88 protein-coding genes, 3 tRNA genes and 3 pseudogenes (1 of these 94 cut by a window edge) are annotated in these 115,343 nt (G+C 71.4%); 39 read left to right on the forward strand and 55 right to left on the reverse strand.

The features are described 5' to 3' along the window. Nucleotides 1-15: 15 nt before the first annotated feature. The 6 genes from N4G66_RS04080 to N4G66_RS04105 form a co-directional block, all read right to left on the reverse strand. Entirely contained in the window at nt 16-984 is a 969-nt protein-coding gene (locus tag N4G66_RS04080; protein ID WP_261702536.1) for an arabinan endo-1,5-alpha-L-arabinosidase, read from the reverse strand. An 18-nt stretch (nt 985-1,002) separates the two neighbouring features. Further along, complete coding sequence (locus N4G66_RS04085) at nt 1,003-1,866, reverse strand: carbohydrate ABC transporter permease (protein ID WP_261702537.1); 864 nt, start codon at nt 1,864-1,866, stop codon at nt 1,003-1,005. After that, nucleotides 1,863-2,804: a carbohydrate ABC transporter permease gene (locus N4G66_RS04090; protein ID WP_261702538.1), complete on the reverse strand. Its 942-nt coding sequence runs from the start codon at nt 2,802-2,804 to the stop codon at nt 1,863-1,865. Before N4G66_RS04090 ends, N4G66_RS04085 begins: the two co-directional genes overlap by 4 nt. Continuing rightward, nucleotides 2,801-4,159, reverse strand: a complete 1,359-nt coding sequence (locus tag N4G66_RS04095; protein ID WP_261702539.1) for an extracellular solute-binding protein — start codon at nt 4,157-4,159, stop codon at nt 2,801-2,803. Before N4G66_RS04095 ends, N4G66_RS04090 begins: the two co-directional genes overlap by 4 nt. Nucleotides 4,160-4,346: 187 nt before the next feature. Further along, a complete protein-coding gene (locus N4G66_RS04100) occupies nt 4,347-5,243 on the reverse strand; it encodes an SMP-30/gluconolactonase/LRE family protein (RefSeq protein WP_261702540.1) in 897 nt (298 codons plus the stop codon). Continuing rightward, complete coding sequence (locus N4G66_RS04105; protein WP_261702541.1) at nt 5,240-6,013, reverse strand: IclR family transcriptional regulator; 774 nt, start codon at nt 6,011-6,013, stop codon at nt 5,240-5,242. The genes N4G66_RS04100 and N4G66_RS04105 overlap by 4 nt, the downstream gene beginning before the upstream one ends. A 398-nt stretch (nt 6,014-6,411) precedes the next feature. On the opposite strand from N4G66_RS04105, the pseudogene N4G66_RS04115 reads away from it, so the two are divergent. Next, nucleotides 6,412-7,005: pseudogene (locus N4G66_RS04115) on the forward strand (hypothetical protein); the annotation flags it as partial. Between the two features lie 88 nt (nt 7,006-7,093). Here the strand turns inward: N4G66_RS04115 and N4G66_RS04120 are convergent. After that, nucleotides 7,094-7,981, reverse strand: coding sequence for an ATP-grasp domain-containing protein (locus N4G66_RS04120; RefSeq protein WP_261702542.1), 888 nt, complete (start codon nt 7,979-7,981; stop codon nt 7,094-7,096). 209 nt (nt 7,982-8,190) lie between these two features. Here N4G66_RS04120 and N4G66_RS04125 point away from each other — a divergent pair, with 209 nt between their 5' ends. Beyond that, the gene (locus N4G66_RS04125; RefSeq protein WP_261702543.1) at nt 8,191-9,294 is read left to right on the forward strand and encodes a MerR family transcriptional regulator; all 1,104 of its coding nucleotides are present in this window, start codon (nt 8,191-8,193) and stop codon (nt 9,292-9,294) included. 93 nt (nt 9,295-9,387) lie between these two features. Here N4G66_RS04125 and N4G66_RS04130 read toward each other — a convergent pair whose 3' ends face one another. Next, nucleotides 9,388-10,029 (reverse strand): toxin-antitoxin system, toxin component, encoded by a 642-nt coding sequence (locus tag N4G66_RS04130; protein ID WP_261702544.1) that lies wholly within the window; start codon nt 10,027-10,029, stop codon nt 9,388-9,390. Next, nucleotides 10,026-10,208, reverse strand: a complete 183-nt coding sequence (locus tag N4G66_RS04135) for a hypothetical protein (RefSeq protein WP_261702545.1) — start codon at nt 10,206-10,208, stop codon at nt 10,026-10,028. The genes N4G66_RS04130 and N4G66_RS04135 overlap by 4 nt, the downstream gene beginning before the upstream one ends. A 239-nt stretch (nt 10,209-10,447) precedes the next feature. On the opposite strand from N4G66_RS04135, the gene N4G66_RS04140 reads away from it, so the two are divergent. Beyond that, nucleotides 10,448-12,100: an acyl-CoA synthetase gene (locus N4G66_RS04140; protein WP_261702546.1), complete on the forward strand. Its 1,653-nt coding sequence runs from the start codon at nt 10,448-10,450 to the stop codon at nt 12,098-12,100. Further along, nucleotides 12,093-13,511: a carboxyl transferase domain-containing protein gene (locus tag N4G66_RS04145; protein WP_261702547.1), complete on the forward strand. Its 1,419-nt coding sequence runs from the start codon at nt 12,093-12,095 to the stop codon at nt 13,509-13,511. Before N4G66_RS04140 ends, N4G66_RS04145 begins: the two co-directional genes overlap by 8 nt. Nucleotides 13,512-13,665: 154 nt before the next feature. Here the strand turns inward: N4G66_RS04145 and N4G66_RS04150 are convergent, their stop codons facing one another. Further along, nucleotides 13,666-17,307: a S8 family serine peptidase gene (locus N4G66_RS04150; protein WP_261702548.1), complete on the reverse strand. Its 3,642-nt coding sequence runs from the start codon at nt 17,305-17,307 to the stop codon at nt 13,666-13,668. 229 nt (nt 17,308-17,536) lie between these two features. On the opposite strand from N4G66_RS04150, the pseudogene N4G66_RS45615 reads away from it, so the two are divergent. The 12 genes and pseudogenes from N4G66_RS45615 to N4G66_RS04210 all read left to right on the forward strand — a co-directional run. After that, nucleotides 17,537-17,884 (forward strand): annotated as a pseudogene (locus tag N4G66_RS45615) (CU044_2847 family protein); the annotation flags it as partial. Between the two features lie 275 nt (nt 17,885-18,159). Next, nucleotides 18,160-19,917, forward strand: a complete 1,758-nt coding sequence (locus N4G66_RS04160) for a serine protease (protein ID WP_261702550.1) — start codon at nt 18,160-18,162, stop codon at nt 19,915-19,917. A gap of 63 nt (nt 19,918-19,980) precedes the next feature. After that, nucleotides 19,981-20,994, forward strand: a complete 1,014-nt coding sequence (locus tag N4G66_RS04165) for an AAA family ATPase (RefSeq protein ID WP_261702551.1) — start codon at nt 19,981-19,983, stop codon at nt 20,992-20,994. Further along, nucleotides 20,984-25,318: an SAV_2336 N-terminal domain-related protein gene (locus tag N4G66_RS04170; protein ID WP_261702552.1), complete on the forward strand. Its 4,335-nt coding sequence runs from the start codon at nt 20,984-20,986 to the stop codon at nt 25,316-25,318. Before N4G66_RS04165 ends, N4G66_RS04170 begins: the two co-directional genes overlap by 11 nt. A 192-nt stretch (nt 25,319-25,510) precedes the next feature. After that, the gene (locus tag N4G66_RS04175) at nt 25,511-26,548 is read left to right on the forward strand and encodes a rod shape-determining protein (RefSeq protein WP_261702553.1); all 1,038 of its coding nucleotides are present in this window, start codon (nt 25,511-25,513) and stop codon (nt 26,546-26,548) included. Between the two features lie 30 nt (nt 26,549-26,578). Next, the gene (locus N4G66_RS04180; RefSeq protein ID WP_261702554.1) at nt 26,579-28,192 is read left to right on the forward strand and encodes a GAF domain-containing protein; all 1,614 of its coding nucleotides are present in this window, start codon (nt 26,579-26,581) and stop codon (nt 28,190-28,192) included. Between the two features lie 129 nt (nt 28,193-28,321). Beyond that, nucleotides 28,322-29,071 carry an SDR family NAD(P)-dependent oxidoreductase gene (locus N4G66_RS04185; RefSeq protein ID WP_261702555.1) on the forward strand — a complete coding sequence of 250 codons (750 nt, stop codon included), beginning with the start codon at nt 28,322-28,324 and terminating at the stop codon, nt 29,069-29,071. Between the two features lie 612 nt (nt 29,072-29,683). Next, entirely contained in the window at nt 29,684-30,286 is a 603-nt protein-coding gene (locus tag N4G66_RS04190; RefSeq protein WP_261702556.1) for a TetR/AcrR family transcriptional regulator, read from the forward strand. 218 nt (nt 30,287-30,504) lie between these two features. After that, nucleotides 30,505-31,428, forward strand: coding sequence for a TauD/TfdA dioxygenase family protein (locus tag N4G66_RS04195; protein WP_261702557.1), 924 nt, complete (start codon nt 30,505-30,507; stop codon nt 31,426-31,428). 58 nt (nt 31,429-31,486) lie between these two features. Beyond that, nucleotides 31,487-32,965 (forward strand): MFS transporter, encoded by a 1,479-nt coding sequence (locus N4G66_RS04200; RefSeq protein ID WP_261702558.1) that lies wholly within the window; start codon nt 31,487-31,489, stop codon nt 32,963-32,965. Between the two features lie 117 nt (nt 32,966-33,082). Beyond that, nucleotides 33,083-34,795, forward strand: coding sequence for an aldehyde dehydrogenase family protein (locus N4G66_RS04205; protein WP_261702559.1), 1,713 nt, complete (start codon nt 33,083-33,085; stop codon nt 34,793-34,795). A 50-nt stretch (nt 34,796-34,845) separates the two neighbouring features. Next, a complete protein-coding gene (locus N4G66_RS04210) occupies nt 34,846-36,408 on the forward strand; it encodes a long-chain-fatty-acid--CoA ligase (protein ID WP_261702560.1) in 1,563 nt (520 codons plus the stop codon). Nucleotides 36,409-36,487: 79 nt separating this feature from the next. Here N4G66_RS04210 and N4G66_RS04215 read toward each other — a convergent pair whose 3' ends face one another. From N4G66_RS04215 to N4G66_RS04225, 3 genes are all read right to left on the reverse strand, one after another. After that, nucleotides 36,488-37,789 carry an MFS transporter gene (locus tag N4G66_RS04215; protein ID WP_261702561.1) on the reverse strand — a complete coding sequence of 434 codons (1,302 nt, stop codon included), beginning with the start codon at nt 37,787-37,789 and terminating at the stop codon, nt 36,488-36,490. Further along, the gene (locus N4G66_RS04220) at nt 37,786-41,061 is read right to left on the reverse strand and encodes an AfsR/SARP family transcriptional regulator (protein WP_261702562.1); all 3,276 of its coding nucleotides are present in this window, start codon (nt 41,059-41,061) and stop codon (nt 37,786-37,788) included. Before N4G66_RS04220 ends, N4G66_RS04215 begins: the two co-directional genes overlap by 4 nt. 892 nt (nt 41,062-41,953) lie before the next feature. Continuing rightward, nucleotides 41,954-42,814 (reverse strand): alpha/beta fold hydrolase, encoded by an 861-nt coding sequence (locus tag N4G66_RS04225; RefSeq protein WP_261702563.1) that lies wholly within the window; start codon nt 42,812-42,814, stop codon nt 41,954-41,956. A gap of 64 nt (nt 42,815-42,878) precedes the next feature. Here N4G66_RS04225 and N4G66_RS04230 point away from each other — a divergent pair, with 64 nt between their 5' ends. Beyond that, nucleotides 42,879-43,412, forward strand: a complete 534-nt coding sequence (locus N4G66_RS04230; protein ID WP_261702564.1) for a cysteine hydrolase family protein — start codon at nt 42,879-42,881, stop codon at nt 43,410-43,412. 108 nt (nt 43,413-43,520) lie between these two features. On the opposite strand, the gene N4G66_RS04235 is transcribed toward N4G66_RS04230, so the two are convergent. From N4G66_RS04235 to N4G66_RS04295, 13 genes are all read right to left on the reverse strand, one after another. Further along, entirely contained in the window at nt 43,521-43,913 is a 393-nt protein-coding gene (locus N4G66_RS04235; protein ID WP_261702565.1) for a PPOX class F420-dependent oxidoreductase, read from the reverse strand. Beyond that, a complete protein-coding gene (locus N4G66_RS04240) occupies nt 43,910-45,424 on the reverse strand; it encodes an FAD-dependent monooxygenase (RefSeq protein ID WP_261702566.1) in 1,515 nt (504 codons plus the stop codon). The genes N4G66_RS04235 and N4G66_RS04240 overlap by 4 nt, the downstream gene beginning before the upstream one ends. After that, the gene (locus tag N4G66_RS04245) at nt 45,421-46,989 is read right to left on the reverse strand and encodes an MFS transporter (RefSeq protein ID WP_261702567.1); all 1,569 of its coding nucleotides are present in this window, start codon (nt 46,987-46,989) and stop codon (nt 45,421-45,423) included. The genes N4G66_RS04240 and N4G66_RS04245 overlap by 4 nt, the downstream gene beginning before the upstream one ends. Before the next feature lie 80 nt (nt 46,990-47,069). Next, nucleotides 47,070-48,107 (reverse strand): 3-oxoacyl-ACP synthase, encoded by a 1,038-nt coding sequence (locus tag N4G66_RS04250; RefSeq protein WP_261702568.1) that lies wholly within the window; start codon nt 48,105-48,107, stop codon nt 47,070-47,072. Then, entirely contained in the window at nt 48,094-48,933 is an 840-nt protein-coding gene (locus tag N4G66_RS04255) for an HAD family hydrolase (protein ID WP_261702569.1), read from the reverse strand. The genes N4G66_RS04250 and N4G66_RS04255 overlap by 14 nt, the downstream gene beginning before the upstream one ends. Before the next feature lie 4 nt (nt 48,934-48,937). Then, entirely contained in the window at nt 48,938-49,903 is a 966-nt protein-coding gene (locus N4G66_RS04260; RefSeq protein ID WP_261702570.1) for an aldo/keto reductase, read from the reverse strand. Nucleotides 49,904-49,920: 17 nt separating this feature from the next. Further along, nucleotides 49,921-51,153: a beta-ketoacyl-[acyl-carrier-protein] synthase family protein gene (locus N4G66_RS04265; protein ID WP_261702571.1), complete on the reverse strand. Its 1,233-nt coding sequence runs from the start codon at nt 51,151-51,153 to the stop codon at nt 49,921-49,923. After that, complete coding sequence (locus N4G66_RS04270) at nt 51,150-51,389, reverse strand: acyl carrier protein (RefSeq protein ID WP_261702572.1); 240 nt, start codon at nt 51,387-51,389, stop codon at nt 51,150-51,152. Before N4G66_RS04270 ends, N4G66_RS04265 begins: the two co-directional genes overlap by 4 nt. A gap of 17 nt (nt 51,390-51,406) precedes the next feature. Next, nucleotides 51,407-52,453 carry a beta-ketoacyl-ACP synthase III gene (locus tag N4G66_RS04275; protein ID WP_261702573.1) on the reverse strand — a complete coding sequence of 349 codons (1,047 nt, stop codon included), beginning with the start codon at nt 52,451-52,453 and terminating at the stop codon, nt 51,407-51,409. Then, complete coding sequence (locus N4G66_RS04280; RefSeq protein ID WP_261702574.1) at nt 52,450-53,445, reverse strand: AfsA-related hotdog domain-containing protein; 996 nt, start codon at nt 53,443-53,445, stop codon at nt 52,450-52,452. Before N4G66_RS04280 ends, N4G66_RS04275 begins: the two co-directional genes overlap by 4 nt. 935 nt (nt 53,446-54,380) lie before the next feature. Next, nucleotides 54,381-54,454: transfer RNA gene (locus tag N4G66_RS04285), tRNA-Ile, on the reverse strand. A gap of 165 nt (nt 54,455-54,619) precedes the next feature. Continuing rightward, nucleotides 54,620-54,692: transfer RNA gene (locus N4G66_RS04290), tRNA-Asn, on the reverse strand. A 5-nt stretch (nt 54,693-54,697) separates the two neighbouring features. Continuing rightward, nucleotides 54,698-54,770: transfer RNA gene (locus N4G66_RS04295), tRNA-Asn, on the reverse strand. Nucleotides 54,771-54,914: 144 nt separating this feature from the next. On the opposite strand from N4G66_RS04295, the gene N4G66_RS04300 reads away from it, so the two are divergent. The 4 genes from N4G66_RS04300 (at nt 54,915) to N4G66_RS04315 (ending at nt 60,573) form a co-directional block, all read left to right on the forward strand. Beyond that, the gene (locus tag N4G66_RS04300; RefSeq protein ID WP_261702575.1) at nt 54,915-55,220 is read left to right on the forward strand and encodes a YtxH domain-containing protein; all 306 of its coding nucleotides are present in this window, start codon (nt 54,915-54,917) and stop codon (nt 55,218-55,220) included. Nucleotides 55,221-55,294: 74 nt separating this feature from the next. After that, nucleotides 55,295-56,749 carry an FGGY family carbohydrate kinase gene (locus N4G66_RS04305; RefSeq protein WP_261702576.1) on the forward strand — a complete coding sequence of 485 codons (1,455 nt, stop codon included), beginning with the start codon at nt 55,295-55,297 and terminating at the stop codon, nt 56,747-56,749. Between the two features lie 162 nt (nt 56,750-56,911). Further along, nucleotides 56,912-58,645 carry an ABC transporter ATP-binding protein gene (locus N4G66_RS04310; protein ID WP_261702577.1) on the forward strand — a complete coding sequence of 578 codons (1,734 nt, stop codon included), beginning with the start codon at nt 56,912-56,914 and terminating at the stop codon, nt 58,643-58,645. Further along, nucleotides 58,645-60,573, forward strand: a complete 1,929-nt coding sequence (locus N4G66_RS04315) for an ABC transporter ATP-binding protein (protein WP_261702578.1) — start codon at nt 58,645-58,647, stop codon at nt 60,571-60,573. The genes N4G66_RS04310 and N4G66_RS04315 overlap by 1 nt, the downstream gene beginning before the upstream one ends. A 119-nt stretch (nt 60,574-60,692) precedes the next feature. On the opposite strand, the gene N4G66_RS04320 is transcribed toward N4G66_RS04315, so the two are convergent. From N4G66_RS04320 to N4G66_RS04340, 5 genes are all read right to left on the reverse strand, one after another. After that, nucleotides 60,693-61,997 carry an RNA polymerase sigma factor gene (locus N4G66_RS04320; protein WP_261702579.1) on the reverse strand — a complete coding sequence of 435 codons (1,305 nt, stop codon included), beginning with the start codon at nt 61,995-61,997 and terminating at the stop codon, nt 60,693-60,695. A 236-nt stretch (nt 61,998-62,233) separates the two neighbouring features. Beyond that, nucleotides 62,234-64,138, reverse strand: a complete 1,905-nt coding sequence (gene dnaG / locus N4G66_RS04325) for a DNA primase (RefSeq protein WP_261702580.1) — start codon at nt 64,136-64,138, stop codon at nt 62,234-62,236. A 125-nt stretch (nt 64,139-64,263) separates the two neighbouring features. Further along, nucleotides 64,264-65,529, reverse strand: a complete 1,266-nt coding sequence (locus N4G66_RS04330) for an NAD(P)/FAD-dependent oxidoreductase (protein WP_261702581.1) — start codon at nt 65,527-65,529, stop codon at nt 64,264-64,266. Nucleotides 65,530-65,799: 270 nt separating this feature from the next. Next, nucleotides 65,800-67,254 carry a deoxyguanosinetriphosphate triphosphohydrolase gene (locus tag N4G66_RS04335; protein WP_261702582.1) on the reverse strand — a complete coding sequence of 485 codons (1,455 nt, stop codon included), beginning with the start codon at nt 67,252-67,254 and terminating at the stop codon, nt 65,800-65,802. Between the two features lie 82 nt (nt 67,255-67,336). Then, nucleotides 67,337-68,257 (reverse strand): sirohydrochlorin chelatase, encoded by a 921-nt coding sequence (locus tag N4G66_RS04340; protein ID WP_391858752.1) that lies wholly within the window; start codon nt 68,255-68,257, stop codon nt 67,337-67,339. Nucleotides 68,258-68,609: 352 nt separating this feature from the next. Here N4G66_RS04340 and N4G66_RS04345 point away from each other — a divergent pair, with 352 nt between their 5' ends. Next, complete coding sequence (locus N4G66_RS04345; protein WP_261702583.1) at nt 68,610-69,341, forward strand: SanA/YdcF family protein; 732 nt, start codon at nt 68,610-68,612, stop codon at nt 69,339-69,341. Between the two features lie 22 nt (nt 69,342-69,363). Here the strand turns inward: N4G66_RS04345 and N4G66_RS04350 are convergent, their stop codons facing one another. The 3 genes from N4G66_RS04350 to cutA all read right to left on the reverse strand — a co-directional run bounded on the left by N4G66_RS04350 (nt 69,364) and on the right by cutA (nt 70,585). After that, nucleotides 69,364-69,558, reverse strand: coding sequence for a twin-arginine translocation signal domain-containing protein (locus N4G66_RS04350; protein ID WP_261702584.1), 195 nt, complete (start codon nt 69,556-69,558; stop codon nt 69,364-69,366). 236 nt (nt 69,559-69,794) lie between these two features. Continuing rightward, nucleotides 69,795-70,262: a gamma-glutamylcyclotransferase family protein gene (locus N4G66_RS04355; protein ID WP_261702585.1), complete on the reverse strand. Its 468-nt coding sequence runs from the start codon at nt 70,260-70,262 to the stop codon at nt 69,795-69,797. Beyond that, on the reverse strand, nt 70,259-70,585 hold the full coding sequence (gene cutA, locus N4G66_RS04360) for a divalent-cation tolerance protein CutA (protein ID WP_261702586.1): 327 nt from the start codon (nt 70,583-70,585) through the stop codon (nt 70,259-70,261). Before cutA ends, N4G66_RS04355 begins: the two co-directional genes overlap by 4 nt. Nucleotides 70,586-70,775: 190 nt before the next feature. Here cutA and N4G66_RS04365 point away from each other — a divergent pair, with 190 nt between their 5' ends. After that, on the forward strand, nt 70,776-72,419 hold the full coding sequence (locus tag N4G66_RS04365; RefSeq protein ID WP_261702587.1) for a M4 family metallopeptidase: 1,644 nt from the start codon (nt 70,776-70,778) through the stop codon (nt 72,417-72,419). A gap of 240 nt (nt 72,420-72,659) precedes the next feature. Here N4G66_RS04365 and N4G66_RS04370 read toward each other — a convergent pair whose 3' ends face one another. Continuing rightward, nucleotides 72,660-73,259, reverse strand: a complete 600-nt coding sequence (locus N4G66_RS04370; RefSeq protein WP_261702588.1) for a dihydrofolate reductase family protein — start codon at nt 73,257-73,259, stop codon at nt 72,660-72,662. A gap of 667 nt (nt 73,260-73,926) precedes the next feature. Between N4G66_RS04370 and N4G66_RS04375 the strand changes: the two genes are divergently transcribed. Both N4G66_RS04375 and N4G66_RS04380 read left to right on the forward strand, forming a co-directional pair. Next, complete coding sequence (locus tag N4G66_RS04375) at nt 73,927-74,445, forward strand: hypothetical protein (RefSeq protein ID WP_261702589.1); 519 nt, start codon at nt 73,927-73,929, stop codon at nt 74,443-74,445. Nucleotides 74,446-74,624: 179 nt separating this feature from the next. Next, the gene (locus N4G66_RS04380; RefSeq protein WP_261702590.1) at nt 74,625-75,245 is read left to right on the forward strand and encodes a class F sortase; all 621 of its coding nucleotides are present in this window, start codon (nt 74,625-74,627) and stop codon (nt 75,243-75,245) included. A 213-nt stretch (nt 75,246-75,458) separates the two neighbouring features. Here N4G66_RS04380 and N4G66_RS04385 read toward each other — a convergent pair whose 3' ends face one another. The 4 genes from N4G66_RS04385 to N4G66_RS04400 all read right to left on the reverse strand — a co-directional run bounded on the left by N4G66_RS04385 (nt 75,459) and on the right by N4G66_RS04400 (nt 78,859). Continuing rightward, complete coding sequence (locus tag N4G66_RS04385) at nt 75,459-76,241, reverse strand: sulfite exporter TauE/SafE family protein (RefSeq protein WP_261702591.1); 783 nt, start codon at nt 76,239-76,241, stop codon at nt 75,459-75,461. 113 nt (nt 76,242-76,354) lie between these two features. Next, on the reverse strand, nt 76,355-77,002 hold the full coding sequence (locus N4G66_RS04390; protein WP_261702592.1) for a response regulator transcription factor: 648 nt from the start codon (nt 77,000-77,002) through the stop codon (nt 76,355-76,357). 20 nt (nt 77,003-77,022) lie between these two features. Then, nucleotides 77,023-78,300 (reverse strand): sensor histidine kinase, encoded by a 1,278-nt coding sequence (locus N4G66_RS04395; protein WP_261702593.1) that lies wholly within the window; start codon nt 78,298-78,300, stop codon nt 77,023-77,025. A gap of 10 nt (nt 78,301-78,310) precedes the next feature. Then, complete coding sequence (locus tag N4G66_RS04400; RefSeq protein WP_261702594.1) at nt 78,311-78,859, reverse strand: hypothetical protein; 549 nt, start codon at nt 78,857-78,859, stop codon at nt 78,311-78,313. 343 nt (nt 78,860-79,202) lie between these two features. Between N4G66_RS04400 and nirB the strand changes: the two genes are divergently transcribed. Both nirB and nirD read left to right on the forward strand, forming a co-directional pair. Beyond that, nucleotides 79,203-81,836: a nitrite reductase large subunit NirB gene (nirB, locus tag N4G66_RS04405; protein ID WP_391858754.1), complete on the forward strand. Its 2,634-nt coding sequence runs from the start codon at nt 79,203-79,205 to the stop codon at nt 81,834-81,836. Continuing rightward, nucleotides 81,833-82,195, forward strand: coding sequence for a nitrite reductase small subunit NirD (nirD, locus tag N4G66_RS04410; protein WP_261702595.1), 363 nt, complete (start codon nt 81,833-81,835; stop codon nt 82,193-82,195). Before nirB ends, nirD begins: the two co-directional genes overlap by 4 nt. A gap of 75 nt (nt 82,196-82,270) precedes the next feature. Here nirD and N4G66_RS04415 read toward each other — a convergent pair whose 3' ends face one another. From N4G66_RS04415 to N4G66_RS04425, 3 genes are all read right to left on the reverse strand, one after another. Then, nucleotides 82,271-83,206, reverse strand: a complete 936-nt coding sequence (locus tag N4G66_RS04415; protein ID WP_261702596.1) for an oxidoreductase — start codon at nt 83,204-83,206, stop codon at nt 82,271-82,273. Nucleotides 83,207-83,383: 177 nt separating this feature from the next. Beyond that, complete coding sequence (gene ppdK, locus N4G66_RS04420) at nt 83,384-86,125, reverse strand: pyruvate, phosphate dikinase (RefSeq protein WP_261702597.1); 2,742 nt, start codon at nt 86,123-86,125, stop codon at nt 83,384-83,386. A gap of 527 nt (nt 86,126-86,652) precedes the next feature. Next, nucleotides 86,653-87,879: an ROK family transcriptional regulator gene (locus N4G66_RS04425; protein WP_261702598.1), complete on the reverse strand. Its 1,227-nt coding sequence runs from the start codon at nt 87,877-87,879 to the stop codon at nt 86,653-86,655. A 233-nt stretch (nt 87,880-88,112) separates the two neighbouring features. On the opposite strand from N4G66_RS04425, the gene N4G66_RS04430 reads away from it, so the two are divergent. After that, a complete protein-coding gene (locus N4G66_RS04430; RefSeq protein WP_391858755.1) occupies nt 88,113-89,585 on the forward strand; it encodes an MGH1-like glycoside hydrolase domain-containing protein in 1,473 nt (490 codons plus the stop codon). Next, the gene (locus N4G66_RS04435) at nt 89,582-91,519 is read left to right on the forward strand and encodes an amylo-alpha-1,6-glucosidase (protein WP_261702599.1); all 1,938 of its coding nucleotides are present in this window, start codon (nt 89,582-89,584) and stop codon (nt 91,517-91,519) included. Before N4G66_RS04430 ends, N4G66_RS04435 begins: the two co-directional genes overlap by 4 nt. 105 nt (nt 91,520-91,624) lie before the next feature. Here N4G66_RS04435 and dusB read toward each other — a convergent pair whose 3' ends face one another. After that, complete coding sequence (dusB, locus tag N4G66_RS04440) at nt 91,625-92,788, reverse strand: tRNA dihydrouridine synthase DusB (RefSeq protein ID WP_261702600.1); 1,164 nt, start codon at nt 92,786-92,788, stop codon at nt 91,625-91,627. Between the two features lie 96 nt (nt 92,789-92,884). Between dusB and N4G66_RS04445 the strand changes: the two genes are divergently transcribed. After that, nucleotides 92,885-94,330, forward strand: coding sequence for an MFS transporter (locus N4G66_RS04445; RefSeq protein WP_261702601.1), 1,446 nt, complete (start codon nt 92,885-92,887; stop codon nt 94,328-94,330). Between the two features lie 28 nt (nt 94,331-94,358). Here the strand turns inward: N4G66_RS04445 and N4G66_RS04450 are convergent, their stop codons facing one another. Further along, nucleotides 94,359-95,291 (reverse strand): helix-turn-helix transcriptional regulator, encoded by a 933-nt coding sequence (locus N4G66_RS04450; protein ID WP_261702703.1) that lies wholly within the window; start codon nt 95,289-95,291, stop codon nt 94,359-94,361. 398 nt (nt 95,292-95,689) lie between these two features. Between N4G66_RS04450 and N4G66_RS04455 the strand changes: the two genes are divergently transcribed. The 4 genes from N4G66_RS04455 (at nt 95,690) to N4G66_RS04470 (ending at nt 100,365) form a co-directional block, all read left to right on the forward strand. Continuing rightward, complete coding sequence (locus tag N4G66_RS04455; RefSeq protein WP_261702602.1) at nt 95,690-97,120, forward strand: MFS transporter; 1,431 nt, start codon at nt 95,690-95,692, stop codon at nt 97,118-97,120. A 376-nt stretch (nt 97,121-97,496) separates the two neighbouring features. Then, nucleotides 97,497-98,726 (forward strand): M14 family zinc carboxypeptidase, encoded by a 1,230-nt coding sequence (locus tag N4G66_RS04460; protein ID WP_391858756.1) that lies wholly within the window; start codon nt 97,497-97,499, stop codon nt 98,724-98,726. A 106-nt stretch (nt 98,727-98,832) separates the two neighbouring features. Continuing rightward, on the forward strand, nt 98,833-99,039 hold the full coding sequence (locus tag N4G66_RS04465; RefSeq protein WP_261702603.1) for a hypothetical protein: 207 nt from the start codon (nt 98,833-98,835) through the stop codon (nt 99,037-99,039). 273 nt (nt 99,040-99,312) lie between these two features. After that, entirely contained in the window at nt 99,313-100,365 is a 1,053-nt protein-coding gene (locus tag N4G66_RS04470; protein ID WP_261702604.1) for a chitinase, read from the forward strand. Between the two features lie 129 nt (nt 100,366-100,494). Here N4G66_RS04470 and N4G66_RS04475 read toward each other — a convergent pair whose 3' ends face one another. Beyond that, a complete protein-coding gene (locus N4G66_RS04475; RefSeq protein ID WP_261702605.1) occupies nt 100,495-101,877 on the reverse strand; it encodes a glycine--tRNA ligase in 1,383 nt (460 codons plus the stop codon). A gap of 197 nt (nt 101,878-102,074) precedes the next feature. Here N4G66_RS04475 and N4G66_RS04480 point away from each other — a divergent pair, with 197 nt between their 5' ends. Genes N4G66_RS04480 through N4G66_RS04495 form a run of 4 tightly spaced genes read left to right on the forward strand, consistent with a single transcriptional unit; the run spans nt 102,075 to nt 105,199 of the window. After that, the gene (locus N4G66_RS04480) at nt 102,075-103,037 is read left to right on the forward strand and encodes a metal ABC transporter substrate-binding protein (protein WP_261702606.1); all 963 of its coding nucleotides are present in this window, start codon (nt 102,075-102,077) and stop codon (nt 103,035-103,037) included. A 5-nt stretch (nt 103,038-103,042) separates the two neighbouring features. After that, entirely contained in the window at nt 103,043-103,822 is a 780-nt protein-coding gene (locus tag N4G66_RS04485; RefSeq protein ID WP_261702607.1) for a metal ABC transporter ATP-binding protein, read from the forward strand. Further along, nucleotides 103,822-104,724: a metal ABC transporter permease gene (locus tag N4G66_RS04490; protein WP_261702608.1), complete on the forward strand. Its 903-nt coding sequence runs from the start codon at nt 103,822-103,824 to the stop codon at nt 104,722-104,724. Before N4G66_RS04485 ends, N4G66_RS04490 begins: the two co-directional genes overlap by 1 nt. Before the next feature lie 58 nt (nt 104,725-104,782). Further along, entirely contained in the window at nt 104,783-105,199 is a 417-nt protein-coding gene (locus N4G66_RS04495) for a Fur family transcriptional regulator (protein ID WP_261702609.1), read from the forward strand. A 13-nt stretch (nt 105,200-105,212) separates the two neighbouring features. Here the strand turns inward: N4G66_RS04495 and N4G66_RS04500 are convergent, their stop codons facing one another. The 4 genes from N4G66_RS04500 to N4G66_RS04515 form a co-directional block, all read right to left on the reverse strand. Further along, nucleotides 105,213-105,797 (reverse strand): YcxB family protein, encoded by a 585-nt coding sequence (locus N4G66_RS04500; RefSeq protein WP_261702610.1) that lies wholly within the window; start codon nt 105,795-105,797, stop codon nt 105,213-105,215. A 74-nt stretch (nt 105,798-105,871) separates the two neighbouring features. After that, nucleotides 105,872-106,717 (reverse strand): isoprenyl transferase, encoded by an 846-nt coding sequence (locus N4G66_RS04505; protein ID WP_261702611.1) that lies wholly within the window; start codon nt 106,715-106,717, stop codon nt 105,872-105,874. 132 nt (nt 106,718-106,849) lie between these two features. Next, complete coding sequence (recO, locus tag N4G66_RS04510; protein ID WP_261702612.1) at nt 106,850-107,596, reverse strand: DNA repair protein RecO; 747 nt, start codon at nt 107,594-107,596, stop codon at nt 106,850-106,852. 68 nt (nt 107,597-107,664) lie between these two features. Next, nucleotides 107,665-107,898 (reverse strand): hypothetical protein, encoded by a 234-nt coding sequence (locus N4G66_RS04515; protein ID WP_261702613.1) that lies wholly within the window; start codon nt 107,896-107,898, stop codon nt 107,665-107,667. 401 nt (nt 107,899-108,299) lie between these two features. On the opposite strand from N4G66_RS04515, the pseudogene N4G66_RS04520 reads away from it, so the two are divergent. Continuing rightward, nucleotides 108,300-108,724 (forward strand): annotated as a pseudogene (locus tag N4G66_RS04520) (PIG-L deacetylase family protein); the annotation flags it as partial. Nucleotides 108,725-108,738: 14 nt separating this feature from the next. On the opposite strand, the gene N4G66_RS04525 reads toward N4G66_RS04520, so the two are convergent. From N4G66_RS04525 to N4G66_RS04550, 6 genes are all read right to left on the reverse strand, one after another. Then, entirely contained in the window at nt 108,739-109,704 is a 966-nt protein-coding gene (locus N4G66_RS04525) for a DUF6879 family protein (protein WP_261702614.1), read from the reverse strand. 40 nt (nt 109,705-109,744) lie between these two features. Beyond that, entirely contained in the window at nt 109,745-110,725 is a 981-nt protein-coding gene (locus tag N4G66_RS04530) for an SCO2521 family protein (protein ID WP_261702615.1), read from the reverse strand. 1 nt (nt 110,726) lies between these two features. Beyond that, entirely contained in the window at nt 110,727-111,686 is a 960-nt protein-coding gene (locus N4G66_RS04535; RefSeq protein WP_261702616.1) for an SCO2522 family protein, read from the reverse strand. After that, a complete protein-coding gene (locus N4G66_RS04540; protein ID WP_261702705.1) occupies nt 111,683-112,591 on the reverse strand; it encodes an SCO2523 family variant P-loop protein in 909 nt (302 codons plus the stop codon). Before N4G66_RS04540 ends, N4G66_RS04535 begins: the two co-directional genes overlap by 4 nt. Before the next feature lie 2 nt (nt 112,592-112,593). Then, nucleotides 112,594-114,438 carry an SCO2524 family protein gene (locus tag N4G66_RS04545; RefSeq protein WP_261702617.1) on the reverse strand — a complete coding sequence of 615 codons (1,845 nt, stop codon included), beginning with the start codon at nt 114,436-114,438 and terminating at the stop codon, nt 112,594-112,596. Between the two features lie 68 nt (nt 114,439-114,506). Continuing rightward, nucleotides 114,507-115,343, reverse strand: partial view of an SCO2525 family SAM-dependent methyltransferase gene (locus N4G66_RS04550; protein WP_261702618.1) — the 3' portion only. Its footprint extends 9 nt past the window's final position; the window shows 837 of its 846 coding nt (coding positions 10-846); its start codon lies beyond the right edge, outside the window — the gene reads right to left on this strand; its stop codon occupies nt 114,507-114,509.

A 115,343-nucleotide genomic window follows, 5' to 3' on the forward strand; every position in this document is an offset into this window, starting at 1 on the left:
GGTGCGGTCCCGCCCCTAACCGACCACGGGCCAGCCGTTCTTCGTCCAGCTCAGCCTGTTCAGGCCCAGCTTGGGCGTGCCGTTGTCGTCCGCGTCGTAGTAGTGGTAGGCCAGCCAGTCCTCGCCACCGTCCCGGAAGACCGACTCGCCACCGGGGCCGATGTAGCGGCCGTGGCCGGCCAGCAGGAGGTCGCCGCCGCCTTCGAGCATCTGCGTGCCCGTGCTGTCCGCGTACGGGCCGGTCACCGACGTCGACCTGCCCACCCTGATCTTGTACGTGGAGTTCACGCCCGCGCAGCACGCGTCGTACGAGGCGAAGAGGTAGTAGTAGCGGCCGTGTTGGACCACGTACGGCCCCTCGACGGCGTACGGGGCGTCCGGGCGGGTCGCGAGGTGGCGGACGGGGGCGTCGGCCTTGGCCCTGCCGGTTCCGGGATCCAGTTCGACCATACGGATGCCCGTCCAGTACGAGCCGAACGTCATCCACAGTCGGCCGTCGGCGCCGGTCACCGCCGGGTCGATGGCGTTCCAGGTGTCGCTGGTGTCCGAGGTGAAGGCCTTGCCGTGGTCGGTCCAGGTGCCGGGCAGGCCGCTCGGTGAGGTGGCGACGCCGATCGCGGAGTGGTTGGTGCCCCACGAGGAGACCGCGTAGTAGAGCCAGTACCGGCCGGCGCGGTAGGAGATGTCCGGGGCCCAGGGGTCGCCGGTGGAGTTGTACTCGTACCACCAACTCGGTGGTGCGGCGAAGGCGTTGCCCGCGTCGTCCCACTGGACGCGGTCCCGGGAGAGGCGGGCGCCGATCACGCCGCCGGTCGAATAGGCCACGTATCCACCGGACTTGAGCTGGATGACTGTGGGGTCATGGATGATCTGCTGTCCGGTGACGGGCCCCGGGTCCGGGTAGGTGACGTCGGCCTGTGCGGTGGTCGGCAGCAGGGCGACGACGGCCGCGGCGAGCAGGGCGGCGAGTCGGTGTGCGGTCAACTGGGGCTCCTCGTCCGGTCACTGGCCGGCCAGACCGGTGTGGGCCACGCCCCGCACGATCTGGCTCTGGAAGAAGACGAACACGACGATCAGCGGGAGGCCCGCGATCAGGCCGCCCGCCATGAGCTGCGGCCAGATGATGCCGAAGGAGTTCTGCACGGTGGCGATGCCGTTCGGCATGGTCATCAGGTCGGGGTTGTTGGTCACCATGTAGGGCCACAGGAAGTTGTTCCAGGAGGCGATGAAGGTGAAGATCCCGACCGCCGAGAGGGACGGTTTGGAGAGCGGGAGGACGATGGTGAAGAAGATCCGCCAGCGGCCCGCGCCGTCGATGAACGCGGCCTCCTCCAGCTCGCGGGGCAGCGACTGGAAGAACTTGTAGAGGATGTAGACCATGGCCGCCGGGGCGCACTGCGGCAGGATCATCCCCCAGTAGGTGTCGACCATGCCGAGCGACTGCACGGTCGCGAAGAGGGGGACGCCGAGGATGGCCGGGGAGAACATCAGGCCCGCCATCGTCAGGGCCATCAGGGCCGACTTGCCGCGGAACTCGGTGCGGGCGAAGCCGTATCCGGCGAGGGCGGCGACGAGCAGCACGACGAAGGTGACGCAGACCGACACCACCAGGGAGTTCACGAACCAGTTGGGGATGTTGCCAGCTTCGATGACGCTCTTCCAGGACGCCGCCGTGAGGTGCTGCGGGATCCAGTGCGGGGAGGTCACCGACTCGGTGGGGGTCTTCAGAGAGGTGGACAGCGCCCAGGCCAGCGGGGCCATCCACACCAGTGACAGGGCGGCGGCGACCGCCGTCAGCGCGATCTGTCCCGGCGTCCAGGTGCTGCGGGCCTTGCGCGGTGCGGGAGTCGGGTCGGCGGTGGTCATCGGGCGTCCTCCTCGCGGAGCCGCAGCAGCCACATCCGCCCGAGGGCGACGGCCGCGATGATGAGGAACAGGATGAAGGAGATCGCGGAGGCGTAGCCCACGCGGTAGCTGGTGAAGCCCTGTTCGAGGGTGTACTGGACGAAGGTGCGGGTCGATTCCTCGGGCCCCGGGCCGAACTGGTACATGACGACGGCCTGGTCGAAGACCTGGAGCGAGGCGAGGACCTGGAGGGCGAGCACCAGGCCGGTGATGTTGCGCAGGTTCGGCACGGTGATGTGCAGCATCCGCTGGAAGGCGTTGGCCCCGTCCAGTTCGGCCGCCTCGTAGAGGTGGTGCGGGATGTTCTGGAGCGCGGCCAGGTAGAGCAGGAAGGAGAAGCCGACCGTCCACCACAGGGTGGCGACGACGACCGCGATCATGGCGGTGGACTTCTGGGTGAGCCAGGGGGTGTCGATGCCGAGGACGTGGTTGACCATGCCGTTGGTGGGCTGGAACAGCCACCACCACAGGTTGCCGACCACGGCCGACGGGAGCAGGAACGGCGCGAAGAAGCACAGCCGCCACAGCCACTTGAGGTGGGTGATGTGGTGCGCGATCAGGGCCATGAGCAGCGCCACGACGACGATGCAGGGGACGACGTAGAGGGTGAACTGGACGCTGTGCCACAGCGAGTTCCACACCAGGTGGTCCTGGAGTGCCTCGCGGTAGTTGTCGAGGCCGATGAAGCGGGTGTGGTCGCCGGAGATGTTGGCGTCGGTGAGGCTGAGGTAGAGGCCGCGTACGACGGGCACGACGACGAACAGCCCGTACAGCACGAAGAACGGGGCGACGAACCAGCCGCCGTGCTGGAACCGGCGGCCCCAGCGTGCGCGGGCGGACTCCGTCGCGGTGGCCGCGCGGGGCCGCAGGCCCGTGGCGGGGGCGAGGGTGGTGGTCATGCCGCGGTTCCCTTCAGCTCCTGGGCGGCGGTCCGGCCGTCCATCGGATTCCGCATGGCCAGCAGTTCCTCCAGGACGGATTTCATCCGGCGGGCGGCGGCTTCCGGTTTCGCGGAGCCGACGTTGGAGGAGGCGACGACCGGGCCGATCCGCTTGGCGAGGGTGCCGGTGGAGCCGGCGAACCAGATGCGCGGTTCGGTGGCCGGGTGCTCCATGGCCGGGCGGGAGTACTCGTTCTGCGGGGTCAGCTTGAGATAGGCCGGGTCCTGGAAGGTCGGCAGATAGGCGGGGACATGGCCGCCGCCCGCCCAGGCGGTGGCGTGCTTGACCATGTAGGCGGCCAGCAGGTGCGCGCCCTCGTTGGCGGGGCCGCCGCGGTCGGCCTGGTGCGGCAGGACGAAGGAGTGCGACTCGGCGTGCGTGGCCGGGGTGCCGAAGACCGGGGGCAGCGGCTGGGCCCCGTAGCCGACCTTCTCGCCGCTGAAGTACGGCACCGACCAGTTCCCCTCCCACACGAACGGCGATCCGGCGAGGAACGCCTCGCCGTCGGCCTGGCCGACGATCGTGTAGCCGTCGGCGACGTGCTGGTGGAGGAACTCCAGGACCTGGGTGGCCTTGTCGGTGTCGAAGGTGACGTCGGTGCGCTCGTCGTCGAAGTAACCGCCGCCGAGCTGCTGGTAGAAGGCGACGAAGAACCACCAGGAGAAGTTCTGGTCGAAGGCGTGCAGGCCGAGGGTCTGCTGTCCGCCCTTCAGCTGCTTCTTGGCCTCCTTGAGCATGGCGAACCAGTCGTCGGTGGAGTTCGCGGTCGGCAGCCTTCCGTCGGCGTCGAGCAGGCCGGCCTTCCGGCAGACGTCCGTGCGGTAGAAGCTCAGCTGGACGTGGATGTCGAGGGGCAGGGCGTAGAGCTTGCCGTCGACGATGCCGCGCTTCCAGAGCACGGGGTTGAAGTCGGCTTCCCGGACGCCGTACTTGGTGAGCAGGTTCATGTCCCAGGGGTCCAGGAGCCGGCCGGGCGCGAAGCCGGGCACGCGGCCCTGGTGCATGACGCTGAGGTCCGGAGCGCGGTTGCCCGCCGCGGCCATCGCGAGCTTCGTGTAGTACGGGTCGCCCCAGGTGAGGGTGGAGTCCTTGACCGCGATGCCGGGATGTTCCTTCCGGAAGGCGTCCACCATCGCGACCATGTTGGCTCCGTCGCCTCCGGTGAAGAGGTTCCAGTAGCGGACCCGGGTGCTCGCGCCGGAGGCGAGCGCGTCCGCGCCGGTGCCGAGTGCGGCGAAGCCGAGACTGCCCGCGACCGTCAACCCGCCCACCGCGGAGAGGAGTTGCCTGCGGTTCAGGCCAGGTCGTGCCATACCTTGCCCCCACTGTTCGAAATTTCGGCAGATGATCGCAACTTCGAACGGGACCGTAGATAGGAAGCGCTTACTCGTCAATGGTTTGCGCAAAAAACGGTGGCGCGAAAACGCGAGTCCCCGCCCGGTGACCGACACCTGGGCGGGGACTCGTGGCTTGACCGGCGGCGTGACCGGCGAGTGCGGGCTAGCCGGCGAACTCCGGCTGCGGCAGGCCCTTGCCCGCGCCGGGGACGACGAGCAGGGAGCCTGACATCGGGTGCGGTGCCGTGAGGCCCGTACGCGCGGTGGTGATGTAGAGGTCGGTGAGGTCGGCACCGCCGAACGCGCAGGCGGTGGGGCGGCGGACCGGCAGGTCGAGGACCCGGTCGAGGGCGCCGTCCGGCGTGTAGCGGCGGACCGCTCCGCCGTCCCAGAGGGCCACCCAGACGCAGCCGTCGGCATCCACCGTCAGACCGTCCGGGAATCCCTCCTCCACGGTCGCGAACGGGCGCCTGTCGACCGGGAGTCGATCGTCGCCGATGTCGAAGACGTCGATGCGGCGGGTCGGCGAGTCGACGTAGTAGACACGGCGGCCGTCGGGGCTCCAGCCCGTGCCGTTGCTGACGCTCACGTCGTCGAGGATCGGACGGACCGTGCCGTCGGGGGTGATCCGCGACAGCGTGCCCCCGCCCGGCGCCTCGTCGTAGCGCATGGTGCCGCACCACAGCGAGCCGTCGGGGGCGACGGCCGCGTCATTGGCGCGCCGCCCGGGCACGGGCTCCCGGTGCAGCCACCGGAACGCACCCCCGGCGGCTCCGGTGGCCCCTTCGGGTCCGGCGGTGGTGGATCCGTCGGACCCCGCCGGCCCGTAGAGGCCCACGCCGTCGCGGAGGTTGACGACCAGGCCGCCGCCCGCTCGGGGCTTGGCGGCGCCCACGTGCTGCTCGGTCGTCATCACGGTGCGGCGGCCGGAGGCGGGGTCGTAGGTGTGGACCCGGGAGCCGAGGACGTCGACCCAGATGAGCCGGCGCGCCCGGGTGTCCCAGGTCGGGCCCTCGCCGAGCGCCGCGCGCGCGGGGACGGCGACCTCGACGGCGGTCATCGCACGTTCCGGTGACCGAGCCGCTCGGACAGTTCCGCGGCACCCTTCGCCGCGAGCTGCTCCAGCTCGTCGCGGCGCTCGTCGCTCCAGCGGATCATCGGTACGGAGATCGAGAGCGCGGCGACGACCTGTCCCGCGCGGTCGCGCACCGGGGCCGCGACACAGCTGACGTCCGGGTTGGACTCACGGCTCTCCACGGCGATCCCGCGACTGCGGATCTCGGCGAGGGCCTCGCGCAGGGCGCCCGGCTCGGTGATGCTGTTGGGCGTCATCGCGACGAGGTCGGCGTCGTCGGGGACGCGCGAGGTCAGCTCCGGCTCGGAGAGGGAGGCGAGCAGCATCTTGCCGACGGAGGTGCAGTGCGCGGGAAGGCGGCGGCCGGCCGCCGAGACCATGCGGACGGCGTGCGTCGAGTCGACCTTCGCGATGTAGATGACGTCGGTGCCCTCGAGAATCGCCACGTGCACGGTCTCGTCGCAGGTCTCGGCGACGGAGCGGGCGACCTGCTGGCCCTCGGCCGCGAGGTCGAGCTGCTCGGCGTAGCGGCTGCCGAGCTGGTACGGGCGTACGCCGAGCCGGTAGCGTCCCGGCTGACCGGGCACCTGCACGATGTACGAGCGGGCGGCGAGCGTGGTCACCAGTTCGTGCACGGTCGTGCGCGGCAGCTGGAGTCTTCGCACGATGTCGGGGGCGGAGAGAGTCCCGTCCCCGTCGAGAAAGAGCTCCAGTATGTCCAGAGCTCGGGTCACGGCAGGTACGAGGCGTCCCACAGCCGACTCCCTCCCTTTTGTTCGAAATTTCAACAGACGATCGGGATGACGAACACAGGCTAGTCATAGTGCCCTTCGACGGGCAATGGTTTGAAGGCGGCCCCTGCTCGGAGGTCCGCGTGACGGACCCCACGGCGAACCCCGCGACGGACCCGATCCAGCCGGTCGTCCCGGTGGTCGAGCAGCTCGCCGAGCAGGGGTGCACGGGCTGGGGGCTGCCCGGCTCCAGCAGAGTGCCGCTCGCCTCCTTGCCCCTGGAAGCGCACCGGCGCGCCTGTCGTACGTCGTCTCGCGGGGCCTGCTGCGCCGGGTGCTGCCGCCGCGCGGACGCCAGTACGTCGACTCGGTGCCGTTCCTGCCGGACGGGCGCCGGCCGGGCGAGGGCCGGGTGCGCGACCATGGACCCCATGCCGGCCAAACGCCCCGCCACCCCCTTCACCCCGCTCGACTTCCAGCTGGTCCTGCTGCGCCGCATGGCCGACCACAACCCTGACCTGGTCGAGGAGGCCCGTCACCGACTGGGCGTCTCCATCGCCGACATGCGCGAGGCCAACCGGCGCTGGCAGGCGATGCTGCACGCCCCGCGCTCACGGTCCGCCGCGTCCCGCCACCGCTCGGTGCTCGGTGCCCCCGAGTCCGCGCAAGAGCGCCGGATCGGCGATCTGACCTGCGAGGCCCTGCAATGGCCGGTGCCCCTGTGGCCCGATCTGCGCTTCGAGGTCCTGCTCGCCCCGAACGGCGCCGTCTGGAACGAATGGCTGGTCCGGGCCCCGGGCGCGCCGGCCCCGGTGCTGGAGACCCTGGAGGATCTGGCCCCCTGGTGCTGCACGGTCGACGAGGCGGCCCGCGCCTTCGCCCCCGCCCGGCCCCTGGAGGGCACGGCCCCGACCCGCTGGGGCCTGGCGTTCACGGCCCCCGACGCGTCGGGCGTGCCGCACGCGTGCGCGGCTGAGTTCACCTGGGGACTGCTGCAACGGGTGGGCGTCAAGGGACCCGTACCGGCACCACCCGAGAAGTCCGCTCAGCGGTCCGGGGACAGGACCGCTGACAAAGCCGCCGACGAGACCGCCGACGAGCCCCTCACAGGGCGGCGGCCCTGAGGATCTCGTCCACGACGACGGGCAGCGACTCCGGGTGGAGCCACAGGAAGAGGTTCGGCTCGACGAGTTCCAGCTCCATCACCCGGGGCGCGCCGTCGTCGCCGTCGACGAGGTCGACACGGGCGTAGAGCACACTGTCCGCGCCTCCCGGGACGGCGGCCAACGCCCTTTCGGCAACGGCCTGTTCGGCCGCGGTCGGCTCCCAGACCTCCAACCGCGGGTGGGGCGTCTTGTGCCCGTCGTACGGCGTCCCGGGCTCCAGCACGGCTCCCTTGCGACTGGCGTGCAGCAGTCGGCCGCCGAAGAACTGGAGCGCCCGCTCGCCCCGGGTGTCGATGTTCGTCACATACGGCTGGACCATCGCGGTCAGCCCTTCGGCGTGCATCCGCGCGAGCTGCCCGAGGGCCGTCTCCCGCTCCTTCGGCGTGTACCTGGCGGCGTAGCGCGCCCCCGCCCCGGCCGTGGGCTTGACGACGAAATCGTGATCGCCGGGCAGCTCGACCGGGTCCCCCGGCGCGAGGTAGCGGGTCGGCACGACGGGCACCCCCGCGTCCGCCAGGTCCCCGATGTAGCGCTTGTCCGTGTTCCATCGCACGACCGGCGCCGGATTCAGGAGCCGCGTGAGCCCCGCGCACCGCTCGGCCCATTCCACGAACTCCGCCACGCGCCAGCTGTAGTCCCAGGTCGAGCGGATCAGCGCCAGGTCGAACCCCGCCCAGTCGGCCCCGGGATCGTCCCAGTGCACGATGTCCGCCACCGCCCCGGCATCCTCCAGGGCTCCCCTCAGCACGGACAGATCCCGGTCCGCGCCGGGCTCCTCGCCCGGGTCGTACGTGACGAGCGCGATACGGGCCACGACGTACTCCATCCTCGTACGGAACCGGTCGTACGACACCGCCGTACGACCGCGGACGCACCCCGTCGGCGCACCCCCGGGGACAACCCCGCCGCAGGTTAACAACCACCCGCACCTCCGGGCCAAGCCAGTATTGACCTTCACCAAGGGGCAGGGCCCAGCATCGGTGGCAGAACGAGAAGCGAGGAACGGCCCGGACACGGGAGCGACGGGGTGGGTGCATGGACATGCTGACGATCGGGGCCTTCGCGAAAGCCTCCCGGCTGTCGCCGAAGGCGTTGCGGCTCTACGACGAACTGGAGCTGCTGCGCCCCGCCCGGGTGGACCCCGAGACGGGGTACCGCTACTACGCGGTGGCACAGCTCGAACAGGCCCGGCTGGTGGCGTGGCTGCGGCGGCTCGGTATGCCGCTCGCCCGGATCCGGCGGGTGTGCGCCCTGGAACCGGGGCCGGCCGCGCGGGAGATCCGCGCGTACTGGGCCCGGGTCGAGGCCGAGACGGCCGCCCGCCGCGATCTGGCGGCGTTCCTCGTGGACCATCTGTCACCGTCCCCAGGGAAGGACACCAGCATGCTGGAACTCCGCTATTCCGCTCTCTCCGACACCGGCCTGGTCCGTGACGCCAACCAGGACAGCGTCCACGCGGGCGCCCGTGTCCTCGCGGTCGCCGACGGCTGCGGGCCGTACGGGGCACCCGCCAGCACGGCGGCGGTGCAGGCCCTCACGTTCCTGGACGACGAGCCGCTGTCGGCCGGTGGCGTGCTCAACCTGCTGGAGGACGCCGTGGAGGGCGCCGCCCGGGCCGTGGCGGACCTGGTGCCGCGACACGCCACGGCACAGGGTCCGGACGGGGAGGGCACCGGCAGTACGCTCACGGCCCTGGTGTGGACCGGCTCCCAGCTCGCGCTCGTCCACATCGGGGACTCGCGGGCCTATGTGCTGCGCGACGGCACGCTGTTCCGGATCACCCACGACCACACGGTGGTCCAGTCGATGGTCGACGAGGGCCGGCTCACCCCGGAGGAGGCGACCGCGCATCCCCAGCGCGCCCTGCTGCTCAAGGCGTTGGGCACCGAGGCGCCCGTACCCGATCTGCGGCTGCAGGACGTACTGCCGGGCGACCGCTACCTGCTCTGCTCGGACGGCCTCTCCACCGTCGTCCCGGACGAGGAGATCGCACGGCTTCTCACCTCGGCTCCCGATCCCGACGCGGCGGTCCGGACCCTGATCGGGGCGGCGAACGACGCCGGCGGGCCGGACAACGTCAGTTGTGTGGTCGCGGATCTGGTCGAGGTGGCCCGGCCGGCCGGAATCCGGGTCGGATAGGGGCCCGACGGTCGGTCCTGGGGCCTCAGGTCAGCCCTGGTTCCGCGTTCCGCAGGCCGCTTCCGAGGGGTCGCGGTTGTGTCCGGGCGCAGGTCAGTCCTGCGGTCTGCGGTAGCCGAGGGAGGTCTCGATGGCGCGACCGACCGGGTCGACGGGGGTGCTGTCGCCGGGGCCCGTCACCCAGGAGCGGAAGACACTCGCCAGGTGCAGGCCGAAGGCCTCGGCCTGTGCCTCGTCCGCCTGGCGTGATCCGTTGCGGGCGGCGACAGTACGGGCGACCTCCTGCCGGAACGGCCCGCGCGCTCCGGGATCACGCAGGGCGGAACGGTCCGAGAGGGCCGCCCGCGCGACGGCCGTCGCGCCGTCCACGTGGTGGTCCCGGTGCCCTTCCTTCATGTGCCACAACTCGTGTCCGAGAATGACGAGTTGCTGGACCGTCTCGGCGCGCTCCTCGACGATGACGAGGTCGAAGTCGTTGAACTCCATCCACAGGCCCGTGACTTCGATCTCGTCGGGGAAGCGCTCGAAACGGAGCTGGACGGGACGGCCGCCCCGCCGTCGGCTCATCTCCTCGCAGAGGGCCTGCGCCAACTCCCGCATGTCGAGCGGTGTATCGATCCTCCTCCGGAGCACCCGGCCGAGCTCCGCCGCCAGCGCCCGCATCTCGGAGCGGGTGCCACGCGGGCGGAGCGCCGTCAGGAAACCTCCGACGGCCCCGCCCGGCTTCGCCGTCATCGCTCCGCTCCCTGGCCGTCCGGCAGGCCTTCGAGCATGCCGACAAGGGCCTCCCGCCTGCGCGGGGTCAGCCGCGTGCCGCACGGGGCGAGGGTGACGACTCCGTCCGGCCCCAGCCCGACGATCCGCGCGCCGAGGCGTTCGAGTGTCTCGGGAAGGAGCGGCGGGGACTCACTCACCAAAGGTCTCCCGGCAGTTGACTCATCAAGTTGTGACGCGAGGCCGACACTACGTGTCCGGGTCCGTCCACGCCACGGTTCCCGAACGATCGTTCCCGGTTTCGGAACGATCCTTACGACGCCTGCGCTCACCCTCCACGTCCTCGGCGCGGACAGGCGTCCGGCCACCCGGTTCAGCAGTCCCATCGTGTAGGAAGAGGCTGTCCCTCCCGGTGAAGTCCTCTCGGCAAGGAGTCCCCGTGTTCTCCCTCTTCCCGGCCCTGGTGGGCGGTTCGGTCGCGGACCGGTCCGCGCTCCGCTTCGGCGAACGGTCCCTGACATACGCGGAACTGGCCGCCTCGGCGGGAGCGCTGGCCGCGCGGCTCGACGGTGCCGGCAGGGTCGCCGTCTGGGCGACGCCGACCCTGGAGACGGCCGTCGGTGTCGTCGCCGCACTGCTCGCCGGGGTGCCCGCCGTGCCGCTGAACCCGAAGTCCGGGGAGGCGGAACTCGGCCACATCCTGGGCGACAGCGCGCCGTCCCTGGTGCTCGCGGCCAGGGGGGACCGGCTTCCGGCTCCGCTCGAGGCGTTGGGCCGTATCGATGTCGAGGTCGAGGTCGAGGTCTCCCGCTCCGGCACTGGTACCGGCGCCGGAGCCGGAGCCGGAGCCGGAGCGGGGGTCGTTCCCGCCGGGCCCGACAGTTCCGGACCGGACACCTCCGGGCGAGATACCTCCGGTGCCGCCAAAACCGTCGCTTCCACCGCGTCCGCCGGGTCCGAGTCATCCACCACGCCCCCCGGATCCCCCGGCGGAGTCACCGACCCCGGCGCCCCCGCCCTGGTCGTCTACACCTCCGGCACCACCGGTCCGCCCAAGGGCGCGGTCATCCCGCGCCGGGCTGTCGCCTCGACCCTGGACGCGCTCGCCGACGCCTGGCAGTGGACCGGCGACGACGTGCTGGTGCACGGCCTGCCCCTGTTCCATGTGCACGGGCTGATCATCGGCATCCTGGGCCCGCTCCGGCGCGGCGGGTCCGTACGGCATCTGGGGCGGTTCAGCGCGGAGGGCGTGGCGCGGGAACTGAACGCCGGGGCCACGATGCTGTTCGGGGTACCGACGATGTACCACCGGCTCGCCGAAGCACTCGCCGAGGATCCCGGGCTCGCCGAGGCGCTGGGCCGGGCGCGGCTGCTCGTGTCGGGCTCCGCCGCGCTGCCCCTGCACGACCACCAGCGGATCACGGCCGCGACCGGCCGCGGGGTCGTCGAGCGGTACGGCATGACGGAGACCCTGATGAACACGAGCGTGCGGGCGGACGGGGAGGTCCGGCCCGGCACCGTCGGCGTGCCGCTGCCGGGCGTCGGCCTGCGGCTCGTCGAGGAGGACGGGACGACGATCGCCGGGTACGAGGCGGACGGCACCCCGACCGGCGCGCACGACGGCGAGAGCGTCGGCGAGATCCAGGTACGCGGGCCGAACCTCTTCACCGAGTATCTGAACCGGCCCGACGCCACCGCCGCCGCGTACACGGCGGACGGCTGGTTCCGCACAGGTGACATGGCGGTCCTCGACCCCGACGGCTCGGTCCGTATCGTCGGCCGCAGGGCCACCGACCTGATCAAGAGCGGCGGTTACAAGATCGGCGCGGGCGAGATCGAGAACGCGCTCCTCGAACACCCCGGGGTGCGCGAGGCCGCCGTCGCCGGGGAGCCCGACGCCGACCTCGGCGAGCGTGTCGCGGCCTGGATCGTCCCCCTCGATCCTCAGGCACCGCCGCCCGCAGACGAGTTGGCCGACCACGTGGCCCGCCGTCTCGCCCCGCACAAGCGGCCCCGCACCGTGCGCTTCCTCGACGAACTGCCCCGCAACGACATGGGCAAGATCCTGAAGCGGGCGCTGCCGCGTGACTGAGCGCATCTCGGCCCGCGAGGCCATCGCCCTGGTCACCGACAGCTTCGCCGAACTCCCCTCCCCCGGCGAGGAGTTCCGGCCCGATGGTCCGCTCTCCTGGAAGGGGTACGACGAGGCGCGGGCGCGCGCCGCCGCCCGCACCGGCGAGGAGGAGTCCGTCGTCTGCGGCGCCGCGACCTTCGGGACGGCGAGCTTCGGCACGACGACCGACGGCAGGGCTCCGCTCGGTCCGGTCACCGCCGTCCTCGTCGCCTTCGAGTTCGGATTCCTCGGCGGTTCCCTCGGTGAACGCACCGGTGACCGCCTGGAGGCGGCCTACGACTACGCCCGCACCCACCGGCTGCCCGTCGTCTCGCTCGTCGCCACGGGCGGCAGCCGGATGCAGGAGGGCATGCTCGCGCTGACCCAACTCCAGCGGGTGGCACGGCAGTCGGCGCTCACCCGGGAGGCGGGGCTGGCCCAGATCGCCGTCCTGCGGGACCCGACGACGGGCGGCGGCTGGGCCACGCTCGGCGCGGGGGCCGATGTGACCCTGGCGCTGCCGGGCGCCCAGGTCGCCTTCGCGGGCTCCCGGGTCCGCCCGCCCGACGCGGACCCGGCCGCGTACACGGCCGAGGCGCAGGTGGCGGCGGGGTCCGTCGACGCCCTCGTACCGCAGGACGGGCTGCGGGAGACACTCGCCCTGTGGCTGGACCTGCTCACCCGGCCCGCCGCCGGGGCCGCCCCCGTCCCGCCCGCGCTGGGCCCGGCGTCCGTCCCGTCCGCGCTGGGCGGCGCGACCGACCTGCCCGCGACCGGCTGGGATGCGGTGCAGCGCGCCCGCTCACCCGAACGGCCGCGCGCGGACGCCTACTTGGATGCGTACTTCACCCGCCGGGCGGCGATCGGCGGTGATCGCTGCGGCGGCACCGACGACGGCGTGCTGTGCGGCTTCGGCCGCGCGCGCGACGGGCGGACCATCGCGTACGCCGCCCAGCGCGGGACCCCGACCCGTCCGGCCGGATACCGCACCGCCGCCCGGCTGGTCCGGCTGGCGGGCCGGCTCGGCATCCCGGTCCTGACGCTGGTGGACACCCCTGGCGCCGCGAACGGCGCGGACGCCGAGCGGCAGGGGGCCGGTGCGGCGATCGCGGACCTGTTCGCGGCGGTCGCCACCGCCCGGACGCCGGTCACCACGCTGGTGATCGGCGAGGGCGGCTCGGGCGGCGCGCTGGCACTGGCGGCGCCCGGCAACACCTGGGCCACGCCGGACAGTTACTTCTCCGTCATCGCGCCGGAGTCGGCGGCCGCGATCCTCAAGCGGCCCGCCGCCGAGGTCCGGGCGACCGCGGCCCAACTCCGGCTCCGGCCGCAGGACCTGCTGGATCTGGGAGTGATCCGCGGCATCACGCAGCGCCGCCCCGGAACGTGAAGGGACGACGACCGCCGGTTCTTCCCTCCCAAGAGGAACCGACGGCCGTCTGCTCGACGGGCCACCACCACGGCGGCCGCCCTGATCGGGCGTTCGCAGGGACGTGGGCCGGGCGGCGGGCTCTCCCCCGGGGAACCCGCCGCCCGGCGGCCGGTTACCGGACGCCCACCGCCCGGATGGTCTCCTGGCTGACCGTGCCGCCCCGGTCGTCGCGGGCGGAGGCCCGCAGCGACACGAACCCAGCGTCGCGCGGCACGCTCAGCGTGCCCCGCCAGCGCGCCTTGCCGCCGCCGGTGAGCGGGACGGCCTTCCAGGTCGTCCCGTCGTCGTAGGACACCTCCAGCTTTCCGCCGCCGAGGGTGCCGGTGTCCGGCGCGCCCTTCACGTACTCGGCGTAGATGCTCACCGGGACCTTGCCGCCGCGCACATCACCCGCGAGGTCGGTGTCGACGTCGTAGCCGAGGTTGATGAGCGGGAGGAACGTGAAGTGGTCCTCGGGGGTGGCCGCCGACCGGACGGTCCACTCGGTGTGGCCCTTCGTGGAGAGCTTCCAGCGTTCCGGGGCGAGGGTCGTGTCCGTGACGACCTTGTAGGTGTGCTCGTCGGCGGGCGCGTCCCAGACGTATCCGGCGGAGCTCTTCCCCTGGTCGACCAGGACACCGTCCTGATAGACAGAGGTGAACTGCGTCATCCCGGTGTCGTCGCTCCACACGTCACCGAAGCCGGTGTGGTCGGGTCCTGAGTCGCCCCAGCCGGGTGTGTTGAACTCGATCTGGTTGCCCGCGCGTTGCTGGCCCCAGCCGAGCCCGGTGCCGAGCCAGGGGTGGAGGACGGGCTTGAACCAGTTCAGGGTTTCATGGGTGCCGCCCCGGTAGGCGACCAGGCCGCTGCGCTCCTCCAGCGTGCCCTCCCCGACGTTGACGGACTCCATCCAGGTCTGTCCGGTGCCGGTGGATACGTAGTCGGTCCGCTCGGCCGGGTAGTCGATCCGCTCCTGGAAGCCGAGGCCGATGGGGAAGGGGTCGGCGATCGAGTAGCGGAACTCGCTGCCCGGGACGGGCTTCACGGCGTGGAATCTGGTGTCCAGCACGGCCAGTTCACGACGGTCGGGCTCGTAGGTGAGACTCCGGTCCGGTACGGCGTTCTTGTAGCCGTGCGAAAGGTCGTACACGTAGGGCGTGTTGCGTGTGCCGGTCATGTCGACGGTCCGTAGCGCGCGCAGCCGTGCCGCGTCCGCCGCGTCGACGGTGGCGATCTGCAGCGGCCGGTCCGCGTTGTCGTCCGTGCCGAACCAGGCGTTGAGGCGTCCCGGTGTGTCGTCGGTGACGAACAGCGCCTTGGCGCCCGCGTCCTGGGCCGCCTGGGCGAGCGCGGCCGGGTCGACGCCGTCGGCGAGCCGGGCGAGGACGGCCTTGCCGCTCACCTGGGTGAACGGCCCGTCCCCGACGTCGACCAGCGGCAGCCTGCTGCGGCCCTCGATCAGCGTGCCGCCCGGCTGGGCGAGCGCCGCCTTGACGCCCACGACGTCGAGGAGCGGCTTCCCGAGCCGCCACACGGTCCGGTAGTCGAAGGTGCCCTCGGTGACCTTCGGGGTCGGCGCCGCGAAGATGCTGTCGTACTTGACGGGCACCTGCACCGCGCCGAACAGGTCGGAGCCGCCGCCCGCGCGGTCGTACTCCATGATCAGTTGCCGGGTCTCGGTGCGCCGGTCGACCTTGGCGCTGATCTCCCGCAACGTCCGCCCGTCCAGGGTGACTTCGCGGTCCTGGTCGAGAGTGATCTGGGGTGCGGCGAGGAAGCCGATGCCGAGGGAGTCGGCGCCATGGCTGCCGCGCACGTCGAGGAAGGACGTGAGGCTGTAGGTGCCGGGCTTGAGCCGCAGCTCCAGGGTGCCGGAGTCACCGACGGTCGCCGGGTACGCGTCGGAGTCCTGCGCCAGCTGCTGCACGGCGAGGTAGGCCGCGGTCGGGGCGCCGTCCCGGTCCTTCACGTGGACCGTGAGCGTGTACCGCTCCTCCTCCTTGACCAGCCCGAAGGCGGTGTGTGCGACGGGCGTGCCGTCCACCGACGCCACGATCTGCCCCGAGGTGTCACCCACCGGCGCCTTCGAGCCGTCGCCGGTGACCGTGGTGGACACGGTGCCGTGCGCGGGCACCGTGAGCGTGGTGTCGGCGAGGGTGGCGACACCCTCGCCGGCCCCCTCCGCGGCGAGCGTCAACTGCACCGCCGCGTCGGAGGAGTTGGTGTAGGTGAGCGTCCGGGTGACGGGCTTGTCGTCCTCGTAGGGCCAGCGGTGGAAGCCGAGGTCGGCGCTGCCGGTGGCGGTGATCCTCGCGTCGATCGCGTCCGGGACGCTCACCCGGCCCGCGCCCAACTCGTAGACGGAGGAGTCGAGTCGCTTCGACGTCGACATCAGCGCGTCCTTGAGCCGGTCGCCGGTCCAGTCGGGGTGTTCCTGCGCGAGCAGCGCGGCCACGCCCGCGACGTGCGGTGTCGCCATCGACGTACCGCTCATGGAGGTGTAGTAGCCGCTGCCGCTCACGAGTTGGGAACGGGCGGCGAGGATGCCGACGCCGGGCGCGGAGAGGTCGGGCTTGAGCGCGTTGTCGCCGTAGCGGGGTCCGGCGCTGGTGAAGTACGCGGCCTCGTCGGCCGAGTCCACCGCGCCGACGGTCAGGGCGGAGTCGGCGGCGCCGGGCGAGCCGATGGAGGAGGGGGCGCCGGTGTTGCCGGCAGCGATGACGAAGAGGGCGCCGGTCTCCTTGGAGAGGGTGTCGACGGCCGCGGCCATGGGATCGGTGCCGTCGCTGGGCTCGGTCGAGCCGAGGCTCATCGAGATCACCTTGGCGTGCACGTCGCGCGCGGCCCACTCCATGCCGGCGATGATCTGCGACTCGCTGCCGGAGCCCTCGTCGCTGAGCACCTTGCCGACGGCGAGCGTGGCCTCGGGCGCGACGCCCTTCTCCTTGCCGTCGGAGGCGGCGCCGCTGCCGCCCACGGTGGAGGTGACGTGCGTGCCGTGCCCGTTGCGGTCGGCTACCTCCTGCCCGTCGATGAAGCTCTTGGTCTGCGCGACCCGGCCGGCCAGGTCGGGGTGACTCGTGTCGACGCCGGTGTCGAGGACGGCGACGGTCACACCCTTGCCGGTGAGCCCGGCCTCCCAGGCCTTCGGTGTGCCGATCTGCGCGTTGCTCTCGGCCATGTCGGCCTTGACGCGTCCGTCGAGCCAGACCTTGCCGATCCCCGGCTGACGGGTCATCGCCTTCCAGAAGGTCCGGCCCTTGTCCGCGGCGACGGCCGCGCCGCGGATGCTCGGCAGTGAACGCGTCCGCTCGGCGCCGCCCGGGGTCGTCGCGCGTGCCTTCGGGTCGTACGTGACGATCAGCGGCAGTTCGCCCGTCTGCCGGTCGGTGAGCCCCTGCCGTATCAGCTCGCTCACGTCGAACAGCCGCCGGTCGAGGGTGCCGGCCCGCAGATACGGCAGTGCCTCGTCCGGTACGACGGTGACGGCGCCGTCGGCGACCTGGGTGCGCACGGCTCCGGTGGCCCCGCGGGGGCGCACGACGGAGACGGTCTTCTTTCCGCCGCCGACGTCGGTGACGGTCACCTTGTCGCCGGTCACGAGGGTGACGGTGTGGGCGGCAAGGGCGGCTCGCGTCGACGCCGGGGTACCGGTGCCCGCGGTGCCCGCGGTGCCTTGGGGAGCGAGCGCGCCCGCCCGCCCCATGGGCAGCAGGGCGAGCACGAGCCCGGCCGACAGCAGCGCCGCCGGTCGTCTCAGTGGTCCTCTGGTCATTCGTGACCTCTCTTCGTCGGCCGGCCCGCGCCGGGCAGGGGTGGCGCCCGGTGCTTGCGAAGAGTGTCGGGGGGCTTGTGTTGCGGGGGCGTTGACGGAACCTGGCGGGAAGGCGCCCTGGCGGCTTCCCGCCAGGACATGCGGGTACGAGCCGCAGAAACCGGGACAGTCCCAACTGCCTTCCGGAACAATGTCGGTGCTCGGAAGTCACGGACAACGGGGGCGCGCCATGGACGGTTTGGTGGAGTTCAAGACCGAGGACGGGGCGCTGGTCGTCGTGGAGGCGGTGGACGACGGGTCCGGTTCCCGGCTCGTGGCCCGCGACGACGGTACGGTGCAGGCCACACGCACCTTCGAGGGAGCTCTGGAGGGCGTACGGGCCGCCGCCCATTCAGCGCTGCGGGTGTTCCGCGACGGGAGCCTCGCGCCCGACTCCGTCGAGATCGAGTTCGGGGTCAAACTCACCGCGGAGGCGGGCGCGTTGATCGCGAAGAGCGCGGTCGAGGGCCATCTGGTGGTCAAGCTCTCGTGGGCACCTGGAGAGTCCGGACGGGACAGCTCCCGGCCCGCCCCTGACCCGGCCTCCGGCACCACACCCGGGCCGGAGGCCACGCCCGGAACGGGAGGCACGCCCGGGATCGGGCCGGCAGCCGGGACCGGGCCCAGACCCGGGAACGGGCCCACGCCAGGGAACGGGCCCGGAATACCCCCTGGGCCGGATTCCGGGACCGGGGCCACGCCCGGAACCGGAGGCACGCCCGGCATGGGCGTGCCTCCGGAAACCCGGACGGGACCCGGGACTCCCGCTGCCTCCGGGCCGGCGTCCGGTGCGCCGGGGACCGCCGGACGGTCATGAACAGCGCCTCCTGGCAGGCCAGGATCACCTGTGGACGAGAGACCGGCGCGGGCTTCCTCGTCACCGAGCGACACGTGCTGACCTGCGCCCATGTGGTGGCGCGCAGCGGCACCGCGCAGGTGGGCGTCTCCTTCGCCCGGGAGGAGGCCGCGCTGCCCGCGAAGGTGGTGGCGCACGGCGGCTGGGACGGGCACGACACCGACCCCGGCGATGTCGCCGTCCTCGAACTCGACCGTTCCGTACCGCTGGAGCCCGCGGAGTTCGCGGCACCGTCGGACGCCTACGGCGATCCGCCGCGCAGGCTGGTGGCGTACGGCTTCCCCAAACGCTACGAGGAGGGGACCCTCGCCGAATACCGGGCCACCGCAGACCAGTTGATCGCGGACGAGTGGGTCCAGCTGGAGGCCTGGGCGGCGCACGGACAACCGCTCGCGCCCGGTTTCAGCGGCGCCGCGGTGACCCTCGCGGACACCGGGCGGGTGGTGGGCATGGTGTCCGCCGCCGCACGGGACGCGGGGATCCGCAACGGACGGATGCTGCCCGCGCACGTCATGGCCCGCTACTGGCCGCGGCTCGGCGAGCTGATACCGACACCGGAGTACGGGCGGGTGGACAAGGAGCGGCTGCGGGAGCTGGTGCTGGCGCGGGGCCCGGAGTTCGGCGGGCGCCCCGAGTGCAGCCCGGAGCGGCTGTACAGCGATGCCGTGGGCCCGTTCGGACCGCCGCTGCCGGGCCGGCGGTTCCGGTCGCTGTGGGACGCGGCCTGGTATCTGCTCTCCGAGGTGCCCGACACCGGCGCCGTCGCCCGGTTCGCCGCGCGGCTTGCCGACTTCACCGAGGACGCGCCGACGCGGGGCGCGTTACGGGCCTGGCCGTCCCGGGCGTACGACCGGCGCCCCCGGCCGTCCGTGAACCCCCCGGACCGGGCCGCCGGGACACAGCCCTGGTCGCCGATCCTGGTGGAGATCGCGCCCAGCGGTTCGGGCGAGCACCAGTTCCTCGTCGAGGTCTCGGCGTACAACGGCCGGCACCGTCGTGTCGTCGGCTCGCGTGCCCTGCCCGCCGACCGGGTGCGCGGCTACGCGCTGGAGCGCATCGACGAGGCCTACCACGAACTGGAGCCGGGAGCCCGCGAGTTGATTGCCTTCGTGCTGCCGCGCCGCTGGCTCAACACCGATGTGGCGCACTGGCAGCGCAGCGCCGACGACGACAGCCCGCTCGGCTCCTTCGCACCGCTCGTGGTGATGGACCTGGAGCGGCGGCGCAGCGGCGGCCTCCAGCACAAGCTGCTGCAGAAGTGGCAGCGGCTCGACGGGCAGTCCGCGCCACGGCTGCACCGCATCGACTGCGGGGCGCTCGGGCAGGATCCGGTGCGGCTGACCATCGGACTGCGGCGCGGCGCCGACATGGTGGGTTTCGCCTCCCCGCCGCGCGCCGAGGGCACCCGCCGGCTGTTCCGGGCGAGCCTGAACGCGGCGGTTCCGGTGATGCTCTGGCCGCGCAGCGGCTGCCGCGGCGAGACCCGGGGCGGGGCGCACGAGGACTGCACGGGGGCGGAGTTCCTGGACCGTCTCGCCGCACATCTCGCGGATCTCTCGCCCTCGGAACTCCCCTCGCACATCCATGAGTTGCGCGAGACGGCGTACGCGGACGACGGCCCCGAACCGCACTGGGCGAACGATCTGGCGCTGCTCTGGGAGGACCCCAGATGTCTGCCCGACCCGGTCGGCTATCTGCACTCACCGGTCGGCTGACCAGCCGGGAACGCACAGAGACAGGCACACGAGCGAGCGAGCAAGTGACGAGTAGGAGAACGCATGTCCCTGTGGCCCGTCTACACGGGTGGGAGCGAACCCCACGACGGCATCGCGAAGCTGCCCGCGCCGCCGCCGTGGCGCGACTTCGACGGCGGTCCCGAGCTGGACACCCCCGCCGAGGACGGCGACACCTCGACCGCCTCCCCGGACCGCAGGCACCGGGCCCGCACCTACCGGGCGACCGACCGGGCCGTCCAGCTCGTGAACGCGGCGCTGTACCTGCGCCGCCCCCTGCTGGTGACCGGCCCGCCCGGGAGCGGCAAGTCCTCCCTCGCGTACGCGGTGGCACGGGAGTTGCGGCTCGGGCCGGTGCTGCGCTGGAACATCACCAGCCGCACCACGCTGCACGACGGCCTCTACCAGTACGACCCGCTCTCCCGGCTGTACGCCGCCGGCCGTGCCGCCTCGCACGAGATCCCCGCGGGCGGCGAGCTCCAGGACCATCTGCGGCTCGGCCCGCTCGGCACGTCCCTGCTCCCCTACCGACGCCCTCGCGCCCTGCTCATCGACGAGATCGACAAGAGCGACCTCGACCTGCCGAACGACCTGCTGAACATCCTGGAGGAGGGCGAGTACGAGATCCCGGAGCTGGTCCGGGCGGCCCGCCACACCCCGGCCGCCGAGGTGATGGTGGCCGGCACGGACGGGCGGGTCACCGTCTCCGGCGGCCGGGTGCGCTGCCGCGCCTTCCCCTTCGTCGTCCTGACCAGCAACGGCGAGCGCGAGTTCCCGCCCGCCTTCCTGCGCCGGTGCGTCCGGCTCGAACTCCACCAGCCGCGCGACGCCCACCTCGAAAGCATCGTCCGCGCCCATCTCGGCGAGCCCGACGCCTACGCCCGCGAGCTGATCACCCGCTTCCTCTCCCGCGGTACCGGCGGCGAACTCGCCACGGACCAGCTCCTGAACGCGATCTACCTGACGGGCACGGCGGGCATCGACGCGATGTCGCGCGACGATCTCGCGGAGCAGCTGATGCCCTACCTCAGCAGTACCCGGGACGACGATGAGTTCTGAGGACCCGGACACCCCCGCGCACCGGGTCCCGGACCTCTCCGCGAACCGGCTCCCGAACACGCCCGAGAATCCGGTCCCGAACACGCCCGCCCATCCAGGCCCGGACGCGCCCGAGAATCCGAGCCCGGACACTCCCGCGCATCCGGGCCCGGACACCCCCGAGGGTCCAGGCCCGGGCACTCCGCCTGACCCAGGCACGGACATCCCGACGGACCCGGGGCCCGCTCTGCTCGCCGATCTGCTGGGGCGGGTCGTCGGCGGGGAGACGCCGACCTCCGTGGAGCTGGCCGAACTGCTGTGGCTCGCGGGGCACATCGAAGGGCCGGCCGTCGTGGCACCGGACCCGTCCCGGTCCGGCGAGGGCGCCGCCTGCCCTCGTACGACCCCGGCGGCACCCGCGCGGACGGACGTGCCGCCGGACCCGCCCCCCGGGGACCCGCCCGCCGGTCCGGACCGTCCGGGCGACGGCCGCGTCCCGCTGCGCCTGCCCGGCTCCGACGCCGGCTCCCCCGACCGGGACACGAGCGGCACCGGTCAGGACGCGGCGGACGACGGCCCGGCGGACACCCCGCACACCACACTCCTCGCCCCCGCTCCCCCGATGCTGCCCCACCCGCTCGCGCTCCAGCGCACCCTGCGTCCGCTCAAGCGCCGAGTGCCCGCGCCCGTCGGCCACACCCTGGACGAGGAGGCGACCGCCCACCGGATCGCGCGGCTCGACGTCGCACCCCAGGGGTGGCTGCCGGTGCTGCGCCCGGCCACCGAGCGCTGGCTGACCCTGCATCTCGTGCACGACACCGGGCCCACCATGCCCGTCTGGCGCCCACTCGTCCGCGAACTGCACACCGCGCTCGCCCAGTCGGGCGTCTTCCGCACGGTGGAGCTGCACCAGCTGACCGCCGCGGGGACCGTACGACGGCCCGGCTCGCAGGAGTCGTACGCGGACGGCCGTACGGTCACCCTGCTGGTCAGCGACTGCATGGGCGCGCAGTGGCGAGGCGGCCCGGCGGGAATCCGCTGGTACCGCACGCTGCGCCGCTGGGCGGCCCGGATGCCCGTCGCCGTGCTCCAGCCGCTGCCCGAGCGGCTGTGGCGCACCACGGCCCTGCCCGCGACGACCGCGCGCCTCACCGCTCCGTGGCCCGCGGCCCCCAACTCCGCCTACACCGTGGACTCCTACGCCTCGGACGACCTTCCCGGCCCCGGTCCCGTACTCGCGCTGCCCGTCCTGGAGCCGTCCGCCCGCTGGCTGGCGAACTGGTCGTCGCTGGTGGCCGGCGGCGGCCGCCTCCCGGGCTCGGTGGCGACGCTGGACACGGCCCCGCCGCCCGCCCCGCTCGACGAGTACGGCCGCGGCGACGTCGAGCAGCTCTCCGCGCAGGAGCTCGTCCTGCGGTTCCGCTCCATCGCCTCTCCCGAGGCGTTCCGGCTCGCCGGTCATCTCGCCGTGGGACGGCCGGAGTTGCCCGTGATGCGACTGGTGCAGGCGGCGATCGAGCAGAGTCCTCGGCCCCAGCATCTCGCCGAGGTGATCCTCAGCGGCCTCCTCGGCGCAGACTCCTCGGGCCCTCCCGGCTCGTACACCTTCCGGCCGGGCGTGCGCGAACTCCTGCTGCACACGCTGCCGCGCACCGCGCGCAGCCGCACCGGTGAACTTCTGGGCCGGGTCGGCGCGTTGATCGACGCACGGGCCGGGGTGGCCGCCGGGGAGTTCCCCGTGGTCGCCCCCGGACACGGAGACGCGAGGGCCGGGGGCGAGGCGTTCGCCTCGGTGCGCGAGGAGAGCGTCCGACGGCTGGGGGGTGGAACGCCGCCCCGGACCGGGGGGCTGGTGCTCGGCAGATACCGGCTGGTGCGACGGCTGGGCCGGGGCAGGCAGTTGATGCTGGCCGAGGACACGCGGAGCGGCCGGAGCGTGGTGGTGCACACCTACCCGCCGACCGCGCACGAGCCGTTCCTCAAGGACGCCGGCGCTCTCGCCGGAATCGAGCACCCCAACGTCCTCTCGGTGCACGACTTCGGCATCGAGGGGAACGTTCCTTACCTCATAACGGAGTTCACCGAGGGACTCACGGTGTCGGAACTCACCGCGGAGAGCGGCTTCGCCCTGCCCTTCTCCCTGCTCGCTCCCTTGGCCCAGCAGCTCGCGCGCGGCCTCGGGGCCGTACACGAGCGGGGCGTCACACACGGCAGGCTCACACCGAACGGCCTCATCGTCCGGCCGGACGGCGGTCTGAAGATCACCCACTTCGCGCTGGGAGCCGGCCGGGACCGCGACCCGTCGAGGGATCTGCACGACTTCGGCCATCTGCTGCGGGCACTGACCAACGGTACCGGGGGCGCTGAACTCAACGCGGTACCGGGCGAGTTCAGGACCCTTCTGTCCGACATCCTCAATCCGCTGACCTCCTCGGACCCGCAGGCCCAGCGACGCGGCATGGATCTCTTCTTCACTCCGTCCTTCGCCCAGGCCCTGGAAGCCGCCGAGGCCGCACGCCACCGGTACCGGGTACTGGGACCCGTACGGATCACCCGGGGCGACCGCACTGTCCGCACGCTCTCGCCCCGGCAGCAGGCCCTGCTGTGCATACTGCTCCTGAGCCGTGGCCGGCCGGTGACGCACGGCGACCTGGCCGATGGGCTGTGGGGCGGGCGGTCTCCGCAGCGGGCCGTGCGCCTGCTGGCCACGGACGTCGCGGCGGTCCGCGAGGCCCTCGGCCCCGGCGTCCTGGCGACCACCTCGGACGGTTACGCCCTGTACGCCGACCCCGCCTGCGTCGACCTCGCCCGGTGCGAGGCTCTCGTCGCCCGCTCGAAGACCCACCGGGACGCGGGCGACCCGCAGGCTGCCGCAGAATGCGTCCGGCAGGCTCTCGACCTGTGGGCCGGCGATCCGGTGGACGGCGTTCCCGGCCCCGCCGCCGAGGCGACCCGCGGACGGCTCCGTGCGCTGCGCCTCACCCTCTGCGCCACCCGAGCCGAACTCGACCTGGAGACGGGCAACTTCCGGCGCGCGGCGAGCGACCTCGGCGAACTCCTGCGGTCCCACCCCCAGCGCGAGGACTTCCGGCGACTGCACATCCTCGCGCTCAAGGGCCAGGGCCGGGTCGCCGAGGCCATCGAGTCGTACGAGACGTACGAGAACCTCCAGGCGTCCGGCGAGCCGAACCCCACCCTGCTGGGGCTGTACCGCGAACTGCGGGCCGCGCCGGAACACGGCAGCCCGGTCATCGCCGTCGAGTACACCGCGGACTCCGTCGAGGATCCGCACACTCACAGCGTCCTCGGCCGGACGCTGGCCTGGCTGCTCTCCCTGAGCGACATGGCGCCGAACGAGTACGAACTCCTCGGCCGCGACAACGGTTATGTCGTGATCACCGAGCCGACGGCCTCCGTGCTGACCGCGCTGAACGCCGTACTGCGTGAACTCCCCGGCGCGCTACTGGAGCTGGACGAGCCTCCGAGGCTCCGGGTGACCTTCTGGCACACCGCGCTGTTCGCCCACGCGGGCAGCCCGACCGTGCCGCCCGATCTCCGGCCCGAGCTGGACCGTCCCGAGGCGGACATCGTGGTCGTGCTCTCCCCCGTTCTGTACGAGGAACTGATGAGCAGCGGCGGCACCACGTCGGCGCCCGGCCGCTTCCGCCCGCTGCACCGGCAGCCGTCGGCGGACGGTCCGGCCGTCGCCTGGTACCGCACCCTGGACCTCCCCGAACGCCTCCCGGAACTCGAACCGGTCCAACGCGACCTGGTCCGGGGCCCGTTCACCACCCGTGACCTCACCCGGCTCCGGAGCGCGGAGCAGGGCCGCACCGCCATCGTGCACACGGACCCCGACACCTCGCTGACGCTGCTCAATCTCGACCGGCCGCGGGGCAAGCGCCCGCCGCGCTCCCTCATCACGTACTACGAGGTCGATCTCACCGCCCAGGGCGCCGCGCACGAACTGCACCTGCCGAGCTCCGGGCGCAGTTCCTTCGCCGCCTCGGTGGAACTTTCCTGGCACGTGGACGACCCGGTGGCCTTCGTGCGCGGCGAGACCCACGACGTGTCGAGGCTGCTCCTCGACCATCTCCTCAAGGAGGCGGGGCGCATCACCCGCCGTCACCCGCTGCGCCGCGCGGGCGCGGCGCAGCGCGCCGTGCACGAGGGGCTGCGCCGCTGGCCGGTGCCGGGGCTGTCGGTGGCCTGCTCGGTACGGCTCCGCGAGGGTGCGCCGCCCTCCGGGACACGGCCGCCGGCCTCGGCGGCCACCTCCGTACAGCGAGAAGCCGTGGACGCGGATTCCGTGAACAGGGATTCCCCGGAGCAGGGTGACGCGTGAATTCGGCGCTCTGCCTTGTCCGGACGCGCGGGGACCGGGTGACCGACGGCGTCCGCGGCGGTCCGACCACCCGGCCGGCGGCACCCCGCCCGGCCCTCCAAAAGGGGCGCCGGGCGCCCGGCTCGCGCAGGATGCGAGAGAGGACCGCCGCCCGGCGGAGCCCCACGGTCTGCGCTCTCGGGAGGACCTGCCATGACCGCCAATCTGGAGCAGCTGCGCCGCTGTCACTTCGCCGTCGACCTGGGCGCGGCGAGGACCCGTGTGTGGGTGCGGGGTGCGGGCCTGGTCGTCGACCAGCCGAGTGTCGCCGCGATCAACACGAAGACGGGCGCGCTGATCGCGGTCGGGGAGTTCGCGGAGCGGATGACGGGCCGCACCCCCGAGTACATCCGGGTGGTGCGCCCGGTGTCCGGCGGCACCGTCGTCGACATCGACATGGCGCAGCGGATGCTGCGCCAGCTCCTGGGGGACAAGGTCCGGCGCACCCTGCGCCGCAAGCCCCGGCTGCGCGCCGCGGCCTGCACCCCGCACGACGCGGGCCCGCTGGCCCAGCGCGCCACGATCGAGACGCTGGTCGGGCTCGGGGCGCGGCGGGTCGAGCTCGTCGACACACTCATCGCGGCCGCGGTCGGCTGCGGACTTCCCGTCGAGCGGCCCGAGGCCACCATGGTCATGGTGTGCGGGGCCGCCGCGACCCAGCTCGCCGTGCTCTCGCTGGGCTCGATCGTCACCGCCGAGCGCATCCCGGTCGGCGGTGAGGCCGTCGACCACGCGATCGTGCAGCACCTTCGCCACCAGCACGAGCTGATGCTGCCGAGTCAGGCCGTACGGCCCCTGCAGCTCGCCCTCTCCGGCAACGGGCTCACCCCGCACGGCCCGACCCTGACCGAGATCCACGGGCGGGACGTGGCGACCGGCCTGGCCCGTTCCGTGCAGGTCGACACCGCCGCCGTACGCCTGGCGATCGAGACGCCGCTGACCGCCGTACTGGACGGCATCGGCAAGGTGCTGCGGTCCTGCCCGCCCGATCTGGTGGCCGACCTCGGCGACCGCGGGATCATGATGGTCGGCGGCAGCGCTCTGCTCCCCGGGCTCGACCAGATGCTGCGGCAGGCGACCGGTATGCCCGTCCACATCGCCGAGCGGCCCGACGTCTGTGCCGTCCAGGGGCTCGGCTACATGCTGGAGGGCAAGATCGAGCCGATGGTCCTGGACCCGCTGGCGAACTGACGTCCGGGTCCAGGCGTCCGAAGGCCTCGCATGGCCTCCCCCGTGCCAGGACTCCCGCCGCTTCTCGAAGCGGTGCTCAGTGTCGGCACCGAACTCGAACTGCGCGCCACCCTCCAGCGGATCGTGGACGCCGCGGCCGAGCTGACGGGGGCCCGGTACGCGGCGCTGAGGATGAGGGACCCAGGACGGGACGGGCTGGTGCACATCCGCACGGCGGAGCCGCACACGAGGGAGCCGCACACGGGGGAGTCCGGCCCTCACCCCGAGTCCCCCGGCTCCCCCGAGCCTCTCAAGTCCCTCGCCCCCTCCGAGTCCCCCGAGTCCCCCGAGTCCGACATCTGCCTGGACGTCCCCATCCGGGTCGACGACGAGGTGTTCGGCAACCTCTACCTCGCGGACAAGTCCTCAGGGCCCGTCACCCGTGAGGACGAACAGCTGGTGCGCCTGCTCGCCACACAGGCCGGCATCGCGATCGCCAACGCCCGGCTGTACGAGACGGCCCGGCAGCGGGAGCGCTGGATCGAGGGCGCCGCCGCCGTCACCACCGCCCTGCTCAGCGGCGGGACCGACGCCGACGCACTGCTGACGGTCGCCGAACGCGCCAGGATTCTCGCGGACGCCTCGGCGGGCCTCATCCTCAAGCCCACGGACGAGGGCGGCATGGAGATCGTGGTCGCCTCCACCCACGAGGACCCCGACGGCATCGTGGGCACCACCATCGCGCCCGGCAGCCCCCTCCTCGAACAGCTCCTGGGTGGGGAGCCGGTGTTCATCGACGACTCGGCGACCGACCCGCGGATGACGACCCACGTACGGTCCCGGTTCGGGCCGAGCATGATGCTGCCCCTGCAGACCGAGGGCCGTCTCATCGGCACGCTGGCCCTGCCGCGAGGCCGGGGCGACCGCCCGTACACGGAGGTCGAACGCCTGCTGGCCACCCAGTTCGCCTCGCAGGCCGCGCTCGCCCTGGTCCTCGCCGACGCCCGGCACAGCCGTGAACTCCTCGCGGTGTACGAGGACCGGGACCGCATCGCCCGGGACCTGCACGACCTGGTCGTGCAGCGCCTGTTCGCGACCGGCATGATGCTGGAGTCCACACAACGCAGGAACGCCGGGCGCGGCACCGGCGACAGCGGGGCCAAGGACAGCGAGGGCGGCGACAGCGAGGCCGAAGAGGTGTCCGCGGCCCTCGGCCGGGCGGTCGACGAACTGGAGGCCACGGTCCAGGAGGTGCGCACCGCGATCTTCGCGCTGCAGCAGCCGCCCGCCGACGCCCCCACCACGTTCCGCGGCAAGGTGCTGCGCGAGACGGCGGGCGCGGCGGCGGTCCTCGGCATCCAGCCGTCCACCCGGTTCACGGGTCCGGTGGAGAACAGGCTCACGGAGCCGGTGGCCGGTCAGCTGCTCGCGGTGCTGCGGCGCGCGCTGGCCGCCGCCTCGCGACGCCCCGGGGTGTCGCGGATCGAGGTCGCCGTCGATGTGACGGTGACACTGCAGGACGGCCGCCCCGGCGTCCGGCTGACCGTCCACGACGACGGTGACCCGAACGGCACCTCCGAGGACGCGGACGACGACGGCAGCGGCGTGGGCGACGCCGGCTCGGGCGACGCCGGTACGAGCGTCACCTGGCAGTCGCCCCTGTAGCTCCGGGCGGTCAACCGACGGGCCGGTCCGCGCACTTGACGCTGCCTCAGGCGCTCCGTAGCCTCCCCATCTGTATCTGTACCTGACCGAGATTCATATCCAGGAATATCGAGAACGGGTGGGGCGGACATGGGCGGACGGCGTGTGGTGGTGTCCGGAGGCGGTACGGGAATCGGCCTGGCGACCGCGGAGGTGTTCGCCGCGGACGGGGACCGGGTGGTGCTCATCGGCCGCCGCGCGGACGTCCTGCGCAAGGCCGCCGACGGGCTGAACGAGCGATACGGCCAGGAGACCGCGTCCTGGCATGCCGCAGATCTGACCGACCCCGAACAGGTGGGAGCGGCACGGGAGTTCATCATCGCGGACGACACCCCGGTGGACGTCCTGGTCGCCAACGCGGGCGGAAACGCCGCCGTGTCGCACGACGGCGGCCTGGCCTCCGTCGCCGACAGCTACCGGCGCAACTTCGACGCCAACGTCCTGACCGCCGTCCTGCTCACCGAGGCGCTGCTCCCCCACCTGCGCCGGCCCGGCGGCCGCATCGTGCAGCTCTCCTCCATCGCCTCGCTGCGCGGCCCCGGCTCGTACGGCGGATCCAAGGGCTGGATCAACACCTATACCTACGATCTCGCCCAGCGCGTCGGCTCCGAGGGCATCACCGTGAACGCGGTCGCTCCCGGCTTCGTCGGCGACACCGAGTTCTTCGGGGACCGCGCCACGCCGGAGTTCGTCGCCACCCGCGTGGCCCAGTCCCTCACCGGACAGCCCGGCCACCCCGCACAGATCGCGGCCGCCATCCGGTACGTCGCGTCACCTGAGGCCGCGTACATGACGGGCCAGCTCCTGCACATCAACGGCGGCGCGGCACTGGGTCGTTAGCCCGGCGCGGCCATGCGGCAGGGCCGGTCCCGCAGCGCCGCCCTGCCCTCCGCGACGACCGCGCCGCAGCCGCCCGACGAGTCGGCCCGCGCACCCGGACCGGGACGCGGCCACCATGCCGGCGCCCGCGGCGAACACGGCCGGCTTCCGGGTGACGAGCGGACGACCGACCTCTCGCGGGCTCGGCCGCCGCGGGCGCGCCCCTGCGGGTCCGGCGGCGCGCGCCCCTGCGCCGACGGCCGAGCGACGGCCGAGCCCGCAGGAGCGACGCGTGACGCGGTACGCGCGGATCAGTAAAGGTGGGTCATCAGACCGGCGGGCCAGTGCGCGCGAGTCAGTACCAGCGGGCCAGTACGTGGATCAGTACGGCAGCAGACGTCCTGACGGCGTCCTGCGGTCGATCGGCATCTCGCGCGGAGCGGCGGGCCGACGGTTGACGCGAATCCGGATCTGACGGTTCATGACCCCTCCTCATGACTGATGAGACCCGCGTCGCCGTTGACGCGCATAGACGCATGGTGCCCACGGAGGCGCCCCTCCTACCCTCCGAGCAGGATGTTCCGCGCGAGCCCTCCTCCCGGGGAGGGACACCGGTCCCCGTAGGCTCGGGGCATGACGGGTGCGCGGACGCGGGGGACGGAGCGGGGACCGGGGCGACCGCGCGAGGAGCGGGTCACCGGAGCGGTCCTGAACGCGGTCGTCGACCTGGTCGTCGAACAGGGCATGGGGGCGCTCACGATGGACGCCGTCGCCGCACGGGCCGGGGTGAGCAAGCCCGCCATCTACCGGCGCTGGCCCACCAAGCAGGACCTGATCATCGCCGCCGCCGAGAGCCGCATCGGCGAGTTGTCGGTGCCCGACCTGGGCGACTTCCGCGCCGAGCTGCGCGTCATCCTCACGGCCCGGCTGGAGGCGTACCGGCTGCCGGGGTCGGCCCGGCTGATCGCGGGACTGATCGGCGCGGCGGCCGAGGCGGGCACGGGCAGGGCGCAGTACGTGCAGTACACCGAGCGGATCACGAGCGAGACCCGGCACATCCTCGAACGCGGCATCGAGCGCGGTGACGTACGCCCCGACACCGATGTCCGGGCCGCGGCCACCCTGGTCGCCGCGCCGCTGCTCTTCCGGCTGATCAGCGAGCAGGAACCGCTCGACACCCGGCTGGTGGAGACCCTGGTGGACCTCGTGGCCCGCGCGGTCGGCTCGGCTTCCTGACCGCCGCGGCCCCCGCCGAACCGCTCCCTCCACACCAGCCGCAAGCCCGCCGGACCGCCCCGTTCGCACCGGCCACAACCCGCCGGACGGCCCCGTTCACACCGGCCACGACCCCGCCGGACAGCCCGTCCACAACGATCGCACCAGACCCTTGCCACCCGGCACCTCAATAACGATACTTCCGGTAACGAAATCCCGGTTGTCGTTCTGGAGAGCCCATGGACAGCGTCGTCACCCCTCCCGCGCCCACCCTCGACAAGCCTCTGATGCACTACGGAAAGCGAGTGCTGGAGCGCACCGCGCCCGGCGTCGCCCCGGCCGAGTACCGCCTGATGGACATCCGTCCGCTCACCCCGCACATCGGCGCGGAGATCGCCGGCGTCGACCTCTCGCTCCCGATCGGCGAAGAGCTCGCCACGGAGCTGACGCAGGCCCTGCTGGAGTGGAAGGTGATCTTCTTCCGTGACCAGCACTCGTTCGACCCGAGCTCCCAGCTGGCGCTCGCCGGCGTGTGGGGGGCGCCGGAGCCCAACCCGTTCTTCCCCGCCGGCGACACCGCCGGTGTCTCGCGCCTGGCCAAGGACGCCATGGCCGTCGGCACCGAGAACATCTGGCACAGCGACCACTCCTTCATGGCCGCACCGGCGCTCGGCTCGGTCCTGCGGGCCGTCGAGGTCCCCGCCGCGGGTGGCGACACCCTCTGGGCGGACATGGGCGCCGCGTACGACAACCTGCCGGAGCGGACGAAGGCCCGTATCGAGGGACTCACCGCGGTGCACAACTGGGTGCCCAGCTGGGGCCTGAAGATGACGGAGAGCCAGATCGCGGCGCATCGGGAGAACCTGCCGCCCGTCGAGCACCCGGTCGTCGTACGGCACCCGCGCACCGGCCGCAAGCTGCTCTACGTCAACGAGCCCTTCACGACCCGGATCACCGGCCTGTCGGAGACCGAGAGCCGTGAGCTGCTCCACGACCTGGTGCTCCAGGCCCGTATCCCCGAGTACCAGGTCCGCTTCCGCTGGCAGCCCGGCTCCGTCGCGATCTGGGACAACATCGCCACGCAGCACTACGCGATCAACGACTACTACCCGCAGCGCCGCGTCATGGAGCGCATCGCGATCACCGGCGAACGCCTGTCCTGAGGACCTCGGCCGGACCTGCCCCGCCCGTTCCCGACCCGCCCTCTCCCGCGGAGCCCCTGTGACCGACACCGACGCCGTACCCGCTGTGCCCGCCGGCCGTGCGAAGACACCACCTGACCGGCGCCGCCGTGCGTGGACCGTCACCGCGCTGCTCGTCGTCTTCATGATGGTCAACTTCGCCGACAAGTCCGTACTGGGCCTGGCGGCCGACCCCATCCGCGAGGACCTCGGCCTGTCCGCGTCCGCCTTCGGGCTCGCCAACAGCGCGTTCTTCCTGCTGTTCTCGGTCTGCGGCGCCGCTGTGGGGCTGCTCGCCGACCGCGTACGGCCCAAGTGGCTGCTGCTCACGATGGCCGTCCTGTGGTCCCTGTCCCAGGCTCCGCTGGTCCTGGGCGGAGGGCTCGCGGTGCTCGTCACCTCACGCGTTCTCCTGGGCGCGGCCGAAGGGCCGGCGTTCCCGGTGGCCCAGCAGACCACCCTCTCCTGGTTCCCCGACCGCCGGCGCAACCTGCCCGGGGCGCTCATCGTGCTGGGGATCACCCTGGGCGTCCTGGTCGCCGCCCCCGTGCTGACCTGGGTCATCCACCAGCACGGCTGGCGCACCGCGGTCGCGGTGGTCGCGGTCGCGGGCGCCGTGTGGGCGCTGCTGTGGATCCCCTTCGGCGGAGAGGGGCCCTACGCGGCGGTTCGGGACGACGAGACCCCGGCGCCGGTCCCGGCCGACGGCCCCGATACCGGTATGGGCCTCGACACCGGTGCGGGCCCCGTTCCCGGTGCGGGCCCCGACGCCGACCGTGCGGCCGAGGGAGCCGCGGCGGTGAAGTCCGCGACCGGGACGGGCGGCGCCGCGCGCGGGACGCCGTACCGCCGTATCCTCGCGACCCGCACCTGGATCGGTGCCACGGCCGCGTACTTCGGCACCTACTGGGTGATCGCCTTCTGCCTGGTCTGGCTCCCGTCCTTCCTCCACGACGGCCTGGGGTACTCATCGGCCGCGTCCGCCCGGCTGCTCATGCTGGTCTGGGGACTGAGCGGCGTCGTGGTGCTCGGTCAGGCCGGCGTGACCGGATGGCTGCTGCGCAGCGGGGTTTCGAGCCGACGGGCGCGCGGCGGGGTCGGCGGAGTCCTGCTGCTCATCGCCGCCGCGGCGTGCCTCGCGCTGCCCGCCGCACCGGCCGGTGCCACGACGGTCGTCCTCCTGGTCGCCGGATTCGGCTGCGCCGGGGCGATGGGCAGCGTCGCCGCCACCACCGTCGCCGAGCTGGCTCCGGCCGACCGCCGCGGCGGCGCGCTGGGCATCATGAACGCCGTGGTGACCACCGCGGGTCTGATCGCCCCGACCCTGGTCGGGCACCTCGTGGACACCCACGGGACCGCGGGCTACCGGGAGGCTCTCCTGATCACCGGAGTCCTGCTCCTGCTGGGCGGAACCGCCGCCGTCACGCTGATCGACCCGGCCCGCGACGCCCGCCTGCTGTCCGCCCGGCACTCCGGCCCTCTCGCCCCGGACCACGACAGCCCGTTGCAACCCGTCTGACCGGCCGTTGCGTACGCCGACGCCGGGTACGGCACGGAACGAGGGGGCCGTGCCGCACCCGCGTCTCCCCTCGCCCCTCCCCTCCCTCTCTCCGCTCCCCCTATCGCTAGGAACGACGTGAACCCCAGCGCCCTCGATACCTCCTGCCTGGACCGGGCCGTCGCCGAGTTGCGTGGCGGTGCCGCGTCCTGGTCCGCCGCCCCGCTCACCGAACGCATCGCGCTGCTCGAACGGCTGCTGCGCCGGGTGGACTCCGGCGCGGCCGAGCTGGCCGCGGCCGGTGCCCGCGCCAAGGGCTACGATCCCGGCTCCCCGTGGGCCGCCGAGGACTGGAGCGGCGGTCCCTGGGCGCTCGCGCAGAACGCGGCGGCGTATCTGCACGTGCTGCGACGCCTCGCCGCGGGCCGCGAACCACTCGCGCCGAAGGCCGTGCGGGAGACGGCAGGCCGCACCCGCGTCGACGTGTTCCCGGCGACCGGCTGGGACCGGCTGCTGCTCAACCGCTTCACCGCCCAGGTGTGGATGCGGCCGGGCGTCACCGCCGCCGAGACACGCGACCGCGCGGCGGACGCGTACCGGGGCAGGCCGGAGCCCTCGGCCGTGGCCCTGGTGCTCGGCGCCGGCAACGTCGCCGCCATCACCGCGCTCGACATCCTGCACAAGCTCTACGTCGAGGGCCAGGTCGTCGTCGCCAAGATGAACCCCGTCAACGCCTATCTGCGACCCCACTTCGAGCACGTCTTCGCGGAGTTCGTGACCCGCGGCTGGGTCCGCTTCGTAGACGGCGGCGCGGCCGAGGGCGGCTACCTCGCCCATCACGAGGGCGTCGACGCGATCCACGTCACCGGCAGCGACCGTACGCACGACGCGATCGTCTGGGGGACGGGCGAGGACGCCGGGCGGCGCCGGCACGACGACCGGCCCCTGGTCTCCAAGCCCTTCAGCAGTGAACTCGGCGGCGTCAGCCCGTGCGTCGTCGCTCCCGGCCCGTGGAGCGACGCCGACTTCCGCTTCCAGGCCGAGCACATCGTCACCAGCAAGATGAACAACTCCGGCCACAACTGCATCGCCGGCCAGATCCTCGTCGTACCGCGCGACTGGGACGGCACCGAGAGGCTGCTGAACGAGATCCGCCGGGTGCTGCGCGCGCTACCGTCCCGCGCCGACTACTACCCCGGGGCCCGCGACCGCCTCGACGCCGTTCTCGCGGCCCACCCGCGGGCGGAGCGGTACGGCGACGGCTGCCGCCTCCTCGTCCCCGACGTCACCGGCCCCGACGACGTCCTGGTCAATGACGAGGTCTTCGCCAGCGCACTGGGCGTCGTACGGCTGCCCGGCGCGACCACGGCCGCGTTCCTGCGCAACGCCGTCGACTTCGCCAACGACCGCCTCCCCGGCACCCTCGGTGCCACCCTCATCGTGCACCCGAGGACCGAGCGGTCGGACCGGGCGGCGGTGGAGGCCGCCATCGCGGACCTGCGCTACGGCACCCTGGGCGTCAACTGCTGGTCCGCGGTGGGCTTTCTGCTCGGCTTCACCCCCTGGGGCGCCTTCCCCGGCCACTCCCGGCAGGAGATCGGCAGCGGCATCGGTTTCGTGCACAACGCGTTCATGCTCCGGGGCGAGGACATCGAGAAGACCGTGCTGCGCGCCCCGTTCACGCCCGCACCGCGCGGTCTGGTCACCGGAGACCCGTCGCTGACCCCGCGCCCCCCGTACTTCGTCACCAACCGCACGGCCCTGACCACCGTGAAGCGCCTCACCCGCTTCACCGCCGCGCCCGGTGTCCTGCGGCTGCCCGCCCTGTTCGCCTCAGCCCTGCGCGGCTGAGCCCGTTCGGCCCGCCCCGATCCGCGTCAACACCCCACGGAGAACAGCCCATGCTCAACCTCGCCGTCATGCTGGAGAACAGCGCCCGCGCCGTGCCCGACCGTACGGCGGTCGTCCTGGGCGACCTGCGGATGACGTACGCGGAGCTGGACACCGCCGCCCGCCGGGTGGCCGGGCTGCTGCGCTCGCGCGGCATCGAGCCCGGCGACAAGGTGGCCGTGTCCTGCCCCAACCTTCCGTCGTTCCCGGTCGTCTACTACGGCATCCTCAAGGCCGGCGCGGTGGTCGTCCCGCTCAACGTGCTTCTGAAGGGCCGTGAGATCGCCTATCACCTCGCGGACTCCGAGGCCAAGGCGTACTTCTGCTTCGAGGGCACCTCCGAGCTCCCCATCGGCCGGGAGGGCTGGAACGCGTTCGACGGGACGGAGAGCTGCGACCACTTCTTCCTGCTGACCGCGGCCCCCACCGAGACGTCGCCGATCCCGGGCGCGCGGACCCTGACGTCGGCGCTGGCCGGCCGGAGCGCCGACTTCGAGACGGTCGCCACCGAAGCGGACGACACCGCGGTCATCCTCTACACCTCCGGCACCACCGGCCGGCCCAAGGGCGCCGAACTCACCCACGCCAACCTCGCGCTGAACGTGCTGGCCTGCCACAAGATGTTCGGCGAGGCCGAGCAGGACGTCCATCTGATCGCCCTGCCGCTGTTCCACTCCTTCGGCCAGACCGTGCAGATGAACGCGGGGCTCGCCGCTCACGCGACACTTGTGCTGATGCCGCGCTTCGACGCGGGTTCGGCCCTGGCCCTGATGCGGCGTCACGCCGTCACCTTCTTCGCGGGCGTCCCCACCATGTACGGGGCACTGCTCGCGGAGGACGTGCCCGAGGCGGAACGGGCGGAGATCGCCGCGAACCTGCGGATCGCCGGCTCCGGGGGTTCGGCGCTGCCGGTCGAGATCCACCGCCGCTTCGAGGAGCGCTTCGGGGTCACCGTCCTGGAGGGGTACGGCCTGTCCGAGACCAGTCCGGCGGTGACGTTCACACCCCGTGGCGAGCCGGCGCGCGCCGGTTCCGTCGGCCGCCCGGTCTGGGGCGTGGAGGTGGACCTGATCGCCGAGGACGGTACGCCGGTGAAGGGTCCGGAGGCCGTCGGCGAGATCGTCGTACGCGGACACAACGTCATGAAGGGCTACTACGGGCGCCCCGAGGCGACCTCCGAGGTGCTGCGCGATGGCTGGTTCCGTACCGGTGACCTGGCCCGCCGGGACGCCGACGGATGGCTCTACGTCGTCGACCGCACCAAGGACCTGATCATCCGCGGCGGCTTCAACGTCTACCCGCGGGAGATCGAGGAGGTCCTGCTCACCCACCCCGCCGTGCGCATGGTGGCGGTCCTCGGCGTGCCGCACGCCACCCACGGCGAGGAGGTCAAGGCCTGTGTGGTCCTCGCCCCGGGCGCCGAACTCTCCGAGGCGGAGCTGAGCGCGTGGTGCCGGGACCGGATGGCGGGCTACAAGTACCCGCGCCAGGTGGAGTTCCGCGACCAGCTGCCCACCAACGCCACGGGCAAGATCCTCAAGCGTGAGCTGCGGGGCGTCCCCACGGCTCCCTGACCCCGGCCCACCGCATCAGGCCCCCGGACCGGCTCCCGGGGGCGCCGCCCCCGGGAGTCCTGCGGCGCGGGCGACGCGCCTACCCCTCTCCGACGGCCGCCAGGTCCACGTCCTTGGTCTCCCGGTACCGGAAGAACGACACCGTGCTGATCAGACAGAGCACCACCACGTACCACGGGTACCAGCCGGCGTGGCCGTGCGCGGCGAGGTACTCGATCAGGTAGGGCGCCGTGCCGCCGAACAGGGCCACCGTCAGCGCGTACGGCAGTCCGACGCCGCTCGACCGCAGCGACGTCGGGAACATCTCCAGCGTCGCCGACGGTGCCGCCCCCGCGTAGCAGCCGAACAGCAGCAGCGCCGCCGTCATCACCGCGCCCAGCCGCACGGCCGAACCCGACAGGAGCCCGAAGAGCAGCGGGGACAGGCAGGCGAACCCGCAGCCGAACACCAGCAGCAGCGGACGGCGCCCCCACCGGTCGGCGGCCATGCCGAACAGCGGCAGCGCGGCCATGAACACCACCTGCGCGACGACGGCGGCCTTCAGCGCGGCGTTCGCCGGTATCCCGTACTGGAGTTGGGCGTACAGCGGCAGATACGAGGCGAAGGTGTAGTAGACGACGGTCGCACCCAGGGTGAAGACGACCACGCGGGCGGCGGCGCGCGGGTGTGTGCGCAGCACCTGCCGTGCCGGGTGGTGCGACCGCTCCCGCACCGCGTCGAAGACGGGCGTCTCGCGCATCCGGCCGCGCAGGTACCAGCCGTACAGGGCGAGCAGCGCGCCGAGTGCGAAGGGAACACGCCAGCCCCAGGTTCCCAGCTGGGCAGGGGTGAGCGTGTTGCGCAGGAGGAGCGCGAGCAGGGTCGCCGCGAGGGTGCCGAGGGTGGTGCTGACGTAGACGGCGCTGGAGTACAGGCCGCGGCGCCCGCCCGGCGCGATCTCGTTCACGTACGTGCTCATCGCCGCGCCCTCGCCGCCCGCGGACAGCCCCTGGAGTGCCTTGGCGACCACCAGCAGCGCCGGGGCCAGTACGCCGACCGTCCGGTAGGGCGGGCAGATGGCGATCAGGAGGCTGCCGCCCGCCATCATCAGCAGGGACAGCCGCAGTGCGGTGGTGCGACCGCGGCGGTCGCAGTAGGCACCGATCAGCGCCCCGCCGAGCGGTCGGAACAGGAACCCGACGGCGAAGACCGACAGGGTCCGCAGGAGGTTCGTGGTCGCGTCGCCCGCCGGATAGAAGTGCGGGCCGAGCAGCGCGGCGAACGTCACGAACGCGGCCCAGTCGAACCACTCCATGGCATTGCCGATGGAGGCGGCGGCCAACGGCCGCAGCCGGTCCCGCTTCAGGGATACGCGACCCGCCTCCGCGACAAGGGTGTTCACGATGCCGTCCTCCCGTTCTGTGGTGGTGTGGCGGGTGTGGTGCCGAGCCGTGCGCGTACGTGGTCGGCCTCGGCGACGCCGATCTCGGTGAACGCCTCCAGGGCCTGGGTCCAGTACGCTCGCGCCCGCGGGTGGTCGCCGTCGAACGTGGCGACGGTGCCCAGGACGTGCTTGGCCCTGGCGATGTTCAGCCGCTGTGCGGTCGGCTGCGACAGGACGAGCGCCAGCTGTGCGCACTCCTTCGCGCGGTGCGGGTCGCCCAGACTCAGGTAGAGCGGGGCCAGTTCCAGGAGGACCTTGCTGCGGGCGATGTGGTTCACGCCCCCCTCGGCGAGGGAGCGGGCCTCCTCGGCGTGCCCGGCCGCGTCCTCGCGGCCCAGCAGCCCGTCGGTGACGGCCATGCGGGCCAGCGCGTACGCCTCGCCGGCGACGTAGCCGATCTGCCGGGCGCCGTCGAGCGCCGTGGCCGCGTAACGGGCCGACTCCGGCAGCGCGTCGAGACCCGTGCTGATGGCCGAGAGGAGGCACAGCGTCTCCACCTCGTAGGTGCGGTCCCCGCATTCCTGGAAGGAACTCAGCGCCCGCTGCGCCGAGTCGAGCGCGCTCTCGTGCCGGCCGAGGTCCAGGTCGACGAGGGCGAGCCCATACAGCGAGATGCTTCTGTCGTACGAGGAATCGATGGACTCGGACACCTTCAGCGCCCGCGCGAAACAGGACCGCGCCTCGGCCGGCTCCCCGGTGACCTGGCGCACCAGGCCCAGGTTGCGCAGGCTGTACGAGCTGATGTGGTGCAGACCGAGGCTGCCCGCGGTGGCCAGCGACGCCGTGAGGCACTCGGTGGCGCGCGCCATGTCTCCCCGCGTCCAGTGGATGAACCCCAACAGGCCCTGGGTGCTGGCCTCCAGCCGGGGGGACCGGATGGTGGACGCGACGTCGAGCGCCCGCCGCGCGGCCTCCTCCGCCTGCGCGCCCCGGCCCAGGCTGAGGTGGGCGAGGCTCATGTTGTTGAGCGTGGCCGCGACCTCCTCGGCCATGCCGAGCCGGTCGTGCAGCGCGAGGCTCTTCTCCTGGTGCGCGATGGCCCGCTCGTAGTCGCCCAGCGTGTTGTGGAGGTTGGCGAGGCTGCGGTGCATGGCCGCGATGCCGCGCTCCTCGTGGAGGGACTCGGCGGCGGACAGGCCGATGCTGGTCGTCTCGCGCCACTCGGTGCGGTACTTGCCCGTCCAGAAGAAGCCGCGCAGCGCGTCGGCCAGATGCCAGGACAGGTGGTGCGGGCCGTGCGTGCCGAAGTGGCGCACACAGGCCATCAGATTGCGCCGCTCGGCCAGCAGCCAGGCCGTCGCGTGGCTCTCGTTCGGGAAATGCGGCGCGTCGAAGGTCGCCTTCGGCCGCTCCGGCTGGGCGAGCCGCACGAATTCCGAGTAGAGGACGTCGGCCGCGGCGCAGGCGCCCGCGAGATACCACTGGCCGAGCCGCTCCAGGGCCTCGGCCCGCTCCCGGGCGGAGTGCTCGACGAGCGCGCGGCCCTGCGCGTACTCGCGCAGCAGGTCGTGGAACTGGTAGCGGCCGGGGGCGGGCTGCTGCAACAGGCTCGCCGTCTCCAGGCGGCTCAGGCCGGTCCGTGCCTGCGCCTCGCTGATGTCGGCGAGCACCGACACGGCGGCCGGTGTGAAGTCGGAGCCGGGGAAGAGCCCGGCCAGGCGGAAGACAGCGCGGTCGTCCGGGGTCAGTGCGTCGTACGACAGAGCGATGGCCGTGGAGACGGCGGAGGTCGTGTCGCCGTCGACGGAGAGGGCTGCGAGGCGGTTTCCGCGCCGCAGACTCTCCAGGTAGTCCTCGGTCTGCCCGCCGGGGGCGCCGATCAGGTTGGCCGCGGCGATCCGGAGCGCGAGCGGCAGGTACGAGCACAGGGCGGCCACTTCGCGTACCACTTCGGGCTCGATCGCCACCGCGGCCTGCCGCAGCATGCCGGTGACCAGCTCGGCCGACTCCTGCGCGCTGAGCGTGCCGACCCGGATCACCTGGGCGCCGTGCGTGACCGCGAGGGAGCGCAACTGCCGTCTGCTGGTGATCAGTACGGAACATCCCGCGTCACCGGGGATGAGCGGCAGCACCTGCTCGACGCTGGACGCGTTGTCCAGCACCACCAGCACACTCTTCCCGGTCAGCTTCGACCGGTAGAGGTTGGCCTGTTCGACCGGGTCGACCGGGATCTGCTCCGCGGGCACGCCGAGGCTGCGCAGGAACTGCGAGAGCACCTGGTCCGGCGGGAGCGGCGCGTGCGCCCCGCCCTGCTCGTAGCCGCGCAGGTTCACGTACAGCTGTCCGTCCGGGAAGGCGCCCCGCACCCGGCTGCCGAGCCATACCGCGAGCGCCGTCTTGCCCACGCCGGGCGGCCCGGACAGGACCACGACGGGGACGCCGGTACGGTCCGGAGCCGGCGGAAGCATCGTCTCGATCCGGCCGACGACATCACCCCTGCCCACGAACCCCAGGGCCAGCGGCGGGAGTTGCGCGGGCACCGTGACGGCGCCGAGGCGCGGCCCGTGCGGGGCCGCGAGCGCAGGGTCCGATTCGAGGATGCCGGCGTGCAGGGCGCGCAGCCTTTCGCCGGGCTCGACGCCGAGTTGCTCGACCAGTTCGCGGCGGGCCTGCTGGTAGATGTCCAGCGCCTCCGCCTGCCGCCCCGAGCGGTACAGAGCCAGCATCAGCAGGCTCCAGAAGTTCTCCCGCAGGGGGTTGTCCATGGCCGCCGTGCGCAGCTCCTTCACCAGCTGCGCGTGCCTGCCGAGGTGGAGCTCGGTCTCGAAGTACGCCTCCAGCGCGCCGAGCCGCTCGTCCTCCAGCGCCGGGGACTCGTCACGGCGTAACGCGTCCGACGGGATGTCCGCGAGCGGCGCGCCCCGCCAGATGCTCAGCGCGTCGGCCAGCAGCCGCGTCCGCTCCTCCGGCGTCTCCGCCTGCTGCGCCTGACGCACCAGCCGGCGGAACCGCGTCAGGTCCAACTCCCCGTCGGCCACGTCGATCCGGTAGCCGCCGGCCGCCGTCTCCACCAGGCCGGCGTCACCGAGCAGCATCCGCAGCCGTCGTACGTACGTGTGGAGTGCTCCGCGCGGGTTCGACGGCTTGCGCTCGTCCCACAGCCAGTCGGCGAGACGGTCGTTGTCGACCACCGAACCGGCCCGCAGCAGCAGCGCGGCCAGCAGCACCCGGAGCTTCCCGGAATCAATTACCAGTTCTTTGCCGGCGACGCGTGCGGAGAGTGTTCCCAATATCCCGAAGTTGTTCCCGATGCCAGGCGCGGCGGCGCCTGGCAATGGGACGAATTCTGTTCGCGCCATGCAGTTCTTGCCATCCCCCGTAAGCGTGTGCACGGCCTCCCGATGCCGCGCTCCGCGCCATTGCTGGAACGTGTGCAAGGGGACCCCTCAGCCGTGCGGTTGCCACCATAAACGACACCGGAGGCGGCCCGGGAGTTCCACCTTGTTCGATTTCTCACACGGCGGGTCCGGGCCGCTCACGGTCCGCACCCGCCGAGGTGAGGGCTGCGGGAGCGGTTCCGGATACCTGGCGGAGGGCGACCCTCCAGGTCCCGGTGTGCACCTGTGACGGTTCGGTGCGGAATTCCTCACACGATGTTCCACGGCTGTTCGATGGCGAGGGAATTCCCTGCCATGACGGTCGTTTCGCGGGAGTGATGGGCTTGTAACGAGTTCCCGACCGCTTCGAAGTCTCCGGATTCCCGGCACGGACAGGTGCGCTCACGCAGTGCCCGTGAACCGGGAAATCGCCGCCGTCAGCGGATCCGAGAAGGACACCTCGTCAAGGCGGTAAGAAGGGCGCCGGCTGCGCAGCGCCTGGAGGAAATCGCTTTCTGCGTCCGGACCTCCGGCTTCGGCCGACGAAGACGCGAGGGGTTCGCGGGACGACGGGACCGCGCCGTCGGCGGCAGACAGGTGAGGGACTCCGCCGCCGGGCTCCGGGACGGGCGGCAGCGGGGTGTGGCCGTGCGCCTCGGTCTTGGAGCAGCCGCCCGACGCCGCGCCCACGTGCGCTCTCGGCCGCGCGTGCCAGAGAGCGGCCCTGCCGGTTGCATGACGCATCACAGTCTCCTTCGTACGCGATTCGTGTCCGACGGCCGTGCCGGGGAGCGGGATCCGGCAGTCAGGTCCGGCGCAGGTGGTCGACGACCAGCGACCTGATGGTCGACGACCAGTGCGGCGGGAAGATGTGGCCCATGCCGGCGATCCGCCACAGGCGCGCGCGACGGATCACCCGGTGCAGTTCCTCGCCGTGTTCCAGCGGAAGGACCGGGTCCTGCTCGCCGTGCACGACAAGGGTCGGCACGTCGAGGGCGGCGATCCGACCGGTCAGCGGGGGCGTGCGGTCCAGGGCCGCCGTGTGACGCCAGGAGGTGTCGGGCTCATGGCCGCGGGCCATCACGCGCCGGACCAGGTCCACCCAGTAGGCCTGGTCGAACGGCACGGCGGCCCCCACCAGCACCCGCCAGCCGTCGACCGCCGCGGCCAGGCACTCCTCGGGCCCCCGCGGCGGGCAGGCGGTGAGCCGCGCGGCCCGCTCCAGCATCGGCGGGCGCGGACCGGGCAGCCCGGTGCGCGGCGGCAGCCGCACATCGCCGTTCGCGTCCGGGGAACTGGACAACAGCACCAGCGACCGGACGAGTTCGGGCCGGTCGAGCGCGAGCAGCTGGGCCACCATGCCGCCGACGGACTGGCCCACCACATGCGCCGAGCCCAGCCCGAGCCCGACGATCACGTCAGCGGCGTCCGCGGCCAGCGTCGACAGGTCGTACTCGCCGTCGGACTTCCCCGATCTGCCGGTGTCCCGGTGGTCGTAGCGCACCACGAAGTACCCGTCCGCGGCGATCAGCCGGCACAGTTCGTCCGGCCACACGATGCCCGGCGCCGTGCCGCCCATCACCAGCAGCACCGCCGGATCGCGGCGGCTGCCGAACGTCTCCGTCCACAGTCGCAGGCCGTCCTGCGTCGCGATTGGCCTCTCCATCGGGCTCTGTTTTCCCCTTGGTAGGGTGCGGTGGACCGCTGATCATCCGTCCTGGGGGAACTGAATGACCCGCGCACGCACGGCACTTGTCCTGGTTGATCTGCAACGGTGGATCGTCGACATGCCGTGGCAGCCGGCCGACGGCGATGCCGTGAGCGAGGCCTGTGGAAGGCTGCGCGAGCACTTCGCGAGCACCGGCTCCTCGACCGTCGTCCTGGTCCGGTACGTACGAGCCGACGGCGCCGACGGCGGCGTCGACGCCGCCCCCAATCAGTTGGTTCCCGGTCTTGAACCGCGTACCGGTGAAAGCCTGGTGACCAAGCACGGCCTCGACGCCTTCGAGGGCACCGACCTCCACGACCGCCTGTGCCGCGAAGGCGTCACCCAGGTCGTGATCGCCGGTCTGTCCACCGCGCACGGCGTCGCCGCCACCGCCGCGACGGCGCTGCGCCTGGGCTACGACGTGGTCGTCGTCTCCGACGCCACCGCCAGTGTGGACGCGGCGCAGCACCGCGAGGCGCTCGACCGGCTCATCGCGCTCGGCGCGCGCACCGGCCTGGTCTCGGACTTCGCGGCCGCCGAGGTCGGCGGGAACTGACCTCGTGGCCGCGAAGGTGCCGGCGGGAGCCGGCCTTCGCGGCCCGGCGGGTCACCGTGGGCCGGCCTCAGGCCGACCGGTTCACTGGTGCGGCCTCAGGCCCCCGGTTCACTGGTGGCTGACCGCCGTCGGCTTGACCACGTACACGATGCGGTGCGCGACGTCCGGCGGCGGGCCGTCCAGCTTCATGCCGTACCGCTCCGCGAGCTGCGCGAAGAACTCGCCGGACGAGTCGTCGTCGATCCGCACCACCTCGCCGCGGATCTCCAGGTAACGGTAGGGCTGCTCCGGGTCGTTGACCGACACCGCGACGTGCGGGTCGGCCGTGATGTTCTTGTACTTGTAGCGGACCGTCGTGTTGGTGAAGCGGACGTACTCTCCGTCCCAGGAGAACCACATGGGGTTCACCTGCGGACCGTCGCCCGCCGCCCGGATCGTGGCCAGATGGCCGAAGAGCGGCCGCTCCAGCAGGTCCCGGTGGCTTTCCGGAATGAGGCTCATACGGTGTGTTCCTTCACTTTCCGTTGTTCGTCCTGCCCGGCACCGAGCAGGGGGCGGAACAGGTCCGTCAGTCGTGCCCGCATCGTGGGGGCGTCCCTGGCGATCGAATCCACGTGACCGTCCGGCCGGACGAGCACGAGCGCGGGCTTTCCGCGGGTCGCCCCGGTGCGGACGTCGAGCACCGCGCCGAGCCGGTCCTCGCACCACCGTGTCAGCTCCCGCGCCGACCCGTCCCGCGACCCCGTCAGGATCAACGTGTGGCGCAGATCGTCGAGTTCCTTCCGCAGCGGCTGCGGCACCAGCGCGCCGGGCACGAACCCGGCCGTCTTCTTTCCGGCCGAGGGCTCGGTCCGGTATTTCGTCCGCAGACCGGCGAGCCACGGAATGTACGCCAGGTCGAAGAGCCGCAGGCCCGACGCGACACGCAGCAGACTGTCGCGCAGGAGGACCTGGTGGCCCTTGCGCAACAACCACAGCTTCGTCTGCACGTCTGCCTGGCGCACCACCGCGCGCGCCGCGTCCCCGCGCTCGCTCACATAGGTGTCGAGCAGTCGTTCGGCGCTGTGTCCGTGCCAGACGAGGGCGAGTTTCCAGGACAGGTTGTGGGCGTCGTTGACACCGGTGTTGAGACCCTGCCCGCCGGCCGGGCTGTGGATGTGCGCGGCGTCCCCGATCAGGAAGACCCTGCCGTCCCGTGTCGTGTCGGCATGCCGCGCGTGCACGTTGAAGACGCTGATCCAGTCGGGGTCGCGAAGCCGGATGCCGCCGGGCCCACGCTCGTCGACCAGGCTCTGCACCATGGCCAGGTCGACGTCCTCCTGGTTCACCCCGGGCGGCGCCGAGGTGAACACGCGCCAGCGGCCGTCCGGCAGGCCGCAGGCCACCAGAATGCCTCGTGGTGAGCAGAAGTAGTGCGTCATGCGGTGGTCGAAGTGGGTGTCGACCATCACGTCCGCGACCACGAACCGCAGTTCGTACGTGGATCCTTCGAAGCCGATGCCGAGCCGGCCGCGGACCGTGCTGCTCGCCCCGTCCGCCCCGATGACGTACGCGAACTCCTCCTCGTGCTCGGTGCCGTCCGGGTGGCGCAGCCGGGCACGCACCCGGTCGTCCAGTTGGTCGAAGCCGAGCAGTTCGGTCCGCCACCGCACGGCGCCGCCGACCGAGGCGAAGTTGGTCCGCAGGACCTCCTCGATGTCCGGCTGCGGGCAGATCAGCGGCCGGGTCGCCGGCTTGTAGCGGAGGTCGGCGATGACCTTCCCGTCGGAGTAGTACCGCATCTGCGACTGGGGCAGCGCGCGGGTGGCGAGCAGTTCCTGCCCGCCGACCCGGTGCATCAGCTCGACGGTCCGCGGCCACAGGCCCAGCGCCTTCGACAGCGTGCTGGGGCCGTCGGCCCTGTCCACGCAGCGGACCGGTACACCGCGCCGGGTGAGTTCGGTCGCCGCGGTGAGCCCGGCCGGTCCCGCGCCCGCGACCAGGACGGGGAGGGCGTCCGCGGGGGCGGTCATACGGCCGCCTTCTCGACGGCGGGTTCGGCGGCCGCGGCCGGCTGGACACGCTCGCGCAGCATCACGCTCACCAGCACGGCGCTCGCGGCACAGATGGCGACGACCACCCACAGCACCTGGTGCAGACCGTCGGTGTAGCTGTCGGCGAGCAGGTCGCGGAAGCCGGAGCGGGCGGAACCGGTGACGGCGTCGACCGCCCCGGCCGTGTCGCCGCCGATCACGCGGTCGGCCATGTTGCCCGCGTCGACGCCGTTCGCGCCCCGGACTGCGGACAGGCCGTCGGAGATGTGCGAGCGCGTCGAGTTGAGCAGCACGGCGCTCATCACGGCGATGGCGAACGCCTCACCGGCCAGGCGCATCGTGTTGAAGAGGCCGGCGGCTGCACCCGCCTGCGCCGGCTCCACGGAGGTGATCGCCGCGCCGTCCACCAGGCCGGCTGTCATGCCCATCGAGATGCCGAGCAGGAGCAGCGGACCGGCCAGCGCCACGAGCGTCACGTCCGGGTCGATCAGGGTGAGCCAGCCCGCGCCCACCGCGGCGACCACGAGGCTCAGGGTGAGGATGAGCCGGGTGGACACGCCGTTCTTGACCAGCTTGCTGACGACGAGCGGAACCACCAGGACCGGCAGGGTGAGCAGCATCATCGTGGCGCCCGAGGCGTTCGTGCTCATCCCCGCGACCCCGGTGAAGTACGTGGGCAGCAGCACCAGCAGGCACACGAAGCTGAAGGACAGCGCGACGGGGATCAGCGAAACCGCCATGAAGCGGCCCTGCTTGAGGAGCGAGAGCTGGATCATGGGCTGACGCTGCCGCAGTTCGGCGACGGCGAACAGTGCCATCAGTGCGACCGCCGCGGCGAACAGCAGCAGCGTTCCACCGCTCGTCCAGCCCTGCTGCGGCCCCTGGACGATGGCGTACATCAGGCAGAACAGGGACAGCGTGAACGTCGTGGTGCCGGCCCAGTCGACCTTCGTCGCAGCGGGGTTCCTCGACTCCGGCATCATCGGCACCGCGACGAGCACGAGCACCGAGATGACCAGGTGCGAGAAGAACACCGAACGCCAGCCGAAGGTGTTGACGAGCAGACCCGCGGTCGAGGGGCCGAGTGCCAGGCCGGCGCCGGCCGACGAGCCGAGGATCGCGAAGGCCCGCGCCTGGGCTGCGCCCTCGAACGTCGTGGCCAGTATCGCGGCGCCCGAGGTCATCACCGCCGCGGCCCCGAGCCCGGCCAGCGCACGCGCCACGTCGAGCACCGTGATGCTCGACGTCACCGCGCTGACCAGGGTCGACAGGCCGAACAGGACGGTACCGGCGGCGAACATCCGCCGTCGGCCCACGATGTCCGCGAGCGATCCGCAGCCCAGCATGAAGCAGGCGAAGGCGAGGTTGTAGGCGTTGACCACCCACTGCAGCGAGGCGAGCCCCACGTGCAGATCGGAGTTGATCTCCGGAAGCGCGACGGAGGTACCGGTCAGCGAGGCGGGCAGGACCAGGACGGCGAGACAGACCGCGACGAGCGTCAGTGTCGGATTGCCGCGACCGGTGTCCGGACGAGCCGTACTCATGAAACGTCCCCTTCCAGGGGGTTGATGGGGGGAGTTGATGGGGGGTAGGTGTACGAGTGGGGGCAGGTGTACGAGTGGGGTCAGCGGGCGGGCCGGGCGACGACCGCGCAGGTGAAGCCGAAGCCCCCGCCCGCCGAGATGGTGACGGCGATCTCGCCCGGCGCGAGGAGTTCCCGCTCCCGGATGTCCGTCAGGTTCGCCGCCATGTCGCCGGCCCCCAAGTGGCCTGTCCGGTTGCCGAGTTCGACGATCCTTGCCTTGGTCAGGCCCTCGACCGCCGGGTGGTACGTCTCGCGGCGGACCTTGATGCCCACCCTGGGGAGGGCGAGAACCCGGATGCGGGGGTCGCCGGCGTCGATGCCGGCCTCCTCCAGCGCGGTCGTGACGATGCCGCGCAGGGCGGCGTGCACTCCGCTGTAGAAGCCGTCGAGGCCGACATCGTTGATGAACGCCTTCTTGGTGCGCTTGACGTCGATCCGGTCGCTGTTCCACCGGCTCGCCGGGGTGAACTCGTCCCGGCCGCGGTGCAGTCCCTCGGCCGCCGAGACGGCGGCGCTGGACAGGCCGAGGAGCGTGAACTCGTCGAGGGAGTCGTCGCGTTCGTGCAGCAGGATCGCCGTCGCCCCGTCGCCGTAGAACACGCCGTAGTCGCCCGCCCAGCGGTCGAAGCCCTCGTCGGGGAAACGGTCGCCGGTGGTGACCAGCGCGGTGCCGGTGGTGCTGTCGGCCAGGAGCCGCGCCGCGGCCGCCTCCAGCGCGGTGCCGCCGCCGTTGCACATCACCTGGATGCCCAGCGGTACACCGCGCACCGCGCCGACCCGGTGCGCCACGTAGTGCGCGGGTGACCAGAAGTCGTGACCCTGGTGATGGATCCAGGCGTGCGTGGTGAAACCGAGGTCGGCGCCGTCCCAGCCCGCCGCTTCGAGCGCGCCGCGTGCCGCCTCCACCGCCATGTCCGGCGCCGAGACCGTTCCCGAGACCGGGACCTCCGTGACGCCGGTGTTCGTCAGGTCGTCCTCTGCGATCCTGCCCCGCGCGACGGCGTCCAGGGCGGTCTCGACGGTCTTTGGCAGACAGGTCCTGACGGCCCTGATCCCCAGCCCGTTACCGAGTCGCATAGTTGAGTTCCTCCGTGCTCGACGCGGCTGGAGCCGATGGGGCGGGTGGGGTGGGTGAGGCTGCCGGAGAGGAGGAGGAAGGGTGCCTGGACGGGTCCGCAGCGGCGGACCCCTGTGCCACCGCTGCGGACCCGCCGGTCCCCGGCAACCGGATCCAGCCGAACCGATCGGCGTGTTCGGCGAGCACCGGGTCGTCCCCGACCACCCCCGCACCCCCCACGCAGGTCAGCAGGGGCAGATCCGACGCGTGGTCGCCGTACGCCACGCAGTCCTCGGGACGTGCGCCCGACCGGTTCATCAGCGCGCGGGCGGCCGTGGCCTTCGCCTCGCCGATCATCGCGCCGCGCACCTCGCCGGTGTACCGGCCCGCGGCCACCTCGGGCTCGCCGCACAGGATGTGGTCGGCGCCGAGGTGCTCCGCGATCGGGTCGAGGCAGGCCCGGAACGACCCCGAGACCAGCGCGACCTCGCACCCCTCGGCCCGGAGCCGGCGCAGCTCCCGTACGGCCTCCTCGTGGAGGAAGCCGTCCCGCTGCCGCTCGCGGGCGAACCAGCGGCGCCCGCTCTCGGCGACGGCGGCCTGTTCCATCCCCGCGTAGTTCCGGTAGTAGGCGCGGTTGGTCACCTCGCGGGGCACGCCGGCCCGCGCCGCTCGCGTCAGCTCGCCCGCGGCCGCTCGGTAGCGATCCGGATCGGCGAGGTGGAACTCCAGGAAGGAGAACATGCTCTTGGTGTCGATGAGCGTCTCGTCGACGTCGAAGAACGCGATCCGGACAGGCCTGGCATGCCTCGGCCCGCTCCCGGTGGACCGGGTGTCGTCGCTCATGCGCTCAGTACCTGCTTCCGACGGCGGCGGGCAGCGCGGCCAGGTCGGCCAGGTCCTCCTCGGTGAGGTGGACCTCCACCGCGGCCAGGTTCTCCCGCAGATAGCGGGAGTTCTTCGTGCCGGGGATCGGCACGACCCGGTCGCCCTGCGCCAGCGTCCAGGCGATTGCCACCTGGGCGGGCGTGACGGAACGGCGGTCGGCGACCTCCCGGATCACATCGACGATGCGCTGGTTCGCCTCCATCGCGGTGCGGTGGAAGCGCGCGTTGGCGGTGCGGAAGTCGCTGTCCTCGAACTGGCCGGCGTGCAGCGTCCCGGTGAGGAAGCCGCGGCCCAGCGGCGCGAACGGGATGAAGCTCGCCCCCACGCTCTCGCACCAGCCGACCATCCCGCCCGACTCGCCCTCCAGCGCGTCGCGTGTCCACAGCGAGAGTTCGGACTGGACGGCGGTCACCGGGTGGATCTCGTGTGCGTCGCGGGCCTGGGCGACGGTGGCCTCGGACAGGCCGAGCCAGCGCACCTTGCCCTCTTCGACCAGCTCCGCCATCAGGCCCCAGGTCTCGGCCAGCGGGACGGCGGGGTCGATGCGATGGACGTAGTAGAGGTCGATCACATCGATGTCCAGCCGTCGCAGGCTGGCCTCGACCGCCGTACGCAGATAGGCCGGTGAGTTGTCGCGGTGGGCCGCCCGGTGCTGGAGGTCGTCCAGGACGATGCCGAACTTCGTCGCGACGACCGCCTCGTCCCGGCGGCCCGCGACGGCCTTGCCCAGCAGCGTCTCGTTGTGGCCCGCTCCGTAGAGATCGGCCGTGTCCAGCAGGTTCCCGCCGAGGTCCAGTGCCTCGTTGATGACCCGGATGGAGCGTTCGTCGTCCCGGGCGGACTCCTGGTAGAGCCAGCTCATGCCCATGCACCCGAGGCCGACGCCACCGATCTTGATTCCCGTGTTGCCCAGATTTCTCAGGCGCACCTTTCCTCCTTCTGTCTTCAGACGGCCGCGAATACGAGTGCGGCGTTGTGGCCGCCGAAACCGAGTGATGTGCTCACCGCGACCTCCAGGTCGGCCTCCGCCGCCTTGCCCGACGTGACGTTGAGGTCGATCTCGGGGTCGAGCTCGGTGAGGTTGGCCGTCGGCGGGACCACGCCATCGCGCAGCGCCAGCGCGGTGAAGGCCGCCTCGATGGCGCCCGCGGCGGCGAGCGCGTGCCCGGTGACGCCCTTGGTCGAGGTGACCAGCGGACGCTCGCCCAGGACCCGGCGCAGTACACGGCCCTCGGCGACGTCGTTGAGCGGGGTGGAGGTGCCGTGCGCGTTCACGTGGTCCACCTCGTCCGTCCCCGCACCCGCATCGGCGAGGGCGGCGCGCAGGGCGCGCTCCATCCCGGCTCCGCTCGGGTCCGGCGCCGTGGCGTGGTACGCGTCCGTCGAGGAGCCGAAGCCGATCACGTTGGCGTAGACCGAGGCACCGCGCGCCCGGGCGTCCTCGGGCCGCTCCAGTACGAGGATCCCGGCGCCCTCCCCCGCGACGAAGCCGTCACGCGCCGCGTCGAACGGCCGGGACGCGGCGCCCGGGTCGTCCCGCCGCCCCGAGAGCCCGCCCATCCGCGTCAAGCCGGTGATGGTCGCGGGCGTCAAGGCGGCCTCGGCGCCACCGGCTAGCACCACGTCGCAGGTCCCGGACCGCAGCAGGTCCCGGGCCAGGCCGATGGCGTTGGAGCCGGACGCGCAGGCGGTGGCGGTGACCATGCTCGGTCCGAACGCCTTGATGTCGATGGCCATGTGGCCCGCGACCATGTTCGACATCCCCATGGGGATCATCAGCGGGGAGACGCTCTTGGGCGCGTCCTCCAGGAACCTGCGGTGCTGCTGCTCCCACGTTCCCGTACCGCCGAGGGAGTTGCCGACGATGACGCCCACGCGGGTGCCGTCCCAGCTCTCCGGGTCGAGCCCCGCGTCGGCCACCGCCTGGCGGGCGGCGACGATGGCCAGCTGGGTGAAGCGGTCCAGCCGCCAGGCGTTGCCCGGCCCGAGCAGCGCACCAGCGTCGAAGCCCGGCACACGGCAGGAGAAGTCGACCGGGAGACCGGCGAGTCCGGGATCGGAGGCGGCGGTCGGCCGGCCGGAGCACACCCGCTCCCAGCTCGTCCGCGTGTCGAGGCCGGCGGCGGTCACGAGTCCGACACCTGTGATCGCCACGGCCCCCTTGGAGGGGTGGGTCACGCGCGCACGCCCTGGGACTCGATGAGCTCGACGGTGTCCTCTATGGTCGTCTCGCCCTGGAGTATGTCGTCGGTGAGGTCGACCCCCAGCTCCCTGTTGATGATCATGGTCAGCTCGATCAGCGCGAGCGAGTCGAGGGCGAGATCCTTGTAGGAGATGTCCGGCTCGATCTTCGCGGCGGGCACGCCGAGCTGGGAGACGAGCAGACCGGTCAGCTTTTCCTGTACAGCACTCATGGTTGAGCTTCCTTCGTTCACTTCGTGTGGGTGGATTCAGCAGGCGCCGGTGGACCCGGCAGTGGTTCGACGGACACCTCGGGAAACTCCAGGGCCGCGGCCCCCCAGGTGAGGCCTCCGCCGAAGCCGCACAGCAGCACCCGGTGTCCCGGTGCGATCGAGCCCGTGTGCACGGCGTCGGTCAGCGCCAGCGGGATGGAGGCGGCGACGGTGTTGCCGACCCGGTCGAGGTTGACCACCAACTTCTCCTCGGGCAGCCCGAGTTCATTGCCCACGGCGGTCAGGATGCGGATGTTCGCCTGGTGGGCGACGAGTCGGTCGACGGACTCGACGGACCAGTCGAGCTGTTTCGCCAGCCGCCGCGACGACTCGCTCATCCGCGTCACGGCGTTGCGGAACACCGAACGGCCCTGCATCGTGAAGAACTCATCGCCCGGTGCGGCGAGGCCCTTCGAGCGGTGCTCGGACCCGCCGCCCGGCACCGTGATCAGATCGGCCTGGGAGCCGTCGCTGGCCAGGTCGAACCCGAGCATCGCGCCGCGTTCCCGCGGGTGTCCGGCGCGCAGCACCATCGCCCCCGCGCCGTCCCCGAAGATCGCCCTGTTCGTACGGTCCCCGGGGTCGAGGATGGTGGAGAAGGTGTCGGCGCCGATCACCAGGGCGCTGTCGGCGATCCCCGCCCGGATCATGCTCGACGCGGTCGCCAGCGCGTACACGAACCCCGTGCACACGGCGGCCACGTCGAACGCGGGTATCTCTCCGAGCCCGAGCCGGCTGGCCACTTCCGGCGCCGTGGCCGGGCACGGGTGGTCCGGGGTGCTCGTGGCGAGGACGAGGAGGTCCACCGACTCCATGCCCGCCGAGGCGAGTGCCCGGGCCCCGGCCTCGATCGCGACGTCCGAGGTGGACAGGCCGGGCGGGACCACGAACCGCTGCCGGATCCCGGTGCGGGTGGTGATCCACTCGTCGGTGGTGTCGAACTGCCGGGCGAGGTCGTCGTTGGTGATCCGCGTCGGCGGCAGCCAGCCTCCGAGTCCCGCCAGTACCGCGGCCCGTCCGCTCACCGAGCCCTCCGGTGCGACGCGGGGACGGCCGTGGTCTCCACGGTGCCGGACGCGACCTCCTCGCCGTTCTGCCGGAAGACGATCCGGAAGGTCTGGATCCCGTCGCTGTCGCGCTCGGGGACCGCGCTGACCGTGGTCGGCGCGTCGAGTTCGGCGAACTTGGCGAAGCCGAGGTCGAACCCGACCAGCGTGGTCCCGTCCGCGGGCCGGCCGAGGAGCCGGGCGCCGGCGAGCAGGGCGGCCTGCCGCGCCGCCTCGGTGAGCACCATGCCCGGCAGGTGGTCCTGCGCGTGGTCGAACATGCTCGGGTTGTCGTTGGGGATCCGTACACCGGCGGAGATTCCCTCGCCGTCGGGCACAGGGTCGACGAGCAGGGCGTTGACCGGGTTCGCGCGCCCGAGGTCCTGGGGGGCGACCGTCGTCGGGACGGTCGCGACGTCGTCGGACGAGACGGGCGGGCTGCCGCGCCGCTTCGACCGGACGAAGGAGTACGTCCCCGAGGACAGGTAGCCGACCGTCATGCGCGCCTCGCCCACCTCCTCGCCGAGGAGCAGGAAGCGCATCCCGTAGGTGACGGACCGGGCGGGCGCGGTCGCGCCGGCGGGCCGGTCGGTCGTGACCTCGACGGTCAGCTCCGCCGGGGCGCCGGAGTGCGCGGTGAACAGGCCGGGCAGCCGCATGGACCACGACTGCAGGACGAACTTCGTGTCGTCGTCGACGCCGAGGTGCGTGTGCGCGCCGTACGTCTCGGCCTGCCGAGCGCACTCCAGGAGCAGGATCGGGTCGACGACCGTGTGACCGAGGTGGTCGGTGAAGTAGGCGTGCGAGGAAGGGAGTTGGGCGCCGGCGAGGAAGCGCTGCCCGTCCGCCGCCGAGGTGTCGGTGAGGAACACTTCCGACAGGGCACGGCGATGGAGGAGACGCCGGTCGACGGACCGGACGAACTCGAGTGCCCGGACACCGGACGCAAAGGTACTTGTGGACACCGTCATCGGCGGCTAACCCCCCTCCCGGGAGCGCGGCGCTGCTCGCACCGGTGCTCCCGGAATCTCGTAGTCGTGCACCGCGGACCAACGCGTCCGCGGTTGACGATGACGAAATTAGCCACGCCGCCTTTCGTCCCACTGTCGGAGCGTGTAAGGGGTCGGCCTGCCGCTGTCAGGGCAGGGACGGGCCGCTGAGCAGGTCGCCGACGGGGGGCCGCCGCGAGGATCGCTGAGAGGGCCACGGACAGGGCAGTCGAGAGGGCCGCTGCGAGGTCGTCGGCAGACCCGCCGGGGGTGGTCACCGAGAGGATCGCGGGCAGACCCGCCGCGGGGGCCGCTGAGAGGGGCACCGGCAGACCCGCCACGAGGGGCTCCCGAGGGCGTTCCGCGTGAGACCGGTGGTTCTCGCGGGCTTCGACGCGGGCGATCCGGTTTCTGGCCTCGCGGTTCACCGGGGACGGGGTGCGCTGACGGCCGTGGGCGGGCGCCATACGCATCCGAGCGATCTCCCGGATGCCGGCGGACGTCCACCCTCCCCGCAGCCGGGCGGGATGCCGACCGGCGGGAATCACAGGCGGAACGAGACTCCGACAGCCCTACGAATGGACCGGCGCCACAAGATCGGGCTCGTACGGCCTCCCAGTACACCGTGAGCCGCTCCGGGGACGGCACCACGGGTGCGCGGCGGCGGACCCCTTCGGGAACGGCCCCCGGTGCGCCGCAAGCCGCTTCAGGGAGGGGGTGGGGCCGTTGACGGTGTGCTCCAGCCGAGGGACGGTCAGGCCGTACGGGTGACAACGGATTTGGCCGGGGCACGGGCCTCCGGCGGGCCCTGACGATCATGAGACCGCGACCGGGCGAGGCGCCCACGGGGGCCCTCAACTCGCCTGACCAGTCAGGGAAGTTACTGGTCACATCGATTCTGCACGCGTAGCGCGTAGTGGGGCGGGTGGGACTCGAACCCACGGCCGACGGATTATGAGTCCGCTGCTCTAACCGGCTGAGCTACCGCCCCGTTACGGCGCGCCGCGCACATTTGTGCGCGCCGTCTGCCGCAGCATAGCCGCTCATACGATCTCCTGCTCCGGATGGTCGGCATCGCGCGACCAGGACGACTTCGGCATGCCCTGGGCGCTTCCTGCGGACATGAAAAAGGACCCCGAGGGGCCCTCTTTCGTTGCTCTCCCGACTGGACTCGAACCAGTAACCTGCCGGTTAACAGCCGGCTGCTCTGCCAATTGAGCTACAGGAGATCGAGCTCCCCCGACTGGACTCGAACCAGTAACCTGCCGGTTAACAGCCGGCTGCTCTGCCAATTGAGCTACGGAGGATTGATCTTTGCATCGAACGCACCTACCTGGGTATTCGCCAGGAAGCGTGCGCCCGCTGCGACACATACATTAGCGCAAGCAGGGGGGTGCTCCGCCAATCGGTTCCCTCCGCACCGATGCCGACGCAAGGGAAGGGTGGCCGTCATGCGCTACCGGCTCACGTTCGTCGCCGGACTGGCCCTGGGTTACGTGCTCGGCACGCGGGCCGGGCGCGAGCGCTACGAACAACTGAAGAAGTCCGCTCGTCAGGTCGCGCAGAACCCCGCGGTGCGCAACACCGCGGAGACCGCGGCCCAGCAGGGCCGCGAGATCGCGGGCAAGGCGCTGCACACCGTGAGCGAGAAGGTGGGCGACCGCGTCCCCGTCTCGGTCACGGACCGGGTGCGTTCCCTGCGGGAGCGGAACGCGGGCGGCACCGGCGAGGACGACTGGGGCACCAGTAATACCTAGGGATCGCTGGGCGCGTCGGGTCCTGTGTGCCCGCCCGGCGCCGCCGAGCCCCGTCGTACGGCAGAATTTCCGCCATGGGGATAGTCGCCGGGCTGGACAGTGCGCCCGATTTCACTCGTATCGTCGTCTGCGACACCGACACGGGTGCCGTGCTGAGGCAGGGTTATGCGCCACATCCGATCGACGGCGGCGAGGGTGGCGGCCGTCCTTCCGACGTGGATCCGCAGGCCTGGCTGCTGTCCCTGGGCGAGGCCGCGGGAGGAGGGCTGCTCGAAGGCGTCCAGGCCATCGGCGTGTCCGCCCAGCAGAACGGCCTCGTCCCGCTGGACGCGCAGGGCAACACCGTGCGCCCGGCGATGGTCGGCGGTGACAAGCGGGCGCAGGTCGCGGCGGCCGATCTGATCGACGCGCTCGGCGGGCGCGAGGCCTGGGCGCAGGCGGTGGGCAGCGTCCCGCAGGCCGCGCAGCCGGTCACCAAGCTGCGCTGGCTGAACAAGACCGAGCCCGAGGCCGCGCGGCGCACCAGCATGCTGCTGCAGGCCCACGACTGGCTGGTGTGGCAGCTCCTCGGCCGGCCCGTGCGCAGGACCACGGACCGGGGCGGCGCCTCGGGGACCGGGTACTGGTCGGCGGCGACCGGCGCGTACCGGCCGGATCTCATCGAACTGGCGCTCGGTCACCAGGCCGGGCTGCCGGACGTCCTCGGCCCCGCCGAGGCCGCGGGAACCACGCCCGAGGGACTGCTGATCTCCGCCGGGACCGGCGAGACCATGGCGGCGGCGTTCGGGCTCGGGATCGGGCTCGGCGACGCGGTGGTGTCGCTGGGCGCCTCCGGCTCCGTGATGGCCGTCCACCCCGAGGCGCTGGTGGACTCCACCGGCATGATCACCTCCCTGGCGGACGCGACCGGCATGCACCTTCCGGTCGTCACCACGCTCAACGCCGTACGGGCCCTGCGCGGGGCCGCCGAGCTCCTCGGCGTGTCCGACCTGGAAATACTGTCCGACCTGGCGATGAAGTCGACGCCGGGCTCCCACGGGCTCGTCCTGCTGCCGTACCTGGAGGGCGAACGCACCCCGAACCTGCCGCACACGGCGGGCACGCTGGCCGGTCTGCGCCGGGAGTCGATGCGGCCCGAGCACATGGCGCGAGCAGCCTTCGAGGGGATGCTGTGCGGGCTCGCGGACGCGCTGGACGTGCTGCGCGGCCGGGGTGTCGACGTACGCCGGATCTTCCTGCTCGGCCAGGCCGCCGAGCTGCCCGCCGTCCAGGCCGTGGCACCCGCGCTGTTCGGCGCGCAGGTCGTCGTGCCGCAGCCCGCGGACTACGCGGCGCTCGGCGCGGCCCGTCAGGCGGCGTGGGCCCTCGGCGCCTCGCAGGGCACCCTCGACCCGCGGACCCCGCCCGCCTGGCAGGGTCCGGTCGCCCAGGTGCTGGAGCCGGGTGACGAACTCGCCGTGGGACAGGCCGTACGACAGCAGTACGTGTCCGTACGCGAACAGACGCATCCGGGGGCGTTCCGGTCGTAACCCTTCCGCGGGCGTACGTCCGAAGGCGGAGGCGGGCTCCTTTTTTGGACCGCACTTGGGTTAATCGGTTGAGGTAACGCGGGTGGAGTGTCCGACGATAGGGGGTGGTGCACCACCCAACCCCCCGATCACCCTGCCGTCGACGATTCCGAGAGACCCCGCGTGCTCATACGACTCCTGCGGACCCACCTCAGTCCGTACAAGAAACCCATCGCCCTGCTGGTGCTGCTGCAGTTCCTGCAGACCTGCGCCACGCTCTACCTGCCCACCCTCAACGCGCACATCATCGACAACGGTGTCGTGAAGGGTGACACGGGCTACATCCTGACCTTCGGCGCCCTGATGATCGGCATCTCGCTGACCCAGGTCGTCTGCAACATCGGGGCCGTCTACTACGGCGCCCGTACGGCGTCCGCGGTCGGCCGGGACATCCGGGGCGCCGTCTTCGACCGCGTCCAGTCCTTCTCGGCACGTGAGATGGGCCACTTCGGCGCGCCGTCGCTGATCACCCGCACCACCAATGACGTCCAGCAGGTGCAGATGCTCGCCCTGATGACGTTCACCCTGCTGGTGTCGGCGCCGATCATGTGTGTGGGCGGCATCATCCTGGCCCTCGGCCTGGACGTGCCGCTGTCCGCGGTGCTCGTCGCCGTGGTGCCGACCCTCGGTATCTGCGTGACGCTCATCGTGCGCCGGCTCCGCCCGCTGTTCCGCACCATGCAGGTGCGCCTGGACACCGTGAACCGGGTGCTGCGCGAGCAGATCACCGGCAACCGCGTGATCCGCGCGTTCGTGCGCGACGGCTACGAGAAGGAGCGCTTCAAGGGCGCCAACACCGACCTCACCGAGACGTCGCTGGCCACCGGCCGGATGCTGGCCCTGATGTTCCCGATCGTCATGACGGTGGTGAACCTGTCGTCCATCGCGGTCGTCTGGTTCGGCGCCCACCGCATCGACAGCGGCGAGATGCAGATCGGTGACCTGACCGCGTTCCTGGCCTACCTGATGCAGATCGTGATGTCCGTGATGATGGCCACCTTCATGTTCATGATGGTGCCGCGCGCGGAGGTCTGCGCCGAGCGCATCCAGGAGGTCCTGGCCACCGAGAGCAGCGTGGTCCCGCCCGTCGCACCCGTCCTGGAGCTGCGCCGGCACGGCCACCTGGAGATCCGCGAGGCCGGGTTCCGCTACCCGGGCGCCGAGGAGCCGGTCCTGAAGTCCGTCGACCTGGTCGCGCGCCCCGGTGAGGTGACCGCGGTCATCGGGTCGACCGGCAGCGGGAAGTCGACGCTGCTCGGCATGATTCCCCGCCTGTTCGACGCCACCGACGGGCAGGTGCTCGTCGACGGCGTGGACGTCGCGACCATCGAGCCGAAGCTGCTGGCCAGGACGGTCGGACTGGTCCCGCAGAAGCCGTACCTGTTCGCGGGGACCGTCGCCACGAACCTGCGGTACGGCAACCCGGAGGCGACCGACGAGGAGCTGTGGCACGCGCTGGAGGTGGCGCAGGCCAAGGGCTTCGTCGAACAGCTGGAGAACGGTCTCGACTCGCCGATCGCGCAGGGCGGCACGAACGTGTCCGGCGGCCAGCGTCAGCGCCTGGCCATCGCGCGCACCCTCGTGCAGCGCCCCGAGATCTATCTCTTCGACGACTCCTTCTCCGCCCTCGACTACGCGACCGACGCGGCGCTGCGCGCGGCCCTCACCGCGGAGACCGCGGAGGCCACCGTGGTGATCGTCGCCCAGCGGGTGTCGACCATCAGGGAGGCCGACCGGATCGTGGTCCTCGACGAGGGCCGGGTCGTCGGCAGCGGACGGCATCACGAGCTGATGGCGGACAACGAGACCTACCGGGAGATCGTGCTCTCCCAGCTGACGGAAGCGGAGGCCGCCTGATGGCCGGGCCTATGGGGCGCATGATGGCCGGGACCGGCCCTGACCAGCGCTCGATGGATTTCAAGGTGTCGGGCCGACGGCTCCTCACCCAGTTCAAGCCCGAGCGCGCCACGCTGTACGTGATGCTGGTCACGGTCGTGCTGAGCGTGGGGCTCTCGGTGGTCGGCCCGAAGATCCTCGGCAGGGCCACCGACCTGGTCTTCTCGGGGATCGTCGGACGCCAGATGCCGGCCGGGGCCACCAAGGCCCAGGCCCTGGACTCACTGCGCGCGCACGGCAAGGGCGCCGTCGCCGACATGCTCTCGGGGACGGAGTTCACCCCCGGCCAGGGCATCGACTTCACCGCCGTCGGGCACATCCTGCTGCTCGCGCTGTGCACGTTCCTGCTGGCCGGCCTGCTGATGGCGGTGGCGACGCGACTGGTGAACCGGTCCGTCAACAGGACCGTCTACCGCATGCGCGAGGACCTGCAGGCGAAGCTGTCGCGGCTGCCGCTGTCGTACTTCGACAAGCGCCAGCGCGGTGAGGTCCTCAGCCGCGCGACGAACGACATGGACAACATCCAGCAGACCCTCCAGCAGTCGATGGGCCAGCTCGTCAACTCGCTGCTGACCATCGTGGGTGTGCTCGCGATGATGTTCTGGGTGTCGCCGCTGCTCGCGCTCGTCGCGCTGGTCACGGTGCCGCTGTCGTTCGTCGTGGCCACCCGGGTCGGCAAGCGCTCGCAGCCGCACTTCGTGCAGCAGTGGCGCACCACCGGCAAGCTCAACGCCCACATCGAGGAGATGTACACCGGCCACAACCTGGTGAAGGTGTTCGGGCGGGCGGACGAGTCGGCGGCCCTGTTCGCCGAGCAGAACGACAAGCTGTACGAGGCCGGGTTCAAGGCGCAGTTCAACAGCGGTGTCATGCAGCCGCTGATGATGTTCGTGTCGAACCTGAACTATGTGCTGGTGGCCGTCGTCGGCGGTCTGCGGGTGGCCTCGGGCTCGCTGTCGATCGGTGACGTGCAGGCCTTCATCCAGTACTCCCGCCAGTTCTCGATGCCGCTGACGCAGGTCGCGTCGATGGCGAACCTGGTGCAGTCGGGTGTCGCGTCGGCTGAGCGGGTCTTCGAGATCCTCGACGCGGACGAGCAGGAGGCGGACCCGGCGGAGTCGGCCCGTCCCGAGGAACTGCGCGGGCGCGTGGCGCTGGAGAACGTCTCCTTCCGGTACGACCCGGAGAAGCCGCTCATCGAGGACCTCTCGCTGAAGGTGGAGCCGGGCCAGACGGTGGCCATCGTCGGCCCGACCGGCGCCGGCAAGACGACGCTGGTGAACCTGCTCATGCGGTTCTACGACGTCACGGGCGGCCGGATCACCCTCGACGGGGTCGATGTGGCGTCCATGTCGCGGGACGAGCTGAGGTCCGGGATAGGGATGGTGCTCCAGGACACGTGGCTGTTCGGGGGCACGATCGCCGACAACATCGCGTACGGGGCCTCGCGGGACGTCACGCGCGGGGAGATCGAGGAGGCGGCGCGCGCGGCGCACGCCGACCGGTTCATCCGCACGCTGCCCGAGGGCTACGACACGGTGATCGACGACGAGGGATCGGGGGTCAGCGCGGGCGAGAAGCAGCTGATCACGATCGCCCGCGCGTTCCTGTCGGATCCGGTGATCCTGGTGCTCGACGAGGCGACCAGCTCCGTGGACACCAGGACCGAGGTGCTGATCCAGAAGGCGATGGCCAAGCTGGCGCACGGCCGGACGTCGTTCGTGATCGCCCACCGTCTGTCGACGATCCGGGACGCGGACACCATCCTCGTGATGGAGGACGGGTCCATCGTGGAGCAGGGCGCCCACGCGGAACTGCTGGAGTCCGACGGCGCCTACGCCCGCCTGTACCAGGCCCAGTTCGCCCAGGCGGTCGCCGAGGTCGACTGACCCACCTCGTCCCGCTGAGGTGACCACCTCCTGGACCCCCGCTGGAAATCACCCTTCCGGCGAGAAAATCAGCCCCTCCGGCGTTTGAGGAGCGGGGGTCCGGGGACAGCGCCCCCGGGTCAGTCCAGATACCCCCGCAGCTGGTCCGCGAAGGCGTGGTCCCTCAGCTTGTTCAGGGTCTTGGACTCGATCTGGCGGATGCGCTCGCGCGTGACGCCGAAGATGCGGCCGATCTCCTCCAAGGTGCGCGGACGCCCGTCCGCCAGCCCGTACCGGAGCTGGACGACCTTGCGCTCCCGCTCGCCGAGCGTGGACAGCACCGCCTCCAGATGCTGCCTGAGCAGCAGGAACGCCGCGGACTCCACCGGAGACGTCGCGTCGCCGTCCTCGATCAGGTCCCCGAGGGCCACGTCGTCCTCCTCGCCCACGGGGGCGTGCAGGGACACCGGCTCCTGGGCCAGCCGCAGGACCTCGCTCACCCGCTCGCCGGTCAGGTCGAGCTGGGCCGCGACCTCCTCGGGACTGGGCTCGTAGCCGCGCTCCTGGAGCATCCGCCGCTGGACGCGGACCACCCGGTTGATCAGCTCGACCACGTGCACCGGGACGCGAATGGTGCGTGCCTGGTCGGCGAGCGCGCGCGACATGGCCTGCCGGATCCACCAGGTGGCGTACGTGGAGAACTTGTAGCCGCGGGCGTAGTCGAACTTCTCGACGGCCCTGATCAGGCCGAGGTTGCCCTCCTGGACCAGGTCGAGCATGGTCAGGCCGCGGCCCACGTACCGCTTGGCCACGGAGACGACGAGCCGCAGGTTCGCCTCGATGAGCCGGCGCTTGGCCATCCGGCCCATGACGACGATCTTGTCCAGGTCGAGGGCGAGCTGGCTGTCCAGGTCGGAGGCGAGCCGAAGCTTCTCCTCGGCGAAGAGCCCGGCCTCGACGCGGCGGGCGAGGTCGACCTCCTCGGCGGCCGTGAGCAGCGGGATCCGGCCGATCTCCCTCAGATACTGGCGGAACAGGTCGGACGAGGGACCACCGGTGTCGGCGGCGCGGCCTCGGGCCGGCTCCACCGGTTCGGGGGCCTCGGCCTCGGTCTCCACCTCCACCTCCGCCCCGGGAGCCTCTCCAGGAGCCTCGGGGGGGCTCTCCGGCTCGGCCTCGGGGTGGTGCGCGGCACGGCGCTGCGGGGGGACCGCCGCGACGACGTCGGTATCCGCGTCCGTGTCGATGGTGTTGTCGGTCTGTGCGAGGGTCTGGGTCTGCACGGGGGCGACCTCCAGGAATGTCGCTGCTGAGGGGTGCGGCAGCGGTACGTCGGGGATGGGGTCGACGGCCTCGCCGCTGTCCATCCCGTAGTCGTTTGGCGGAACCGCGGGGATCGCGAACCCGTCGCGTGCGGGTCGGCCGCGCTCCGAGGACTCAGGCACCGGAACCCAGTGTGGAGTACGACACATCGCTGCCACGAGGGGCGTGCGGTGACTTTTTGCGTCCGGTCCGTGACCGCCTGGTTACCGTCCTGCACGAGTGCGCAGCTCAGCGAGGACGAAACCTGCGGATGCGCGTACGGGATTGGCATGTGCGCCGACCACTGCGAGCGCCCGCCCCGCCCCGGCGGTCCCGCCGGTTCACCCGTGGAACATCCCCGGAACCCCGTCGTCCGGCCTCAGAGGGCTTCGGCGCCCTTCTCGCGGAGCGCCTGCCCGTACTGCTGGAGGACCCACAACTCGTTCTGCACGGCGGCCAGCTGGGCCGGGTCGCCGCCCGCGCTGATGCGGGACAGGGAGCCCTGGACGTCCCGGATGCGGCGGTCGACGGCACGGCGGCGGACCGCGACGAGCTGGTCGCCCGCGTACGTCTCGTCGACGGTCTTGCGCATGATCGCCTCGACGGCCAGCTCGGTGACCATCGCGCGCACCACGTCGTCCGGGGCGGCGTCACGGACCCGGATCAGATACTCCTGGGGGTCCTGGACGCCGTACTCGGCGCCGCCCGCGTCCATGACGGCCTGACGCACGGCGGCGTAGGGCGCGGCGGTGAACTCGTCCATGCCGTACGCGTCGAACGCCGGGGCGACCAACTCCGGTCGCTGGAGGGCGAGTTTGAGCAGCTCGCGCTCGGTGGCGTAGACGGGGTTGCGCAGGGTGAGGGCCGGGCCGCCGCCGGTGGGTGCCTGGGCGGCGGCGTAGGTCTGCTGGGTGCGGCCGCCGGCCGGCGCGGGCCCCATGCCGCCCCGGTCGCGGGCCCAACGGGCCAGCTGGGACACCCTCTTGACGACGAACTGGGTGTCGAGGATGCCGAGCATGCCGGCGAGCTGCACGGCGACCTCGTGCTGAGCGCCGCTGTTCTTGATGCGGGCGACGATGGGGGCGGCCTCGTCGAGGGCGGCCGCGCGCCCGGCCGGGGTCTCCAGGTCGTAGCGCAGGACGATCTGGCGCAGCGCGAACTCGAAGAGGGGGGTGCGGGGTTCGACCAGGTCGGCGACGGCGGCGTCGCCCTTGGCGAGGCGCAGCTCGCAGGGGTCCATGCCGTCGGGCGCGATGGCGATGTAGGTCTCGGCGGCGAACTTCTGGTCGTCCTCGAAGGCGCGCAGGGCGGCTTTCTGGCCGGCCGCGTCGCCGTCGAAGGTGAAGATCACCCGGGCCGAGCCGTTGTCCATCAGCAGTCGGCGGAGGATCTTGATGTGGTCGCCGCCGAACGCCGTGCCGCAGGTCGCGATGGCTGTGGTGATGCCGGCCAGGTGGCAGGCCATGACGTCGGTGTAGCCCTCGACGACGACCGCCCGGCTGCTCTTGGCGATGTCCTTCTTGGCGAGGTCGATGCCGTACAGGACCTGGGACTTCCGGTAGATCGCGGTGTCGGGCGTGTTCAGGTACTTCGGTCCGTTGTCGGACTCGTACAGCTTGCGGGCGCCGAAGCCGACGACCTCCCCGCCGATGTCGCGGATCGGCCACATGAGCCGGCCGCGGAAGCGGTCGATGGGGCCGCGGCGGCCTTCCTGGGAGAGGCCGGAGAGGACCAGCTCCTTGTCGGTGAAACCCTTGCCGCGCAGATGGCGGGTGAGGTGGTCCCAGCCCTGCGGGCTGTAGCCGACACCGAAGTGGGCGGCGGCGGCCTGGTCGAAGCCGCGCTCGGCGAGGAACGAGCGGCCCGTGTCGGCCTCGGGGCTGGTGCCGAGCTGCTCGATGTAGAACTTGGCGGCCGCGTTGTGCGCCTCGACCAGGCGGATGCGCTCGCCGCGCTGATTGGCGGGGTTGTACCCGCCCTCCTCGTAGCGCAGCGTGATGCCGGCCTGGGCGGCGAGGCGCTCGACCGACTCGGAGAAGGTGAGGTGGTCGACCTTCATCACGAACGTGATGGTGTCGCCGCCTTCCTGGCAGCCGAAGCAGTGGAAGAGTCCCTTACTGGGGCTGACCTGGAAGGACGGTGACTTCTCGTCGTGGAAGGGGCAGAGACCCTTGAGGTTTCCGCCGCCCGCGTTGCGCAGTTGGAGGTACTCGGACACCACGGCGTCGATCGGGACCGCGTCCCGAACAGCCTTCACGTCCTCGTCATTGATCCTGCCTGCCACGTGGTGATTCTACGGGGCCGCACCGACACTCCCGGGGCAGGTGAGCGACCACCCGGCCGGGGTCCGGGGGCGCGCCCCCGGAATCCCCGGCACGGGGACGGTTCCGGAGCCGGGCGACGCGTCGGTCACGGGACCAGGCTCTCCAACGGAACGTGCGGGTCGGCGAGCGCGTCGGTGTCCACCCGGGCCCGGGAGCGGATCAGCTGCTGGATCGGCTCCGTGACGTCCCACACATTGACGTTCATCCCGGCCAGCAGCCTGCCCTCCTTCACCCAGAAGGCGATGAACTCCCGCTTGCTCGCGTCACCGCGGATCACCACCTGGTCGTACGACCCCGGGGGCGCCCAGCCCGAGTACTCGAGACCCACGTCGTACTGGTCGGAGAAGAAGTAGGGCACGCGGTCGTACGCCGTCCCCCGGCCCAGCATCGAGCGGGCGGCGGCCGGTCCGCCGTTGAGGGCGTTGGCCCAGTGCTCGACGCGCAGCCGGGTGTCGAAGAGGCTGTGGTGGAAGGAGGCGACGTCACCGGCGGCGTACACGTCGGGGTCGGAGGTGCGCAGCTGGTCGTCGACCGCGATGCCGCCGCCGTGCGCGCGCTCGGCCATGGTCAGGCCGGCGGCCTCGGCGAGGCCGGTGCGCGGGGCGGCGCCGATGGCCGCGAGGACGTCGTGGGCGGGGTGCTCCTCGCCGTCGTCGGTGCGGGCGGCCAGCACCATGCCGTCCTGGCCGACGATCTCGGTGAGCTGGGCGCCGAAGTGGAAACGGACGCCGTGCTCGCGGTGCAGTTCGGCGAAGAGCTGGCCCAGTTCGGGGCCGAGCACGTTGTGCAGGGGGGTCGCCGCGGGTTCGACGACGGTGACCTCGGCGCCGTACTCGCGGGCCGCGGCGGCGACCTCCAGGCCGATCCAGCCGGCGCCGGCGATGACGATGTGTCCGTTGTCCCGGCCCAGCGCGGCGAGGACGCCCTTGAGGCGCTCGGCGTGGGCGAGGCGGCGCAGGTGGTGGACGCCGGCGAGGTCGGTGCCCGGGATGTCGAGGCGGCGCGGCTCCGCACCGGTGACGATGAGCAGCTTGTCGTAGTGGACGAGGGTGCCGTCGTCACCGAAGCGGACGGTCTTGGCCGCGCGGTCGATCGCGTCGACGGTCTGGCCGAGGTGCAGCTCGATGTCGTTCTGCGCGTACCACGCGGGTTCGTGCACGAAGACGCTGTCGCGCTCCTCCTTGCCGAGGAGGTAGCCCTTGGACAGCGGCGGGCGTTCGTAGGGGTGGTCGCGCTCGTCGCAGATCAGTATCACGCGGCCGGTGAAGCCCTCCGCTCGGAGCGTCTCGGCCGCCTTGGCGCCTGCCAGGCCTCCTCCGACGATGACGAATGTCTGATCCGCGTCGACCACTTGATGCCTCCTCGTAAGGATGTCGCCATATGCGAGCGTCCCGCACGGAGCGTGATGCGGGAAGGGGTAGTGGCCCGATCGGGCCACTCAGGGTCACACTGTCCGCCCCATCTTTCTCCTTGCATGGGATCCCGGCCTTCGGCCGGGCGGGAACGCATCCTGAGTGCCGGAGCCACGAAGCGGCGTAGTCCGCTTTGCATCTGCCTCCGGCAGCGGTCAGGGCTTGACCGTCATGAAACTCCTTGGAGTCGAGTGAGAAGCCCCCCTCGTTCACGAGGGGGAGGAGTCACGGGAACGCGTGGTGAGCCTGAGGTGCAGGGAACGCGCCGAGGCATCCGTGAGGGATGCGATCTGGTCGACGATCACTCGCTTGCGGGCGCGGTCGTCGGCCGCGTGGTCGAACAGTGCCCGGAATTGCGGATCCAATACCTCGGGGGCGCGGGCGGTGAGCGCCTCGGCGAGCACCGCGACGATGATCCGCTGGTCGGCGCGGAGCCGCTCCTGTTCGGCGCGCTGCATCACGTACCGGTCGGCGACCGCCTTGAGGACGGCGCACTCGTGCCGGGCGTTCCTCGGGACGACCAGTTCCGCCGCGTACCGGGTGAGGCGTCCGCTGCCGTAGCGCGCGCGGGTGGCGCCCTCCGCGGCCAGGCAGAAACGGCCGATGAGCTGGCTGGTGGCGTCCTTCAGGCGGGCCTGCGCGACGGCCGATCCGTCGTACCCGTGCGGCCACCACTCCTGGCCGAGGAGGCGGTCGAGGGCCTCGGACAGCTCGGCCGGATCGGTGTCGTCGGGCACGTACCGCCCGATGGCGACGGCGAAGATCTCCTGGCGTTCCGGTTCGGAGTGCAGGCAGCCGGGGTCGATGTGGCCGGCGTGCAGACCGTCCTCGACGTCGTGCACCGAGTAGGCCACGTCGTCGGACCAGTCCATCACCTGGGCCTCGAAGCACGTACGCGAACCGGGGGCGCCCTTGCGGATCCAGTCGAAGACCGGCCGGTCGTCCTCGTAGACCCCGAATTTCGGGGACTTCGGGTCGGTGGGACGGGCGCCTCTCGGCCAGGGGTACTTGGTGGCGGCGTCGAGGGCGGCGCGGGTGAGGTTGAGGCCGACGCTGACGAGGTCGTCGTCCGCCGCGGCGGAGGCCGAGGTCACCATGTCGCTGCGCACGAAGCGCTTGGGCTCGATCCGGGTGAGCAGGCGCAGTGACTGGGCGTTGCCCTCGAATCCGCCGCAGTCCTCGGCGAATTCGTTGAGCGCCTGCTCGCCGTTGTGTCCGAAGGGCGGGTGGCCCAGGTCGTGCGAGAGGCAGGCCGCCTCGACCAGGTCCGGGTCGCAGCCCAGGGCGGCGCCCAGCTCGCGGCCCACCTGGGCGCACTCCAGGGAGTGGGTCAGCCGCGTCCGCGGACTGGCGTCCCACACCTGGATGGGCGCCCCGTCCGATCCTGCGGGGCCGAGGACCTGGGGAAGGGTGCCGGGGGTGACGACCTGGGTCTTGCCCGCGAGGCGGCGCAGGGCGGCGGAGTGCAGCACGCGCGCGCGGTCGCGCTGGAAGGCGGTGCGGCCGGGGCGTTTGTCGGGCTCGACGGCCCAGCGCTCGACGGCCGACACGTCGTACTCGTGGTGGGCCGTGTGGTTCTCGTACGTCTGTGGTGTCTGTGGTGTCTGTGGTGTCTGCGGTGTCTGCGGTGCGGTGTCTTCGGTCTTCGGTGCCATGCCTTCCATGCACCGACAGTAGACGCAAGCAGTGACAATCGGGACGCCGTCGCCGACGGCGCGGTGTCAGGCGCGGGAGGAAGCGTCGGGTTCAGGCCGGGACCAGGGTGCGCTCCGGGGCGGGCTCGGGGACCGCGACGGCCTGGTCGTAGCGGTGCAGGACCAGGCGGGCCATCGCCGGGTGGTCGCCGAGGGGTTCGGCGCAGATCCAGGGGGCCTCCTCGGCGCACTGCGTGGCGAAGCGGCCGGGAGCGGTGAAGTACGAGGCGACGGCGATCCGGTGGCGGCCCCGGGCGGCGAGGGAGCGCACGGCGGCGGGGACGGTCGGCGCGGCTGCGGAGGCGTAGGCCGGGACGACCGGGACGCCGAGGCGTTCGGCGAGCAGCTGGGCGGTGCGGCGGGTGTCGGCGGCCGAGTCCGGTGAACGGGAGCCGGCGGACGCGAGGACGACGGCGCTCGCGCGGCGCGCCGAGTCGCTCATCCTGGTCCGCCATCCGGCCTCGACGAGGCGGGCGTAGAGGGTTTCCACGAGCAGCGGGTGCGGGCCGAGCGGGGCGGCGACGCGGGTGTTCAGGCCGGGAACGGCAGCCGCGGTCCCGGGGATGTCGCGCCGGACGTGGTAGCCGCGGCCGAGCAGCAGCGGTACGAGGACGGCGTCCTCCTTGCCGGCCAGGGAGGCGAGCGTGTCGCGGAGCAGGGGCTCGTTCAGCTCGATGTGGCCGAGGCGCACGGACAGGTGCGGGCGCAGCTCGCGGACGCGTTCGATCAGGGTGCGTACGGTGGCGAGCGCGCGCGGGTCGCGGCTGCCGTGGGCGGCCAGGACCAGCGCGGGCGGCGGCGGACGGCGGGTGCCGTCGAGCGAGACGAGACTGAGCTGGCTGCCGAGCTGACTGGTGATCCGGTTCATGAGCTGCGCCGTACTGTCGAGGGGGCCTTCGAGGTGGGCGCCGCGGGGCGGCGGGCCGCCGAGGCGGTGGGAGGACGCGTCGCGAGCGGGGTTCGAGGCCGTCATGGGTCGATCCTGGCGGTAGGAGGTTGCCGGGCCGTTGCGTGGGCATGTCGGGTGTTTTCCAGTGGTTCACCGAGCGGCTGCGGCACGGTGTGAGGGGTTCCCACCTGCGGCTCTCGCCTTTCGGGATGACCCAGGTCCACGCGCCCGGGTGAACCGAACGGCCTTACGATGCGTCTTCACCTGTCGAACGGGGACGCGGAGCCGGCGCGAGAACCGGACCGGGAGCCGAACGAGAACCGAGGCGAAATCCGCGGCGCGGACCGCTGCGGAGACCGAACGGGTCCGGCGCGAGCGCGGCGCACGTACCGGGCCGCGCGCCGCCGCGAGTGACGACACATGGGGGACATCGATCATGCCGCGCCTGCCGCGTCTGCCGCGCCCGAAGCGCCCGAGCTTTCGCAGACCACGTCTGCTCCGCCTGCCGCCGCTGCCGCGTACGCGCGCGGGGCAACGGCGGGCCGTACAGGCGCTGATGGTCCTGTGTGTGCTGGCGCTGCTCCCGGCTACCTGGCTGTACGTGGCGACGGGCGACCGGCTGCGGACGACGGCGGACGCCCCGCGCACCGAGGTCGCGATCGTCTTCGGCGCGGGCCTGTGGGGCGGCGAGCCGTCCCCGTACCTCGCCCACCGCCTGGACGCCGCGGCGAAGCTGTACCGGGCCGGCCGGATCGAGGTCGTCCTCGTCACCGGCGACAACAGCCGCAAGGACTACGACGAGCCCGACGCGATGCGTGCCTATCTCACCGCGCACGGAGTGCCCGAGCGACGGATCGTCAGCGACTACGCCGGCTTCGACACCTGGGACTCCTGCGTCCGCGCCCGCAAGATCTTCGGTGTCCACGAGGCCGTCCTGATCAGCCAGGACTTCCACATCCGCCGTGCTCTCGCCCTGTGCCGGGCGGCGGGCGTCCGCTCGTACGGCATCGGCGTCGACGCCAAGCACGACGCCACCTGGTACTACGGCGGCACCCGCGAGATCTTCGCGGCGGGCAAGGCCGCGCTGGACGCGGTGTTCGAGCCGGATCCGCATTTCCTGGGCCCGAAGGAGCACGGGGTGACCCTGGCGCTGGCGACGGCCCGCTAGGGCCTGTCTGACGCGGTGCCGGTCAGTGCCCGCCCGGGTCCTCCGGCTTGGGCTGCTCAACGGACTTGGGGGACCGGGTCGAGCCGCTCCCGGAGCCGGAGCGTCTGCCCGGCTCGGGGTCTGCGGAGCAGGAGCTGAGTCCGATGCCCAGGGCTGCGCCGACGGCCGCCCCACTGAGCGCGAGGACACGTCGTCTGGTCAAGTCGCGGTCGGTCATGGCCGGACCCTAGGGGCGGGGCCGCCCGTGCCACCGGGGGCGCACGGGGCGGCCACCCGCACGGGTGCACCCGGCACGGCTGGCACACCCGGCCCGCCGGAACACCATCACGCACCGCGGCGGTCAAGCGCGGGGCCGCCCGCCGCCCGCATCCCGGCCCGCTCGCCCGGCCCGGCCGTCGGAGCGGCCTCGCGCGCCGCGCCGGACACGCGCGGGCACGCCACCCCGGGCACGGCTCAGGAGAGCCGGTGCGCCGGGGTGTCTCCCCCGTCGCCGCGCCAGTCCCCGTTCTCGATCGGCTTGCCGTCGACCCGCAGGCGGTCCGCCACCGCGGGTGCGGCGACGTACACCCAGGCCCGTACGACCGTGGCACCGTCCGCTCTCAGGGCGTCGCGCGCGACCCGCTCATAGAGGTTGCGCGGATCGCCCGGCGTGTACTCCTCCAACTCGTCGAGCACCGCGAGGAGTCGCTCGTACGCCTCGGGCCGCGCGGTCACGAGTTCGCCGCTCACCATGCCACCGGGCTCTTCGACGGCGTACGGGTATCCGGGCCCCGCGTACAGCAGGAGCCCGCGCATCCGCCCCGGCTCCTCGGACCGGGTCCGGCCGCGCAGGAACAGGTCGTGGTTGTGCTCGCCGGGGCGCAGGGTGCCGTAGACGAAGAAGGGCAGCTCCGCTTCGCCGAGGAGGTCCAGAGGACTCAAGGGGCCGTTTCCTCCTCCAGCCAGCGCAGGTAGTCCGGGCTTCCCACGACGACCGGGGTCGCGATGATCTCGGGGGTGTCGTAGTCGTGGGCGTCCAGGAGATACGCCTCCAGCGCCGGGTAGCGCGCCGCGGTCGTCTTGAACTGGATCTGCCACTCGGAGGCGGTCTCCACGGCACCCTCCCAGCGGTAGACGGAGGTGACCGGCCCCGAGATCTGCGCACAGGCCGCGACGCGCGCCGCCACCGCGCCACGGGCCAGCGCCGCAGCCTTCTCCGCCGCATCCGTCGTGGTCAGGACGGCCAGGCAGGCGGGCGATTCCATGAGCGCCTCCATTCGTGAGGGTACGGAAACGATTCTCGCCGCATCCCGCGCGCACCCGGCAGGCCCTATGGACATGACATGTCATGCACCTTTAAATCTGAGTCAGCTCTCAGCGCCTCCCCCACGTGCGCCGCCCCACGTATCCCCTCCCCCCACGCGCCCTCCCCAAGGCACCTTTCCAAGGAGACCGATGAGTCGAATACGGCACATCCGAGGTTCCTCTCTCGCCACCGCCGGCGCGGCCGCGACCACGGCCGCGCTGCTGGCCGCCGCTCTCGCCCCCGCCGCGAGCGCCGACACCAGGCCGACCCGGGCCACCGCGATCGAGAACGCGGTCTCGGCACTGGCGGCCCACGCCGCGAACCTGGGCCTCACCTCTGCGCAGCGCACCTCCGTCCGGGACGTCGTCGTCGACAAGGACGGCACCCAGCATGTGCGCTACGACCGGACGTACCGTGAACTCCCGGTACTGGGCGGCGACTTCGTGGTCCACCTGGCCCCGGACGGGGCGTACCGCGGCGCCGACCGCGCGACGGGGAAGGCCATTTCGCTGACCAGCGTCACCCCCGAGCTGTCCGGCGCGAAGGCGGCCGGTCTGGCGGTGAACGCGCTGCGCGCCGCCAACCCGGGCAAGGCGCTGAAGAGGGTGACGGCGAAGCCGCGGCTGATCGTCGACGCCCTGCACGGGGCTCCGAGGCTCGCCTGGCACACCGACGCGGTGGCCCAGGACTCGCTCGGCAACCCGGTCGCCCGCACGGTCCTGACCGACGCCCGCACCGGCGCGCGGATCGACGCCTGGGACAGCGTCGAGACGGCGGCGGGCGACGGCAACTCGCTCTACAGCGGCACGGTTCCGCTGGAGACGACGCCCTCCGGATCGACGTACCAGCTGAAGGACCCGACGCGCGGGAACACGTACACGGGCGACGCGGCGAACAAGACGGACCTGTGCATCTTCGGGATCTGCATCAGCCGGGCGCCCGCGACGCTCTTCACCGACGCGGACAACCACTGGGGTACGGGCGCGGCTTCGGACCGCTCGTCCGCCGCGGTGGACGCGCAGTACGGCACCAACGAGACCTGGGACTACTACAAGAACGTCCACGGCAGGAACGGCATCGCGGGCGACGGCAAGGGGTCGTACAACCGCGTGCACTACGGCAACAACTACAACAACGCCTTCTGGGACGACAGTTGCTTCTGCATGACGTACGGGGACGGGGACGGCTCGACGTTCGGGCCGCTGGTCGCGCTGGACGTCGCCGGGCACGAGATGTCGCACGGCGTGACCTCCAAGACAGCCGCGCTGACGTACTCGGGCGAGTCCGGCGGTCTCAACGAGGCCACGTCCGACATCTTCGGCACCATGGTGGAGTGGTACGCGAACAACGCCTCCGACCCCGGCGATTACCTGATCGGCGAGAAGATCGTCCGCTCCGGCTTCGGAAAGCCCGCCCTCCGCTTCATGGACAAGCCCTCCAGGGACGGCAACTCGGCCGACTGCTGGAGCAGTTCGGTCGGCAACCTCGACGTCCACTACTCCTCCGGCGTCGCCAACCACTTCGCCTACCTGCTCGCGGAGGGCAGCGGGGCGAAGACCGTGAACGGCGTCGCCTACGACTCCCCCACCTGCAACGGCGCCACCGTCACCGGCATCGGCCACGACAAGGTCGGCAAGATCTGGTACCGCGCGCTGACGGTCTACATGACCTCCTCGACGAACTACGCGGGCGCGCGCACGGCCACCCTGAACGCGGCCAAGGACCTGTACGGAGCGGGCAGCGCCGAGTACAACGCCGTGGCGGCGGCCTGGTCCGCGGTCTCCGTGGGCTGACCGGCACCGGACGCCTTCCGGTCCGCGGGCAGTCGCCGGACGCCCGCCGGTCGAGGAGGCTCAGCGGTCCATGAGGGCCGCCGGTCCGGGAAGCCCAGCCGTCCCTGAGGCCCGCGGGTCCAGGAGGCTCAGCGGTCCCGGACGCCCTCCGGACCCGGATGCTCCCCGGTCGCCGTGGGCAGGCGCCGTCAGGTTCGCCTGCCCACGGCTTGTCCGGAGCATGTCCGCCCCGGGCGGGTCCTAGTCCTCCTTCACCGGCCGGTACACGCTCACGTCCACGCCCGTCTTCGCGGTAACGGTGGAAACGTGTTCGAGCGGGCGCTTCATCCCGTCCCCGGGGAAGATCGTCTTGCCGCCGCCGAGGATCACCGGCATACGGATCAATTGGAGCTCGTCGACCAGACCCTCGGCCAGCAGGGTGCGTACGAGGGTGGGGCTGCCCATCATCGCGAGGTCGCCGCCGTCGGCCGCGCGCAGCTCGCGGATCCGGGCGACGGCCTCGCCGGCCGGGATGAGCGTGGTGTTGTCCCAGGCCGCCAGCTCGTCCTCGCCGAGGGTGCCGGAGACCACGTACTTGGGCAGGGAGTTCATGCGGTCGGCGAACGGGTCTCCCGCCCTCTCGGGCCACGCCCCGGCCATCGTCTGCCAGGTGCGGCGCCCGAACAGCAGTGCCTCGGCGCGGGAGAGTCCCGCCGCGAACGCGCCGCCCACGACCTCCGGGTCGAAGTACGGGTGGGACCAGCCGCCGTGCGCGAACCCGCCGTCGGTGTCCTCCTCGGGACCGCCGGGCGCCTGCACGACACCGTCCAGGCTGATGAACTCACTGATCACGATGCGCATGGGACTCGCTCCTCGTCGCTGTCTCGGCCACATCACGTGCTCTCGGCCACATCACGCGTTCGGGTTACGTCGGTCAAGACCGGCGCACCGCTCCGAAATCATCGCGCCCGACCGACGCCACGGTGTGACGCGGCACACATTCTGGCGCACCTTCCGGCCGACGGCCCGGGTCGTACCGCGCGCTCACCCTCGAACGGTGGGCGGGCGAGCGAACGGGCGACGGGTGGACGGGCCAAGGACGGACGGCGGGCGGACGGGCGGTGGGCGGACAGGCGGTGGGCGGACGGGGACGGGTGGGCGGACGGGGACGGGTGGACGGTGGGCGGACGGACGGCGGGCGGACGGGTGGTGGGTGGATCGGCAGGTTTCCGGCGGAGGGACGGACGCGCGGGCCGGTGGGCCGACCCGGGTCACCCATTCACACCCCCGGCCCCGCCCCCTTCGGGTTCACTTGTGCGGCACACCAGGCGCACACCGGTGACCTGCCGGAATACCGAAGGTTCCGCCCCTTCCGGCGCCCCGCCTGACACCCGTTCACATCATTTCTGACGCCCCATCAGAGAGCGGACGAGGTCATGTGCCACTTACCTCGGAAGGGCAGGGGTGCGACCGACGCTGCGGCACTTGGGGGTGTCGCGGGCCGCGCCCCCTCGGAGGAGCTAGCACGATGCGACGTACCGCACGTCTGCTGACCGGTACCGCGCTCGCCGTCGCCGCCGCGGGTCTGGGCGCCGCGCCCGTGTACGGCGGAGACACCGGAAGTCTGGAGGTGTTCCCCTCCACCGTCGTCCCGGGCGCCGACGTCACCGTCAACACGGCCGCGTGCGGCTCGGACGGCACCGCGAACGGGGACGCAGGCGCGGTGGGCGGCGGTACCTTCACGCTCGCCGCCAGCGCGCACGAGCAGGACGCTATCGGTCAGTTCCGGGTGCCGCCGAGCGCGCAGCCGGGGACGTACGAGATCGTCGCGACGTGCTCCCACGGCCGACGGGTCACCGGCGACCTGCTGGTGACCCTGGCCTCCACGCGCGAGCAGATCCAGCCGCGCGGGCATGTGAACACGGGTGTCGGTGGCGCGCTGGGCCCCGACCCCGTACAGACCGCGGCGGGAGTGGCGGCGCTGGCCGTCGCCGCCGCGGGCGGTACCTGGCTCCTGCATCGCCGGGCGAGAGGCGACGGGATCTGACGGACACCCTCCGCTGTCCGTCCGCCGGTACCGCCGTCCCTCCCCCTCCGTGGCCCGACGCCCCTCGCGGCCCGGAGGGGGAAGGGACCGGCACCATCAGCACACCCCCCATCAGCACACCCCAGCCGTCGGGCGCCGGCCGGTCCCGCCCCCGGAAAGGAACCCATGAGGAGGCTCGCGTGCGCCGGGTCAGCAATGCCGCCATAGCGTCGGTCACCGTCGTCGCCCTCTGCTCCGGTGCCTGGCTGCTGCGCAGCGGCGCCGAGGCGCATCCGCCTCCGCAGCCGTCCGCGGCGCAGGCGGCGACCGGCGGGGACCGGGCGCGGTCCGTCGCCCCCGCGATGCCGCACTCCCCGCCGAGCCGCATCCGCATCCCCGCGATCGGCGTGAACGCCCCCCTGATGGGCCTCGGCCTCACCCCGCAGGGCAGCCTGAACGTGCCGCCCGCCGAGAAGAAGAACCTGGCCGGCTGGTACGAGGCCGGGACCAGCCCCGGTGAGCGCGGCACGGCCGTCGTGGCGGGGCACGTCGACAACGCGGAGGGTCCCGCCGTCTTCTACGACCTGGGCTCCGTCCGCAAGGGCAGCACGGTCGAGGTGGACCGGCTCGACGGCAGAACGGCCGTCTTCACCGTCGACGCGGTCGAGGTGTACGACTCCCGCTCCTTCCCCGACGCGAAGGTGTACGGTGCCGCGCGCCGGCCCGAGCTGCGCGTGATCACCTGCGGCGGTGGCTACTCGGAGACCACGGGCTACCGGGGAAACGTGGTCGTCTTCGCCCATCTCACGGGCAGTCGCTGAGAGTTCGGGCAATCCAAGAGGCAGCCGCGGAGGGTTCGGGCGGAGCCACGGACAGCCGCTGAGGTTCAAGGAACCACGGACAGCGGCGAAGAATTCGGGCGGAGCCACGAGCAGCCGCTGAGGTTCAAGGAACCACGGACAGCGGCGAAGAGTTCGGGCGGAGCCACGAGCAGCCGCAGGAGGTTCGAGGAACCACGGGCAGCCGCTGACGGTTCAGGCCGGCCACTGCTGGTAGGCCAGGTTCGCCACCAGCGCGAACACCACCGTCAGCAGTACCGCCCTGACGAACCCGCTGCCCTGCTTGAGCGCAGTCCGCGCCCCCACCATGCCGCCCGCCAGATTGAATACGGCCATCAGGGCGGCGAGCTCCCAGAACACCGTGCCCTTCCAGGCGAAGGTCGCGAGGGCGCCCGCGTTGGTGCAGCAGTTGACGATCTTGGCGGTGGCGGAGGCCGTCACCAGGTCGAGGTGGAGCAACGCGGTGAGGGCGAGCACGAGGAACGTGCCCGTGCCGGGGCCGATGAGCCCGTCGTAGAAGCCGATACCGAGGCCCGCGAGCCCGATGGCGGCGAGGACGCGGCGCGGGGAGACCGGTGTGGTCGGCGGCGCCGTACCGAAGGCGGGCCGCAGGATCACGAAGGTGCCGACGCCGAGCAGGACGACCATGACGACCGGCTTGAGCACCTCGGTGCTCAGCCCGGCCGCGACGAACGCGCCCGCCGTCGAACCGGCGAGGGCCGCGAGTCCGATCCGCACGGCGAGGCGCACGTCGACGGGTGTCTTGCGCGCGTACGTCACCGCGGCCCCTGTCGTGCCGACGATCGCGACCGCCTTGTTCGTGCCGAGCGCGTACGCCGCCGCGGTGCCGGCGGGCAGCCCGAGCAGCATGGCGGGCAGCAGAAGCAGCCCTCCGCCGCCGACCACGGCGTCGATCCAGCCGGCCGCCAGGGCGGCGGCGCAGAGCACAAGGATCATGGTCAGCGATATGTCGGGCATGATCGCGACCCTAAGGGACGGGATAGATGTGCCGTGCACGGGGCCGGGAAGCTTGAGCGACTCCTGAGGTTCGCCTCGACGGGTTCCCGGGGACGGCCCGGGCCCCCTCCGGCTCAGCTCACCGAGTCCAGGTAGCGCAGCACCGCGAGGACCCGGCGGTGGCCGGTGTCCGACGGGGGCAGGTCGAGCTTCAGGAAGATGTTGGCGATGTGCTTCTCGACGGCGCGTTCGGAGACGGTGAGGGCGGCGGCGATCGCGTGGTTGGTGCGGCCCTCGGCCATCAGGGCGAGGACCTCGCGCTCGCGGGGTGTGAGGGCGTCGAGGGCGCGGACCCGGCGGCTCGCGCCGAACAACTGGGAGACGACCTCGGGGTCGAGGGCCGTACCGCCCGAGGCGACCCGCTCCATGGCGTCCACGAACTCGCCGATATCGACCACGCGTTCCTTGAGGAGATAGCCGAACCCCGCCGGATTGCCGAGCAGTTGGGTGGCGTACTTCGTCTCCACGTACTGCGAGAAGACCAGTACCCCGGTACCGGGGTGGTCCTCGCGCAGCCGCACGGCCGCCCGGATGCCCTCGTCGGTCTGGGTAGGCGGCAGCCTGATGTCGACGACGGCGACGTCCGGCCGGTGTTCGGCGACACCGGCCAGCAGCGAGTCCGCGTCGCCCACGGCCGCGACCACCTCCACACCGCGCAGTTGGAGCAGCTGTGCCAGCCCGTCACGCAGCAGGGCCGAGTCCTCGGCGATGACGACGCGCATGGGGCTCCTGTTCACCAGGGTCAGCAGGGCAGTTCGACGGTGACCACGGTAGGCCCTCCGGGCGGGCTGTCGCAGGCCAGCGTGCCGTCGACGGTCCGTGCGCGGGCCAGCAGTCCGGTCAGGCCCGAGCCCGCGCCGATCACCGCTCCCCCGCGGCCGTCGTCACGGACGCTCAGCCGCAGCAGCCCGTCCCGGGCGGTCACCGTGACGGTGGCCCGCGTGGCCCCGCTGTGCTTGGTGGCGTTGGCGAGGAGTTCGGCGGCGCAGAAGTAGGCGATCGACTCGACCGCCGGGATCGGCCGCTCCCCGATGTCGGCGCTCACCTCGACGGACAGCGGGCTGTCGGCGGCGAGGGTGGCAAGCGCCGTGTCCAGGCCCTGGTCCAGTACGGGCGGATGGATGCCCTTGACGAGATTGCGCAGGTCGGCGATGGCCTGTCCGGCGTTGCCCTGCGCGGTGTCGACGACGGCGAGCAGCCGGTCCGCTGGGGCTCCGGCGCCGATCAGCTCCCTGATCATCGTGAGGTGCATCGCGAGACCGACGAGCCGGGCCTGGGTGCCGTCGTGCAGATCGCGTTCGATGCGCCGCAGGGTCGCCGCCGCGTCGTCCACGGCCTGGGCGCGGGTCTCCTCCAGGGTGCGGATGCGGCGGTCGGCGGGGTCGGGGCCGAGCAGCGTGGCGATCCAGGACCGGTGCGGGGCGAGCGCCTGGCGCAGCAGCCAGGCGGCGGTCGCGAGGAGCAGCAGCCCGAGGGCCACCGGGATCAGCCAGCGCGGCCAGGAGTCGACCTGGAAGCCGAAGAACTCCAGCGAGACCCGGCGCTCCGTGCCGTCGCCGGCCCGCCGGGTCTCGTAGTTCCAGTGTTCGAGGACGGGGTGGAGGGTGAGCAGGACGCCCCAGACGTAGCCGACGAGGACGCCGACGTAGCCGAAGACCGCGGTGAAGGGCGTCGCCAGCGCGCAGGCGACGGCGCGCCAGCCGCTCCGGTCGGCGAGCAGCGCCCGTCGCCAGCCCAGCGGCCCGGTACCCGGGCGGCGCTCCGGTTCCTCGATGTCCATCCCCAACAGGCCGCGTGCCAGAACACGTTGGAGCCCGCCGAGGGCGAGTGCCCCGCGTACGGTGACGGCGATCAGCCACAGCCCGAGCGTGGTCACGGACAGCGCGCCGCCGACCAGCAGTCCCACGAGCGTGAGGACGAACCCGACCAGGGCGAGCGGGAAGGCGATCAGCGCGTAGAGGAGGGCCGCGAGGGGCCGCCGCCCGAAGGGGAAGCCCAGCATGGCGCGGAGGCGGTTCATGGACCCCAACCTAGGAGAGGAGCGCCGCCGCGAGGCGGAGCTGGACGGCGGCCATGGCCCGGCCGAGCCACGGCATGATCAGCAGGAAGCCGACGCCCCCAACGAGAGCGTGGAAGGCCCAGGCACCGGCGAAGGTGGGCCCGCCCCAGGAGTCCGCGTAGTCGGAGCCCGCGCGCAGGGGCCAGCCGAAGTTCATCGGCACGATGGACCAGCCGTAGCCGGTCACGGCGAGGACGAGGAGGTTGAGGGGCGCCACGAGGAGCGCGTGGCCGAGCCCCTTCATGGGCCCCGGCGACTCGGCGCTCCCGGGAAGGCCGAGGAAGCGGTGGGCGAGAGCCCGCTGCCACCGTCCGGTCGGAGCTCCCAGCAGGGACAACGGGACGCAGGCAACCCCCACCGGCAGGGCCACCAGCGCGTACGCGACCCGCCGCCAGGTGTCCGCCCTGAACGGCTCCTGGACGAACCGCCAGACGCGTACGGAGGTCTCGTCGCGGGCGGGAGCCTGCCGGTGCCGGATGTCATGGGCCGGCGGCGGTCGGTGTGCGCGGGTGGTGGCCATGGTGGGTCCCCTGGCTGATCGTGGGCGGGCGGGTCCCGCCCCTCGTGGGCGGGTGGAGTTCGGCCCTTCACGAATGAGGTCCGGCCCTTCACGGACGAGGTCCGGTACTTCACCGGCGAGGTCCGGTACTTCAAAGGATTCCGCCCGAGGGCGCCCCGATCGATCGTGCCCGCACGTGAACCGGCGGTACGGCTGACCCCACCCCCACCCCCTCCCCCGCTCCCGGGAGCCCTCACACCGTGGCCCCGTCCCCGCTGAGGGCAGCGTTCCTCCCGGGAAACAGGCGTGATGCCACCGGGTAACACCGGCACCGCACGGTGTGGTCATGACCTCGCATACGACGATGACGGCGACGACCGCGACGACAGGGACGGCGACGGCCCCGAACGCCTCGGCCGGGAACACGCACACGATCGTGCTCGTCGGCCACGGCATGGTCGGCCAGCACTTCCTGGAGTCGCTCGCCGAACGCGGACTGACCGCCACGCACCGCGTGGTCGTGCTCTGCGAGGAGCCCCGCCCCGCCTACGACCGAGTCCGGCTCACCTCGTACTTCTCGGGCCGCACCCCCGACGAACTCTCCCTCACGGACGCGGAGTTCATCAAGGAGCACGGCATCGAGCTGCACCTCGGCGACCCTGCCGAGTCGGTCGACCGGGCCGCGCGCACCGTGACCGCCCGGTCCGGTCTGACGGTCGGCTACGACACCCTCGTGCTCGCCACCGGCTCCTACCCCTTCGTTCCGCCGGTCCCCGGCAAGGACGCCGAGGGCTGTTTCGTCTACCGCACGATCGAGGATCTGCTCGCCATCGAGGAGTACGCGAAGGCGCGGGCGACGACCGGAGCCGTCGTCGGCGGCGGTCTGCTGGGACTTGAGGCGGCCGGCGCGCTCAAGGGACTCGGACTGGCCACGCACATCGTGGAGTTCGCGCCTCGGCTGATGCCGGTGCAGGTGGACGAGGGCGGCGGCGCCGCGCTGCTGCGCACCATCGAGGACATGGGCCTGAGCGTGCACACCGGCACGGGCACCCAGGAGATCGTGACCGGCGACGACGGCGCCGTGACCGGCATGAAGCTGTCCGACGGCTCCGAACTCCCCACGGATCTGGTGGTGTTCTCGGCGGGGGTCCGGCCGCGCGACCAGCTCGCCCGCGCCATGGGGCTCACGGTCGGCGAGCGCGGCGGCATCACGGTCGACGAGCAGTGCCGCACCTCCGACCCGGCCGTCTTCGCGATCGGCGAGTGCGCCCTCGCCGCGGACGGCCGGGTGTACGGCCTCGTCGCGCCCGGCTACGAGATGGCCGCGACGGCCGCCGCCACGATCGCCGCCGACGGGGCGAGCTTCACCGGCGCCGACCTGTCGACGAAGCTGAAGCTCCTCGGCGTCGACGTGGCCTCGTTCGGCGACGCTCACGGGGCCACCGCCGACTGTCTCGACGTCGTCTACGCCGACGCGCGCTCGGGCATCTACAAGAAGCTGGTCATCGGCCGCGACGGACGGCTCCTCGGCGGCATCCTGGTCGGCGACGCGGACGCCTACGGCACCCTGCGCGCCTTCACCGGCTCGGTGCCGCCCATCGCCCCGGAGCAGTTGGTGCTGCCGGCGAGCGCGGGCGCCCCGGTGGCCCTCGGCCCCTCGGCGCTCCCCGACTCCGCCGTCATCTGCTCCTGCCACAACGTCACCAAGGGAACGATCCGCGGCGCGGTCACCGAGCACTCCTGCACAAACGTCCCCGAGGTCAAGAAGTGCACCAAAGCCGGTACGGGCTGCGGAAGTTGCGTCAAGGTCCTCGGCCAGCTCGTCAATGAGGAACTGGCCGCGAGCGGCGTCGAGGTCGACCACGGCCTGTGCGGCTGCTTCGGGCAGACCCGCGAGGAGCTGTACGAGATCGTCCTCGCCCTTCGGATCACCTCCTACCGGACGCTGCTCGACCGCTACGGCCGCGAGGACGCCCGGGGCGGTGACGGCTGCGAGGTCTGCAAGCCCGCCGTCGGCTCGGTCATCGCCTCCCTCGCCCCGACGATCGGCGCCGACGGCTACGTCCTGGCCGGCGAACAGGCCGCGCTCCAGGACACCAACGACCACTTCCTCGCCAACCTCCAGAAGAACGGCTCGTACTCGATCGTGCCGCGCATCCCCGGCGGTGAGATCACTCCCGAGAAGCTGATCGTGATCGGTGAGGTGGCGCGGGACTTCGGGCTCTACACGAAGATCACGGGCGGTCAGCGCATCGACCTGTTCGGTGCGCGGGTGGAACAACTCCCGCTGATCTGGGCGCGACTGGTGGACGCGGGCTTCGAGTCCGGGCACGCGTACGGCAAGTCGCTGCGGACGGTGAAGTCCTGCGTCGGGCAGACCTGGTGCCGGTACGGCGTGCAGGACTCGGTACGGATGGCGATCGACCTGGAGCTGCGCTACCGGGGTCTGCGCTCCCCGCACAAACTGAAGTCGGCGGTGTCGGGGTGCGCCCGCGAGTGCGCCGAGGCCCAGTCCAAGGACTTCGGCATCATCGCCACCTCCAACGGCTGGAACCTCTACGTCGGCGGCAACGGCGGCGCGACCCCACGTCACGCGGACCTGCTCGCCCAGGACCTGTCGGACGCCGAACTGGTCCGTCTGATCGACCGCTTCCTGATGTTCTACATCCGCACCGCGGACCGCCTGGAGCGCACCTCGACCTGGCTGGAGCGGATTCCGGGCGGCCTGGACCACGTCCGGGAGGTGGTGGTGGAGGACTCCCTCGGCATCTGCGAGGAGCTGGAGTCGCTGATGACCGCGCACGTCGCCGGCTACCGGGACGAGTGGGCCGAGACCATCAACGACCCGGAGAAGCTGGGCCGGTTCGTGTCGTTCGTGAACGCCCCGGACACCCCGGACCCGGTCGTCGGCTTCGTTCCCGAGCGCGACCAGATCAAGCCCGACCTGCCGCTGCTGACCATCGGACAACGCCCCCTGGAAGGAAGTGCCCAGCGATGACCCTGGCACCCGAGACGACCCGGACGACAACGGCCCTCACCCTCCAACTCCTGCTGGAGGACGGCTGGTTCACGGTCTGCGAACTGTCCCTGCTCACCCCGGGACGGGGTGTCGCAGCCCTCCTCCCGGACGGCCGCCAGGTCGCCCTGTTCACCGACCGCGCGGGACGGACGTACGCCATCGACAACCGTGACCCGTTCAGCGGGGCGGCGGTGCTCTCCCGCGGGCTGACCGGCACCCACCGGGGCCGCCCGTTCGTGGCCTCCCCGCTGCTCAAGCAGCGTTTCGACCTGGAGTCGGGACGGTGCCTGGACGACGAGGGCGTACGGGTGGCGACGTACGAGGTACGGGCCGCCTGATCCGGGCGTACGCCGGGCCGCCGAGGGCCCGGGCCGCGTCGCCCATCGACCCTCAGGGGGCGGGTGCCGTGGGTCTCAGCCCTTGAGCCCCTCGTAGGTGACGCCCGTCAGCCGCTCCGAGGCGGTCCAGAGCCGCTCCGCCTTGGTGTCGTCACGGGTCCAGCGGGCCCGCCAGGACGTGGCGGGCGAGCCGCGCCACATCGCGAAGGACGGCCCGACGAAGGTGTCGGGCCGCACGCCGGAGGCGGTGGCCGCGTACAGCGTGGGCAGGGCCCCGGCCTCGGCGCTCTGCGCGAAGACGCGGTTGCCGATCTCCATCAGCCGCACAGCACCCTTGCGCCCCTCCAGCCGGGGCCCGGCGGTCTGCAGGTTGGTGGAGGCGTACCCGGGGTGCGCCGCGGCGGCGACGGCATCGGACCCGGCTCCGGACAGCCGTCGCGCGAGCTCGTGCGTGAAGAGAAGGTTGGCGGTCTTGGACCGGCCGTAGGCGATCCACTTCCGATAGGACCCCTTCTCGCTGTTGAGGTCGTCGAGGTCGATGTCGGAGAGCGCGTGGACCATGCTCGACACGGTGACGATCCGCGCGCCGGGGGTCTCGGCGATCACCGGGAACAGCAGGCCGGTGAGCGCGAAGTGCCCGAGGTGGTTGACGCCGAACTGGGTCTCGAAGCCGTCTGCGGTGCGGCCGAGGGGCAGGGCCATGACCCCGGCGTTGTTGAGGAGGAGATCAAGCCGGTCGTGTGTCCGCTCGAAGACACTCGCGAACTCTCTTACGGACTCCAGTTCACCCAGGTCCAGTCGTATGAACTCCACCTCCGCGCCCGGGACTTCGGCCACGAGCCGCTCCACGGCCTCGGCGCCCCGAGCCTCACTGCGGCAGGCGAGCACGACCCGGGCCCCCTTGCGCGCGAGCTCCCGCGCGCTGACATACCCGAGCCCGCTGTTGGCCCCCGTGACGACAGCGGTGCGCCCGCTCTGATCGGGGACGTCCTGCGCGTTCCAGCCGGACATGGCGGTTTCCTTCCAGGTGACTACGGGCGGCCCAGCGTAGGGGGTCCCTCCGCCCGGGCCGCAGCACCCAAGCCCGAAGGGGCGGCACCCCCGCACAGGGTGCCGCCCCTTCGTTCTGGATGCCGGGGCCGTTGCCGGTCGGTGAGGGTGAGGTGACCGGCCTGGGCTCCGGGGGCTCTACCGGTGGTCGCTGCCCTTCGAGCTGGAGGCCGCGCGGCCCGCTTCCAGGCGGGCGACGGGGATCCGGAAGGGGGAGCAGGAGACGTAGTCGAGTCCCACCTCGTGGAAGAAGTGGACCGACTCGGGGTCGCCGCCGTGCTCGCCGCAGACGCCGAGCTTCAGGTCGGGGCGGGTCTCGCGGCCGGCCTGCACCGCGGACTTCACCAGGGAGCCGACGCCGTCCCTGTCGATCGTCTCGAACGGGCTGACGCCGAAGATGCCCTTCTCCAGGTACGCCGTGAAGAAGGAGGCCTCCACGTCGTCGCGGCTGAAGCCCCACACCGTCTGGGTGAGGTCGTTGGTGCCGAAGGAGAAGAACTCGGCCGCCTCGGCGATCTGGCCGGCCGTCAGCGCGGCCCGCGGCAGCTCGATCATCGTGCCGATCGCCAGCTTCAGGTGCACGCCGGTGGCCGCCTCGACCTCGGCGATGACCTGGTCGGCCTCCTCGCGGACGATCTCCAGCTCCTGGACGGTGCCGACGAGCGGGATCATGATCTCCGCGCGCGGGTCGCCCTTGGCGTTCTTGCGCTCGGCGGCCGCCTCCGCGATGGCCCGTACCTGCATGGTGAACAGACCGGGGATGACCAGGCCGAGGCGTACACCGCGCAGGCCCAGCATCGGGTTCTGCTCGTGCAGACGGTGCACGGCCTGCAGCAGACGCAGGTCGTTCTCGTTGGAGTCCTTGCGGGACTCGGCGAGCGCGACGCGCACCGACAGCTCGGTGATGTCCGGCAGGAACTCGTGCAGCGGCGGGTCCAGGAGGCGGACCGTCACAGGAAGACCGTCCATCGCCTCGAACAGCTCGACGAAGTCCTTCTTCTGGAGCGGCAGGAGCCCCTTCAGGGACTCCTCGCGCTCCGCGTCGGTGTCCGCGAGGATCAGCCGCTCGACGAGCTCGCGGCGGTCGCCGAGGAACATGTGCTCGGTGCGGCACAGGCCGATGCCCTGCGCTCCGAAGCGGCGGGCGCGCAGCGCGTCCTCGGCGTTGTCGGCGTTGGCGCGCACGCGCAGCCGGCGGACCCGGTCCGCGTACGCCATGATCCGGTGCACCGCGGCGACCAGTTCGTCGGCGTCGTCGGCGCCCGCGTGCATCCGGCCCTCGAAGTACTCGACGACCGGGGAGGGGACCACCGGGACCTCGCCGAGGTAGACCTTGCCGGTCGAGCCGTCGATGGAGATCACGTCGCCCTCCTCGACGACGTGCCCGCCGGGCACGGTCATCCGGCGGCGCTTGGTGTCGACCTCGAGCTCCTCGGCACCGCAGACACAGGTCTTGCCCATGCCGCGCGCGACGACGGCCGCGTGCGAGGTCTTGCCGCCGCGCGAGGTCAGGATGCCCTCGGCCGCGATCATGCCGTCGAGGTCGTCGGGGTTCGTCTCGCGGCGGACGAGGATGACCTTCTCGCCGGAACGGGACCACTTCACCGCGGTGTACGAGTCGAAGACCGCCTTGCCGACGGCGGCGCCCGGCGACGCGGCGATGCCCCGGCCGACCTGCTCGACCTTCGCCTCCTCGTCGAAGCGCGGGAACATCAGCTGCGCGAGCTGGGCGCCCGTCACCCGCTGGAGCGCCTCGGCCTCGTCGATGAGGCCCTGGTCCACCAGCTGCGTGGCGATGCGGAAAGCCGCGCCCGCCGTGCGCTTGCCGACGCGGGTCTGGAGCATCCACAGCTGGCCGCGCTCGATGGTGAACTCGATGTCGCAGAGATCCTTGTAGTGGTTCTCCAGGGTCTCCATGATCTGCATGAGCTGGTCGTACGACTTCTTGTCGATCGACTCCAGCTCGGCGAGCGGGACCGTGTTGCGGATGCCGGCGACGACGTCCTCGCCCTGGGCGTTCTGGAGGTAGTCGCCGTAGACGCCCTGGTGGCCGGAGGCGGGGTCGCGGGTGAAGGCGACGCCGGTGCCGGAGTCGGGGCCGAGGTTGCCGAAGACCATCGAACAGATGTTGACGGCCGTGCCGAGGTCGTGCGGGATGCGCTCCTGGCGGCGGTACAGCTTGGCGCGCTCGGTGTTCCAGGAGTCGAAGACCGCGTGGATGGCGAGGTCCATCTGCTCGCGCGGGTCCTGCGGGAAGTCCCGGCCGGCCTCGGTCTTGACGATCTTCTTGAACTTGGTGACGAGCTTCTTCAGGTCGGCCGCTTCGAGGTCCGTGTCGACGGTGACCTTCTTGAGGTCCTTCGCCGCCTCCAGCGCCTCCTCGAAGAGCTCGCCGTCCACGCCGAGGACCGTCTTGCCGAACATCTGGATGAGACGGCGGTACGAGTCCCACGCGAAGCGGTCGTCGCCGGACTGCCGGGAGAGACCCAGGACGGACTTGTCGGAGAGTCCGATGTTCAGGACGGTGTCCATCATGCCGGGCATGGAGAACTTCGCCCCGGAGCGGACGGACACGAGCAGAGGGTCGTCGGCCTGGCCGAGCTTCTTGCCCATCTTGGCCTCGAGGGCGTCGAGGTGCGCACTCACCTCGTCACGCAGTGCCGCCGGCTCCTCGCCACTGTCGAGGTAGGTCTTGCACGCCTCGGTGGTGATGGTGAAGCCGGGCGGGACGGGAAGTCCCAGGTTGGTCATTTCGGCAAGGTTGGCACCCTTGCCCCCGAGCAGGTCCTTGAGGTCCCTGTTGCCCTCGGTGAAGTCATAAACGAACTTCGCTCCACCAACGCCGCTTTCGGCTACGTGGGGATCTTTGTTTTCCGACACGAGTCTCGACTCCTCGACGTCGCGATGGCTGCCCTGACGACGGGGAACATACCCAGATCGAAGGCGTCTGGGTACGTCCACTTGCGCGTCATGCGCCTGTAACCACTCGTCCGCCACCAGATCAAAAGTCAAGGCTTGGCAAGCCATTGGGTGGCGATGTTTTCACTTCTTGAACGAATCAACGCTCACAGATCGCTCTGGACGCTCAGGTGAGCGAGCTTCGATACGTCTGAGTTTAATCGATGAACGATCAGAGGGTGGCACTGAGTGCCACCCCTTTGGGAAGTGCAGCCGCTCAAGATCCGCTCATCTGAGCGTGACCCCTATCAAGGGTGGCGAGAATCACGCCACCAGGAGAAGTCAGATTTCATCATGCGGACCACGATCCGGACACGACACACGGTTGTCACACGCTGATGCCCCGCACGGGTGACCCCGGGACGGACGGCTTCGGCCGCGGGCCCGGAGCGCATGGCCTCAGGAACGGACGGCTTCCGGACGCACGGCACCGAACGGCGGGCGCACTGTCACACGCCGAGGGCCGCCAGCCGCTCCTCGGCCCGCTCCGGCGCGTACAGGTACTCCACGACCAGCGCCCCCGCGCCCACCAGCCCGGCCCGCTCGCCGAGCCGGGAGGTGACCACGTCCAGATGAGCGGTCGAGCGGGGCAGCGCCCGCTGATAGAGGAGCTCCCGGACACCCGTGAGGAAGGGGGTCCCGGCCAGATCCCCGGCGATCATCAGCACGCCGGGGTTGAGCAGCGTCACCACGGTGGCCAGAACGTCCCCGACCTGCCGGCCCGCCTCCCGGGCCAGCGCCATCGCCTCGGGGTGCCCGGCCGCCAGCAGGTCCCGCACGTCCGAGCCGGACGCGGCCGGGACCCCGGACTCCGCGAGCCGTCGCGCCACCGCGCCGCCACTGGCCACGGCGGCCAGGCAGCCGTACGAGCCGCACCGGCACAGCGCATCGGCGCCCACCCGGATGTGCCCGATGTCGCCGGCGCCGCCGTCGATGCCCCGGTAGACGGTGCCGCCGACGACCATGCCCGCGCCGATGCCGGTGGAGACCTTGACCAGCGCGAAGGCCGAGCAGTCCGGATAGCCGGCGCGCTGCTCCCCGTACGCCATGAGGTTGGCGTCGTTGTCGACGAGCACCGGGATGCGGGCGGCGCCGGTGCCCGCGTGTTCGGCGAAGGCGCGGCCCAGCCGCCCCCTTATGTCGTAGCCGTCCCAGCCCGGCATGATCGGCGGCTGCACCACGCGGCCGGTGTCGCTGTCGACCGGGCCCGGCACCGCGAGCCCGATGCCGCAGACGGCGTCGGCGCGCTGTCCGGACTTCTCCACCAGCTCGGCGAACCAGCGTCCGAGCTCGCCGAGGACCGCCTCGGGGCCGTCGTCGATCACCAGGGGGCCCGCGTGCTCGGCGAGGATCTCGCCCGTCAGGGTGAGAACGGCGGCCCGGCCGTGCCGGGTGTCGAGGTCGGCGGCGAGGACGACGGCGTGCTCGTCGTCGAACTCCAGGGTGATGGAGGGGCGGCCGCCGAGCGGTGAGTCGACGGGCCCGCCGGCCCCCTCGCGGAGCCAGCCCGCGCGGAACAGCCGGTCGAGGCGCTGGCCGACCGTGGCCCGCGACAGACCGGTGGCCCGCTGGAGCGCCCCGCGTGTGGTCGCCCGGCCGCTGCGCACCAGTTCGAGCAGTTCTCCGGAGCTTGCCTGGTTCCCGGTCTTCACGGTCCTCCCCGCCCTTTCTGTCATGCGCACCCTCTTGCGTTCCCCAACTCTGCATTACATATTGAGTTTTGCGTGTTAAATAGACGTAACCCTACGGCAGCTACTGCCGAACTGGTCGGTCGGACGTCTTCGGGGAGACCTGAGTGGACAGCACAACCCAGCTCACCGCCCTGCGCAGGGGGCCCATCACCCCCGTGCGTACCTCCGGCACACCCGCGCACGCCTCCGGTCCGCCCGCTCCGCCCGGTCCCGACGGGATCGTCCGTACCGGATCACCCGTATACGATCCCGCGGGCCCCTCGGGGTCCCTGCACCTCAGGGCGTCCCGGGTGCTGAACGGCAACTGGACGGGAACGTCCACGGTGCCCTCGCGCGGCCTGTACCCGCACCAGTGGTCCTGGGACTCCGCGTTCATCGCGATCGGCCTGCGCCATCTGTCCCCGCTGCGGGCGCAGACGGAGCTGGAGACCCTGCTCGGCGCGCAGTGGGCCGACGGGCGTGTCCCGCACATCGTGTTCAACCCCTCCGTCCCGCTCGACGCCTACTTCCCGAGCCCCGATTTCTGGCGCTCCTCGACCGCCGGACGCGCCGCGGGCGCCCCGCGCACCGTACAGACGTCGGGCATCGTGCAGCCACCGGTGCACGCGCTCGCGGTGTGGCTGGTGCACCGGGCGGACCCCGGACTGTCCCGGGCCCGCTCGTTCCTCTCCCGGATGTATCCCCGGCTGGCGGCCTGGCACCGCTATCTCCTGCACCGCCGGGATCTGGGTGGCGGAGGCCTCGCCAGCGTGGTCCACCCCTGGGAGCAGGGCATGGACAACAGCCCCTGCTGGGACGCCCCGCTCGGCCGTGTCACCCCGGCGCCCGCCCGCTCCTTCCGGCGCGCCGACCTCGACCACGGCGCCCCCGAGGACCGGCCGACGGATCTCGACTACGGGCGGTACGTGCGGCTGGCCACGGACTACCGGGACCGGGGGTACGCCGACGGCGGCGGCGAGTTCGCCGTCGAGGACCCGGCGTTCAACGCCCTGCTGATCGCCTCGGAACACGCGCTGGCCCGTATCGCGCAGGAGCTGGGCGCGACGGGGACCGCCCGCCACGCACGCGCCGAGCGGCTGACCGCGGCACTGGTGGAGCGCCTGTGGGATCCCGCGGAGGGCATGTTCTTCTGCCGCGACGAGCGGAGCGACGGGAACGGCGGGCGCGGTGCCCTGATCCCCGAGCGCAGTGTCGCCGGGCTGCTCCCCCTCATCCTCCCCGCGCTGCCGCGCGACATCGCCGCCACGCTCGTACGGACCGCGGGCGGGCCGCGTTTCGGGCTGGGCGGGGTGACGCGGCTGGCACCCAGTTACGACCTGACCGGCGAGGCGTTCGATCCGCACCGGTACTGGCGGGGGCCCGCCTGGTTCAACACCAACTGGCTGCTGGAGCGCGGGCTGCGGCTGCACGGGGAGCACGGACGGGCGGACGCGCTGCGGGCCGCCCTGCTGGACACCGCCGGGGAGTCCGGGTTCGCGGAGTACGTGGACCCGTTCACCGGCGAGGCCTGCGGAGCGCTCGGTTTCAGCTGGACGGCGGCACTGACGCTCGACCTGCTGCACGAGCCCTCCGGGGCGGCACCGATCGTGTCCCCCGAGGGGTGCGAAGCGTTGACCGACACGGCACACAGCGCTGCGGGACAGCGCGTATTCGAGTTCGAGACGGGCGCCAAGGGAGGGGACCGGGGATGACGGACCGGCATCATCTGCTCGTGCACGGTGGAACGTTCGCCGCCGTGGGCGACGGCGGGGACATCAGCGGAGTGCGGGGCGGCAGCTCTCCGGACGGGTTGTTCGTACGGGACGCCCGGCACCTCAGCCGCTGGCAGCTGACGGTGGACGGCGCGGTGCCCGAGGCACTGACGCCGGTCGCGGACGGTGACACGGCACGCTGTGTACTGGTTCCGCGCGGCGGCCGCAACGAACCGCCCGCGTACACGCTCTTCCGTGAACAGGCCGTCGCCGAGGGCTCGTTCGTGGAGGCGCTGCGCGTCACCAGCAACCGTCCGACGGCCACCACGGTCCGGATCGCGGTCACCGCGGACGTCGATTTCACGGATCAGTTCGAACTGCGCTCCGACTACCGCACCTACGCCAAGACGGGCGTGGTGCGCCAACGCCAAGTTCTCGACGACGGCGTGGAGTTCAGCTACCGGCGCGGGGAGTGGCAGTCCCGTACGACGGTCACCTCCGAGCCCGCGCCGGACGGGGTGGAGGAGACGGGCACGGGCGCGCGTCGCCTCGTATGGACCCTCGACCTCGAACCGCACGGCTCGGCGGAACTGGCGCTGCGGGTCGCGGCGCGTCCGCACGGCGCCGCGCACGAACCGCGCGTGCCCGCCTCCCCCGCCGCGGCCAATGAGCGACTCCTCGCTCTGGAGGGCGAGTTCGCACAAGGGGTGCCCTTCCCGACCGGCTGGCCCGAGCTGGCCGCGGCCTGTGCCCGGGGCCTGTCCGATCTGGCTGCGCTCCAGGTGCCGGCGACGGGCCTGGACGGCGAGGAACTGCGGGTGCCCGCGGCCGGAGTCCCCTGGTTCCTCACCCTGCTGGGCCGCGACGCGCTGCTCACCTCGCTCTTCGCGCTGCCCTACCGGCCCCAGCTGGCCGCCGCCACCTTGCCCGCGCTGGCCGCCACCCAGGCGGTCGAGGTGGGGTTGGGCGCGGTCGCCCAGCCCGGCAAGATCGTGCACGAGGTGCGGCACGGCGAGCTGGCGCACTTCGGGCAGGTGCCGTACGGGCGTTACTACGGCTCGGTGGACGCGACGCCGCTGTTCCTGGTGCTGCTCGGCGCCTACACCGAGCTGACCGGTGACGTGACGCTGGCCCGCCGGCTGGAGCCCAACGCCCGTGCGGCGATCGGCTGGATGCTGGACCACGGCGGGCTGACCTCTCGCGGCTATCTCGTCTACCGCGCGGACGGCGGCGGCCTCGCCAACCAGAACTGGAAGGACTCCCCGGGCGCCATCTGCTCGGCCGACGGCAGCCGCCCCACCGGCCCGGTGATGGCGGCGGGCGCGCAGGGTTACGCGTACGACGCGCTGCGCCGCACCGCGCACCTGTCCCGCACGGTCTGGGACGACGAGGTCTACGCGGCGCTCCTCGAACAGGCCGCCGCCGACCTGCGCGACCGTTTCCAGCGGGACTTCTGGATGAACGAACACGCCTTCCCCGCACTGGCGTTGGACGGCGACGGCCGGCATGTCGACGCGCTCGCCTCGGACGCGGGTCATCTGCTGTGGTCCGGGCTGCTGGACAAGGAGTACGGCGAGCTGGTCGGCCGCCGGCTCCTCGAACCGGACTTCTTCTCCGGCTGGGGCGTGCGCACACTCGCCTCCGGCCAGCCGGCGTACCACCCGCTGTCGTACCACCGGGGTTCCGTCTGGCCGCACGACAACGCCCTGATCACCTTGGGGCTGGCGCGCTACGGCCTGCACGACGAGGCCCGTACGGTGGCCCACGCTCTCGTGGACGCCGCCACGGCCGCCGGCCACCGCCTCCCCGAGGTCCTCGCGGGCTACGGCCGCGACACCCATGCCGAGCCGGTGCCCTACCCGCACGCCTGCGTACGGGAGTCCCGTTCGGCGGCGGCACCGCTGGCCCTGCTCACGGCGGTGGGCGGAGCCTAGGAAGCCGGGACGGCACCTGAAGTCCGGGGTGGCGCCGAGGGTCCGGTGCGCGCGCGGGCGGCGCGCACCGGACGTACGACGGATCAGAAGCGGACGTCCTGCGGATCAACCGCCGGAGGTGTCCAGTTCGGCGTCCTCGGACACGCCCGCGCGGTCGTAGGGGTCCTTCAGCCAGCCGTCCGGCAGGACGACCCTGTTGTTGCCGGAGGTACGGCCGCGGGGTCCGTCGGCGCCCGACGGCCACGGCTGGTCGAGGTCCAACTCGGCCAGCCCGTCGGAGAGTTCGGCGAGCGACGAGGTGATGGCGAGACGCCCCCGCATCTCCGAGCCGACCGCGAAGCCCTTGAGGTACCAGGCGACGTGCTTGCGGAAGTCGATGACGCCCCGCGCCTCGTCGCCGATCCACTCGCCGAGGAGCGTGGCGTGCCGGACCATGACCGCGGCGACCTCGCGGAGCGTCGGGCGGGCGTACTCCTCGCGGCCCTCGAAGGCGGCCACCAGGTCTCCGAACAGCCACGGCCGGCCGAGGCAGCCGCGCCCGACGACGACCCCGTCGCACCCGGTCTCGCGCACCATCCGCAGCGCGTCGTCCGCCGACCAGATGTCACCGTTGCCGAGGACGGGGATCTCCGGCACGTGCTCCTTGAGCCGGGCGATGGCGTCCCAGTCCGCGGTGCCGCCGTAGTGCTGGGCCGCGGTACGGCCGTGCAGCGCGATGGCCGTCACGCCCTCCTCGACCGCGATCCGTCCGGCATCGAGGAAGGTGATGTGGTCGTCGTCGATGCCCTTGCGCATCTTCATGGTGACGGGCAGGTCCCCGGCGCCACTGACCGCCTCGCGCAGGATCGCGCGCAGCAGGTGCCGCTTGTACGGGAGGGCGGAGCCGCCGCCCTTGCGGGTGACCTTGGGGACCGGGCAGCCGAAGTTGAGGTCGATGTGGTCGGCGAGGTCCTCTTCCGCGATCATGCGGACGGCCTTGCCGACGGTGGCGGGGTCGACGCCGTACAGCTGGATCGAGCGCGGCTTCTCGGTCGCGTCGAAGTGGACCAGCTGCATGGTCTTCTCGTTGCGCTCGACCAGCGCCCGCGTGGTGATCATCTCGCTGACGAACAAACCCTTGCCGCCGCTGAACTCGCGGCACAGCGTGCGGAACGGCGCGTTCGTGATCCCGGCCATGGGCGCCAGGACGACGGGCGGCTGCACCTGGTGGGGGCCGATCGAGAGCGTGGAGTTCAGCACGGAGTTCACGGTGGACGTGGGCGTGGGCATTCCCCCATTGTGGCGCACGGCGCCGAGTGCTCGCACGGAAGACCGTGTAGCAGTCATTAGTTAGACGCACTATCGACAGCGGCGTACCCTGAGGGAATGCCTGAGCTCAGCCACCGTCACCGGATGCTGGTGCTCGCGATCTGCTGCATGAGTCTGCTGATCGTGAGCCTCGACGTCACGGTTCTGAACGTCGCCCTGCCCTCGATGCAGCAGGAACTGCACGCGAGCGTCGCGGGCATGCAGTGGACCATCGACGCGTACACCCTGGTGCTGGCCTCGCTGCTGATGCTCGCGGGCTCCACCGCCGACCGCATCGGCCGGCGCAAGGTCTTCACGGCGGGCCTGGTCCTGTTCACCATCGGCTCGGTGCTCTGTTCCCTCGCCCCGAACCTCGACACGCTCATCGTGTTCCGGATGGTCCAGGCCGTCGGCGGCTCGATGCTGAACCCGGTGGCGATGTCGATCATCACCAACACCTTCACGGACCCGCGCGAACGGGCCCGCGCGATCGGCGTCTGGGGCGCCGTGGTCGGCATCTCCATGGCCGCCGGACCGCTGGTGGGCGGACTGCTCGTCGACACGGTGGGCTGGCGGTCGATCTTCTGGATCAACCTCCCCGTCGGTCTCGCCGCGCTCCTGCTGACCCTGCGCTTCGTCCCGGAGTCCCGCGCCCCCAGGGCCCGCCGCCCCGACCCGGTCGGCCAGCTCCTGGTCATCGCCCTGCTCGGCTCCCTGACGTACGCGATCATCGAGGCCCCCTCCTCCGGCCTCGTCCACACCCTGGCCTTCTCCGTGATCGCACTCGCCGCGCTCCTCGGCCTGCTGCGGTACGAGCCCCGGCGCGACGAACCCCTCATCGACCTGCGCTTCTTCCGCTCGGTGCCGTTCAGCGGGGCCACCGTCATCGCGGTGAGCGCGTTCGCCGCGCTCAGCGGCTTCCTGTTCCTGTCGACGCTGTACCTGCAGAACGTGCGGGGCCTGAACGCCCTGCACGCGGGCCTGTGGATGCTGCCCATGGCGGCCCTGTGCTTCGTCTGCGCGCCCATATCCGGACGCCTGGTCGGCAGCCGCGGCCCCCGGCCGTCGCTGCTGATCGCCGGTGTCGCGATGACCGTGAGCGGTGTGCTGTTCGCCGCGTTCGAGGCGGAGACGTCGAACGTCACGCTCGTCATCGGCTATGTCTTCTTCGGCATCGGCTTCGGGTTCGTGAACGCCCCCATCACCAACACCGCCGTCTCCGGGATGCCCCGTGCCCAGGCGGGCGTCGCCGCCGCCGTCGCCTCGACCAGCCGGCAGATCGGCGGCACCCTCGGAGTCGCCGTCATCGGCGCGGCCCTCGCCTCCGGCATCCGGGCCTCCGCCTACCGGGACACCTTCGTCGCGGCCTCCCGCCCCGGCTGGTGGATCATCACCGCCTGCGGTGTCGCCGTCCTCGTCCTCGGCGCGCTCACCAGCGGACGCCGGGCCCGCGCGTCGGCCGAGCGCGCGGCCCGTCTGCTGGAGTCCCCGGAGATCCGGGAAGCGGCGGGCGTACGGGCCTGACCCGGGACGAGCCGGGCCCACCCCCGGGTCAGGCCGCCCCCGCCGCTTCCGCCTCCGCCCGGGACGCCGTTTCGGCCTCCGCTTCCGCCTCGGCCTCCAGCGCGATCGCGTGCAGTCTCTCCAGCCGTGCGCGGCTCTCCTCGTCGGCGGGCGCGTACGTCACCATGCGGGCACCCAGGTCCGGTGCGAGCCACAGGTCGGTGTGACCGACGGTGACCAGACCGACGTACGGGTTCACGAACTGCTTGGTCTTGCCGCGGGTGCCGACCACCTCGTACCGGTCCCAGATCTCGCGGAACTCGGCCGACTCGGTCCGCAGCCGCTTCAGCAGCATCTTCCAGGCCGGTTCCCCGAGGTGCCCGGCCATCGAGACGCGCAGCCGCGCGGCCATCAGGCGCATGGTCTCGTCGAGGAAGACGATCGACTCGCGCCACTCCGCGTTGGTGTAGGCGAGGATCATGCAGTTGCGGTCGGCGGGCGGGATCGTGTCGAGGTCGCTCATCATCAGACGCGCGTAAGTGCGGTTGTACGCCAGGATGTCGTACCGGCTGTTCTGGATGCAGGCCGGGACGGGCTCCAGTTGGGTCAGGATCAGGCGCAGCGCCGGGGTGATGACCTCGCACCGGGCGGCGGGCGAGGGGTCGACGGCTCCGGCCAGCTGGAAGAGGTGGGCACGCTCGCTGGTGTCCAGCAGCAGGGTGCGGGCCAGGGCGTCGAGAACTTGCTCGGAGACCTGGATATCGCGCGCCTGTTCCAGCCAGGTGTACCAAGTGACCCCCACCGCGGAGAGCTGGGCGACCTCCTCGCGGCGCAGGCCCGGGGTGCGCCTGCGGCGGCCGCGGGGCAGCTGTACCTGCTCGGGCGTGATGCGTTCGCGGCGGCTGCGCAGGAAGGTGGCCAGCTCGTGCCGCCGGATCTCGCTGCCGCGGGACGCGTCGGCGGCGCCGCCCTTCCCGTCCATGGCCGACCGCACAGGGTCCGGGCCGGTGGCCGGTCCCGCCCGGCCCGGGACGGTCGCCGGTCGCGGCTGGTCCGCGCCGGTGGTCTGTCGCGGCTGGTCCGGGCCCGTGGCCGGTCGCACCGAGTCCCGGCCGATGGTCGGCCGCGCCGGGTCCGGGACGGTCGCCGATCGCCGCCGGCGCGGGCCGGCCGCCGATGGCACCGGATCCTGGCCGGCCGCCGGTCGCGCCGGACCCTGGCCGGTGGTCAGTCCCACCGGGTCCTGGCCCGTGGTCGTTTCCCGCGCCATGGTCGTCATGCCTCCAGCCTGCCGCTCACCGCAGCCTGTTGCCAGGTAGTGCTTGTACCAGGATAAGAAGACTCTGGTACCCGTCTGAGTACGGGAGAAGTCTGGAGGACGTGACCGAAACCGGAACTCTCACGACCACCGTCCGTGCCCCCACCGCGCCACCCGCTCTCGGCGGCCTCGGACTCTTCACCGTGCTGCTGGGCGCGGCGCTGCCCCTGATCGACTTCTTCATCGTCAACGTAGCCCTTCCGACCATCGGGCATGACCTGAACGCGAGTGAGGCCGTCCTCGAACTCGTCGTCGCCGGCTACGGGGTCGCGTACGCCGTCCTGCTCGTCCTCGGCGGACGCCTCGGCGACCTGTTCGGCCGTCGTCGGCTCTTCCTCGGAGGCATGGCGGCCTTCGGCCTGACCTCGCTCGCCTGCGGTCTCGCGCCCACGGCGTGGACCCTGGTGGCGGCGCGCGTCGCCCAGGGCGCGGCCTCCGCGGCGATGCTGCCGCAGGTCCTCGCCACCATCCAGTCGGCGACCTCCGGGCCCCGGCGCGCCAAGGCGATGAGTCTGTACGGCGCCACGGCCGGCCTGTCCATGGTGGCCGGGCAGATCCTCGGCGGCATCCTGGTCGCCGCCGACATCGCGGGCACCGGCTGGCGCTCGGTGTTCCTCGTGAACGTGCCCGTCGTCGTGCTCGGCCTGATCCTGGCCGCCCGCGCCGTCCCCGAGACCCGCTCGCAGCGCCCGGAGCCGATCGACGCCCCCGGCACGGTCCTGCTCGCGGTCGCCCTGCTGGCGCTGCTCGCCCCGCTCACCGAGGGCCGGGCGGCGGGCTGGCCGCTGTGGACCTGGGTGTCCCTCGCCCTGTTCCCGCTCGCGGCCGGCGCCTTCTACCTAGTCGAACGCCGTGCGGACCGCCGCGGCCGCACCCCCCTGGTCCCACCGAGCCTGTTCGAGCTGACCTCGCTGCGCCGGGGCCTGATCATGATCGTGCCGTTCTCGATCGGATTCAGCGGCTTCATGTTCGTGATCGCGGTGGCTCTGCAACGCGGCGCGGGTCTCGGCCCCGTCCCCGCGGGGCTGTCGCTCGCACCCATGGCGGTCGTCTTCTTCATCACGTCCCTGTGCGGACCCCGGCTGATCTCCCGCCACGGCACCCGGGTCGTCACCGCGGGCGGACTGATCCAGGCGGTGGGCGTGGCCCTCATCGCGCTGGCCGCCTGGCGTTCCTGGCCGGACCTCGGGGTGGTGGAACTGCTGCCGGGCGCGGCCGTCGCCGGCGCGGGCCAGGCGCTCCAGCTCCCCGTCCTCATCCGGATCGTCCTCTCCGAGGTGCCGGCCGTACGGGCCGGCGTCGGCAGCGGCGTGATGGCCACCACCCAGCAGGCGGCACTCGCCGTCGGGGTGGCCACCCTCGGCACCCTGTTCCTGTCCCTCGTCCCGGCGCACGGCATGCGGGACGCCCTGGTGACGACCCTCCTGGTCCAACTGGCGGGAGTGGCCCTGACCACCGCACTGAGCCTGCGGCTGCCGCGCACGATCAGCTGAGGGCCCGGCTCGCGGCCGAGAACCGACCGCGCCGACCTTCACCGACCGCACCGGGACATGCCGAGCATGCCGACCGGCATCCAACTCCCGTGCGGCCACCGGCATATGCACTGGCCATGAGTACAACTCCCCTCTTCCCAGGGGCTGTTGACACCAGTGATGCGTCATGTCGTACTGAGTCGCACTGAAGTCGAACGGAACGCACCCGGCGTCGGCCCCGCGCGTTCCGTTCGGCCGACCCGCGATCCGCGATCCGAGGAGACTCCGTGACCGAGATCAAGATCCGCGCGCTGGACCAGAGAGAGACCTGGGACGACAGCGGTTCCGGACTCTGAGCTATCCCACACCCGCCGACGTCACCCGCACCGCCGAAGCCCTGGCCGCCCGGCATCCCGGCCTGTGCCGGCTGAGCACGATCGGCCACTCCCGGCACGGCGTCCCGCTGCGGATGCTGAGCGTCGGAAAAGGGGCACGGCACGCTCTCGTGGTCGCGGGCGCACACCCCAACGAGTACGTCGGCGGGGGCACCCTTCTGGCGCTGGCCCACCGGGCACTGGGCGGCGAACGGCCCGGCACCGTATGGCATCTGGTGCTGTGCCTGGACCCGGACGGAGCCCGCCTCAACGAAGGCGGACACCGCGCCGACACCCTCTTCGGCCACTACCGGGCCTTCTTCCGCCCCACCGCCGACGAACAGCCCGAATGGGCACCCGCTCTCCCGAGGCCACGGTTCCTGCCGGAGAGCCGCGCCCTGCTCGACGTCATCCGCCGGCTGCGGCCGTACATCCAGATCTCCCTGCACGGCACGGACATCGGCGGCACCTTCGCCCAGCTCACCCGGGACGTCCCCGGCCTCGACCGGACCCTCGCCGCCTCCGCCGAACGGCTCGGCATCCCGGTCGAGAGGGCCCCGCTGGACGCCCTGCACTGGCCCACGAGCGCCCCCGGTGTCTTCGTCCTGCCGCCGCCCGGAGCACCCGAACGCCCCACCGCCTTCCCGGAGAACGCCCACCGCTCCACCTGGCTCGCCCCGCACGCCTACGGCGGCGTCACCGCGGTGGTGGAAGTACCGGTCTGGGCCGCCGCCGGGTTCGCCGACCTGGCCCCCCACCCCGCTCCGGAACAACGTCTGCAGCACTGGGCGGAACGCCTGCGGGTCTACGCGCACACCGTCCGCGGCCACTACGAACGGGCCCGCCCCCACCTCCCGGCACCCGGCCCGGACCCCGGCTTCAGCATGCGCCGGGCGGTGGCCGAAACACTGCGCGTCTGCGGCCCGTTGGCCGACAGCTGGGACCCCGCGCACCCGTCGTTCACCCCGCTGCCCGGCCTCACCCGCGCCCGCACCGCCAGCATCGAGGGCTTCGCCCGGCGAACCCCGCTGCGGGCCGCCGCCATGCTGCTGCGCCTCCTGGAGGAGTACGCGCCGACCCCGGGGACCGTGCCTCAACGCGCCGAACTGGAAGCCCTCGTCGCGCGCTGGTGCGCCGCCTACTCGGCGAGTTTCACGGCGACCTGGGTTCCGGTGGACCGGCAGATAGAACACCAGGTCAACGTCACCACGGCCGCCGTCGAGGCAGCCGAAGGACACCTGGCCCCCTCCTGAGCGTGATCTTGCCCTCACCGAACTCACCACCGAAGAACCCCCATTGATCTTCACCATGCTGCACACTCCTTGCTGCGCAGACGAAGCGGTAAAACCAGGAGGTGTCATGCTGCAGATCAACACGAGCAAGGTAAGCCGCTGGGACCAGCACGGCCGCGAACACACCGTCCGCGTACAACGGGCGGGCGTACAGCGCACCATCAAATGCGACACGTGCGGCTGGCGCAAAAGCGCCCAATTCCTCCCGTGGTTGAAGGCGGAGGAACACCTGGCCGAGGAGCACCAGGCGACGGTCGACCCCAAGGAGGCCTAGGGCCCGTCCGGTTCCGATCGGATCAGCCGGAGGCCGTCCCATTCGGCGGGGCGCGGATCAGCACCCGAGCGCGTCGGGCCGGCTGACGCAGCGGGCTGCCACCGCGCGACGCTCCAGGCGGCGGAAGGCCGCCCGCCTCGGTGACCGGGAACCGCGCTCAGCCCGCCCGGGGCCGTCACCCACCACTTTGGTCCAGACCTATTGACGAAAGGTCTGGACCGCGCGACTGTCATGCCTACGACACCTCACCGCACCCCCACCGGGAGGCCTCGCATGATTCGCCGGAAACTGCGTCTGCTCGCCGTCGCGCTGGCCGCGGCCGTCCTCACCCCTCTGTCGATCGCGGGCGCCCCCAGCGCATCGGCCGCGGACACCTGCGCCGTGAAGTCCCGCCCCGCCGGAAAGGTTCTCCAGGGCTACTGGGAGAACTGGGACGGCTCGTCCAACGGTGTGCACCCGCCCTTCGGGTGGACGCCGATCACCGACTCCCGTATCGCCGCGCACGGTTACAACGTGATCAACGCGGCGTTCCCCGTCATCCGCTCGGACGGCACCGCGCTGTGGGCGGACGGGATGGACGCGGGCGTGAAGGTCGCGACGCCCGCCGAGATGTGCGCGGCCAAGGCGTCGGGGCAGACGATCCTGCTGTCCATCGGCGGAGCGGCAGCCGGGATCGACCTGAGTTCGTCCGCGGTCGCCGACCGTTTCGTCGCGACGATCGTGCCCATCCTGAAGCAGTACAACTTCGACGGGATCGACATCGACATCGAGACCGGGCTCGTCGGCAGCGGGACCATCGGTCAGCTCTCCGCCTCGCAGGCCAACCTGATCCGGATCATCGACGGAGTGCTGTCGCGGATGCCGGCCGGCTTCGGGCTGACGATGGCACCGGAGACGGCGTACGTCACCGGCGGCAGCGTCGCGTACGGCTCGATCTGGGGCGCGTATCTGCCGATCGTCAAGAAGTACGCGGACAACGGGCGTCTGTGGTGGCTGAACATGCAGTACTACAACGGCAGCATGTACGGCTGTTCGGGTGACGCGTACTCCGCGGGCACGGTCCAGGGTTTCACCGCCCAGACCGACTGCCTCAACAAGGGGCTCGTAGTGCAGGGGACCACGATCAAGGTCCCCTACGACAAGCAGGTGCCGGGGCTGCCCGCGCAGTCCGGCGCCGGTGGCGGCTACATGTCGCCGAGTCTGGTCTCCCAGGCCTGGCGCCACTACGGCACCGGCCTCAAGGGCCTGATGACCTGGTCGGTCAACTGGGACGGCTCGAAGAACTGGACCTTCGGCGACAACGTGAAGGCGCTGCAGAGCCGCTGAGGCCGAAAGGACCGACCGGCGGCGCGCCGATGCCGCCGGTCGCACCGACGCCCGGACACCCCATGGTCCGGGACAACGCGAAGCCCCCGGTTCCCTGCTCGGGAACCGGGGGCTTCGTGAGCGCTCGGGTCAGCAGCCGACGAGGCGTGCGGCCAGGTAGCCCTCGATCTGGTCGAGCGAGACACGCTCCTGCTTCATGGAGTCGCGCTCGCGCACCGTGACGGCGTTGTCGTCGAGGGTGTCGAAGTCGACGGTGACACAGAACGGGGTGCCGATCTCGTCCTGGCGACGGTAGCGGCGGCCGATGGCGCCGGCGTCGTCGAAGTCGATGTTCCAGTTCTGGCGCAGCGCGGTGGCCAGACCCTTCGCCTTGGGCGAGAGCTCCGGGTTGCGCGACAGGGGCAGCACGGCGACCTTGACGGGCGCGAGGCGCGGGTCGAGGCGCAGCACGGTGCGCTTCTCCATCTTGCCCTTGGCGTTCGGCGCCTCGTCCTCGACGTAGGCGTCGAGCAGGAAGGCGAGCATGGCGCGGCCGACACCGGCGGCGGGCTCGATGACGTACGGGGTCCAGCGCTCTCCGGCTTCCTGGTCGAAGTAGGAGAGGTCCTGGCCGGAGGCCTTGGAGTGCGCGCCGAGGTCGTAGTCGGTGCGGTTGGCCACACCCTCCAGCTCACCCCACTCGTTGCCGCCGAACTGGAAGCGGTACTCGATGTCGGCGGTGCGCTTGGAGTAGTGGGAGAGCTTCTCCTTCGGGTGCTCGAACCACCGCATGTTCTCCTCGCGCATGCCGAGACCGGTGTACCAGTTCCAGCGCTGCTCCATCCAGTACTCCTGCCACTGCTCGTCCTCGCCCGGCTTGACGAAGAACTCCATCTCCATCTGCTCGAACTCGCGGGTGCGGAAGATGAAGTTGCCGGGCGTGATCTCGTTGCGGAAGGACTTGCCCATCTGGCCGATGCCGAACGGCGGCTTGCGGCGCGAGGTGGTCTGCACCTGGGCGAAGTTGGTGAAGATGCCCTGGGCGGTCTCGGGGCGCAGGTAGGCGACGGAACCGGTGTCCTGGGTGGGGCCGAGGTGGGTGGAGAGCAGACCCGAGAACTGCTTGGGCTCGGTGAAGGTGCCCTTGTTGCCGCAGTTGGGGCAGTTGAGGTCGGCGAGGCCGTTCTCCGGGAGACGGTGGTGCTTCGCCTCGTAGGCCTCCTCCAGGTGGTCGGCGCGGTAGCGCTTGTGACAGGAGGTGCACTCGGTGAGCGGGTCGGAGAAGGTGGCGACGTGGCCCGAGGCGACCCAGGTCTCGGTGGCCAGGATCACCGACGAGTCGATACCGACGACGTCCTCGCGGGAGGTGACCATGTAACGCCACCACTGGCGCTTGATGTTCTCCTTGAGCTCGACGCCGAGCGGGCCGTAGTCCCAGGCGGCACGCTGTCCACCGTAGATCTCACTACTGGGGAAAACGAAGCCACGGCGCTTGCTCAGGCTGACGATGGTGTCGATCTTGTCGGCGGCCACGGTGCTCTCTTCATTACGAACGGACGGCAGCGAATGCTTCAGGTTACCGGCGTCGCCCACCCCCGCATCAAATCGGTTCCCGCACTAGGCCGCTTCCTGCCGATTGGATCCGCTTGATACCCGTTGCCGAGGGATGGGCGAGCGCCCGGACGAGGGCTTGTTGACAATCGTTTCCAGATTTGTTGAAAATGAGTGTCATGAACGTACGACGACGCCTCATATCGGGGTTCGCGGTCATGGTGGCCATCGCCCTCGGCCTCGGTGCCCTCACGGCCTGCTCGGGTTCCGCCTCGGCCGACGCCGAGGGCAACGGAAAACTCGACGTGGTCGCGTCGTTCTACCCGCTTCAGTACCTCGCCGAGCAGATCGGCGGGACCCATGTGAACATCACGAACCTGACCCGTCCCGGCCAGGAACCGCACGACCTGGAGATCAGCGCCCGCGAGACCGCGCGGCTCCAGGACGCCGACGTCGTCCTCTACCTCAAGAACCTCCAGCCTGCCGTCGACGACGCGGTGGCCCAGTCCGGGGTGAAGACCAGGATCGACGCCGCCTCGCTGACGAAGCTGGAGAAGCACGGCAACGAGGTCGGCGGACACGCCGCCGCCCACGACCACAGCGAGGGCGAGGAAGCCGGCGCCACCGACCCGCACGTCTGGCTCGACCCGGTGCGGTTCGGCCAGGTCGCCGAGGGCATCTCGGCCGCGCTGGGGAAGGCCGACCCGAAGCACGCCGCGGACTACGCGAAGAACATGGCGGCGCTGCGGAAGAAGTTCACCGCACTGGACACCGACTTCCGAAACGGTCTCGCGGACACGAAGACCAAGACCTTCATCACCACCCACGCCGCGTTCGGCTACCTCGCCGAGCGCTACGGGCTCACCGAGGAGGCCGTCAACGGCCTGGACCCGGAGTCGGAGCCCAGCGCGAACCGGGTGAAGGGCCTGGAGAACATGGCGAAGGCCGACGGCGTCACGACGGTGTTCTACGAGACGCTCGTCAGCGACAGAACCGCGGGCACGATCGCCCGTGACGTGGGGCTCCGGACGGATGTCCTCGACCCCCTCGAAGGCATCACCGGCAAGTCCAGGGGCAGCGACTACATGCAGGTCATGCGGTCGAACCTGAAGGCGCTGCAGACAGCGCTCGGCACCAAGTGACCACCATGGAGGACGTCGTGAGCGAGTCCGTCGTGTCCCTGCGCGGTGTGCGGGCGGAGCTGGGTTCGCGCCCGGTCCTGCGCGGCATCGATCTCACGGTGCGCCGCGGGGAGGTCGTCGCGCTGCTCGGCGCCAACGGCTCCGGCAAATCGACCGCCGTGCGCAGTGTCATCGGCCAGGTCGCCGTCAGCGCGGGCGAGATCGAGATCTTCGGCGTTCCGCGCCGCCGCTTTCGCGACTGGCACCGGGTGGGGTACGTCCCTCAGCGGACCACGGCGGCGGGCGGTGTGCCGGCGACGGTGACCGAGATCGTCGCCTCGGGGCGGCTGTCCCGTGCCCGCTTCGGCATGCTGCGCAAGGCCGATCACGCGGCCGTCCGGCGGGCCCTGGAGCTCGTCGGGATGGCGGACCGCGCCAAGGACTCCGTCAACGCCCTGTCGGGCGGACAGCACCAGCGTGTCCTGATCGCCCGCGCGCTGGCCTGCGAGCCCGAACTGCTGATCATGGACGAGCCGATGGCGGGCGTGGACCTCGCCAGCCAGGAGGTACTGGCCGCGACCCTGCGCGACCAGGTCGCCCAGGGCACGTCCGTGCTGCTCGTGCTGCACGAGCTGGGCCCCCTGGAGCCGCTGATCGACCGCGCGGTCGTCCTGCGGGACGGCTGCGTGCTGCACGACGGCCCGCCGCCCCAGGCGGTCGGCCAGCACGCTCTGCCCGGCCACGACCACGTACACCCGCACGCGGCTCATGACGCCGAACCCCTCCGGACGGGACTGCTGAGCTGATGGACATCCTCGACTACGCCTTCATGCAGCGGGCGCTGCTCGCCGCCGTCCTGGTGGGCGTCATCGCGCCCGCCGTCGGCATCTACCTCGTCCAGCGCCGTCAGGCCCTGATGGGCGACGGGATCGGCCATGTGGCCATGACGGGCGTCGGCCTCGGCTTCCTGCTCAACACGTCACCGGTGTGGATGGCGACGGCCGTCTCCGTGCTGGGCGCCGTGCTCATGGAACTGATCCGCTGGTACGGCAAGACGCGCGGGGACATCGCCCTGGCCATGCTCTTCTACGGGGGCATGGCGGGCGGCGTGATGTTCATCAACCTCGCGCCGGGCGGCTCGAACGCCAACCTGACCTCGTATCTCTTCGGCTCGCTCTCGACGGTGAGCGAGTCCGACGTGACCGCGATCTGCGTGCTGGCCGCCTTCGTGGTGCTCGTCACCCTCGGACTGCGCCGGCAGTTGTTCGCGGTCAGCCAGGACGAGGAGTTCGCGCGGGTGACCGGTCTGCCGGTGCGGGCCCTGAACCTGCTCACCGCGGTCACGGCGGCGGTCACGGTGACCGTCGCGATGCGGGTGGTCGGCCTGCTGCTGGTGAGCGCGCTCATGGTCGTGCCGGTGGCGGCGGCCCAGCAGCTCACCCGGAGCTTCGCGGCGACCTTCGCCGTCGCGGTGGCGATCGGCGTGAGCGTGACGATCGGCGGCACGGTGACCTCGTTCTACCAGGACGTGCCGCCCGGCTCGACCATCGTGCTGCTGACGATCGGCGCGTTCATCGCACTGACGGCACTGGCATCGCCGCTGGCCCGGCGGCGGGCCCGTGCGGCGGCCGCGGCACAGACCGCCCAGGACCCCACGGAATGCGCGATTCCGGCCACGCGTGGCCCGGAGAGCACGGTCGGCGTCTGACCGGGCACAGCCCGGACTGGCACAATGGCCGGGCAAGGGCAGACGTGAGGAGGCAACGGTGACAACCGCTGGATCGCCCGTCCGGGGCCGTTCCACCCGGCAGCGTGCCGCCGTGGCGGCCGCGCTCGACGAGGTGGCCGAGTTCCGCAGCGCGCAGGAGCTCCACGACATGCTCAAGCACAAGGGCGACTCGGTCGGGCTCACCACGGTCTACCGCACGCTCCAGTCCCTGGCCGACGCCGGCGAGGTCGACGTCCTGCGCACGTCGGAGGGCGAGTCCGTCTACCGGCGCTGCTCCAGCGGCGAGCACCACCACCACCTCGTCTGCCGTGTCTGCGGCAAGGCCGTGGAAGTGGAGGGCCCGGCGGTGGAGAAGTGGGCTGAGTCCATCGCCGCGGAGCACGGCTATGTGAACGTGGCACACACGGTGGAGATCTTCGGTACGTGCGCGGAGTGCGCGGCGGCGAAGGGCTGAACCCCGGAGAGGATCAGACGCGCGTCAGGTTGCGGTCGAGAATCGCCCGCAACCGGTCGATGTCCTCGGGGGTGCGCGCGGCGCGCTTGGGCAGCATGGTGAAGCCGACGGCGTTCTTGTCGGGGCTGATCATGAGGAAGACGTCCTTCGTCTCCCGGTAGCGGGGCTGTGCGACCCAGTTGAGCGCCGTCGTGGAGTTGTCCGTGGTCACCGTCACCCCGGCATCCGTGACGGTCACCCGGAACGTGCCCTGGCGCACCGCGAGACGGTGGAACTGGCGGGCCAGGAGCCAGGGCGACAGCAGAACGACCGGCACGAAAACGACAAGCCAGATCACGACATACAGGGACACTTCCTGGCCGGTCATCGCCCGCTCGCCCTGCACAGCGGCCACGAGGGCCAGGCAACCCAGCGCCCAGTACTGTCTTCGGGCCGCCTTGCTGACACCTCTGCGCGCTTTCAGCGCCGACACGAGGTCCGCGACGGTCGGCCGGTACTCCAGCTCGACGGCATCGGCCCGGTACTCCTGAGGCTGCTCATGCCCCTGCGGCCGTACCGGCAACTCCTGCTGCTGCGCAGCGCCTTGGTCCTCGACCACGGCCCCTCCCCAGTTCAGTGGTGATGAGCCGTGATCGTAACGTCGAATTCGAACAACGCTGCGGGCGGCGGGTGTTACGACCCGTCGCCCCGCATGTCCTGCTCCATCGCGAGCAGTTTCTCGTTCGGGACGGCGCCGCCGAAGCGGCGGTCGCGCTGGGCGTACTCGACGCAGGCCCGCCACAGGTCGCGCCGGTCGAAGTCGGGCCACAGCACGTCCTGGAAGACCATCTCGGCGTAGGCGCTCTGCCAGATCAGGTAGTTGGAGGTGCGCTGCTCGCCGCTCGGGCGCAGGAACAGGTCCACGTCCGGCATGTCCGGGTAGTACAGGTACTTCTGGAGGGTCTTCTCGTTGACCTTGGACGGGTCGAGGCGACCGGCCTTCACGTCCTCGGCCAACGCCTGCGCCGCGTCGGCGATCTCGGCACGGCCGCCGTAGTTCATGCAGAAATACAGCGTGAGCGCGTCATTGTCCTTGGTCTGCTCCTGGGCGATCTGGAGCTCCTTGGCGACCGACTTCCACAGCTTGGGCATCCGGCCCACCCAGCGCACCCGGATGCCGAGCCCGTCGAGGGTGTCGCGGGTCTTGCGGATGAAGTCGCGGTTGAAGTTCATCAGGAAGCGCACCTCGTCGGGCGAGCGCTTCCAGTTCTCCGTGGAGAAGGCGTACAGGGAGATGCTGCCGACGCCGATCTCGACCGCGCCCTGGAGCACGTCGAGGACGCGCTCGGCACCGACCTTGTGCCCCTCGGTGCGGGGCAGCCCGCGGTCCTTGGCCCAGCGGCCGTTCCCGTCCATGACGATCGCGACATGGTTCGGGATGAGCTCGCCGGGGAGCTTGGGCGCGCGGGCACCGGAGGGGTGCGGTTCCGGCGTCCTGTACTCGCGTCGCTGGCGTCCCAGGATCCCGCGTACGACCATGTGCTTCTCGTCTCCCTCTTACGTGCTTGCGTGCGCTGGGCGCTCGTCTCGCTCTGCTTGCTGTTCTTGTGTGCTCTTGCCGCGCCGGTGCCTCGTGCGGGCTTCTCCTGAGCTCGTGTGCCCAGGTGGCGCCTACTTCTCCACGTAGCGCAGGGAACGCAGTCCGCGCTCCAGATGCCAGTGCAGATAGGCCGACACCAGCCCGCTGCCCTCCCGGACGTGCCGCGGCTCGCACGCGTCCGCGGTCTCCCAGTCTCCCGTGAGCAGCGCGCCGAGGAGTTCGAGGGCCTGAGGCGAGGGTACGACGCTGCCGGGCACCCGGCAGTCGACGCAGACGGAACCTCCCGAGGCGACCGAGAAGAACCGGTTCGGTCCCGGCATGCCGCATTTGGCACAGGCGCTGAAACTGGGCGCGTAGCCGTTGACGGCGAGGGAGCGCAGCAGGAAGGCGTCGAGGACGAGGTGCGGCTCGTGCTCGCCGCGGGCGAGGGTGCGCAGCCCTCCGACGAGCAGCAGATACTGCTGCACCGCCGGCTCCCCCTCGTGGTCTGTGAACCGCTCGGCGGTCTCCAGCATGGCGGTGCCCGCGGTGTAGCGCGGGTAGTCGGTGACGATTCCACCACCGTACGGAGCGATCGTCTCGCTCTGTGTGCACAGGGGCAGGCCGCGGCCGATCAGCTCACTGCCCCGCGCGAAGAACTGCACGTCCACATGGGAGAAGGGTTCGAGGCGTGCCCCGAACTTGGACTTGGTCCGCCGGACGCCGCGCGCCACCGCCCGTACGCGGCCGTGACCGCGCGTGAGCAGCGTGATGATCCGGTCCGCCTCACCCAGCTTCTGGGTGCGCAGCACGATGCCGTCGTCGCGGAACAGACTCATGCGGCCCATTCTCGCCTACGGCGCCCGCGGCCCGACCCCGATGGGTCGCTTTGCGTCCGGGGCCCTCTTCAAGGCACCTCGCCGCGGCTGCGCGCGTTGACGTACGCGGTCGCCGCGCTGAGCCGCTCCGCCGTGGTGGCCTGCCGGACGGCCTCCGGCACACAGTCCCATTCCCTGCCGCCGCCGAGCGGTCTCAGCTGTACGTAGGGTCCCTCGCTCCCCATGACCGTGCCCAGCCTCCCCGTGCGCGTGTCGACGGCGTAGGAACCGATCGGCGGTTCCGGCGGCTGCGGCGGCTTCATCGCCGGGCCGCCGCGAGCCGGGCGGCGTCTTCGTTTGCCGGTGGCGGTTCTTCTTCCACTCTGCTCACCTGTCCCTTTTCGTTTCACGCTTCGAATCTTCGTCGTGACGCTCCGCATCTGGAGGCGACAGGATTCTGTCCGCCACAAATGCGGCGCAGCGTAAGGGGGTTGGCCTGTGGCCAATGGCTCGCGGCAGGCTGCCTGGGAATTCTTCGGTCAAGAACGGAAACGACGCAGAAGTACGCGGGTTTCACCCAAGTGGAGTCGGGTGCGCGACTTTTCGTCTCCGGGGCCCTGTCGGCCGGTCGGAACAGGTCATCCGGAAACCGCAGTCGGATGCGGCCCAGCGGATCGGCACGCTTCTGCGGAGCGACGGCTTCTTCGAGCGGATGTGGCACAAGATGACCCTTCCGAGCCTCCTCGCGGTGTTCGCGCATCCCGACGACGAATCCCTGTCGGCGGGCGGCGTACTCGCCCGGCACGCGGCTTCGGGAGCCCGGACCGCGGTCGTCACGGCGACCTGGGCGGAAGGCACCCACCGTGCCGAGGAGCCGCCCGACGCGCTGCGCGTCCTCGGCGCGGGCACACCGCGCATGCTCGGCTACGCCGACGCGCGGGTGCCGGAGTCGGCACCGGGAGCCGTCCGGTTCCGCGACGCGCCGCTCGACGAGACCGTGCGGCGGCCGGTCGGACCCTGGGCGCACTGCCGCTCCGGGAGGGCAGGCCGATGTTCAGCGTCCCGGACGAGTGGGTCGGCGCGACGGTCGATGTGCGCCCCTGGCTGGACCGGAAGATCAAGGCCGTACTGGCCCACCGCTCCGAAGTGCCGTTTCGGCGCGCCTACCGGCTGGCCTCCCAGAGTTCGTCGAACCACTTGGCGCACGGATCGACGTGGTCCTCCCTCGCGTCCAGCGTCGTCTTGACGTTGACCTGTCTCAGGTCCTGCTCCACCTCGTAGCAGAGCGCTCCGTCGAAGATGACGAAGTCGCTCGTCGGACCGAGGCGTGCGTGCTCGGGCACCTGAGACAGCACCACCACCCGCGCCTCGATGCCCAAGGCGTTCTGGTTCTCGCACAGTCCCGTCAGTTCGTCTTCCACGTGCTCGGGTTCATTGACGATGAACAGCCGTCTGACCCTCACCTGCCGCAACTTGATGGCGTCGCGCTGCGCCAGCAGATAGCGACGCCCCGGCTCACTGGTCCAGAAGTCCCGGTCGACGATGGTGCTGGTGGCGTCGATGGTGCTCTTCGTGCAGTTGGTGAGGCCCAGGAGCCAGTCGTGGTTCTCTCCCCGGCATTCGGCGCTCCGCTTGGTGAGGCCCTCCATGAGCAGCGCGAGCCTGCTGATCTCGTCCCGCGCGAAGCTGTTCACTATCTCGGTGCCCAGCAGGCCCACCCGCGTCGCGCTGTGGGCCAGTTCGGCCACGCCGTCCGCGCGGAGCACCGAACGCCCCATCTGGCTGAAGAGCCTGGTCGCCTCGTTGATGCGGGCGAAACTGGTGTTGACGACGTCTTCCATCTCACGGTTGTGGGAGACGAGGTTCTGTTTCATCTCGGTGTTGTGGTCGGCCAGGCTCTCCTTCATCTCCTGAATGCGGTCGCGCTGACCGGTCTCCATCCCCTTCAGCCGGTTCTCGAAGTCGTTCATGTACTGGATGATCAGTGCCGCGCCACCGAGGATCAGGGAAACGGTCAGTTTCCATATCTCGTTCTGGTTCTGGTCCAGGACATTGGTGAGCACGTACACGGGAACGGCCACAACCAAGGTGATCAGTGTCTTCTTCAGGACTCCTGGCGTTGCGTCCATCTGCCTCTCCCCCGTCGGAATCGTGCACGGATCTGTCGCGTCAGGGCGCTGTCGACGCCTCTGCCGGTGCTGCGATGGCCTGCAGGGTCAGCTGGTCCCGGATGCGCTGGACGAGCGTCTGCCACTGCCGGGTGAATCCGGGCTCTGTCTCCAGCACCTCCCACAAGGGGCTCAACGTCCGGTCCACTCGCGCGCTCGGCATCCACAGGTGCAGCAGATGGTCGACCAGTGGGCGCACCACGTTCATGACTGCCGCGCCCTCCGCCGCCCCCATCCGGATGCCGTCGAGTTTCTGCACGACCGTCGTCAGCAGCCAGTCGTGCAGGGCGAGGTCTTCGCACAGCCCGGCGACGGCCGCCGGTTCCGTACTCTGCGGCAGCCGCAGTTCGATGGTCCGCAGCCCGTCGTCGTCGAGGGTGAAACGCTCGATCGAGGCGTCGGCACTGTCCTGGACCGGCAGTGCGGCCCAGCGCAGCCTGGTGCGCCGGGACTTGAACGGAACATCGTGATCGAGCAACGGGTGCCGTGACAGCTGCCCGAGGAGTCCCTCCGCGATGGATCCGAGCCCCAGCTCACCCGATGGGACCGCCGATCGGTCACGTGCCAGAAAGCCGGCCGCGACAGCCTGCTCCGGAAGCCGGCCCAGCGGCACCAGAACTCCCGGACGGACGAGGTAGTACCCCCATGGCTGTCGTTGGTCGAGACCCGCGGCCGGCGCGGAGAAGTACGCGGTGGCCTGGAGAACCCGGCCCTCGGTGAGTACCGCGCGGGCGGCCACCGTGCCGATGGCGCGGATCTTGGCGTCGTTGGCCGTCGGCAGCCGGCAGTCCACGCCGGTGAGGACGTCCGGAGAGCGGGCGTGGAGATTGGGGCGTTCGGAGACGCGGACCTGTTCGTCCGTACGCAGCGCGAGCAGTCGGGCGGCATCGCGGCCGTCCAGGCAGTGACGGGTCGGCAGCAGACCTGTGCGCACCTCTCCGCAGGTCAGCACGTGCCGGGGCGTCTCCCCCGTGGCATCCACGTCAGAGTCCTGGCGGAAAGACGTAGGAGGCACGGTCGGCGATCTGGACGGGTACGTGGATACCCTCCCGGGCGGATCGCTCGGTGATCTGTCCCAGTGCCGCGGAGTCCACGTGGATCTGGTCGAGGATCACTCGGACGGCGTGCTCGACAGGCAGGAACCGGGTCGGCAGCACTGTGCAGGTGAAGTACGCGGTGAACGGCGCCGCCGAGGGGGTGAGCCGGAGCAGCGGCGGCAGGTCGTCCCAGTCGTCCGGAAAGCCTTCGCCGTTCCATGGAGCGGGCTTCGGGACAGGCCTGCCGTTGTCCCGCAGCAGTCCGAGGCGGGCCAGTTGCCAGACCGCGGCGAGAAAGGGGCAGGACCAGGTGCGGTGGTCGTCCGCGTCGTCCCACAACTCCACGTCCATGTGGATGGAATGGCGGACGGCCCCTGTCTCACTGGGCGGCTTCCAGCTGGTGGCGGTCATCGCGGCCGAGGTGCGCTGAGGAGGTGTGCGCTGACCGTTGGTGAGCCAGCCGGTCCTGCTGACGGGCGGGCGGAACCCGTTGCTGCCGGGCGGTGGCGACTCGACAAGGCGTCGCATCACGGATTCGGCGAGGTGGACGTCCTCGGTGACGGCGCACCCCGACTCGCGGGCCAGGTAGTCGATGGTCAGGTCCGCTTCCCCGGCCGCCGAGAGCAGCATCGGGACGAGTTCGGCCGGTGTGGAGAAGCGGGTGAAGTAGTCGTCGATGAGGAAGCAGGTGCTGAGGCGGAGTGTCCGGCCTCCGGTGAGGGCAGCGACTCCGGCGCGCGCGGCGTCGATCCAGGGCCGTACCGCCTCGAAGTGCCGCCGCAGCCGGTCGGGGCCTTCGCGCAGGTCCTCCATGTGCAGATGTCCCAGCTCCAGGGAGAGATGGGAGAGCGGCACCGACTCGGTGCGCGGCTGCGCGCTCGTCTCCCGGAAAACGGCCTCCGTCACGGCTGCCCCCAGTACGCGTCGTCGGTCAGCCGCTCGGAGAGTTCCACCAGCGCCTGCCAGGTCGCCTTGTTGGCGATCCGGCTGCCGTTCACGTCCTCGTCGGTGATGAGCTGCTCACAGATCAGCAGGACGGGTTCCAGGGGTACGGATCCAAGGACGCGGGTCTTTCCGATGCCTCGGTTGGCCGCCATGACGTCGAGCTTCTCGTCGTACGCGCGCATCCAGCGGGCCGTTGTGGAGGGCACCTGGGACAGCAGCGGTGAACCGACAGCGGGCACCGCGGCACGTACGAAGCGGATGGCGCCCGCGAGCGCCTCCTCCTCGTGTCCCATGTCCGCGCCGGCTTTCACTATGCCGGAGACGAGGTCGGCGGCGGCGGTCACGTGCTGCGGGGTCCAGCGGTGGTAGATCAGCCAGCGGGCCGGGACACTCCGCAGTTCCGGCCGCGAGGTCGCCCGGAGCACCATGTCCATCGCATAGCTGCGTCCGGCGCTGAGGTCCACCACGATCACGTCGAACTCGGCGTTCAGCCGCAGGAAGAGGTCGACGCACCGGTGCAGGCTCTCGTCGTCGGTGACGAACTCGCCGCCGTCACGGTCTGCGGGCAGCAGCACCAGACGGCCGGATCCACTGGGCCGGTTGCGCAACGTCTTGCGCTCGGTACTGGCCCAGACGTCGATGCGTGCGGGCTCGTCGGTGGTTCCCCACAGGTAGGAATGCAGGCCCTGGTGTCCGAATCCGTCCAGCACCCTTGGGATTCCGAAGACCGCGGCGGCGGTCGGGGAGCCGAAGTCGAAGTCCAGATAACAGACTTCGTCCCCTGCCAGGGCCCGGCGATAGGCGAGATTGGCGCTGGTGACCGAGCGCCCCGTGCCCCCCTTGTCGGAAGCGGCGAAGACCAGCACGGTCACACCTCCTGGAACGCGGCGTTCCTGGCCCGAGCCAGCGCGTCGAGTTCAACGAGTACACCGAGGGTCAGTGCGTAGGCCGTGCCCGGCTGTTCGTCGAGCAGCTGCCTGGCTCGGCGGAGGTTGGCCTCGATGCCGTGCAGACCGGCGCCTTCCTCGCTGTTGGCCGGAGGTGCGGGCTCCATCTGCTCCTTGCCGAGGAGATGTGTGGACTCGCTGAGCAGAGCCCGTGCGAGGGTGGCCAGTTCGGCGCTGCGGATCGGCGGTTGTGTGTAGAGCTGGCGCGCGGCGACCATGCACTCGGTGACGCGCTCGGTGATGCTCCAGGACAACGGCGCCTCGGTGGCCTGCGAGCCGGGGTAGACGGCATGGACGTTGTCCCACAGCCCGGCGCTTTCGCCGTTCCCGATGCGGCGCGCCCACAGATGGTCCAGGGTCTGCTCGGCGAGGCGCAGCAGCCGGTCGTGCGAGACGATGTTGCGGGAGAGCACGCACAGTTGGATGGTCCGCTTCAGCAGTTGCGCCGAGAAGTCCGTCATCGTCCACTGCATGGGCGGGCCCTTGGCATCGCTGCCCTGCAGCGGCAGGGTGACGCCGGGGCTGTGCAGCAGGACGGCCCCGTCGTCCCGGGTGACGCGACTGGTGATCCGGCCGCGTTCGGCGAGGCGTTCCATGACGCCGACGGTGCGCGTGAGGTCGTCGTCCGTGGCGCGGCGGCGCACCAGATCGTGGACGAGCAGTGCGGCGACGGAGAGCGAGAAGTACTCCGACTCCAGTCGCCGCTGGCCGGTTGTGCGCCAGGGGATGTCCTCCAGCGGCCAGGTGTCGTCGCCGAAGCGGGCGATCCCTGACCAGAACTGCTGGGTGATCTCCCAGCGCAGTCGCAGTGCCTCGGCGAGCTTCTGCTGCTCGGAGTTGAGCAGCCCGAGGGTGAGGGTGCGGTCCGAGAAGAGGTCCTGAATGCCGTCGAGCGCGACGACGGTGAAGTAGAGATACGGACTGGCGTGGGCGATGCCTTCGGGCTGCACACCGATCCGTTCCGTGGTCTGCACCTCCGGGGCATCCTGCACAAGACTCCAGGCCCAGCCGCACTCGAAGAGCTGGCTCTCGTCCCTCAGACGCTCCTCGACCTCGACGCCGAGAACGAAGCTTTCACTGATCGTGGCACGCAACGCCTTGAAGCGTTCCTGGAACTGCTGAAGGACGACCCTCTCGGACAGCCGTCCCTGGCCGAGCAGCCGGCACAGGGTCCGGCCCTGTGCCGAATCGGTGTCGAATACATTGACCGCGAAGGAACGCAGCAGGCTCACCATGGCGGCGGTGAGCCGGGTACTGGTGGCGGTCCTGAGTTCCTGGATCCGTCTCTTCACATCGGCCCGCTGCGTCTTGGTCTCATACACCTTGAGGAAGCCGAGCGTGGCGAGGCAGAGGGTGACAGACATGGAGAAGGAGTCGACCACTCCCAGTTCGCGCTGTTCCTTGGTGAGTTCATCCTTCGATTGCTCGGGGGCGAAGTAGTAGCCGCCACCGAAGGTCGGCGTTTCGTTGTCGTCGGTGTACTGGTCCATGAACTCGGCGAGAGCCGTCACCAGGTTTCCGGGAAGCTCCATCGGCCCCCCGGCTCTCTTGAGAGCCTTCTGGACGTCGTCCTGGACGGTGTTCGGGTCGTCGAGACGGAAGGCCGGGATTTCGGTGGCGGGGTACATGAGACAAAGGAGCCGCTCGGCATCCGCGACGCTGCTGCGACCTCCCCATTCACCCCAGTCCCATGCGCCACTCGTGAAGGAGTGACGGGCGATCGCCTGCCAGATGTCCAGCAGCTGCTGACGCGGCTTGATCTGCATACCCATGCCCCTCACACAGGCCTGGAAGGTGCACGGAGAAATCAGTCGGTAACCGGACGGACTCGCCGTCAGGAACCGGACGGATTCACCCCTTGCACGCTCCACCATTTCGAACGCACCGGCTTGTCGAAATAAGAATTCCGGCGCCCACAGGTCAAAATCATCGCCGTGTATCCGTCACGCAGCAGTCCACCCGGCTTTCCTACGGGAAAAATTTCGACATCGTCCGAATACCGACCCACCACGTCGGCGATCTGCGATTTACTCACATAACAGGCCGGAAACCATTCGGCGCCGACCTTGTACCCTTCCGAATGCTCCATGAATGCGGCGGCAAAAGGCGCTCCGGGCTCCAGGGAACTCAGGAAGCAGCCGGTTCCGCGCTCGAATTCCTCATAGGAGGTGGACATCGACTCGGCAACGAAGAACATGGTCCCGATGGACCAACGCCCCTGGCTCCGGTGAAGGTCGAACAGATTCCCGCGCTTGACACGGACGGCCTCCTCGAACCGCACTTTGCGGTCCGCCTCGAGTGCGCTGTAGACCTCGTGCTTGTCCCCCTTGGAGAGCACCTCCCAGAACTGGTCCCACGACTGGTCGAAGCCACGGCGCTGACTCTTCAGATAGCGCACGTTGGCGGACGAGCGCTCCAGCAGCGTGATCCTGTCGCACCAGGGCAACATGGTGAGAGCGGGATAGAGATTCGCTCCGGCACCCACGTCGATTCCGGAAAGCATCCTTCCGGAATTCTCACGGAAGTGATCACTGAAGCGGTCCCGGACGATGGAGATGATCTCCGCATCATCAGGATGCAAGATCCGATAGTTGTGATCAATGTACACCTCGGGGTCGAACGCGTCCCAGGGTGCGTCATCGTTCAGCTTTTGCCCGCCGTCCGGCGATCT

Origin of the sequence: Streptomyces rhizosphaerihabitans, assembly GCF_025399795.1 — a bacterium.
GTDB lineage: Bacteria > Actinomycetota > Actinomycetes > Streptomycetales > Streptomycetaceae > Streptomyces > Streptomyces rhizosphaerihabitans.

Bases quoted from the DNA above. Each gene is read 5' to 3' on its own strand.
- N4G66_RS04480 (WP_261702606.1), top strand. From the start codon at position 102,075: ATGAACGTACGACGACGCCTCATATCGGGGTTCGCGGTCATGGTGGCC.
- N4G66_RS04335 (WP_261702582.1), bottom strand. From the start codon at position 67,254: ATGGAAGGCATGGCACCGAAGACCGAAGACACCGCACCGCAGACACCG.
- N4G66_RS04170 (WP_261702552.1), top strand. From the start codon at position 20,984: ATGAGTTCTGAGGACCCGGACACCCCCGCGCACCGGGTCCCGGACCTC.
- N4G66_RS04095 (WP_261702539.1), bottom strand. From the start codon at position 4,159: ATGGCACGACCTGGCCTGAACCGCAGGCAACTCCTCTCCGCGGTGGGC.
- N4G66_RS04425 (WP_261702598.1), bottom strand. From the start codon at position 87,879: ATGACAGAAAGGGCGGGGAGGACCGTGAAGACCGGGAACCAGGCAAGC.
- N4G66_RS04130 (WP_261702544.1), bottom strand. From the start codon at position 10,029: ATGACGGCGAAGCCGGGCGGGGCCGTCGGAGGTTTCCTGACGGCGCTC.
- N4G66_RS04125 (WP_261702543.1), top strand. From the start codon at position 8,191: ATGGACATGCTGACGATCGGGGCCTTCGCGAAAGCCTCCCGGCTGTCG.
- N4G66_RS04515 (WP_261702613.1), bottom strand. From the start codon at position 107,898: ATGAAGCCGCCGCAGCCGCCGGAACCGCCGATCGGTTCCTACGCCGTC.
- N4G66_RS04505 (WP_261702611.1), bottom strand. From the start codon at position 106,717: ATGGTCGTACGCGGGATCCTGGGACGCCAGCGACGCGAGTACAGGACG.
- N4G66_RS04245 (WP_261702567.1), bottom strand. From the start codon at position 46,989: ATGAGTACGGCTCGTCCGGACACCGGTCGCGGCAATCCGACACTGACG.
- N4G66_RS04390 (WP_261702592.1), bottom strand. From the start codon at position 77,002: ATGCGCGTCGTCATCGCCGAGGACTCGGCCCTGCTGCGTGACGGGCTG.
- N4G66_RS04350 (WP_261702584.1), bottom strand. From the start codon at position 69,558: ATGACCGACCGCGACTTGACCAGACGACGTGTCCTCGCGCTCAGTGGG.
- N4G66_RS04100 (WP_261702540.1), bottom strand. From the start codon at position 5,243: ATGACCGCCGTCGAGGTCGCCGTCCCCGCGCGCGCGGCGCTCGGCGAG.
- N4G66_RS04395 (WP_261702593.1), bottom strand. From the start codon at position 78,300: ATGAACCGCCTCCGCGCCATGCTGGGCTTCCCCTTCGGGCGGCGGCCC.
- N4G66_RS04210 (WP_261702560.1), top strand. From the start codon at position 34,846: ATGCTCAACCTCGCCGTCATGCTGGAGAACAGCGCCCGCGCCGTGCCC.
- N4G66_RS04545 (WP_261702617.1), bottom strand. From the start codon at position 114,438: ATGCAGATCAAGCCGCGTCAGCAGCTGCTGGACATCTGGCAGGCGATC.
- N4G66_RS04370 (WP_261702588.1), bottom strand. From the start codon at position 73,259: ATGCGCATCGTGATCAGTGAGTTCATCAGCCTGGACGGTGTCGTGCAG.
- N4G66_RS04085 (WP_261702537.1), bottom strand. From the start codon at position 1,866: ATGACCACCGCCGACCCGACTCCCGCACCGCGCAAGGCCCGCAGCACC.
- N4G66_RS04165 (WP_261702551.1), top strand. From the start codon at position 19,981: ATGTCCCTGTGGCCCGTCTACACGGGTGGGAGCGAACCCCACGACGGC.
- N4G66_RS04160 (WP_261702550.1), top strand. From the start codon at position 18,160: ATGAACAGCGCCTCCTGGCAGGCCAGGATCACCTGTGGACGAGAGACC.
- N4G66_RS04300 (WP_261702575.1), top strand. From the start codon at position 54,915: ATGCGCTACCGGCTCACGTTCGTCGCCGGACTGGCCCTGGGTTACGTG.
- N4G66_RS04340 (WP_391858752.1), bottom strand. From the start codon at position 68,257: ATGACGGCCTCGAACCCCGCTCGCGACGCGTCCTCCCACCGCCTCGGC.
- N4G66_RS04195 (WP_261702557.1), top strand. From the start codon at position 30,505: ATGGACAGCGTCGTCACCCCTCCCGCGCCCACCCTCGACAAGCCTCTG.
- N4G66_RS04470 (WP_261702604.1), top strand. From the start codon at position 99,313: ATGATTCGCCGGAAACTGCGTCTGCTCGCCGTCGCGCTGGCCGCGGCC.
- nirD (WP_261702595.1), top strand. From the start codon at position 81,833: ATGACCCTGGCACCCGAGACGACCCGGACGACAACGGCCCTCACCCTC.
- N4G66_RS04270 (WP_261702572.1), bottom strand. From the start codon at position 51,389: ATGAGTGCTGTACAGGAAAAGCTGACCGGTCTGCTCGTCTCCCAGCTC.
- N4G66_RS04400 (WP_261702594.1), bottom strand. From the start codon at position 78,859: ATGGCCACCACCCGCGCACACCGACCGCCGCCGGCCCATGACATCCGG.
- N4G66_RS04415 (WP_261702596.1), bottom strand. From the start codon at position 83,206: ATGTCCGGCTGGAACGCGCAGGACGTCCCCGATCAGAGCGGGCGCACC.
- N4G66_RS04190 (WP_261702556.1), top strand. From the start codon at position 29,684: ATGACGGGTGCGCGGACGCGGGGGACGGAGCGGGGACCGGGGCGACCG.
- nirB (WP_391858754.1), top strand. From the start codon at position 79,203: ATGACGGCGACGACCGCGACGACAGGGACGGCGACGGCCCCGAACGCC.
- N4G66_RS04150 (WP_261702548.1), bottom strand. From the start codon at position 17,307: ATGACCAGAGGACCACTGAGACGACCGGCGGCGCTGCTGTCGGCCGGG.
- N4G66_RS04235 (WP_261702565.1), bottom strand. From the start codon at position 43,913: ATGAGCCTCATTCCGGAAAGCCACCGGGACCTGCTGGAGCGGCCGCTC.
- N4G66_RS04485 (WP_261702607.1), top strand. From the start codon at position 103,043: ATGGAGGACGTCGTGAGCGAGTCCGTCGTGTCCCTGCGCGGTGTGCGG.
- N4G66_RS04315 (WP_261702578.1), top strand. From the start codon at position 58,645: ATGGCCGGGCCTATGGGGCGCATGATGGCCGGGACCGGCCCTGACCAG.
- N4G66_RS04185 (WP_261702555.1), top strand. From the start codon at position 28,322: ATGGGCGGACGGCGTGTGGTGGTGTCCGGAGGCGGTACGGGAATCGGC.
- N4G66_RS04230 (WP_261702564.1), top strand. From the start codon at position 42,879: ATGACCCGCGCACGCACGGCACTTGTCCTGGTTGATCTGCAACGGTGG.
- N4G66_RS04525 (WP_261702614.1), bottom strand. From the start codon at position 109,704: ATGGACGCAACGCCAGGAGTCCTGAAGAAGACACTGATCACCTTGGTT.
- N4G66_RS04225 (WP_261702563.1), bottom strand. From the start codon at position 42,814: ATGGAGAGGCCAATCGCGACGCAGGACGGCCTGCGACTGTGGACGGAG.
- N4G66_RS04240 (WP_261702566.1), bottom strand. From the start codon at position 45,424: ATGACCGCCCCCGCGGACGCCCTCCCCGTCCTGGTCGCGGGCGCGGGA.
- N4G66_RS04250 (WP_261702568.1), bottom strand. From the start codon at position 48,107: ATGCGACTCGGTAACGGGCTGGGGATCAGGGCCGTCAGGACCTGTCTG.
- N4G66_RS04305 (WP_261702576.1), top strand. From the start codon at position 55,295: ATGGGGATAGTCGCCGGGCTGGACAGTGCGCCCGATTTCACTCGTATC.
- N4G66_RS04450 (WP_261702703.1), bottom strand. From the start codon at position 95,291: ATGGACGGGAAGGGCGGCGCCGCCGACGCGTCCCGCGGCAGCGAGATC.
- N4G66_RS04435 (WP_261702599.1), top strand. From the start codon at position 89,582: ATGACGGACCGGCATCATCTGCTCGTGCACGGTGGAACGTTCGCCGCC.
- cutA (WP_261702586.1), bottom strand. From the start codon at position 70,585: ATGGAATCGCCCGCCTGCCTGGCCGTCCTGACCACGACGGATGCGGCG.
- N4G66_RS04465 (WP_261702603.1), top strand. From the start codon at position 98,833: ATGCTGCAGATCAACACGAGCAAGGTAAGCCGCTGGGACCAGCACGGC.
- N4G66_RS04180 (WP_261702554.1), top strand. From the start codon at position 26,579: ATGGCCTCCCCCGTGCCAGGACTCCCGCCGCTTCTCGAAGCGGTGCTC.
- N4G66_RS04445 (WP_261702601.1), top strand. From the start codon at position 92,885: ATGCCTGAGCTCAGCCACCGTCACCGGATGCTGGTGCTCGCGATCTGC.
- N4G66_RS04385 (WP_261702591.1), bottom strand. From the start codon at position 76,241: ATGCCCGACATATCGCTGACCATGATCCTTGTGCTCTGCGCCGCCGCC.
- N4G66_RS04090 (WP_261702538.1), bottom strand. From the start codon at position 2,804: ATGACCACCACCCTCGCCCCCGCCACGGGCCTGCGGCCCCGCGCGGCC.
- dusB (WP_261702600.1), bottom strand. From the start codon at position 92,788: ATGCCCACGCCCACGTCCACCGTGAACTCCGTGCTGAACTCCACGCTC.
- N4G66_RS04365 (WP_261702587.1), top strand. From the start codon at position 70,776: ATGAGTCGAATACGGCACATCCGAGGTTCCTCTCTCGCCACCGCCGGC.
- N4G66_RS04175 (WP_261702553.1), top strand. From the start codon at position 25,511: ATGACCGCCAATCTGGAGCAGCTGCGCCGCTGTCACTTCGCCGTCGAC.
- N4G66_RS04375 (WP_261702589.1), top strand. From the start codon at position 73,927: ATGCGACGTACCGCACGTCTGCTGACCGGTACCGCGCTCGCCGTCGCC.
- recO (WP_261702612.1), bottom strand. From the start codon at position 107,596: ATGAGTCTGTTCCGCGACGACGGCATCGTGCTGCGCACCCAGAAGCTG.
- N4G66_RS04120 (WP_261702542.1), bottom strand. From the start codon at position 7,981: ATGGAGTACGTCGTGGCCCGTATCGCGCTCGTCACGTACGACCCGGGC.
- N4G66_RS04255 (WP_261702569.1), bottom strand. From the start codon at position 48,933: ATGAGCGACGACACCCGGTCCACCGGGAGCGGGCCGAGGCATGCCAGG.
- N4G66_RS04345 (WP_261702583.1), top strand. From the start codon at position 68,610: ATGCCGCGCCTGCCGCGTCTGCCGCGCCCGAAGCGCCCGAGCTTTCGC.
- N4G66_RS04280 (WP_261702574.1), bottom strand. From the start codon at position 53,445: ATGACGGTGTCCACAAGTACCTTTGCGTCCGGTGTCCGGGCACTCGAG.
- N4G66_RS04490 (WP_261702608.1), top strand. From the start codon at position 103,822: ATGGACATCCTCGACTACGCCTTCATGCAGCGGGCGCTGCTCGCCGCC.